The following is a 115,343-nucleotide window of genomic DNA, read 5'->3' on the forward strand; positions in this document are numbered from 1 at the left end:
CCACTGTGCAGCGACTCCTCCAGGAGATCCTGACCAGCGACATCTCGCTGGAGCTGACCCGATGACCGCGGGCACCGCGCCGCCGCAGCGGCCCGCACCCGACGCCCTCCGGCGGAAGCCCGCCACGGTCCGCCGGACCGTACCGAACCGATGAACAACGCCGCGGAGATCGACCGACTCAGAGGGGAAGGGCAGCGTCCCGGGCCGCGCACCGGGCCGGAACCGGCCGTTCCCACCGCAGGTCTCGCCGTCGACCCGCGCGCCCGGCTCTCCGTCCGACATACTCCGGATATCCGTGCGCTGTCGGTCTTCTCCGTACGGACCGGGCAGGGCAGGATGAGTGCCTGGCGGCCGTGGACGGGGTGGTTGCGGTTGCGGACGGTGCTCACGGGGACGGTGCCGCGGCGCGGCAGAAGCGACTGGGGATGGCAGTGACCGGCGGCAGCGACGACCACGACGGCACCGAGTTACCGCACGGCGGTCCGGCACCCCTCCCCTCGCCCGCCCCCACCCCGGCCCCCGTGTCCAACAGCATCCGTGACAGCACCATCCACGGCCCCGTCATCATGGCCGGCAGCATCGGCGATCTGCGGGTGACCGTCCAACAGGTCACCCCGGTCGCTCCGTCCCAACAGGTGGTGGGGCGGATCCCGTTGCTGGCGAGCGCGTTCCAGTCGCGGACCGCGACACGGGAGGCGATCGAGCGGGCCCGGCGCGGCAGCGAGACCGTGGTCCTGACCCAGCTGCTGTCCGGCGCGGGCGGGGTCGGCAAGAGCCAACTCGCGGCGTACTACGCGGGGCAGGCCGTCGCCGAGGGGATCGACGTCGTGGTGTGGGCCGACGCGGGGGACGCGTCGGCAGTCACCGGCGTCTACGCACGCGCCGCCGTCGCCGTCCGGGCGCCGGGCGTCGTCGGGGACGTCGCGAGCACCGAGCAGGACGCCGAGTGCTTCCTGAACTGGCTGGCGGGCACCGAGCGGAGCTGGCTGGTGGTGCTCGACAACGTCACCGACTTCGGCGCGGGCGGGCTGTGGCCGAGCGGGTCGCGCAACGGCAACGGGCGGGTGCTGGCCACCACGCGTCGCCGCGACGCCGCGGCCAGCGCGGCCGGCCGGACACTGGTGGATGTCGACCGCTACTCCGGGGAGGAGGCGGCCGCCTACCTGCGCGAGCGGCTGACCCAGGCCGGGCGGGCGCAGTTGCTGGACGACCGGGCCGACGAGCTGGCCGAAGCGCTGGGGCGCCTGCCGCTCGCCCTCGGCCACGCGGCGGCCCACATGATCAACACCGGCTGCACCACCGGCGCGTACCTCACCCTGCTCACCCGACGCAGCCACTCCCTCGACACCGTGCTGCCCGCCAGCGCCGACGCCGAGAACTACGGACGCCCCGTCACCGCCGCGCTGCTGCTCGCCCTGGACGCCGCGCAGCGCCAGGAACCGCGGGGGCTGGCCGTGCCCGCGATGCGGCTGGCCGCGGTCTTCGACCCGTCCGGGCACCCCCGCGAACTGTGGACCACCGAGGCCGTCACCCGGTACCTGACCAGGCACCGCACCATCCCGCCGGAGGCGGCGGAGCCGGGCCGGCGGCGGGCACGACGCCGGGGCAAGGCCGCCGGCGCACCGGTCAGCGCGGACGAGGCGCTGCGTGCCGTGGCCGTGTTGCACAACTACAACCTGCTCTCCGACCAGGGTCCGGCGGCCGGATCACGCGCCGTCGGCCTGCACGCCCTGACCGCCCGTGCCGCGTTGGACACCACCCCCGATCACGGCGTCCTGTACCGCGTGGCCGCCGCCGGGCTGGTGGAACTGTGGCCCGGGGAGGACCACACGGACCGCGAACTCGCCGCCGCCCTGCGGTCCAGCACCGACACGCTGGCGGAACTCGCCGGTGACGGCCTCTGGCGGCCGGACAGCCTCCCGGTGCTCTACCGGGCCGCCGAAAGCCTCTTCGACGCCGGCCTGTTCGGCGCCGCGGTCGCGCAGTGGGAGCGGATCGCCGCGAAGGCCCGGGACACCCGGGGCCATCGCCGCCTGGAGACCCGGATCGCCCAGGGCCAACTCGCCGTCTCCTGCCTGGCGGCGGGCCGCGCCGAGGACGCGATCGGCATCCTGGAGACGCTGCTGGGCAACCACCGCCGGTCCGCCTGGCGCCGCCATCCCGACCTGATCGCGGCCCGGGCGAACCTCGTCGACGCCTACCGCAGCGTCGGACGGACCGAAGAGGCCGTCCGGTGGGGCGAACAGGTCGTGGCCGCCAGCGAGCGTCTGCGCCGTCCGCGGGACCCGGAACTGCTCTCCCGGCGCAGCAGCCTGGCCGGCGCCTACTTCGAGTCCGGGCGCACCGGTGAAGCCATCGCCATGCTGGAGCAGATCCTGGTCGAGACCGAGCGGCTGCTCGGCCCCGACCATCCCGACACCCTCACCGCCCGGCACAACCTCGCCAGTTGCTACGGCCGGACCGGCCGCCGGGACGAGGCGATCAGGTTGGAGGAGCAGGTCGTCGCGGCGGCGCCGAGCCGGTTCGGCGCCGAGCATCCCCACCACCTCAGTGCCCGGAGCAGTCTCGGCGCCTCGTACACGAAGGCGGGCCGCACCGAGGACGCCATCGACGAACTGGAACGGGTCGTGGCCGACAGCGAGCGCGTCCTCGGAGCGGAGGACCAGCAGACCCTCACCGCGCGGGCCCACCTCGCCGAGGCCTACGCCCGAGCCGGCCGGACCGGTGCCGCCGTCACCCTGCTGGAGCAGGTGCTCGCCGTGGAGGAGCGCCTGCTCGGCCCCGACCACCGCACCACCCACACCACCCGGTCGAACCTCGCCGTGCACTACGCGAAGGCCGATCGGGTCGGCGATGCCGTCACCCTCCAACAGCGGGTCCTGGCCGACGGTGAGCGTCTGCTCGCCCCCGACGACCCGAACACCGGCGTCGCCCGCGGAAATCTGGTGTACCTGCTGTTGCGCCGGGGCCGGGAGCGACTCCCCGACGATCCGCAGGCGGCGCTGTGGGACACCGTCGCGGCGCTGGACGCCGCGGGCCCGCTGCTCGCCGCCGATCCGGGCGGGACCGGGTGGGTGCCGGAGTCGGCGTACCGACTGGCGGCGGACGCCTTCAACCACCGCCGACAGCCCGCGCTGGCCACCGAGTTCCGCCAGTGGGCCTGGAGGCGGCACGACCGGAGCCGGCATCCGGCAGCCGCCGCGTCCGACGCCGCGGTCCGGATCCGCCGCGCGCTGGCCCCCACCCACCCCGCCGCGCAACTGTCCGAGCTCCGGGGCTCGCACCACCAGGCCATGCGGGCGGCCGACCAGGGAAGCCGGGCGACGGCACTGGCGTGTGTGGTGGCTGCCGTTCGCGACCGCCCGTCCCTGGCAGACGCCTACCTGCCCTCGCTCGCCTGGACGCTGGACGCGCTCACCGCCCGGCCGCCGGACCCCGGAAGCCAGGCGGAGCTGCTGCCGGCCGTGGCCGAAGCCGTCGAGGCCACCGCCTCGCTGGACTCGATCCCCTCCGACGCGCACCTCTGCGACCTGGCGCTGAACCTCACCAGCCTCGCCCTCTGGCTGCACCTCCTCGACCGCACCGGCCAGGCCCGGTCCGCCGCCGAGGACGCCCACGACGCCGCCGACGCGCTGCCCGGGATCCCCGGACTCCGTGACCACACGTCTGCCGTCCTGAGCTGGATCCGCGCCGCCAACTAGCCATGTCCTGTACACCTGTTGGGGCCGCCCGGCGCAGAGACGTACGGGCCGTCGCCGTACCGGGCAGGGGTGTCGCACGGCCGGGTCGAGCACCGCCCGGCGGTCGTGGCCGACGGCTCCTAGGACCCTGTCCGCGGCAGCCGCGCGACGTCGGACAGCGGTCCGAGGTGGCCGAGCTTGTCGGGGTTGGACACGGAGTGGATCGCCCGGACCGCACCGTCGGCGATGTCGAGCTCGATCACGCCGGCCACGCGCCCTTCGGCGTCGCGCAGCACGGCGCCCGGCCGGCCGTTGACCAGGGCCGGCCGGAGGGAGACGCCGAGCGTCCGGACCCGGCGGAACCCGCCGACGAGCAGTTGGACGACGCGCCGCGGCTCGGTCAGCGACTTCCCGATCGCCCGCGCCTTGCCGCCGCCGTCACCGTGGAACACCACGTCGGGCGCGAGCATGCCGAGCAGCGCGTCCATGTCGCCGCCCGCGGCCGCGGCGAAGAACGTACGGGCCAGCTCCGCGCCCTCCGCCCGCCGTGCCGGGCGCGGCGCACTGTCGACCGCCTGCCCTCCGGTGCCGATGCGCTTCCTGGCGCGGGCGAAGATCTGCCGGCAGTTCGCCTCCGACTTGCCGGTGATCCGCGCCACGTCCGGGTATCCGTACTCGAAGACCTCGCGCAGCACGAACACCGCCCGTTCCACCGGGGAGAGGGCCTCCAGCAGTACGAGGAGCGCCATCGACAGCGAGTCGGTCAGCTCGGCGTGCTCGGCCGGTCCCGGCCTGTCGGCGGACACCACGACGGGCTCGGGCAGCCAGTCGCCCACGTAGGTCTCCCGCCGTACCCGTGCGGAACCCAGGTAGTTGATTCCCAGTCGCGTCACCGCCGTGGTCAGGTACGCCTTCATGTCGGCGATCGCGGTCCCCGCCTGGCGCGCCCGGGTCAGGCCGAGGAACGCGTCCTGCACGATGTCCTCGGCGTCGCCCACCGATCCGGTCATCCCGTAGGCGATGGAGAACAGCAGCGACCGGTATCCGGCCGCGCCCGTCCCACCTGCTGCTCCTGGCACGGAACCCTCCCACCGGCTCGCGTACGCGGCTTCCGGCCGAGCTCCGGCCCCGCCGGCCCGTTCGAAGATCCGCACGACGTCGAGCAGGGTATCCGAGGCGACCGGCCCGTGGTCCATGCCGGGCACGGCACGATTCCCTCCGCGGTTTCGAGCGGCGCGGGGCCTGGTCCACCTGCTCGATCTCCGCTCCGCCGTCAGCCGGAGGGACGGCCGGCGGCACCTCGTCCGGGAGACCCACGTCACATGCACTCCTGTCACAGCTCGCCCGGGTGCCCTGTCTTAGAGGGGCAACAGCCGACAACGACAAGGAGTTCACGATGGAAGCCCGGTTGAACGTCTTCACCAGCCCGGTCGCGGCGAAGTTCGGCAAGCACCTCGTCGCGGCGGACAGGGTCCTCGCGGACTCGACGCTGCCGGCCGCGACGCAGGAACTGGTGAAGCTCCGCGCCAGTCAGATCAACGGCTGCGGTTTCTGCGTCGACATGCACACCAAGGACGCCGCACACGCCGGGGAGACCGCGACGCGCCTCAGCCTGGTCGCCGCCTGGCGGGAGGCCACGGTCTTCACCGATGCCGAGCGCGCCGCCCTGGAGTTGGCGGAGCAGGGCACCCGTATCGCCGACGCGGCCGGTGGAGTCACGGACGAAGCCTGGGCGAACGCCGCCGAGCACTACGACGAGGAGCAGCTCGCGGCCCTGGTGTGCGTGATCGCCCTCATCAACGCCTTCAACCGCGGAAACGTCATGGTCCAGCAGCCCGCCGGCGGCTACCGGCCCGGCATGCACGGATAACCCGGACCTTCCGCTCCCTACGGCCATGGCCCCGTACAACCCCGCAAGGAGAAACCTCATGAACCTCGCTCTGTGGATCGTCACCGGACTGCTCGCCGTCGCCTACCTGCTCGGTGGCGGCGGCAAGGTGATCATGTCGAAGGAGAGGCTGGCCGCCGCCGGGGCCAGTGCGCGCTGGGTCGAGGACTTCAGTGCCGGCGGTGTGAAGGCCATCGGAGCCCTGGAGGTGCTGGCCGCGGTGGGGCTGGTCCTGCCCGCCGTGCTGCACATCGCGCCGGTGTTGGTGCCGCTGGCTGCCCTCGGCCTGGTGATGATCATGATTGGTGCGGCGGTCACCCGGATCCGGCGCCACGAGACCAAGCTCATGATGGTGGATCTGGTCTATGTCGTCCTCGCCGGTTTCGTGGCGTGGGGCCGCTTCGGACCCGAGCCCTTCCTCAACTGACCGCGACGGTGCTGCGCATGACGGCTCGTGAGGTGTACAACGGCGTTCAACAGCAGGCCCGCCGAGGGCGGTTCACCGCTCCCGGTGGGACGGGTGAGGGAGGATTGCGGTGACGGGATTGGCAACGGCGTTCACGAAACTGTTCGCCGTGGAGCATCCGATCGCCCTGGCCCCCATGGGCGGGTCGGCCGGAGGTGCCCTGACGGCGGCGGTCTCGCGCGGCGGCGGCCTCGGACTGCTGGGCAGTGGGAACGGCGACCCGGACTGGCTGGCCCGCGAACTGTCCGTCCTGGCCGCCGAGGACACCGGGAAACCGTGGGGCATCGGCTTTCAGGCATGGGCGATCGACGCCGGTGCGGTCGCGCGGGCACTGGAGCACAACCCGGCGGCGGTGATGTTGTCCTTCGGCGACCCCAGTCCGTTCGTGGAGCGCGTCCGCAGCGCGGGCACGACGCTGATCCTTCAGGTCACCGACCTGGAGGAGGCCCGGAGGGCGGTGGATCTGGGTGCCGACGTGATCGTGGCGCAGGGCACCGAAGGGGGCGGCCACGGGGCCCGGCAAGGCCGGTCCACACTGCCGTTCGTGCCCCTCGTGGTGGACCTGGCAGCGCCCGTTCCGGTGCTGGCGGCCGGCGGGATCGCCGACGGCCGCGGCGTGGCGGCCGCCCTGGCGCTGGGGGCCGCCGGAGCACTGCTCGGCACCCGCTTCCAAGCGACGACCGAGGCCCTGGTCGACCGGGCGACGGCCGAGGCGATCGTGGCGGGCCGCGGGGAGGACACCGAACGCAGCCGGGTGCTGGACATCGCCCGCGGCTCGCAGTGGCCGGCGAAGTACACCGCGCGGACCCTCGGCCACCCCTATCTCGATGCCTGGCGGGGCCGGGAGAACGCACTCGAAGCGGCCCCGCACACCGGGCAGGAGTACCAGGACGCCGTGGCGCGAGGCGAGATCCCCCCACTGCCGCAGTGGGCCAGCCAGGCCATCGATCTCATCAACGACCTGCCGTCCGCGGCCGATCTGGTCGGCACCCTGGCCGCCCAGGCAGCGGACGCACTGGCCCGCGCCGGCCGGCGCTGACCGTGCTCACGGGGAGGCGCCGCGCACGGCCGGACCGGACGCTCGGCGCGGGTCGCGGCGCAGGCGTCGACGGCTGACCGCCGCCGTCGGCCCGCAGCCCGTGCCGGCGCTCCGGCCGGGGCGCCGTCGGGGCATCCGCCGGACGGCGCTCAGTCGGCGCGGCCGGCCGCCGCCACCGTCACGCCCAGCCCGATCATCGCCAGACCACCCGCCCCGCCGACCATGGACAGCCGGCGGTCAGAGCGGGCGAACCAGGAACGGGCCGCCGCGGCACACAGGCCCCACACGGTGTCCGTGATCAGGCCGATGGCGACCGGGACCAAGCCCAACTCCGTCATCTGGAGGGGGACATGGCCGGCCGAGTGGTCCACGAACTGCGGGAGCACCGCCGCGAAGAAGACGAAGCCCTTCGGGTTGGTGACGCCCACGAGAACACCGTCCAGGACCGTGCGCAGATCGCTGCGACGCTCGCCCGGCGGTGCCGCCAGGTCCGCCGCGCGCATGCCCTTGCGGTGCCGGAACGCCTGCACGCCCAGGTGGACGAGATACGCCGCGCCCGCCAGCTTCACCCCCGTGAACACCGCCGCCGAGCTCTCGACCAGCGCGCCGAGGCCCCATGCCACGGCGAGCACCAGGAGGTAGGAGCCGACCAGGTTGCCGAGGACGGTCGCGAGCGCCGTGCGGCGGCCGTGCGCGAGGGCTCTGCCGATCACGAACAGCACGCTCGGCCCCGGAATCGCGATCACCAGTAGCGACATCGCCGCGAACGCCAGAATGTTCTCCGTGGACACCATGTGCCCGTCACCTCCTGGATAGCTGTCCAGCGGGCATCCAAGCAGACGGCAGGGCGTCCGCTCCAGGCCCGTCCCGCACCCGATTCCGCCGGACACCGGCAGGCAGTCGTACCTGGCGGCCGCGGACTCGACGCCCGGCGGATCGTCCCGGCACCGCAACCCGCAACCGACTGGACCGACAGGGTGGTGGACGCGCTGCCGGAAGCCGTGCGCCCCGGGAACGACTGGGGTGGCTGCTACCTTCGCGAACGGCCCGAAGGGATCCAGGGGACCGCAGTCGAGGCGGGACCTTGGTTGCGAGCGGAGGCAACGGTGACTGACCCGACGGAAGCTCCGGACACACTGGCAGGCACCCGGTTCAAGCGCCGGAGTTTCCTGGCGTCTGCCGCCCTGGCGGCCGCCGCACCGGCCGCGGTCGCCGGCGCCGCGCAGGCTGTCCAGCCGCCGACGGACGGACCTCCCCCCACCCCCGACCGCGGCTCCGTGAGACGCCTCCTCGCCGTGCCCGAAGACGGCCGCGGGGTGGACTGGATCCGCTCTGCCCTGCAAGTCGCCGTGCAACTGGAACTCGCCACCATCCCCGCGTACTTGTGCGGCTGGTGGTCCATCAAGGACCGCGGCAGCGACGCCGCCCGGCTGATCCGCCGCATCGTCGACGACGAGATGTACCACCTGGGCGTGGTCTCCAACCTGCTCGTCGCGGTGGGCGGGCGTCCGAGGATCAGGGACGCGGCACCCACCTACCCGGGCCCGCTCCCCGGCGGCGTGCGCGCCGGGGTGACCGTGTACCTGTCAGGGCTCACCAAGTCGGTCGTACACGACGTGATGATGGCGATCGAGGCCCCCGAGGTCCCACTCGCCCAGGGCTCGGACAACTCGCTGAGCATCGGCCACTTCTACAGCGATCTCCAGGAGGCGTTCCGGACCGCGAAGCCCGAACTGTCGACGCGGGAGCAACTGTCCAGGCACATCGGCACGGACGCACTGCGGCCGGTCGAGAACCTCGACGACGTCAACGAGGCCCTGGAGATCGTCAAGGAGCAGGGCGAGGGCACCACCAGCTCCCCCTCCGACACCTTCGAGGACGACCATCCGGCCCACTACTACGCGTTCGGGGAGATCTACCACGGACGACGGCTGCGCACGGAGGGCGGCAAATCGGAGTTCACCGGAGATCCCGTCCCCTTCCCGGACGTCTACCCCATGGGCCGGGTACCGGCTGGTGGTTGGCCCAACCCCCCGGAGGACGTTCGGCAGCTCCTGGACCGTTTCAACGCCAACTACCACGACGTGCTCACCTCCCTCGACCGGGCCTGGGACGGAGGCGGTGACAGCGCTCTGGGCGCGGCGGTCCACTCCATGCGCGGGATGGAGACTCCTGCCGTGGACCTGATGGAGATCGACAATCCCGCCGTCGGGGGCACCTACGGCCCCGAGTTCCGTCCGTTGCCCACCTGACGGGCATATCCGACCCGCCGGCCCGGCGCCGCTTCGCAGACACCGGCGGGCACCCGCAGGCACCCGCAGGCACCACCTGATGGTGGGACTTTCGCGCTCCCTTTCTGTGGACTTTCGCGCCCTCCTTCCATGGAGGTCTCGCAGGCGGCACGCGGCGGGTCGGCAGTGGGGCGGCTGTTGGTGACCTGCGGCCACAGTCGGTCGCGGTCGCCGTCGCTGCCGCTGCCGCCGCCACGGTCGCTGTCGCCGTCGCGGTTCGCCTCCCTCACACGCCGCCCGTCGCGCCGGTGAGCCTGCTCACACCGCACCCGGCGTCTACTACGCACGGCCGTAGACCGCATTTGCCGGTCGGCTGCCCGGAAAACGGCGCCGTTGCCGGGGCTCGCTACGGTCGTGGGCCGTACCACGGACCGTTGTGACCGGCTGGCGTACGCGCTAACAATGTGCGCTGTCGTGCAGTGCCGCCGGTGCCACACCCGGTGGTGCCCTCTCCGACGTGGGCATTCGGGCCGGATCCCGATCCGGCCCCGCCACGGCCTCGGCTGCATGACCCGAGCGCAAGGAAGAAGGTGCCCCATGCCAGCGTCGCCCTGCTCGCCCATCCTTCGGTCGGCGCCGCGTCGGCCGGAGCGGTCGGCCGGATGATGACCTTCCTCGACCACTTCGCCGGCGTCTTCACCCTGCTCTCGCTGACCGCCGTGGTGACGTGCGGGCTCGCCGCCACGGACCGGCTGGTGCTCACCCCCCGACTGCGGGTGGGCGTGCAGTCGGTGCACCGGGCGAGTGCCGTCGCGGCGCTCGGCTTCCTGGTCACCCACATCGCGGTCAAGGTCGCCGAGCGGCACGCCGCCCCGCAGACCGCGGTGGCCCCGTTCACCGGCGGCGCCGCCCTCGCGGTGAGCCTGGGCTCCATCGCCGCCGACCTGCTCGTCCTGATCGCGGCCACCGGTGTGCTCCGCGGTCGGTTCGCCGGCAGCCGGCGCCCCTGGCTGTGGCGGGTGCTGCACTCGACGGCGTACGCCTGCTGGCCGATCGCGCTGGCGCACGGGCTGGCGGCGGGGCGCACCGCACACCCGTGGGTGTTCTGGGGCTACGGGCTGTGCGCGGCCCTGGTGGCGCTCGCGCTGCTGGTCCGTGCTCTCTCCTCCGTGGGCCGCCACCGGACCCTGCGCCGGCGGCGGCGCGCCGCCAAGGCGTATCGGCCCGCTCCGGGCCGCCCGGCCGCGCTGGCCGCCCTGTCCGCGCGGTCCGCCCGGCCCGCCCGGCCCGCCACCCGCGCCCGTCCGACCGCCTGGGCCGCGGCACCGACGGCGGCTCCCCGGCCCGCGCAGAGTCCCGGCCCGATCAGGCAGCCCAAGCACGCCGCGGGGCCGGGGCCCCAGCCGTTCCGGCTCGCGCGACCGAGGAGCGGCGAGTGAAGGACGCCCCGCTGGAGCTGCCCGAGGCGCACTGGCTGGGTTCGGCCCGGCTGACCGCCGGTCTGGACCGCTACCAGCGCCTGGATCTCGCCGCGCACACCCGCGTCCACCCGCCGCTCCCCCGACCGGACCGGGACGCGCTGCTCGCCCTGGCCGCAGCCGTCGAGCTGCCCGGCCGCGGCGGCGCCGGTTTCCCGTTCGCCCGCAAGGCCCGGGCCACGCTTGCCACCGCGGAGCGCACCGGCGCGCCGCCCGTCATCGTCGTGAACGGCGCCGAGGGCGAACCGGCCAGCGCCAAGGACAAGATGCTGCTCGGCCGCGCGCCGCATCTGGTGCTGGACGGTGCCTGCCTGGCCGCGGCCGCGTTCGGCGCCGAGGAGATCGTGATCGGTGTCGTCGCGGGCAGCCCCGGCGAGATATCGGTCCCGGCCGCCCTCGCCGAGCGTGAACTTCCCTGCCCGGCCCGCACCGTGTGCCTGCCCGAACGCTTCGTCTCCGGCGAGTCCGGGGCTCTGATCCGTGGCGTCAACGGTCTGCCGGCGGTACCGGCGCCGCTGAAGGCCCGCGCGGCCGACGGCGGAACGGGCGGGGTGCGCCGCCGTCCGACGCTCCTCTCCAACGCCGAGACCTGGGCCCAACTCGCCATCGCGGCCCGGCTCGGACCCGACGCCTACGCCGCCGTCGGCACCGCCACCGAACCCGGCACGGTCCTGCTCACCGTCAACCGGCCCGGCGCCGGTCCGCTGGTGGTCGAGGTCCCGACCGGCACCCGGCTGGGCCCGGTACTGGACGCCTGCGGCCTGCAGCCGGGCGCGGGGGTGCTGGTGGGCGGCTACCACGGCGCCTGGCTGCACCCGTCGGGCGCCATCGACGCGCCGCTGTCCCGCGCCGGACTGGCCCACCTCGGCGGAACGCTCGGTGCGGGCGCGGTCGTCGCGCTCCCCCACGGCACCTGCCCGCTCGGCGAGACCGCCCGGGTCGCGGCCTGGCTGGCGGCCGAGTCCGCCGGCCAGTGCGGACCGTGCAAGCACGGCCTGCCCGACGCCGCCGAGGGCCTCGCCCTGCTGGCCGCCGGTGCTGCCGAGCCCACGGTGCTGGAGGACGCCCGGCGTGCCCTCGGCGCGGCCCAGGGCGGTGGCGCCTGCTCGCACCCGGACGGTACGGCCCGTTTCGTCCTCACCGCCCTCGACGTCTTCTCCGAGGACGTCGACGCGCACCTCGCCGGGCCCGGCTGCGGCCGTCCGGTGCACGGCGCGCTGCCCCTCCCGCGCGCCGAGGGGTCCCGGCTGGAGGTGGACTGGTCCCGCTGCACGGGCCACGGCCTGTGCGCCGTGCTGGCCCCCGACCTCATCCGCCTCGGCCCGCACGGGTACCCCACCTCCACCAGCCTCCCGGTCTCGCCCTGGCAGGAACACGGCGCCCGCCGCGCCGTCAACCAGTGCCCGGCCCTGGCGGTGCGTCTCCGGCACCACGGGTGAACCCTCCCGGCGGCCTTCGTCCGCCACCGGACCGGGAGACGACCGCCGTTGGGAGAACGTCGGTGGGCGCGGCCGCTTCTATGGTGGGCATCGCGAAGTCCACCGATCGGTCCGGAGGTGCCGTGCCCCCGCAGATGAAGTTGTGCGCGATAACACTCGACTGCTCTGATCCGCCGGCTCTGGCGGCGTTCTACCAGCAGGCCACCGGCCTCGAACCGCACCCGAAATCCGACGCGGACTTCGCCGGTCTCAACTCCTCGGACGGACTCTTCATCGGCTTCCAACGGGTCGACGGCTACCGCGCTCCCCGCTGGCCCGACCAGACGGTTCCCCAGCAGTCCCACCTCGACTTCGCGGTCGACGACCTGGACGAAGCCGAGGCGCGGCTGCTCGAACTGGGGGCGAGCAAGCCCGCTCACCAGCCGAACGAGGACCGGTGGCGGGTCCTCATCGATCCGGCCGGGCATCCTTTCTGCCTGGTCAGGGGCTGACCGGCGCTGACGTCGGCGCGTGTGCCGGTGAGCGCTGCTCGGCGGCGTCGACCGCGAACCGCGAACCGCGAACCGCGACAAATGTCATGCCGAGGCGCATGAGGCTTGGCCCTACCGGCAAGCCGGTCGCGCGACGAGTCTGGGACATGAGCACACCCCGGGACCTCGGACCTCAGGTCCCGGCCCCCAGACCTCAAAGCTGCTTGACTACCCCGATTCCAGGGAGAGTTGATGAGAGCGACATCGCGGCGCCCTGTTCCGCTCACGCTTGCCTCCGGCCTGGCGCTGGCCGCCTGCCTCACTTCACCAGTCGTTCCGGCGGTGGCCGCGGACGCACCGAAACGGCCGGTCGTGGCCACCTCGGCGGGTTTGGTACGCGGCGTCGACCACGGGACCTACCAGACGTTCGCCGGAATCCCGTATGCGGCGGCGCCAGTGGGCCCGTTGCGGTGGCGACTGCCCGGCCCGGCCCGGCCGTGGCCGGGCATACGGGACGCCAGTCAGCCCGGCAGCCCATGCCCGCAAACACCCAACAGCGAGGCACCCGGCGGCAGCACGAACGAGGACTGCCTGTACCTGAACGTCACCCGCCCCCGTACCGATCGGCACCAGCGGCTTCCGATCGTCGTCTGGCTGCACGGCGGCGGTCTCCTCACCGGCGCCGGCAGCAGCTACGACGCGCACCGGATGGCGGTGCGCGGGCACGTCGCCGTGGTGACGGTCAACTACCGGCTGGGGATCTTCGGCAACTTCGGCTACCCGGGCCTCGACGGCTCGGGCGACTTCGGACTGGCCGACCAACAGGCGGCGCTGCGCTGGGTGCAGCGCAACGCCGCCTCGTTCGGCGGCGACCCGCAGAACGTGACACTCGCCGGGGAGTCGTCCGGCGGGATGAGCACCTGCACCCAGCTGACGTCCCCGAGCGCGGCCGGACTGTTCGCCAAGGCCATCGTGCAAAGCGGCGCCTGCTCGATCGACTACGGCAAGAACGCCGTTGGCCGCGGTCTACTCCCCGTCCGCGTACGGCACACCGGCGCTGGCCTGGGCGGCGCTGAACACCGACCGGGTCTTCGCCTGCCCGACGCTCACCTCCGACCGGCAACTGGCCCGCCACACCGCCACCTACGCCTACGAGTTCGCCGACCGTCAGGCACCCGGCCTCGGCTACCCCCAGTCACCGCAACTCCCGTTGGGCGCCGCGCACGCCACCGACCTCCCCTACCTGTTCGACCTCGGCGGCCGGCCCGCCTCCTTCACCGCCGCGCAGAACAGGCTGGCCGCCCACATGATCGACTACTGGACGGCGTTCGCGCGCACCGGCGCACCGGACCACCGGAACCTGCCGCACTGGCCTCAGGTGCCCGCCCGTGCCACCACCCCCTACGTCCAGCGGCTCGACACCGGGCCCGGCGGAATCCACCGCGTGGACGCCGCCGCCGAACACCACTGCCGACTCTGGCCGCAGGGTTGAAGCCGAAGCCGTCCTGCGACGCACCGGGCGCGACAGGGCCCCTGAAGGAACGGGGCCTCGGTTGGCCGAGTTGGTGTTGTCCGAGCATGAGCGCGAGCACACCGGCGAGCAGGGCCGACTGCAACCGCACTACCCTGCGCTGCGCGGCGGCAGGCGCTCTGTGATCCGGTTGAACAAATCCGTCAGCGGCTCGCTGACTTCCCGACCGAACTCGGACAGTCCGTAGGTGACTTTGGGTGGCGTCGTCGGCTCGACCTCCCGCCAGACCAGGCCGTCCTGGACGAGCGCGCGCAGGGTCTGAGTGAGCATCTTCTCGCTGATGCCCCGGATGCTGTCGCGCAGCTCGTAGAACCGAAGGTCGTTGCTCCGCAAGGAGATCAGCACCCAGATGCCCCACCTGCTCGTCACGTGGTCGACCATGTCGCGCGCCGGGCAGTCGGTGTGAAACACGTCATACCGCTTGCCCGTCTCGGCCTGCGTCAGCTGCGCACCTTCCCTCATGTCCGGAGCTTACCTCTGGGTATGTTCTTACGAAAAGTAAGCCTGGCTCCTAGCGTCAATTTCCGCAGTGCACAACGAACCAGGAGCTGAACATGATCGTGGTGACCGGGGCTACCGGGAATGTGGGCCGACCTTTGACGCAGGCCCTGGCCGAAGCGGGCGAGCAGGTGACGGCGGTGTCGCGGCGCACGGTGGCGATGCCGGACGGCGTCCGACATGTGGCGGCCGACTTGGCCGAGCCGGCGGGTCTCACGCCCGCGTTGGACGGGGCGAAGGCGCTCTTCCTCCTGCTGTCCGGCGACCTGCACGCCCCCGAAGCCAGGCCGACCGACATCATCGACCTGGCCGCGGCCAGTGGGGTACGCCGGGTCGTCCTGCTGTCTTCGCAGGGCGTGGCGACCAGGCCGCTCGGCCCGTCGCGGGTTGCGATGCGGGCGGCGGAGGACGCGTTGCGGGAGTCCGGCCTGGACTGGGCCGTTCTGCGTCCGGGCGGTTTCGCCTCCAACGCCTTTGCCTGGGCGGAGTCCGTCCGCACGCAAGGGACGGTCGCAGCCCCCTTCGGTGATGTAGGGGTGCCGGTCATCGATCCGGCGGACATCGCCGAGGTCGCGGCGGCCTGCCTGCTGGACGACCGGCACACCGGCGGGGTGTACGAGCTGACCGGGCCGGAGGTGATCACGCCGCGTCAGCAGGCGGAGGCGATCGCGACCGCGCTCGGCTCGCCGGTGCGGTTCCACGAACTCACCCGCGAGGAGGCCAAGGCCACGATGACCCGGTTCGTGCCGGCGGAACTCGCCGACGACACCCTGGACATCATCTCCGCCCCGAACCCGGCCGAACTGCGGATCAGCCCGGACGTGGAACGAGTCCTCGGCCGCGCCCCGCACCCCTTCGACGACTGGGTCGCCCGCAACATCGCCGCATTCCGCTGAGACACCACTCAGTTGAAGCCCCCGGGCGCCTCGTGCGGCTGCTGCCGCGCGAGGCGCCCGCCGTCGACCACACCGAGGCCACTTCCCTTGCTGAGGCCGTAGAGCACGACCACCGTCCACCTGTCGGCGAACAGCTCGACCGCCAGACACGCCGGACGGTCGGCGAGAAAGGGAGCACCGGGACCAAATCCGCTCACGGCGCCAAAGGTACCTGCTGGTTCCTGACGGAAACCTAGCCTTGGTTCTCCCCCCTCCAAAGCCAGGAGAGTCATGCGAGTCATCACCCAGCAGACGCTCGGCGGTCCCGAGGTGCTCACCATCGTGGACGCGCCCGAGCCCCGACCCCTCCCGACCGAGGTTCTCGTCCGAGTCAAGGCGATCGGGTTGAACCCGCTGGAGGCGCGCCTGCGCGCCGGCGAGTTCCCGCTGATCGGCCGGCCGCCGTTCGTCCTCGGCTGGGACATCAGCGGCGTGGTCGAACAGGCGCCGCAGACGTGGCGGTTCAGGCCCGGCGACGAGGTGTTCGGGATGCCGCTGTTCCCGCGGGCGGCGAGCGCGTACGCCGAGGTCGTGTCGGCGCCGGCGTTGCACCTGGCACGCAAGCCGGCGTCGCTCTCGCACGTCGAGGCGTCGGCGCTGCCGGTCGTCGGGCTGACGGCGTGGCAGGGCCTCGTCGACCTGGGCGGCGTGAGGGAGGGCGATCGCGTCCTGGTCCACGGCGGTGGTGGCGGGGTCGGCCACATCGCGATCCAGATCGCGAAAGCGCTCGGCGCGCACGTGATCGCGACCGCCGGCGGGAACAAGCGGCAGTTCGTCGAGGGGTTCGGCGCCGACGAGGTGATCGACTACACGGCGGTCGACTTCACCGAGGCGGTCCGCGACATCGACGTCGTGCTCGACACGATCGGCGGCGAAATCGTCGAGCGGTCGCTCGAAGTGCTCCGCCCAGGTGGGCACTTGGTGACGGCGGTCGCCGAGGAGGATGCGGAGCTCGCCGCCAAGTACGAGGCCGCCGGTGTGCGCTTCAGCGGCATCGCGGTCGACCCGGATCCGGTCGCCCTGCGAGGTCTCGTCGAACTCGTCGAACAGGGCAGGCTCCGGGTCCACGTGCAGGAGACGTTCCCCTTCGAGCGCGTCGCCGACGCGCACCGGCTGCTCGACGCCGGTCACCTCCAGGGCAAACTCGTCCTCACCGTCTGATCCCGTCGTGGGACCTGGGGCCTCGTGTGAGCGAGGCCGCGCTGATGAACGGCTGGGAACCTCGCACCTGTGGCGACGCGGGAAGAGTTGGCCCTCTACTGGTGGGCTCTCGTATTCAACTGTCGCCAGTTCTCGGCATGGACCAGCCTGGCGGTGACCGACTGTGATCTACGATGCGGGCGCCTTCTGACCGTGGATGGCGTCACGTGTGGCGGCCAGTGCCTTCCTCTCCATGTGACGGACGTTCCGACAGGCGGCCGTTGGAGACGACCATGGCCGCGAGAGTCGGCCCTCTGATACGTTCCAGGACCAAGGGGCCGACATGGATGAGACTTCGAAAGCGCGTGACGAACTGGACCGGCTGGGCCGGTCCCTGCGCAAGCAACTGGTCACGCTGATAACCGATTTGACCATTCGTGTCCACCTCCGTCGACTGTCCCTCGACGAACCGAAGGTTGCCGACCGGCGCGAGCCGCTGCGCTACCACTATTCGACGGTGTACCAAGGCAATCGTCCGGCGACCACCACCGCTGCCGAGACGGCCTCCCGTGCGGCCTTCCTCCTCCGCGCGGCCGGTTGGGACGTCACGACGTCACAGGAGGATGACGACGGGATCCACTGGACAGTGCTCGTCGCTCACCGGGATGGCAACGGCATCCGCATCATGACGAGCGACGACACACCCGCCGTGGCGTTCCGCGCACAGACGCCGGCGCTGGCACTGTGCCCGCCGCAACCAGTCCAGCAGTCGGAGCCGGTGCGAACGCCGGAGACCATCACACCTGGTTACGTCCTCTGCTACGAGTGCGACGGCCTCGGTTGGTGTCCCGGATGCGGTGGCCGCGGGTGGGTGCTCGGCCAGCCCCACCGGAGGAGCCGATGCAGGGAATGCCGCACGACGAAGGTCTGCGCCATCTGCCGGGGTGAGGGTCAGTTGCACGCCTCCGGTTTGTCGGCGTACCAACTCGGCTACTACCCGGGACTGGACCGACACTGACTCAGAAGTCCTCCATCAGCCCGAAGGTGCGGTGTCCGTCCTCCCGTCATCCGGTCGAACTCCGTCAGGGATCCGAAGTCGGCCATGAGAGGGGTGAGCGCGGCCATGGCCGGGTACGTGGTGGCGTCGCACGCGGGCACGGCACCGGCCCCGTCGGGCCCGCCGCTGGTGCGCGCGAGCAGGTGTCCGTTGAGGAAGCTGAAGAGCACCATGGGCGCGTCCGCGACCGTCCGGTCGGGCAGGCCGGTCGGCCGCACGCATCGCGGTGACCAGTTGCTCCAGGGCGGAGGCGGCCACCGGCGAGGTCTGGGCGCGCGTCACCAGCAGCGACAGGCGCGACAAGGTCCGGCAGCTGCTCCTCGAAGGGGAAGTGGCCGCCGGCCAGGGCGTGCGCCTCCGCTCCCCCGATGGCGCAGCCCCGCCGGGCGGCGTCCGGGGTGGCACTGGCACCACCCCGAGTACGGAAACTGGCTTCATTGAACGCCGGGCCCGGGCGGCCGAGTATCGAGGAAACCGACATTCCTCAAGGGGGAACGCATGCCCGTACCCGGGAAATCCACGCGCTGGGCGGCCGTCGCCGCATCCGTACTCCTGGCGGCAACGGCCCTTCCGGTCGCGGGGGCGGACAGCGCCTCCGCGGTGGACGCCGCGCGACCGGGCGCCGTGCGCACGCCCGCGCGCTACCTGAACCAGCGTCTCGACTGGCAGCCCTGTGACTCCGGTGCGCTGGAGTGCGCGGCCATGGCCGTGCCGCGGGACTGGCACCGTCCGGACCAGGGCCCCAGCCTGACCGTGGAAGTCTCCCGGCACCGGGCGACCGATCCCGCCGGGCGGCGCGGAGTGCTGATGATGGCCGCCGGCGGCCCTGGGGCCTCCGGTCTCAAGCGGCCCGCGGGTCTGGCGTCCTACGCTCCCGGCCTCGCCGCCGCGTACGACATCGTCAGCTTCGACCAGCGCGGCGTCGGCAGCAGCACCAGGGTCACCTGCTCCGACCAGTCAGCGGTCGACGCCTCCTTCTCCGGCGACAAGCGCGACCGCTCCGCCGCCGCGATCCGGGAGACCTTCGCCCGGGCACGCGCCTTCGTCCGCGACTGCCAACGCCACTCCGGAGACCTGCTGCCCTACATCACCACCGAGCAGGCCGTCCACGACATGGACCTCTACCGCGTCCTCCTCGGGGCCGACACGATCTCCTACTACGGTCCGTCCTACGCCACCGTCCTCGGCGCCTCCTACGCGACCGAGTTCCCCCGCCGGGTGGCGCGGATGGTCCTCGACAGCAACGTCGACTTCACCGGTACCTGGCAGTCGTTCATGGAGGGCCAACCCCTCAGCTTCCAGCGCCGGTTCGAAGCGGACTTCCTCCCCTGGCTGGCGAAGAACGACGGCGTCTACCACCAGGGCCGCACGCCCGCGCAGGCCAAGGAGACCTTCGAGCGCCTGCGCGGCAGGCTGCACGATCACCCGTTGGTCCTCGACGGGACGACCCTCACCCCCGACCAGTTGGACACCGCCGCCAGCAACGCGATCTACCAGGCCGATCCGGGCTTCGAGCGGCTCGCCGGCGCCCTGACGGTCCTGGAACACCCCGATACCGCACCGCCCGCCGCCAAGCAGGCCCTCGCCCAGGCGATGGCGCACCCCGTCGACGCGGGTTTCGCGGCGGACTTCTTCTCCGTCGTCTGCAACGACACTCCCTGGAACCGCAGCGCCGGCTACTGGACCGCACAGAGCGCCCGCGCCACGCGCGACCACCCGCTGGTGGGCGCCCGCTCGCTGGCCTACTCCGCGGTCTGCGCCGCCTGGCCGCGCCCCACCGCACCGCGCATCCAGGTCACCGGGCGCGGCCTGCCCCCCGTCCTCATGCTGAACTCCACCCATGACCCGGCCACCTACTACGAGGGGGCGCTGCGCGACCACCGGGCCCTGCCCGGCTCGCGCCTGGTGACGGTCGTCGGCGGTGGCGACCACGGACAGTTCCAGAACCACAACGCATGCGTCGACAGCCTGGTCGAGGGCTATCTCGTCGACGGAACGATCCCGTCCGCCGACACCACCTGCGCCGCCGACCCGCTCCCGGTGCCGGTGCCGGTGCCGAGCGGAACCGGGGCGAGCCCGCGCTAGCTGGTCGCCCGGTGCGGGGCCACCCGTGCGCGCCTCAGGAGATCAGCTCGATGTCGTGGAGGCGCATGACGCCGAACCAGGCACTGGTCTCGGCCGCGGTACGGGGCCGGGTGGGCGCCGGCGCTTGCCGGGGGTCATGTCTTCACCAAGCTTCCGCCAAAACCGACCGACGGGATTGTTAGGTAAGCCTTGCCTGGCTTAGTGTCTGCGGTCGTCCCCGCCTCCTCCGACCGGAGCCCCCATGTCCAGCGCGCACATCGCCCTGCTCGGCGCCATCGCCGGTTTCACCATCTACCTGGGCCTGCCGATCGGCCGACTCCGCAAGCCGACGCCCCGCCTGAAGGGCGGGCTGAACGCCGTCGCCATCGGCATCCTGCTCTTCCTCGTATGGGACGTGCTGACCCATGCCTGGGAACCCATCGACGAGGGGCTGAGCAAGCACCACTGGGGGCCCGTCGCCACCGGCGGGCTCGTCCTGGCCGCCGGGCTGGGCATCGGACTGGTCGGGCTCGTCCACTACGACGCCTGGATCGCCCGTCGGCGCCAGGCAGCCGCCGACGCCCCGACCGCGGCCAACGCCGCCAACGGGCCGGCGCCCAAGATCCGGAGCCAGGCGAGCTCGCTGGCCCTGATGATCGCGACCGGCATCGGCCTGCACAACTTCGCCGAAGGACTGGCGATCGGCAACTCCGCCGCCCAGGGCGAACTCTCCCTCGCGGTACTGCTGATCATCGGCTTCGGACTGCACAACGCCACCGAAGGCTTCGGCATCGTCGCCCCGCTCGCCGCCGAGGGCGAGCGCCCGACCTGGACCACCCTGCTCTGGCTGGGCCTGATCGGCGGCGGCCCCACCTTCCTCGGCACCCTCGTCGGCCAGCACCTGGTCAACGACACCCTGTCCATCGCCTTCCTCGGCCTGGCCGCCGGCTCCATCCTCTACGTGGTCATCGAGCTGCTGGCCGTCGCCCGCAAGACCGGCCTCAAGACGCTCACCACCTGGGGCATCTTCGTCGGCCTCCTCCTCGGCTTCGCCACGGACGCCGTGGTCACGGCAGCCGGAGCCTGAACCCGCCGGGCGAAGAACTCCCCGGCGCCGGCCGCCCACCGGAACCACCACCACTCCACCGGCCCGACGGGTCCGGGCCGGAAGTGCCTGACGGCCGGGGCAGGATTTGCCTTCGAGTGGACTCCAACCACCACACTGCTCACGCTGAGATCCATGCGGTGGGCAGAGCGGACAGAAAGGCGTCAGCTGATGGAAACGACTGGTTGGGCGGGGCATCCTCTGCCGTACGACCTCTACCGTCAGGCGATCGAGCGGGAGACCTTGCGCTTCGCCGAGGCGGCCAAGGGCGCGGACCTCGCGACCGCGGTGCCCGCCTGCCCCGACTGGACACTGGCCGAGCTCACCCAGCATGTGGGAGCGCTGCAGCGCTGGTTCTGCACACTGCTGGCCCGGTTGGTGCAGGAGCCGCCACGCAGCCGCGACGTCGAGCTGGGCCTGCCGGAACGCCCGGAGGAGTACGCCGACTGGGTGGCCGCGGGCGTACCCGACGTGGCCGCCGTGCTGCGGGCCACGGATCCCCGAGCGCCGATGTGGGCCTGGGGCGCGGACCAGCACGCGCGGTTCTGGGCCCGTCGGATGCTGTGCGAGACGCTGGTGCACCGGGTGGACGCGGAACGTGCCGTCGGCCGGGAGTCGGCCGTCGATCCCGTGCTGGCGGCGGACGGGGTGGACGAATTCCTCGTCAACCTGCCCTACGCGGGCCTGTTCGCCCCGGCCGTGACGAAACTGCACGGCAACGGGGAGATCCTCGCCTTCCGCTGCGCGGACTCCACGGGCGGCACCGACGAGGAGTGGCGGGTGCGGCTCGAACCGGACGGCTTCCGCCTGCTGCCGCGGGCACGTACCGACGCCGCGCCGTCCGAGGCGACCGCGGCGGTACGCGGGCGGGCGGCGGACCTCCTGCTGCTGCTCTACGGACGGCGGTCGTACCAGGAGACGGCCTTCGACGTCTCGGGGCAGACCGCGGTGCTCGACCGCTGGTTCGCGCACACGGCCTTCTGAGGCGCGCTGGAGGCGCTCAGCGGCCGCCCGTGTTCGTGTAGAGCCGGGTTGCGTAGTACGGGTCGTCCGGCGAGGTGAGTGTTCCGCCCAGCTGCGACCACGTTGCGCGCCCGTCGAGGACGGGGAGCGTGGCCGACCCCACGAAGCACAGCACCGCGGTGCGCGGGAACCGGGCGAGGGATTCCTCGATGTTGTCGAGCACCGAGGCGGCGACGTCCGTGGAGAACGGCTCGTAGAAGTAGAAGAAGCCCGCGTCGCCCGGGATCTCGAACTCCCGGGCGTCCTGGCACCGGACATCGATGGCGGGACGGCCGGAGTCCTCCGGCAGGCGTGCGATGTTCGCCCTGGCCGTCTCACACAGAGCGCTGGAGAACTCCACGCCGACGACCCGCGTGAAGGGGAACTCGGCGGCGACGAGCAGCACCCGTCCCTTTCCTGATCCGAAGTCGACGAAGGAGACGTCGGCAAGGCGGAATGCAGCGTTCCCGCGACCGGCGGCGGAGATCGCCTGGCGAATCGTGCGGACCGGCGTCGGTGAATAGCGCGAGTTGTGCACGAGCGTGGCGTCGTCCGCCTCCCGGATCTCCCAGGGCTCCACCGGCCCGCTCGTCTCCACACCGAGCGCCGCGTCAAATCCCTCGACGTCGTCGATGAAGGCCAGAGTGGCGTCGAACCGCTCGGTAAATTCCAGGGAATCGAGGGCGTTTCGCCGGGCGTTGTTGGCTGCCATAAGACCTTTGCACGTCCCTCGTGGCCGGAAGGGGATCGGCCGTCCGGGGCGGATGCCGGAAACGGCTGGGCGCACGGCGGACGGGCGACCGGACGACGTGAGTCACGCATGTTCAACGCGTCCGTCGACAGGAGTCGATCACGCTGGCGAATGGCGCGTTCGTCACCTATGACGCGGATCACACCCGGCCGAAGCGCATGGACGCACGACGGATCGCGCCCTCCGGGCTTCGGCGCTCCCCCCTTCACGGGTGGTTCGCACGCGGTGCGGAAACTGCGCTGACCTGCGGTCAAACACCCTTGATCGGCGTCCATTTGGGCGGATCGCAGCAGCCTGACCAGCCGACAGGAATTTCCTTGACGCACTCCGGATCGGCTGCTTGGCTCAAGCCACGGGCCCAGACCAGAGCCTGGTTGATGGGCATTAACAGTGCACGGGGGTTTAGCGTTGATGACCGAACACGGTCCGCGCCGAAGGGGATGCACCCAATTCTGGGCGCGTGCGCATGATGCATCACAGCTGCCTTTTGCCGGCGCGCCGCATTCGTGAGCGCCGCGCCCGGCCGCCGCGCTGACCGGACCGCATGACCAGTCGGCTCCCTTCCGCCTGTTCTCTCCGGTGCGCCGCGCAGCGCACGGCCGCGTAATACGTTTCGAAACCGCCTGAGTCCGCCCGGCCCGCGCCGCGGCAGGACCTCTTGTCGCGGGCTTCGAAAAACCTCCAATTCCCTGTGGCTACGCATGGATCGCTGGCCACGGCCTTTACTCCTGTACGCGTCAGTTGCGCGCACCGGCTCCTTCTGGACGACTCCGCCGTACGAAATCCACAGTTCCTCAGTCATGCCCGATGAGGCAGGAAGAAGAAGGAATCAGATCGTGATCCCGTTGTCCTTCGCCCAGCGTCGACTGTGGTTTCTGCACAAGCTGGAAGGCCCGTCGGCCACGTACAACATGCCGCTGACGCTGCGGTTGAAGGGCGACGTCGACGCGGAGGCCCTGCGGACGGCGCTGCGCGATGTGATGGAACGTCATGAATCGTTGCGCACCGTGTTCCCCGACGTGGACGGTGATCCGCACCAACTGGTCCTGGGGGCAGCCGAGTTCACCCTCGACTGGGAGTCCCGGCAGGTCACCGAGGTCGAACTCGCCGACGCACTGCACGCGGCCGCACGCCACACCTTCGACCTCTCCACCGACGTTCCCCTCCGCGCCCAGCTGTACCGGGTCGGCTCCGACGAGTGCGTCCTCCTGCTGCTGATCCACCACATCGCGGGCGACGGCTGGTCGATGGGCCCCCTCGCCCGCGACGTGCTTGAGGCGTACACCGCCCGGGCTGCGCCTCGCCCTGGGCCCGGAGACGGACTTCGCGGCCGTCGTGGAGCAGACCTCACGGCGCGTGGCGGAGGCACTGGAGCACCAGCGCTACCCGCAGGAGCACCTGGTGCGCGAGGTCCACCGACTCCCCGACGGGCGACGGCAGTTCGGTCCCGATGTCAACATCATGTCCTTCAACTACCGCGCCGACTACGCGGGGCACCGCTCCGTCGTCCACAGCCTGAGCGCCGGCCCGGTCGAGGACCTGTCGATCAACGTGTACGACCGGATGTACGGCCAGGGACTGCAGATCTCCTTCTTCGGCAACGCCGAGCTGTACACGTATGAGCAACTCGCCGGGCATGTAAGCGACTTCACGTCCCTGCTCCGCACGCTGCCCGCCCTCCTGGACGGCGCCTCCTGACGCGTCAGGACACGGTCGGCAGGCCGGGCCCCGCGCACCGCACGTCCGTCGCCGGCACCGTTCCGTCGACGAGGTACGCCGCTGCGGCGCCGTCCACGCAGGCGTTGCCGCGGCTGGCGAACACGCCGTGGGAGTAGTCGCGGTCGAGCGTCACCAGGCGCGAGCCGGGCAGCAGCCGCCGCATCCGGTGCGCCCCCTCGATGGGGGTGACCGGGTCGTTCGCGGAGGCCACCAGCAGGACCGGCGGCGCGTCGGGGCTGCCGAGCGGGGTGCGGTGGGCGGGGCGGTGGTGCCAGTAGGCGCAGGTGGATGCCTCCATTCCGGTCAGGATCGGTTGGGGGTCGAGGCTCCGGGTGCGGCGGATGTCCGCGATGATCCGCCGGGGCGAAGATGCCGGAGCGTCGGCGCATTTGACGATGCGGTTGGCGGCTTCGTAGGTGCGTGAGTCCGGGTCGGCGAAGGCGCTCGCGGGGCGGAGCCCGTCGACGACGGCGTCCTCCAGGTAGCCGCGCAGACCGTCGGCGAGGCCCGTCCAGCGTTCCGTGCGGCCCAGCGCGCGGTACACGGCGCGGTCGAACTCCGCGGGTCCGAAGCCGTTCACCGGCCGGGCGGCGAGCCCCGCGCGGACGCGCAGGTAGGCTCCGCGGACCTGGTGCGCGGCGCCGCCCAGTCGGAAGCGGTCGTCGTGGTCGGCGGCCCAGGCGAGGAACCGGTCGCGTTGGCGCAGCAGCGCCCGGCTCTGGACGAGGTCGAAGTCGTACCAGTCCCAGGGCCCGACCACGCTGTCGAGCACCATGCGTCCGGTGCGCCGCGGGAAACGCGCCGCGTAGGCGGCACCGAGGTAGCTGCCGTAGGAGACACCGAGGAAGTGCGTCCTGGGTTCGCCGAGCGCGGCGCGTATCGCGTCCATGTCCCGCACGGTCTGTTCCGTGGAGAGGTGGGGCAGCACCGTTTTCGCACCCGTCGCGCAGTCGTCGGCCATACCGCGCAGTGAGGTCAGGTAGGCCCGTTCTGCGGCGGGGCCGACGGGTACGGGGTCCGGGCCCGGGGCGGCGAAGAGGCCCCCCATGGCGCCGCAGTCGACGGGTGCGCTCCGCCCGACGCCGCGCGGGTCGAAGCCGATGACGTCGTACGAACGCCGGACGCTCGCCGGGAGTTTGGCGCGCTTGGTGACCGCGTAGGGCAGTCCGGAGCCGCCCGGTCCGCCCGGGTTGACCAGCAGGGCGCCGCGCCGCTCGGCGGGGCCGCCCGAGGCGCGCACCCGGGAGACGGCCAGGTCGATCAGCGGCCCCTGGGGCCGGTCCCAGTCCAGCGGCACGGTCAGCCGGGCGCACTCCACGCGGTCCGGCGCCGGCGGAGCGGGGACGGAGGCGGGGCAGGCGCCGAAGCGGAGCGCGGCCGGAGCCGCGGCCCGGGCGGGAGCGGCGGGGAGTGCGGTGGCGGCGAGGGCCGTCAGCGCGCACAGCAGGGCCGTGCGGTGTGCGAAGGGGATCAAGGGAGTGCCTCCGGTGATGGGCAGCGGCTATATGACAATGAAAATGATTATCGATAACGTGTCCTCTCGGCAACGCCGACCGCCTCTCCCCAGGGGCGTCCTCGGGCTGCCCTGATATCTGCACGTCAGCCCGGGAAGGGGAGTTGTGGCTCATCTACTGGTGGTCGAGAGCTGGGTCGGATCGATGAGCAGGTTGCTGCCACGGGCCATTCGGGAGGGCGGGCACGAGTTCACCTTCCTCACCCGCGACCTGCACCACTACCTGCGCTCCGCCCCCGAGGGAACGGCGCACCCCCTCCTCGCCGCACGCCACGTGCTCACCGCGGACACCAACGACACCGCGGCCCTGCTGCCCCTTCTGGAACGGCTGCACCCGGTCCTGGGATTCGACGGCGTGGTCACGTCCTGCGACTACTACCTCCCCGCCGCGGCGCGGATCGCCGGACACCTGGGCCTGCCGGGCCCGCGCCCCGAGGCGGTCGAGAACGCCTGCCGCAAGGACGCCACCCGCCGCATCCTCGCCGACGCCGGACTGCCCGGACCGCGCTTCGCCGTCCACGAGGAGTGGGCCGACCTCGCGGGCGCCGCGCGGCGGATCGGCTATCCGCTGGTCGTCAAGCCGGTCGACCTGTGCGCGGGCATGTACGTACGCCGGGTGGACGACGAGACCCAACTCGCCGCAGCAGTAAGGGCATTGGCCGACTACCCGGTCAATGCGCGCGGGCAGCGGCGGACCCCCGTGGTCATGCTTGAGGAGATGTTGGACGGCCCCGAGGTGAGCGTCGAGACGGTCTCGCACGCCGGCACGGTCGAGGTGGTCGGCGTGACCGACAAGAGCGTCGGCGGGGCGCCCGCGTTCATCGAGACCGGGCACATGTTCCCCGCGGCGCTGACGGCCGCGGAGACCGAGGCCGCCGAGCAGACCGCACTGGCCGCACTCAAGGCGCTCGACCTGACCGACGGTGTCGTGGCGCACACCGAGATCAAACTGACCTCCGAGGGTCCCCGGGTCGTCGAGGTCAACCCGCGCCCGGCCGGAAACCGCATCACCGAACTCGTCCGCCACGTCACGGGCATCGACCTCGCCGCGGCCTTCGTGGACGTCGCCCTGGGCCGCGCCCCCGACCTCCGGCGCAGCGACACCGGGTTGCGCAGCGCCGCCATCGGCTTCCTCGTACCGCACACCGCGGGCACCCTCGCGTCCCTGGGAGACGGCCCGCCGCGGGACGCGCCGGACGTACTGGAGCTCCAACTCGCCGAGCCCGGAAAGCAGGTGAAGGCGGCGGGCAGCAACAACGAGTACCTCGGCCACATCATGGCGGGCGACCCGGCGGGCACCGGCGCCCGCGGCCGGGTCGAGGCCCTGCTCGCCGAAGTGCGGTCCGGACTGGTGATCCGATGACCTCCGCCCTCTCCACGGCCGTCCACCGGACGACCTACGACGCACTCATACGGCGCACCCTGGCCGGCGAGCTGGGACCGGATCCCGCCGGACAGCGGATCTCCGTGGCCTTCACCACCCGGCAGGCCGTACGGCACGACGGGCGCGGCACCGGGTACCGCAACGAGGTGCTCAGCCTGCGGCTCGGCGGGGCCGTCGGCTCGTGCGCGGTCGAGCCCGGCGCACTGTCCGACGACGCGGTCGAGGAGTGCGTGGGCGCCGATGTGGCGCGACTGCTGGGACATCCGCTGCTGCCGGTGCGGGTGGCGGCGCTCGACGCGTATCTGATGCACATCACCCCGCACACCCCGGAGCACGGGGCCCGGCCCGCGCCGCTGCCGGCCGGGACGTCGCTGGCGAAGTCCCGGGCGCGGGCGCGGGCCGTCGTCGAACTCCTCGACCTGCCGCCGGGGGCGACGGTGCTCGTGGTGGGTGTCGTCAACTCGCTGCTGGAAGAGCTGCGTTCGCGCGGCCTCGGTTACGTGCCGTGCGACCTCAAGGGCGGGACGACCGAGTGGGACGAGCCGGTCGTCACCGACGCGCTCGCCGCGGCCGGGCCGTGCGCGGCGCTGCTGGTGTCCGGGATGACGCTGGGCAACGGAACCTTCGAGCCGCTGCGGGAGCACGCGCTGCGGTACGGCAAGCAGCTGGTGATGTTCGCCCAGACCGGCAGCGCGGTCCTGCCGCGCTTCCTCGGTCACGGGGTGAGCGCGGTGTGCGCGGAGCCGTACCCCTTCTTCTGGCTGGACGGCGGCCCCGGCACCGTCCACCGCTACCACCACCGTCACCGCGCGGACCGTCCCGGAGGCTCCCAGTGACCGTGACCGACGTCGGGCCGGTCGTCGCCCGCCCGGAGCTGCTCACCCTGCTCGGCCGCACGCCGCTGGTGCGCATCACCACCGAGCTGGCGGGTCCGCACCCCGGTTTCTGGGCCAAGCTCGAAGGTCTCGGCGCGGGCGGTATGAAGGCGCGCGCCGCGGTGTCGATGCTGCTGGGTGCCCGCGCACGCGGTGAACTGCGTCCCGGCGCACCGGTGGTGGAGTCCACGTCGGGCACACTCGGCATCGGGCTCGCCTTCGCAGGACAGGCCCTCGGCCACCCCGTCGCACTGGTCGGCGACAGCGAACTGGAGCCTTCCGTACGGCAGTTGCTGCGCAGCCACGGGGTGCGTCTCGAACTGGTGGACCGGCCGGCCCCCGAAGGCGGCTGGCAGGCGGCCCGGCTGGCCCGGCTGCGCGAGCTGCTCGCGGTGCTGCCCGACGCCTACTGGCCCGACCAGTACAACAACCCCGACAACACCGCCGGTTACGCCTCGCTCGCCGCCGAACTCGCCGTGCAGCTGGACCATGTGGACGTCCTGGTGTGCAGCGTCGGCACCGGCGGGCACAGCGCCGGGATCATCGGCCCGCTGCGTCGGCACTGGCCCGCGCTGCGGCTGATCGGCGTCGACGCCACCGGGTCGACGATCTTCGGCCAGCCGGCCCGCCCGAGGCTGATGCGCGGCCTGGGCAGCAGCATCCACCCGCGCAACGTCGCCTACGACGCCTTCGACGAGGTCCACTGGGTCGGCCCGGCCGAGGCGGTGGACAGCTGCCGCCGCCTGGCCCGCGGCAGCTTCGTCAGCGGCGGCTGGAGCACGGGGGCGGTGGCGCGGGTCGCGGCCTGGGCCTCCCGTGTGCATCCCGGCGCGGTGGTCGCGACCGTCTTCCCCGACGGCCCGCACCGCTACCTCGGCACCGTCTACGACGACGGCTTCGCCGCCGCGCACGGCCTCGCCCCGTCCGCCGCGGCCGTCCGGCCCGTCGAGATCCCCCACCCCCGCGCGGCCGAGGCCACCGGCTGGGCGCGGTGCACGCGCGTCGCCGATCCGCTCCGGGCCACTCCCCCTTCGGAAAGGAACCCATGAAGGCCAGCCGGCGCACCGTACGCCTCGAACTCACCGAGCCGCTGCGCATCTCCCGCTCCACGATGTCCGCCCGGGAAGCCGTGTGGCTGACCGTCGAACACGACGGCCTGCACGGCCACGGCGAGGCCGTGACGAGCGTCTACCAGGGTCTCGGCACCGAGACGCTCCAAGGGCTCTTCGCCGCCGTCGGCACGGCCCTTCGCCGCTTCGCCGACCCCGAGAGTGCCCTGGAGGCCCTGCGGGCGGGCGAGTTGGCCGGCGCGGACACTCCCCCGGCCGTGATCGCCGCCGTGGACGCCGCGCTGCTCGACCTGGTCGGCAAGCGGGCGGCACGTCCCGTGCACCGGCTCCTCGGTGCGCGCGTCGCCCCGGTCGCCGCCACGGCCCGGACCCTCGGCATCATGTCGCCCCTACGCGCCGCCGCCGAGGCCCGGCGTCTGGCCGCCGACGGCTTCGAGGTGCTCAAGGTCAAGGCGGGCGCGCCCGATGCCGAGGACGACATGGAGCGCATCCGTGTCATCCGCGACGCGGCGCCCGGGGCACGGCTGCTGGTCGACCCGAACGGTGCCTGGAGCACGGCCCGGGCCACCGCCCTGCTGCCCCGCCTCGCCGACCTGGGCGTGGCGGCCGTGGAACAGCCCCTCGCTCCGGGCGACCCCGACGCCCTGGGCTCGCTCGCCGAGAAGTCGCCCCTGCCGATCATCGCCGACGAGGACGCCGTGGGTTTCGACGACGCCCGGCGGCTGGCCGGACGGGTCCACGGCATCAACGTCAAGCTCGCCAAGTGCGGCGGCGTGCACGCGGCGCTGCGCATCGCCGCACTGCTCGAAGGCAGCGGCACCGGGCTGATGCTCGGTTGCCTGACCGCCAGCAGCCTCGGACTCGCCCCCGCCGTGCACCTCGCCGACCGCGCCCGCTGGGTCGACCTCGACGGGCATCTGCTGCTCGCGCACGACCCGTGGACGGGGATCGGGGGCGAGGACGGCTTCGTACGCGCCGGTGCCCTGCCCGGACTCGGCGTGGAGCCGCGGGAGGTGGGCCGTGAAGACCTGGCATGAGATACGCCGCTTCCCGCTCGCGGTCCAGCTCCTGCTGGTCAACCAGCTCGGCGTCAACACCGGCTTCTACCTCCTCATCCCCTATCTCGCCACCCACCTCGGCGAGGACCTGGGCCTGTCGGCGGCCGCCGTCGGTGTCGTCCTCGGCGTGCGCAACCTCAGCCAGCAGGGCCTGTTCATCGTGGGCGGCTCCGCTTCCGACCGGCTCGGTGCGCGGGGCGTGATCATCGCCGGCTGTGCGCTGCGCACCGTCGGGTTCGCACTGTTCGCCCTCGGGGACAGCCTGCCCCTGCTGCTCGCCGCTTCCGTCCTCAGCGGCTTCGCCGGGGCGCTGTTCAACCCGGCCGTGCGCACCTACCTCGCCCAGGAGGCCGACGCGCGCAAGGCCGAGGCGTTCGCCCTGTTCAGCATGTTCGCCACGACGGGTGCGCTGATCGGCCCCCTGCTCGGCAGCGCGCTGCTGCTGGTGGACTTCCGTACCTCCGCCCTGACCGCGGCCGGGATCTTCGCGGTCCTCACGATCGCCCAGGCCCTGGTACTGCCCGCCCGCCAGGTCACGCCGAGCAAGGGCACCGTGTTCGCGGACTGGCGCGAAGTCCTGGGCAACCGTGCCTTCCTGGCCTTCGCGCTCGCCATGGTCGGCATGTTCACCCTGGAGAACCAGCTGTACCTGCTGCTGCCCGACGGGGCGCGGCGGGCCACCGGCTGGGACGGCGCGGCGGGCATCGTCTTCCTCGTCGGCACCGTGTCCAACCTCGCGCTCCAACTGCGCCTCACGCGGGCCCTGACGTCCCGTGGCAGCCGGGCGCGTTGGATCGCGGTCGGACTCGCCGTGATGGGGGTGGCGTTCCTGCCGCCGGCGCTGGCGGCGGACGCCGCCGGATGGCTCGGCGCCGTGCCCGTCCTCCTCGGCGCCCTTCTGCTCTACCTCGGCGTGATGGTGGCCCAGCCCTTCGTGATGGAGCTCGTCCCCGACTTCGGCCGCCCCGAGCTGACCGGCACGTACTTCGGGATCTTCTACGTCGTGTCGGGCATCGCCGCCGCCGTCGGCAACACGGTCGTCGGCTGGGCCATGGACACCGGCGCGCGGGACGACGCGGGCTGGCTGCCCTGGGCGTGCTGCGCCCTGTTCGGCCTCGCCTCCGCGGCGGGCGTGGCCTGGCTGCGGCGGCTCGGCTCGCTGCCGACTCCCCAGCAGTCCGCCGTACCGGCGACGGTTTGAGGAAGGAGCCGACATGACCTCCACGACGGGCACCACCGCCCGCAACCTCCTCACCGACAACCCGGAGCTGTACGAGGCCCGCTTCCCCGACCCCGACCGGCGTGCCGGACGCTGGGCGGAGGACTGCCTGCGGCGGCACGGCGCCGGTCCGCGCGTACTGGACGCCGGCTGCGGCACCGGCCGCGACGCCGCCCATCTGCACGGCGCCGGCCGCCGGGTGACCGGGACCGACCTGTCGGAGGAGATGCTCGGGTACGCCCGTACGCACCACCCCGGGCCGGTGTACGTCCGCGCCGACCTGCGCCGGTTCGAGCTCGGCCGGGACGCGTTCGACGCCGTGGTGTGCCTGGACAGCGCCCTGCTGTACTGCCACACCAACGACCAGCTGGTGGGCTTCCTGTCCTCCTGCCGCCGCGCGCTGGTCCCGGGCGGTCTGCTGGTCGCGGAGATGCGCAACGGCGCGTACTTCCTGGGCCGCACCGGCCTGCTCGATGCGCCCACCGTCGACCGTTTCACCTGGCAGGGCACTGCGTACCGGTCGACGACCAGGCTCACCGTGGACCGTACGGCCCAGCTCCTGCGCCGGACCCGCATCTGGTCCGCCGACGACGGATCGGACGCCGTCGAGCAGCGGTCCGCCTGGCGGCTGCTGTTCCCGCAGGAACTGCGGTACGTGCTCGCCGCGCACGGCTTCGAAGTGCTCGAACTGCACGACGGGCCCGGTCCGCGCACCGAACCCGCCTGGCACGAGGGCCGGCTGCCCGGCGCGGCGACCGACGCCGACCGCCTGCACCTCGTAGCCCGCCGCGCCACCCGCCGCTGACCGCTCCTCCCCACCACACCTCAAGGACACCCTCATGCCCGACGAACGCTTCCCCGGCCTGCGCCGCCGCGGTTTCCTCGCCGCCACCGGCGCCGCGACCCTGGGCACCCTGGCCCTGACCGGCTGCGGCGGTGCCGAGCACGCCGACCGGGAGGAGAACGGCCCGCCCCGGCGCGGGGGACGGCTGCGCGCCGCCTTCGCGGGCGGTGGCGCGAGCGAGACCCTCGATCCGCACCTTTCCAACCTGTTCGTCGACGTCGCCCGCGCCAAGGCGCTCTTCGACAAGCTCGCCGACTACGGCGCCGACCTGTCCGCCCGCCCCCGCCTCGCCGAGAAGTGGGAACCGAACGGGACCCTGGACCGCTGGCGGGTCACCCTGCGCGAGGCGACCTTCCACGACGGCAGGCCGGTGACCGCCCGGGACGTCCTGCACAGCTACCGGCGCATCGCCGACCCGAAGAAGGCGTTCCGCGCCAAGGCGTCCCTGGAACCGATCGACCTCGACGCCAGCCGTGCCACCGGCCGGCGGACCGTCGAGTTCGTGCTCCGCCGGCCGACCGCCGAATTCCCCAACGTCCTGGCCGCGTTCGGGGCGTACATCGTGCCCGAGCACGCCACCGACTTCGACCGCGCGCCGATCGGGTCCGGCCCCTTCCGGTTCGTGTCCTTCGCACCGGGCCGCTCCGCCGTCTTCCGCCGCTCCGACGACTACTGGGACGGCGCCCCCCACCTCGACGAACTCGAATTCGTCGTCGCCAACGAGGAGTCCACCCGCGTCAACGCGCTGCTCGGCGGCCAGGTCGAGTACGCGCACGAGCTGAACCCCACCACGGCCCGCGCCCACGAGGGCGGCGGGCGGATCCAGATCGTCCGGCTCCGCAACAGCGCCATGCAGGCGTTCTGCATGAAGACCGATCGGCCGCCCTTCGACGACAAGCGGGTGCGCCAGGCGTTCTTCCTCATCGCCGACCGCAGGGAACTCGTCGAGGGCGCCCTGTCCGGCGCCGGGACGATCGGCAACGACCTGTTCGGCAAGGGCTACGAGTACTACGCCGACGGCCTCCCGCAACGCTCCCAGGACCTCGACCAAGCCCGCCACCTGCTCAAACAGGCCGGCGCCGAAGGACTGAAGGTCACCCTGGACACCTCGGCCGTCGCCGCCGGCTTCACCGAGGCCGCCGGCATCTTCCGCGACCAGGCAGCGAAGGCGGGCGTCACCGTGGACGTGCGGACGGGCAGCAAGGACTCGTACTGGAGCGACACCCTCGACAACGGCACCCTGTGCTGCTACCGCTCCGGCGCCCTGCCCATCGACGCGCACATCTCCCAGCGCCTCCTGTCCGACTCCCCCACCAACGCCACCAAGTGGAAGCACAAGGACTTCGACGCGCTCTACCAACAGGCGCAGTCCACCCGCGACACGACCCGACGGGCCGCCGTGTACGCGCGGATGCAGCGCCGTCTGCACGCCGAAGGCGGTTTCCTAGTCTGGGCGTTCGCGGACTGGATCCTCGGAACTTCGCCCAAGTTGAGGGGAGTTGAGGACAAGGCACCCGCCAACACCCTGGACTGGGCCCGCTTCGACAAGGTGTGGCTCGGGTGAGCGGCCTGCGCTCCTTCATCGTCCGGCGACTGCTCCTCGGCGTCGCGCAGACCGTGGCGGTGGTACTGCTCGTCTTCGCGCTCACCGAGGCCCTGCCGGGCGACGCCGCCGTCGCCTTCGCCGCGGACCAGCCGGATCCCGCGCGGCTCGCGGCCCTGCGCGAGGCGATGCACCTGGACCGGCCCCTCGCCGAGCGGCTGGTGGACTGGGCGACCGGGCTGCTCCACGGGGACCTCGGCACGTCGCTCATCTCCGGACGCCCGGTGAGCACGTACCTGGCCGACGGCTTCGGCCCCACCCTGCTGCTGGCCGCGGTCACCGTGGCGCTGCTGGTACCGCTCGGTTTCGGCCTCGGCATGCTGGCCGCCCGGCACGCCGGAGGGCCGATCGACCGGCTGGTCAGCTCCGGCACGCTCGCCGTGTACGCGGTACCGGAGTTCGCCCTCGGCGTGCTGCTGGTGACGGTCCTGGCGCTCCGGCTGGACTGGCTGCCGCCGACCGCCCTCGGCTACGGCACGGATCTGCTCGCCCACCCCGCCGCCCTGGTCCTGCCCGTCCTGGTCCTGCTCTCCCGCCCCGTCTGCTCACTGGCCCGCCTGGTGCGCGCCGGCATGATCGACGCACTCGCCTCCCCGTACGTGGCACAGGCCCGGCGCTACGGCGTCTCCGGGGCCCGCATCCACTTCGCCCACGCCCTGCCCGGCGCCCTCCCCGCTGCCGCGCAACACCTGGCGCGCACCGTCGACTGGCTGCTCTGCGGCGTCATCGTCGTCGAGGCGCTCTACGCGGTCCCGGGGCTCGGCACCGTCCTGCTCAACGCCGTCGCCGAGCGCGATGTGCCCGTGGTGCAGGGCCTCGCCGTGCTGTTCGGCGTCCTGACCGTCGTCCTGAACCTCGGCGCCGACCTGGTCGCCCATCGGCTCGCGCCCCGGGCGGGGGTGGCCGCGTGAACTCCTCGCGCACCGGCCGCTTCGCCCTCGCGGCGGGCATCATCGCCGTACCCCTCGCGCTCGCCCTCCTGGGCCCGCTGGTCGCGGGCGACCCGGGCCCACGGACGACGTCGTTCACCTCCGGCCACGCGCACTGGCTGGGCACCGACTTCGTGGGCCGGGACGTGTGGCAGCAGGTGCTGCACGGGGGCCGTCCGGTCGTGGTGACCGCGCTCGCCGCCACCGCCCTCTCCTACCTGGTCGCCCTCCCCGCCGGCCTGGCCGCTGCCCTCACCCACCGCCGCTGGCTGGAGGAACTGCTGATGCGGCCGCTGGACGTGCTGCTCGCCGTGCCGTCGCTCCTGCTGATCCTGCTGGTGGCATCGGTGTTCACACCCGGCCCGGTCGGCCTCGCCCTGCTGGTCGCGCTGGTCAACGTGCCCGATGCGGCCCGTATCGTGCGCGCGGCCGCGGCGGAGGCCGCGGCCCGGCCCGCGGTGGAAGCGCTGCGCATGCAGGGCGAGACGTGGTGGCGCACGGCCGTCGGCCACGTCGGCCGCTGCACGCTGCGCACACTCGCCGCCGACCTCGGAACCCGGCTGACCGGTGTGCTGTACCTGGTCGCCACGGCGGCGTTCCTCGGCGTCGGTGTCGCGCCGGACGCCGCCGACTGGGCGGTCATGGTCGACCGCAACCGCATCGGCCTGTTCGTCCAGCCGTGGGCCGCCGTCGTACCGGCCCTGCTGATCGTGGCCCTGACGACGGGCACCAACCTGCTCTTCGACGCCGCGTTGGACAGCGGCCACCGGCCCGCCCGGGTGCGGGCCACACGCCGGAACGCCATGACGAGAACCCTCCGGAACCGGCCAGGGAGTGCGGTACGCCCATGAACCACAAGACCGGCACGACGCACGGGACCGGCACACCGGCCGGGTCCCCCCATCCCGCCGCTCCGCCGGCCGAGCTCCGCGATCTGCGCGTCGTGGTCGGCGGCCGGCCGATCGTCGACGGCGTGCGCCTGCGGGCCCCGGCCGGCCAGGTCACCGCCCTGGTGGGCGCCTCCGGCAGCGGCAAGACCACCACCGGTCTCGCGCTGCTCGGCGAGTACCCGCCCGGCGCCCAAGTGACCGGCGACGTACGCCTGGCCGCCGACGGCCCGATCGGCTACATCCCCCAGCACCCGGCTGCCGTCCTCAACCCCGCCCGCCGCCTCGCCGCCCTCCTGACCGACATCGCCCGCACGCAGGTACGCCACCTCCCCCGCGGCGAACGCCGAGCGGCGGCCCGCGAACGCGTCCTGCGCGCCCTGGCCGACGCCCAACTCCCGGGCGGCGAGAGCATGTTGCGGCGCCATCCGCACCAGCTCTCCGGTGGACAGCAGCAACGCGTCGTGCTCGCCCAGGCACTCCTGCTCGGCGCCCGCGTCATCGTCGCCGACGAGCCCACCACCGGCCAGGACGCCCTGACCAAGAGCCGCGTCGCCGATCAGCTGGCCGCCGTCGCGGCACGCGGTATCGCCGTCGTCCTGCTCAGCCACGACCTGGACATCGTGCGTGCGCTCGCCGACGAGGTGCTCGTCATGCGGGCGGGCCGGGTCGTGGAGTCCGGTCCGGCAGAGCGCCTCTGGCGCGCGCCCCGGCACGAGTGGACCCGCCAACTGCTCGCCGGTGAGCCCCCGTTCACCGGCTCCCTCCCCGCCGTGAAGTCCGCGACCGGGGAGGCCGCACTGCGCGTGAGCGGCCTCACCGCGCGCCATCGCGACGGGGGACGCGGCGCGGCCGCGGCGCTCCGGGCCCTGGAGCTGGACCTCCGCCCGGGCGAATGCCTGGCCGTCGTCGGCCGCTCCGGCAGCGGCAAGACCACCCTTGCCCGGTGCCTGGCCGGACTGCACCGCGAGTACGACGGCCGGATCCTGCTGGACGGCAGCCCGTTGCCGCGCAGTCTGCGCCACCGCAGCCGGGCGCAGTTGGCGGCCGTGCAGTACGTCTTCCAGGACGTCCGCGCCGCCTTCGACGCCCGCCACCGGGTCCTCGACCAGGTCGCCCGCACCGCCGTCCGCCTGCGGGCCACCGACCCCCGCGCCGCCGAGGCCGAAGCCCTGACCACTCTGACCGCCCTCGGCCTCCCCGAGCAACTCGCCCGCCGACGTCCCGACCAGCTGTCCGGCGGCGAACTCCAGCGCGCCGCCCTCGCCCGCGCCCTGCTCGCCCGCCCCCGCGTCCTCATCTGCGACGAGATCACCTCCGGCCTGGACGCGGTCGCCCGCCGCGGCATCCTCGACGTCCTCACCACATTGCTCCACGACCGCGAGGACCTGTCCCTGATCCTGATCACCCACGACCTGGACACCGCGGCCCTGGCCCACCGCATCGCCGTCCTCGACGCCGGAGAGGTCGTCGAACAGGGCCCGGCCCGACAGATTCACACCGACCCGCGGCATCCCTCCACCGTCGCGCTCATGGCGGCAACGGCCCGTCCGGGGGCAGGGACGGGGTCCTGACCGGACGCGTTCCGCTCGTGGTCCGGCAGCCGTAGAAGGAAGTTGGAAGGAGGTTCGCGGGGAAGCCGGCCGGTCGGGCCGCACGGCATCACCAGGCGTCTCCCCACTGCCTGGACGGGCGTCGGGCGCCCTCGCCGTCAGGGCGCGGGCTCGTCGTGAAGGCGGCGGAACGCCGCGGGGGTCGCCCAGCCGCGCAGCGCGGCCTGGATCGTCGACCGGAACGCGGCCTCCGCCGTGGGGGCGTCGAGGGCCCCGGCGAGTTCGAGCGTCACCAGCCCGTGCAGGGTCACCCAGAGCGAGACGGCGATCGACGTCGTCTCGCCGTCGAGGGCGGAGTCCGCCACTGCGCGATCGATCGCCGCGACCAGCGGCCGCACGGGGTCGCCGGTACCGACCGCCCCGGTCGGCTCGAAGGACTGCACTCCGCCGAACAACACCGTGTACAGGTGGCGGTGTTCGCGCCCCCAACGCCGGTACGCGGCGGCCAGCGCCTGGAGGTCGACGAGGGCGTCCTCGGAGGCCGGCACCGCCGACAGGGCCTGGAACAGGCCGGCGACGGCCCTGTCGCGTACCGCTGCGATCAGCCCGTCCTTGCCGCCGAACAGGGAGTACACCGCCGTCGTCGACGCACCGGCGGCCGTCGCCACGGCGCGCACCGCGACCGACTCCCGCGGACGGGTGGCGAGCAACTCGGTGGCGCACTCGACGAGTCGCTCTTTGACGGTTTCGTCGTTCGTCCTCGGCCTACCCATGACGAGAAGCCTACCCGCTCTGATAACGTCGTTTTGAAACAGCGTTCTGAAACCTCGGAGACCCGTCATGCCCACGTCCGCCGTGCCCAGGTCCGCCCTCCGCCTTGCCCGTTTCACCCGGCGCTTACTGCCGGCCCTGGCCGCCGTCGCGACCCTGGTCGTCGTCTTCCTCGCCCTGATCGTCCTCACCGACGGGGCAGGCTCGGGGTTCGCCGCATGGTGGGCGGCCCTCGGATTCGGAACTGCCGCCGCACTGTGGCGGGGGCGCCGTCGCACCCGGGCGGCGCGGCTCCGGCCGTTCCTGCCGGTGGTTGCCGCGGCAGCGCTGACGGCGTCGGTCTGCGTCCCGACCGAACCGACGGCCCCGCGGCACCTGCCCGCCCTGCCGTTCGTGGCCACCCAGCACTGGAGCCTGGCCACCGGCAGCCGGGTCGCGGTGTACCACTACCCGCCCGCGAAACCCGGCACCCGGCGCGCCACCCCGCTCGTGTACCTCAACGGCGGGCCGGTCCGCGGCATCTCGCTGATCGACCACCGGTTCCTGCAACTCCTGGCACGCCGGGGCTACGACGTCTACACCTACGAGCAGGCAGGCGGCGGACGAAGCGACCTGCTCCCCATGGCCCAGTACACGATCTCCAGGTCGGTCCGTGACCTCGCCGCCTTCGTCGACCGCCTGGACAAGGGCAGGGTCGACGTCCTCGGCTTCTCCTCGGGCGGGGTCGTGCTCACCCGGGCCCTGGCCGATCCGCACGTCGCCGCACGCCTGCACCGGGCGATCATCGCCGAACCCGGCCCGATGGACGGCCCCACCACGCGCATCGCCGGACACCAGGGCCGACCCTCCGCGAAGGGACTCGCGCCGGCCGTGACCGGACCGCGCTCGACACACCTCCCCCGCTACGCCACCGCGTTCGGCCTCATGAGGCTCGGACTGCTCACCCCCGACACCGGGCTGATCGGACAGGCCGAGGGCGACAACGCGTTCACCTCCGCCGACCTCGGCAGCGACACCGCATCCGCCTACTGTGCGCGCGACGCGCACCGCATCCCGACCGAGGACACCGCGCGGAACTTCTCCTTCAGCCCCGCCGCCAGCCTCCACATCCAGCAGACGGTGCAGGACTCACCCGCCATCGCCCCGCAGCTGAGGCACTCCCGAACCCCCGCGATGCTGATGATCGCCGAGTGCTCCTCCCAGGTCCGCCAATGGGAGACCGCCGTTCTCGCCGCTGACCCCGCCATCCAGCGCACGCAGTACATGCCCGGAGTCGGACACCACATGTGGAACGGCCTCGACGACAACAACGACCGAGCCGCCGCCGTCATCACCGCGTTCCTCCAAGGCGCGGCGGCCCCCATACCGAACTACCCGACCCGCGACGGCATCCCCGCCTTCCTGCACGACCACAAGTGACGACCCGCCGGCCCGCCACCCCGCCACCGTCGCCCTCCGCTTCGGCACCTCCACGGAACGGACACGGCGACGAGGCTCAGTGCGTTCCGACGTCGTACGTGGTGCCCTCGGCGACGGCCTGGAGCTTGTCCGGGTTGGCCACGTTGTGGAGGGTGACGATGCGGCCGTCGGCGTCGAAGTCGAAGGTCACGGTGGCGATCACCCGGCCCGGTGCGCTGAACACCAGGCCGGGACCGCCGTTGATCTCGACGAGCTCGGCCTTCATGTCGGCGGGATCGACGCCCTGGTAGGTAACGGTGCCGATGGCCGCGAACCAGCCGGCCACCGTGGCCGCGCCCACGACCGGCCGCAGGGCCTGGCGGACCTTGCCGCCGCCGTCGGTCCACAGCGTGACGTCCGGGGAGAGCAGTTCCATCAGGGCGTTGACATCACCACCGGTCGCGGCGGCGAAGAACCGCTCGGTGGCCTCGCGCTGACGCGACCGGTCCGCGGCGAAGCGCGGCCGCCGGGCCCGCACGTGCGCGCGAGCACGGTGCGCGGCCTGCCGCACCGCGGCCTCGGAACGCTCCACCGCCTCCCCGATCTCGGCGTGGCTGAAGTCGAAGACCTCCTTCAGCACGAACACCGCGCGCTCCAGCGGGCTGAGCGTCTCCAGCACCACCAGCATCGCCATCGACACCGACTCGGCGTCCGTGACGGCCTCGGAGGCGTCCCCGCCGGTGAGGATGGGCTCCGGAAGCCACGGCCCCACATAGGTCTCCCGCTTGTGCCGGTTGGAACGCAGCCGTTCCAGCGCCAGATTCGAGACGATGCGCGTCAGGTACGCCTTGGGGTCGGCCACCTGGGAGCGGTCCGCGGCGGACCATTTGATCCAGGCGTCCTGGACCGCGTCCTCGGCGTCGGCGGCGCTGCCGAGGAGGCGGTAGGCGACGGAGAACAGCAACCGCCGGTGCTCGTGGAAGACCTGCTGGCCGGGGTGGGCGGACGGGGTGGTCACCGGGCCTCCTGGTTGCGGGTGAAGCGGCCGCCGCGCGGCCAGATCGCGCCCGAGGCGGGCATCTTCTTCATACGGCCGTAGGTCGGCCAGGGCGAGGCGGTCACCGTCTCCTTGTACCGGACGGCCGTGCGGCCGGTCAGGCAGATCCGGCGCGGGCTGTCGTCGGGCCGGGTGAACTGCACCACGGCGTCACGGCGTCCCAGGCTCACCGGCGTGTGGTAGTAGCCGAAGCGGAACGGCTTGGGCTGCTTGCCCCTGAGCGCCCGGTCGATCGACAGCGCGGCGTGCACCCCGGTCGGCATGCCGCCCTGGCAGGTGCCGTGCATGACTCCGTAGCCCTGGCGGATCGCGGCCGCGTCGCCGATCGCGTACACCTCTGGGTGGGACACCGAGCGCAGCGCGGCGTCGGTGCGGACCCGCCCGTGTTCGTCGACGGCCAGGCCGGCGGCGGCCGCCAGCGGCGACACCCGGGTGCCGCTCGTCCACAGGACCGCGTCGGCGGCGACGCTCTCCCCGCCCGCCAACTCCACCGCGTCGGGCAGGACCTTCACCACCTCGACGCCGGCGCGCACCCGGACGCCCAGCCGGTCGAGCGCGGCGCGCAGATACGCCCTCGCCCGCGGGTTCATGGCCGCGCCGGGCTCCTGCCGGCCCAGCAGCACCACGTTCGACCGCGGGTACCGTTCGGCGATCTCCGCGGCCGACTCGATGCCGGTCAGGCCGCTGCCCGCGACCACCACCGTGCCGCCGCCGAGCCGTGCCAGCCGGTCGGCCAGCAACTCGGCGTCCTGGGCGCCGTTCAGGGTGTACGCGTGGTCCTCGACCCCCGGGACCGCCGAGGTGTCGGCGGCCCCGCCCAGCCCGTACACCAGCGTGTCGTAGGCCAGCACCCGGTCGTCGTCGATCCGCACGGTGCGGGCGTCGGCGTCCACCGCCGTGACCCAGCCGCGCACGAACCGCACGCCCGTGCCGTCCAGCAGCTCCGGGATGCTGAACTCGGCGAGCCCCTGCCCGGTCGCCGTCATGTGCAGCCGCATGCGCTCGGTGAACCGCTCCTGCGCGTTCACCACGGTCACCCGCACCCCGTCGCGCCCCTTCAGCCGGGCCGCGAGTTGGACGGCCGCGCCCATGCCCGCGTATCCCGCTCCCAGGATCACCACGCGGTGCGCGGTCGCCGTGCCGGTCCCCTGCTGTGCGTCCATCGTTCTGTCTCCTCGGCTCGTTTGCGGACGCCCACCAGATGGGAGCAGGGGGCCCGGACGTGACACGGGTGGGATGTGACGCGCGACACAGTCGGCTTGGGGGCGCCGGAAGGCGGTCGAAGGGGTCGGCGTAGCCGTCACGACCAGGCTCTGTCCCTGGTCGGGTTGCACCTACTGCTGGTCTTCGGGCCTACGCCCGCCGCACCTCGGCGCCACCCGGTTCGGAAGGTGACGCGGACAGCGCCACGCGGCGCAGCCGCGCCGGATCGGTCCGGGTCAGGGCCGCCGGCCCGTCCAACTGCCAGCCGGTCTCATACGCCTCGGCGAAGCACTGGTCGCCGAGCGCGACCCGGCTGCGGCCGGTCAGCCGGCGGACCTGCGGATCGGTGCGGTCGTGGGCGCCCCGCAGACGGGCCGCCGCGCCCAGCAGGACGGCCACGTCCCGATGCCGCCCGTACAGCGCGGCGAGGCCGGCCACGGTCACCACCACCGTCGCGGCGAACGGCATGTCCCTGCTGTCGACCGCCGCCGCGTACGCCCGGCCCAACGCCTCCTCGGCGCCCGGCCCGTCGCCGAGCTCGACACAGAGCACGCCCCGCACCATGGCGACCAGCGCCTGCCCGTGGGCGCCGGCGGGCGGGAACTGCTCGGACAGCCCGGTCTCGGCCGACTCGACCAGCTCGCGCGCCCGTTCCGGCTCACCGATCCGCGCCCGCAGAGCCGCCTCCCGCGCGTCGAGCAGAATCGCCAGCTCGGGTGAGGCCGAGCGCAGCGCGCGCTCCCGGGCCACCGCGATGATCTTCTTCGCTCGCACGGTCTCGTCGCGCCGCTCGTGCACATCGATCCGGCGCAGATCGATGAAGATCTCGTCGCTGAGGCCGAGCGACCCGAACTCGCGGGCCAGCCGTTTGGCCTCGTCGAGGTCGGCGAGCGCACCGTCGAGGTCGCCGTCGTACTGCCGCAGCAGCGCGCGCAGCGGCAGCGCCCTGGTCAGGGCCCAGCGGTCGCCTGCCCGGTCGAAGCAGTCCAGCGCGGCGAGCAGGTCACTCCGGACCTGATCGAGGTGGCCCTCGTTCTCGGCGAAGTGGGCCCGGAACATGCGGGCCAGCCCGGCCAGCCACACGTCCGGCCCGTCGACCAGCCGCCGGATGACCGTCGACGACGCGCCGTCCTGCTCCAGGGCGACCAGCCTGATCGCGATCAGCGCACCGCCGAAGCCCGGCAACTCCGGGTGGCTCCGCAGCCGTTCGGTGAGCAACCGCAGTTCCTCCTGCCGCTCCTCGGCCGCGTCGTTGACCAGCGCACTCGGCTTGGCGATGAAGTTGAGCAGCAGCAGCCCCTCGGCGATGTCGCGCTCCGCACTCGGCCGCTCGGCCGGCAACGCGACCGCCGCACCGAGCCAGTAGGCCGCGTCGACGTGCCGGCCGAGCATGTGCCAGCACCAGATCAGATTCACCGCGAGCCCGATCGCGCGGTCGGCGTCGCCGGTGTCGTGGAGGTGGCGCAGCGCGGCGAGCACGTTGTCGTACTCGGCGCGGAACACCTGCAGTGCGTCGAGCTGTTCGGGGCCGCGCAGCCGCGGGTCGTGGCGGGCGACCAGCTCGGCGAAGTAACGGGCGGCCAGGTCCCGCACGGCGGTCCGGGCGCCCTGCTCGGCCAGGCGCTGCAGGCCGTACTCGCGGATCGTCTCCAGCATCCGGTAGCGGCCGGTGTCCGGCGCGAGCTGCAGCAACGACCGGTCGACCAGGCCCGCGAGCAGCTCCCGGACCTCACCGGCCGGTACCGCGGTGCCGGCGCAGACCGCGGTGGCCGAGGCCGGCGTGACGTCCCCGGGCAGCACCGCGATCCGCTCCGCGACCGTACGCGCGTCCGCGCCGAGCAGGTCCCAGCTCCACGCGATGACCGCGCGCAGCGTGCGGTGCCGGGGGAAGGCGTTCCGACTGCCGGTGGTCAGCAGGCGGAACCGGTCGGACAGCCCGGCGGCCAGGTCGGGCAGCGAGAAGGTGCGCAGGCGGGCCGCGGCCAGCTCAAGGGCGAGCGGCAGGCCGTCCAGGCTGCGCACGATGCGCAGCACGTCGCCGAGGTTGCGCTCGTCGACGTCGAACCCGGGCCGCACGGCCGCCGCCCGCTCGACGAACAGCAGCACCGACGCCGTCCGGCGGGCCTCTTCGAGGTCCGCGTGCGGTTCGGGAAGAGTGAGCGGGCCGAGCGGGACGAGCGTCTCGCCGTCGATCGCCAGCGGCTCCCGGCTGGTGGCCAGTACCCGCAGCCCGGCGCAGCGGGCCAGCAGCTCCGAGAGCAGATGCGCCACGGCGTCGACGAGGTGCTCGCAGTTGTCCACCACGAGCAGGCTCTCCCGGCCGCCCAACTCGTCGGCCAGTACGTCCAGTTCGCCCACCGGGTCGCCGCGCAGCTTGGCCGACGCCTCGAACAGCACTGCGCCGCGCAGCCCGATAGCGGCCAGCAGCGCCGCGCCGACCTCGACAGGCTCGGTGACCGAGGCGAGGTCGATCATCCAGACGCCGTCGCGGTACCCGGACCGGTGGCGGCGGGCGGCCTCGACGGCGAGGCGCGTCTTCCCGGCACCGCCGGGACCGACCACGGTGACCAGGCGCCCGGCAGCGAGCAGCGTGCCGATCCGGGCGAGGTCCCGTTCGCGGCCGACGAAGCTGGTCAACGGCGCGGGCAGGTTGCTCTGCCTGGCCGGCGCGGCGTCGGGGGCGGGCCGGTCGGCTCGCAGCAGGCGCAGGTGGCGCTCGCGCAGGGCGGCGCCCGGGTCGGTGCCGAGGACGTCGGCCAGGGTTTCGCGCACCTGCTCGTACCGGGCGAGGGCCTCGGCCTGGCGCCCCTGGGCGGTGAGGGCGTCCATGAGCAGCGCGGCGGCGCGCTCGTGGACGGGGTGCTCGGCGAGCAGGGCGGTCAGGCGCACGGCGGCCGTGTCCGCGTGCCCCCGCGCCAGTTCGGCGTCGGCGAGGTCGGTGACGGCCTCGACCGAGGCGTGGGCCAGCCGGGCCGCGACGGCGGGCGCCACCCCGGCGACGACCGCGGGCTCGGCGCCGGGACGGTCGCCCCACAGCGCGACGGCCTCCCCGAGCACGGCCGCCGCCGCATGCGGGTCGCCGGCACGCAGGCGGTCCCGGCCCTCCGCGGCGAGCCGCTCGAACCGCAGCGCGTCCACGTCGGCCGCGTCCACGGCCAGTCGGTAACCGCCCGCGAGCCGCGCGACGTCGCCGGCCGGGCCGAGGGTGCGGCGCAGCCGTGAGACGAGGGCCTGCAGGGCGTGCGCGGGGCCGGTCGGCGGGTCCTCGGCCCAGATCGCGTCGACCAGGACGCCCGGCTCGACCGCCCGCCCGCCGGCGAGCGCAAGCCGCGCGACGAGAGCCTGCAGACGGGCACCCGGAACGGGCAGGGCGACGTCACCGCGCGACGCCTGAAAGGCGCCGAGCAGCGTGACCCGAAGCCGCGCACCCCCGTCCATCTCCCCATCTTCGCGCACCCACCGCCGGGTCCTCACCTCAGGGCAGCGCCGGTGCGCCCCCGTGTCAGCGCCGTGTGCGCCCGGTGTGAGCGGCCGCCGGCAGCCTTGGCGGGTCGCAGAGTTGCCGCTGTACGTAAGGGGATTTCTCATGCATGACGTAGTGATCGTGGGCGCCGGCCCGGTCGGTCTGTTCCTCGCCTGCGAGCTGGGGCTCGCGGGCTGCTCTGTCGTGGTGCTGGAGCGGGAGCCGGAGCCGGGATCCCCGTGGCGGGCGGAACCGCTCGGCATGCGGGGCTTGTTCGCCACCTCCCTCCAGGCGTTCCACCGCCGCGGCATGCTGCACCCGCTCAAGACCGCGTCCGGAGTCCAGGACGAACCCGGTGTGGATCTCGACGCGGACGGGCCGCCGCCCATCCGCGGCGGCGTGGGTCACTTCGCCGGAATGGTGCTCGACCCGGCCGACGTCGATCTCGCCGCACTGCCGTACCGACTGCCCAGCCCGGCACCGGACTTCATGGCGTCCAACCTTGCGGCGATCGAATCGGTGCTGTCCGAGCGGGCGGCCAAGCTCGGCGTGGAGATCAGGCGCGGCGTCACCGTCTCCGGCATCACACAGGACGACGAGGGCGTGCTCGTGCGGGCGGGCGAGGACGAGTACGCGGCGCGCTGGGGCGTCGGCTGCGACGGCGGACGCAGCGTGGTGCGTCGGCTGGCGGGCTTCGAATTCGCCGGCACCGAGCCGCGGTTCACCGGCTACACCATGCTCGTCACCCTCGCCGAAGCCGAGCGGCTGCGCCCGGGGATCAACCTGACCCCGACCGGCATGTACATCCGGATGCCCACCGAAGGGCACGTCGGCGTGCTGGACTTCGACGGCGGCGCGTTCGACCGCTCGCGGCAACCGACCCGCGACCATCTCCAGACGGTGCTGCGCCGCGTGTCCGGCACCGACGTGACGTTGAGCGAAGTCCACCTCGCCTCCAGCTTCACCGACCGGGCGATGCAGGCCACGACCTACCGGCAGGGCCGCGTACTGCTCGCGGGCGACGCGGCGCACGTCCACTCCCCCCTCGGCGGACAGGGACTCAACACCGGACTCGGCGACGCCCTGAACCTGGGGTGGAAGCTCGCGGCGACCGTGCACGGGCACGGGCCGAACGGGCTGCTCGACACCTACACCCGCGAACGCCACCCGGTCGGCGCGCAGGTGCTCGACTGGACCCGCGCCCAGGCGATGGCCATGCTGCCGGATCCGCACGGCCAGGCACTCCAGGGGGTGATCCGCGACCTGCTCGGGACCCGGGACGGCACGACCTATGTGTTCGGCAGGCTCTCGGGATCGTCGATCCGCCACGACCTCGGCGACGAACAGCCGCTGGTCGGACACAACGCCCCGGACTTCCGCCTCACGGACGGCACTTGCGTCGGCGACCTGATGCAGGACGGACGGGGCGTCGTGCTCGATTTCAGTACCGACCACCGCCTGCGGGAGGCGGCGACGGGCCGGCAGAGCCGGCTGCGTTACGCGGCCGGGGCGGCGAAGAACGACCTCGGACTGGGTGCCGTACTCGTCCGGCCGGACGGCATCGTCGCCTGGGCCGCCGATCGCGACTTCGGCGCGGAGGAGTTCGAGCGGGCCGCCGACCGGTGGTTCGGCCCTGCCGGAACCTGAGCCGCCGCCCCGTTCCCCGACGCCCCCTCCCCTCCCCCACCCACCTTCCAACCTTCCGACATTCCAAGGACCACAGATGACGATCACCCTTCGCCCGGGAACCACCGTGATGTTCACCGGAGATTCGATCACCGACAGCCAGCGGCTGGAGAGCGAGGACGGCCTCGGGTTCGGCTACCCGCTGCGCATCGCGGGCGAGTGGGGCTTCCGGCACCCGGACCGGCCCGTGACCTGGCTGAACACCGGGATCGGGGGCCACAAGACGATGGATCTGGAAGTCCGCTGGCAGACCGACGTGCTCGACGCGCGCCCCGACGTGGTGTCGATCCTCGTCGGCGTCAACGACATGGGCTGGCACACGATCGACCCGGACGGCCACGTCATCCCCGCGGAGGACTTCGCGGCAGCTTACGACCGCCTGCTCGCGCCGCTGGCCGCGGCGGGCACGGAGCTGATTCTCATCGAGCCGTTCCTCCTGCCGATCAGCGGCAGCGTCCAGGCCGGTGACACGCACGTCGACGAGGAGATACGGAAGGAATGGCGGGCCGACCTGGACCCGAAGATCCAGGTCGTGCGCGACCTCGCCCGAACATACGGCGCGCACCTGCTCGCCGCGGACGGCATGTTCGCCGAACTCTCCGCGGCGACCGGGCCGGAGTACTGGGCCGCGGACGGCGTACACCCGACGCCGGCCGGTCACGCGGCGCTCGCGGCGGCCTGGCTGCGCCTGGTCGAGTAACCCGCGGGCCGGGTCGGCGACGCCGTCGGCGGCCTGGTCGACGACGTTCTCCGGGGCGCCGCCTGGCCGGGCCAGGACGGTCTCCACGGGGCGTTCGTCAGGACGGCCCGCCCCGACGGGGGCGGGCCAGGGCCCGGTGGCTCACCGCGCCTCGGTCCTACTTCTCGGCCGTGCCGGGTTTCCGGCTGATGGACTCCTGATAGATGTCCGCGTAGGTGCGCGAGTCCTTGACCAGGTCGTCACAGAAGGCGGCGACGTCGTTGCCGATGAGTTGCAGGACCCCCTTGCCGGCCGCGACGCCCTCCTCGAAGAAATCGACGATCCCTGAGAGCAGGTTCCCGTCGAGCAGGTCGACCGGCCCGACCTTGAAGAAGTACTTCTGGATCTCCCTGTAGACGATCCGGTAGTCCGGCGGGAGCGCCTTGACCCGGGCCATGTGCGCCCGCCACTGCTTCTTGCCCTCGACGATGTCTTGGATGCCCACGTCAGCCTCCCAGCCGGCCCAGTTTCCTTGCGACGTTACGGTTCAACTGCTCGCGCCACCGGTCGCGATAGCCCCGCGCCCCTTCTCCGCCGGCCAGCGCCGCGCAGAAGCCCTCGATGTCGTCGCCCAGCACCTCTTGAACGGTCTGCCCATCCGCCGCCGTTTCTTCGAGCAGCCCCAGGGCACCGTCGAGGATCGGCATCAGGTTGCGACCCGTGAAGTCCGAGTAGGGGGTGAGGTGAACCTTGATCTGTTCCCACGCCGCCCGGTAGTCGGCCGGCAATGCCTCGGCCCGGGTCTCGAACGCCTTCCATTCCCTGGTGAGGTCGCTGCCGGTGATGGTCTGCCAGAAATTCATCGCCCGCCCTCCTTGAGCTTGTCGATTCGCGATGAGAGGTACTCCCATTTCGCCCAGAACCTCGCGAGTTCTTTGCGCCCCGCATCGTTGAGTGCATAGAACTTGCGCGGCGGGCCCACCCCGGACGGTCGTTTCGTCACCTGAACGAGCCCGTTCTTCTCCAGTCGCAGCAAGATGGTGTAGACCGTGCCCTCGACGACGTCGGCGAAGCCGAGTTCATTCAGCCGACGCGTGATGGCGTACCCGTAGGTCTCCTCGCTGTCGAGGATTTCCAGCACACAGCCCTCAAGCGTGCCCTTCAGCATCTCCGTCAGGTCGTCCATTGCGGACCTCCTCTTCGATCCCCCCAGTACTACGTAGTGCCGAGTACCACTACACGGTATCACCGAGTAGTTCGCCGGGGCAGCACTTGTACGAGGGGCGCGCCGGGCCCAACGGCCGCCCGATGCCGCTCGGTTGACTCCCCACTCCGGACCCGCCCAGCGGAATCAACACCCCGGCGATAAAAATCGACACTGTGTAGACTTTTCGGTGTGGGAGCGCTTCAGCTCTTCGCGAGACCTTCCTGGAGGAGCAATGGACAAGCGGAACTGGCTCATCACCGGCGTCAGCACGGGCCTCGGACGCGCCTTGGCCCAAGCCGCCCTGGCCGCCGGGCACACCGTCGTCGGCACCGTCCGCTCGGAGCAGGATCTGCAAGCCTTCGAAGAACTCGAACCCGGGCACGCTCACGGCCGCATCCTGGACGTGACCGACGACGGCGCCGTCTCCGGCGTGGTCGCCGAAGTGGAGCAGAGCGTCGGCCCCTTGGACGTCGTCGTCGCCAACGCCGGCTACGGCCTGGAGGGCACCTTCGAGGAGACCCCGCTGGCCGAGGTGCGGCGACAGTTCGACGTCAACGTCTTCGGGGCGGTGGCCACCCTGCAGGCGGCGCTGCCCCACATGCGCCGGCGCCGCCGCGGACACCTGATGGCCGTCACCTCCATGGGCGGGCTCATGGCCGTGCCCGGCATGTCGGCCTACTGCGGCAGCAAGTTCGCCCTGGAAGGCATCCTGGAGGCGCTGGGCAAGGAGGTCGCACAGTTCGGGATCCACGTGACGGCGATCGAGCCCGGCTCCTTCCGCACCGACTGGGCTGGACGGTCCATGACACGCGCCGCGCGGACCATCGACGACTACGACGAGCTGTTCACCCCCATCCGCGAAGCGCGGCAGAAGGCCAGCGGGAATCAGCTGGGCAATCCGGCCAAGGCCGGGGAGGCAGTCGTGCACATCACCACGGTCGAGCGGCCGCCGGCCCACCTCGTCCTCGGCTCGGACGCGCTGCGGCTGGTCCACGCCGCGCGCACGGCCGTGGACGAGGAGATCCGCGCATGGGAGACGCTCTCCCGTACGACCGACTTCGCCGAGGGCGCTCAGCTCTGATGCCCGGCGACCACCCCGTGCGGAGCCGTCGCTCCGCCGAACGCAAGGGCGATGTCCGGGAGCGGGCCATCCTCGACACCTGCGAAGTCCTGCTGGCACAGAAGGGCTACGACGCGATGACCGTCGGCGACGTCGCCCAGGGCGCCGGCATCACCCGCGGTGCCCTGTACTTCTACTTCGGCTCCAAGCAGGAAGTGGTCACGGCGCTCGTGGCCCGGACCGTCGAGCATCTGTGGGAGCGGTCGCGGGCCACTGCGCGGGCCGACGAGCCGCGCCAGGCCATCGCGGCAGCCATGCAGCGCACGGTCGACCTGTGGAACGAACACGGTCTGGTCATGCGCACGGCGATCGACCTGTCGTTGACCGTGCCCGAGATCGGCAAGCTGTGGAGCCATACCGCCGACCTGTTCATCGCGGCCATCACCGCCGTACTGGAACGCGCCGGCATCCAGGCCGGCGCCGCACCGGAACAAGCCTCGGCGATGGCACGCGCCCTGTGCTGGATGATCGAGCGGACCTTCTACCACGCCTCGCAGGAGTCCCGCGAGAAACTACAGGAGGCCTCCGCGACCTGCGAACACATCTGGCTGACCAGTGCCGGTCTGACCAGCTGAGGCGTTCTCCGCGCCGCCCTCCAGTACTCGACGATCCGGTCGCTCACTCGAAGCTCACCCCGGCAGCCTTCGATTCGAAGTCGGCGGCGTGCGACGCCACCGTCCGCGCATGGCCGCGCAGCAGCTCGGCGCGTTTGTGCATCTCCTCCGGGTGGATGGAGAAGCTCTCCCCCGCGCCTCCTCCGGGGAATTCACGGACCTTGTCCTCGTTGACGCTCGGCCAGTTCACCCCGATGAACTGAAGGAACGACACCACCTCGTCCGGCAGCTCGATCGCCGTAGCGCCCCCTTGGTCGCACCCGCCGCAGCCCATCAGAGCGTATTCAAGGGAGGGCAACGGGAGCGCACATGCGAGCTCTATGGATCGTCATCAATGCTTCCGGACAGGCGACTTGGGGCCATCGAGCGCTTCGGCGTTCACGCGGTCCGGGTGACGGGGACGGCTCCGTGGCCGGAGGAGGCAGGAGCGGGTGCGCGGCTGGAGGAGGCAGGAGCGGGCGCCCTTCGGAGGGGCGGCGCATTGTAACCGGTCAAATGTGATCAACGGTCGTCATATTTCTAGCAATTTCCGTAGTCTTTCGTGATCAGGATGGGCGCGCGCGGCGGCTCGGGCTGATGGACGGCCCGCGATTCCCACCGGGGACGGCCCCCGCGGACCAGCCCTGCGGGGAAAAGTCCTGTCGGCGAAGGCCAGGTACTCATCAACGTGTTCGAGAATCAGCAGAACCAGCATCTGTCACGGCGTCGTCTGCTCGGACTGGCGGCCCTCAGCGGCGCCGCCGTCGCCGGGATGACCACGATTTCCGCCGCGCCGCGCGCCACGGCCGCCGAGCGGCAGAGCCCGCGGGCGACCAACGGCTCGTTCGTACCGGCCGTGGTCATCGGCACGGGGTACGGCGCCGCGGTATCCGCGCTGCGGCTCGGCGAGGCCGGTGTTCCGACGCTCATGCTCGAAATGGGCCAGCTGTGGAACCAGCCCGCGGACGACGGCAACATCTTCTGCGGAATGCTCAAGCCCGACCGCCGCTCCAGCTGGTTCAAGTCACGCACCGAGGCGCCGCTGGGCTCGTTCCTGTGGCTGGACGTGATCAACCGCGACATCACCCCGTACGCGGGCGTGCTCGACAAGGTGCACTTCGACCAGATGTCGGTGTACGTGGGTCGGGGTGTCGGCGGCGGCTCGCTGGTCAACGGCGGCATGGCCGTGGTCCCGAAGCGCACGTACTTCGAGGAGGTGCTGCCCCAGGTGGACGCCGCCAAGATGTACGAGCAGTACTTCCCGCGCGCCAACTCCATGCTCAAGGTGAACCACATCGACAAGAGCTGGTTCGAGGAGACGGAGTGGTACCAGTTCGCGCGGGTCTCGCGCGAGCAGGCGAGCAAGGCGGGCCTGAGCACCACCTTCGTCCCCAACGTCTACGACTTCGACCACATGCGGCGCGAGGCGGCCGGCGAGGTCCCCAAGTCCGCGCTGGCGGGCGAGGTCATCTACGGCAACAACGGCGGCAAGCAGAGCCTGGACAAGACGTACCTGGCCGCCGCGCTGGGCACCGGCAAGGTCACCATCGAGACCCTGCACCGGGTCAAGGCGATCCGTCAGCAGGCGGACGGCAACTACGTGCTGTCCGTGGAGCAGATCGACGCCGACGGCAAGGTCCTCGCCCAGAAGGAGATCTCCTGCGGCCACCTGTTCCTCGGTGCCGGCAGCCTCGGCTCCACCGAGCTGCTGGTGCGGGCCCGGGACACCGGCGCGCTGCCCCGCCTCAACTCCGAGGTCGGCGCGGGCTGGGGCCCCAACGGCAACATCATGACCGGCCGGGCCAACCACGTCTGGAACCCCACCGGCTCCCACCAGTCGTCGATCCCCTCCCTGGGCATCGACGACTGGGACAACCCGGCCGCCCCGGTCTTCGCGGAGATCGCGCCGATGCCGGCCGGCCTGGAGACCTGGGTCAGCCTCTACCTGGCGATCACGAAGAACCCCGAGCGCGGCACCTTTGTCTACGACAAGGCCACCGACCGGGCCGTACTGCGCTGGACCCGGGAGCAGAACGCGCCCGCGGTCGCGGCCGCGAAGTCGCTCTTCGACCGGATCAACAAGGCCAACACGACGATGTACCGCTACGACCTGTTCGGGCCGGAGCTGAAGAACTTCGCCGACGACTTCTGCTACCACCCGCTCGGCGGCTGCGTCCTGGGCAAGGCCACCGACGAGTACGGGCGGGTCGCGGGCTACCGCAACCTCTACGTCACCGACGGCGCGCTCATTCCGGGCTCCATCGGAGTCAACCCCTTCGTGACCATCACGGCGCTGGCCGAGCGCAACGTCGAGCGGATCATCGCGGAGGACGTGCGCACCGCTGCCTAGGTGTTCTGACCGCTGACCCATCGGGCGCGCCCCAGGGCGCGCCCGACGACGCCCCTGTCGACCAGGGGCGTCGTGGCGTCCGGGCCTGCGCCGAGGCCCAAACCCGGGTCTACGGATTTTCCGGTGGCCGGCGTGAGATCAAAGAGAGGTGCGGCCAGTCGATCCGCGCAGGGGCGGTGCTCGCCGAACCCCGTCCGTCCTCGCTGAAAGGGAATCCATGGACTCCGCCCGACGGCCGATCCTTTTCGTCAGTCTTCCGGAAAGTGGGCTGGCCAACCCGCTGCTCGTCCTCGCCGAGGAACTCTCCCGGCGGAACGTGCCGGACCTCTGGTTCGCCACCGATGAGCCGCGGCGTGCGGACGTGAAGCGGATTTCGGTGGGCTCCCCGGTGGAATTCGGCTCGCTGGGGGAGGTCGTCAGCGAGCTGTCCGCGGTGACGTGGAGCGACGAGATCTACCGGGAGATCACCCAGTCGTCGCGGTTCAAGGCGCATCGCGCGGTCATCAGGCACTCGTTCGTGCCGGCGGCGCAGGATGCGAAGTTCCGGAAACTGGCGGCCATCGTCGACGAGGTCCAGCCGGCTTTGATGGTCATCGACTGCATCAGCGGGTTCGGCATCGAGCTGGCCATCTCGCGGGGAATTCCCTTCGTGTTGAGCGTGCCGTTCGCACCGAGCAACGTGCTGACGGCTTTCACGCCGTTCGGGAAGGGGTACACGCCGTGGGGCTTTCCCGTCCCGCACACCGGACTGCCGTATCGCATGACGTTGGCGCAGCAGATCAGCAACCAGTTGTTCAAGTGGCGGACGCTGGCACTGTTCCTGGCGCCGCGGATGAGCAAGGTGGTGGCGCAGGACACCCGGCGGCGGAAGGAACACGGGCTGTCGTCGATGAGCCCGATGGAGCGGATCGAAAGCGCCGAGCTGGTGCTGTGCAATTCGATTGCCGAGCTGGATTATCCGGTGCGCATTCCGTCGCAGATGCGGTTGGTCGGGACGATGGTGCCGCCCCTGCCGGAGGCTCCGGACGACGAGGAGCTGTCGACCTGGTTGGACGCGCAGACCTCGGTGGTCTACGCGGGGTTCGGGACGATCACCCGGCTGACCCGGGATCAGGTGAGTTCCATGGTGGAGGTGGCCCGGCGCCTCGAAGGACGGCATCAGGTGCTGTGGAAGCTGCCGTCGGAGCAGCAGCACCTGTTGCCGCCGAAGGAGACGCTGCCGGGCAACCTGCGCATCGAGAGTTGGGTGCCCTCCCAACTGGACGTGCTGGCGCATCCGAACGTGAAGGTGTTCTTCACGCACGCCGGCGGCAATGGTTACAACGAGGGCATGTATTTCGGAAAGCCCCTGGTGGTCCGGCCGTTGTGGGTGGACTGCTACGACCAGGCGGTGCGGGGCCGGGACTTCGGCATCAGCCTGACCCTCGACCAGCCTCGGGACATGGACGTCAATGACGTGGTCGACAAGTTGACCCGCGTGCTGGAAACCCCCTCCTTCCGCAGGAATGCGGAGCGACTCGGTGCTTTGCAGCGGGCGGCGGGCGGTCGGGCGGCAGCCGCCGACCTGATCCTCGGGCTGCCGGTTCTCGCCGGGGCCCACCAGTGAAGAAGCCCGTGCGCGCGCGTCGGGCGTGTGGAAATACGAAGAGGATGAGGTAGCGGATGTCGTTCACATATCCCGTTTCCCGGCCCGCTTTGAACGGACGCGAGCTGGAGTACCTGACCGCGACGGTCGAGGACGGGTGGATATCGTCGCAGGGGCCGATGGTCCGGCGTTTCGAGCAGGCCTTCGCCGACTACAACGGGACCGCGCACGGCGTGGCCTGTTCGTCCGGCACGACCGCACTGACCTTGGCGCTCCGCGCCCTGGGAGTCGGTCCCGGCGACGAGGTGATCGTCCCCGAGTTCACGATGGTGGCCTCCGCGTGGGCGGTGACGTACACGGGTGCCACTCCAGTGTTCGTCGACTGCGGAGACGACCTCAACATCGACGTCTCGCGCATCGAAGAGAAGATCACGTCGCGGACGAAGGTCCTCATGCCGGTCCACGTCTACGGGCGGCGCTGCGACATGGACGCGATCATGGACATCGCGTTCCAGTACAACCTGAAGGTCGTGGAGGACAGCGCCGAGGCGCACGGCGTCCGGCCGACCGGGGACATCGCCTGTTACTCGCTGTTCGCCAACAAGATCATCACGGCCGGCGAGGGCGGCATCTGCCTCACCGACGACCCCAAGCTCGCGGACCAGATCGCGCACCTGCGGGCGATGGCCTTCACCAAGGACCACAGCTTCCTGCACAAGAAGTTGGCGTACAACTACCGCATCACGGCCATGCAGGCCGCCGTGGCCCTGGCGCAGACCGAACGCCTCGACGAGATCCTCGAAGTGCGCCGCAGGATCGAGAAGCACTACGACGAGGGGCTGGCCGACGTCCCCGGCATCACGCTGATGCCCCCGCGGGACGTGCTGTGGATGTACGACCTCCGGGCGGAACGCCGGGCGGAGCTCCAGGCGTTCCTGGCCGACCACTCCATCGAGACCCGGCTCTTCTTCAAGCCGATGAGCCGGCAGCCCATGTACTTCGACCCCGACTGGCCGTCGCTCAAGGCCAGCGAGTTCGCCGAGGACGGGCTCTACCTGCCCACGCACACCGACCTGTCCCCCGCCGACCAGGACTTCATCGTCAGCAAGATCCGGGCCTTCTACGGCGTCCGTTGATCGACCCCGTCGGAGAGAGGAAATTCCGTTCATGACGCACTCGGACCCGGTGGTGGTGGACTTCCCCACCCGCAAACCCGGCGTGCCCTTCCCGCCGCCCGACTACGACGGGTACCGCGACCACGAGGGGCTGGTCCTCTCGCGCCTGCCCAACGGCGCCCGGGCGTGGCTGGTCACCCGGCACGAGGACGTGCGCACCGTGCTGACCGACTCAAGGATCAGCTCCAACCCCTCGCACAAGGGCTTCCCCAACGTCGGGACGGTGGGCGTGCCCACGCAGGAGCAGATCCCCGGCTGGTTCGTGGGGTTGGACTCCCCCGAACACGACCGGTTCCGCAAGGCCCTCATCCCCGAATTCACCGTGCGGCGCATCCGGGGGTTGCGCCCGGCGATCGAGCGCACGGTGGAGGAGCGCCTCGACGCGATGCTGGCCGCGGGCAACTCCGCCGACCTCGTCGCGGACTACGCACTGCCCGTGCCGTCCCTGGTGATCTCGACACTGCTCGGCGTGCCGCCCTCCGACCGCGACTTCTTCGAGTCCCGGACCCGCACCCTGGTCTCGCTCCGCGCCTCGACCGACGCGCAGCGCGAGACCGCCGTCAAGGAGCTGCTGCGCTACATCAAGCGGCTGGTGGGCATCAAGGCGAAGTGGCCCGGCGACGACCTCATCAGCCGGCTGCTGGCAGCCGGTTCGATCGCACCGCACGAGCTGTCGGGCGTGCTGATGCTGCTGCTCATCGCCGGCCACGAGACCACTGCCAACAACATCGCGCTGGGCGTCGTCACACTGCTGCGGAACCCCCAGTGGATCGGTGACGACCGGGCGGTGGAGGAGACCCTGCGCTTCCACTCGGTCGCCGACATCGTGTCCCTGCGGGTGGCCGTCGAGGACGTCGAGATCGGCGGGCAGCTCATCAAGGCGGGCGACGGCATCGTGCCGTTGATCGCCGCGGCCAACCACGACACGAGCGCCTTCGAGTGCCCGCACATGTTCGACCCCTCCCGGAGCGCCCGTCATCACGTGGCGTTCGGCTACGGGATCCACCAGTGCCTGGGCCAGAACCTGGTGCGGGTCGAGATGGAGATCGCCTACCGCAAGCTCTTCGAGCGCATTCCCGACATCCAACTCGCCGTTCCCGATGAGGGTTTGAGCATCAAGTACGACGGCGTGCTCTACGGCCTGGAGCAGCTTCCCGTCCGCTGGTAGGCACCGTCCCGCCAACGGAAGGCCAGTCCCGTCCGCGCGGTGCGCCAGTGGCCGCCGGTGGACCCCAATCCCCTTGCAGGAGAGACATCGGCATGCGTATCACCATCGATTCGGAGCGCTGCGTGGGCGCGGGCCAGTGCGTGCTGTCCGCGCCACAGGTCTTCGACCAGGACGAGGACGGGATCGTCACCCTGCTCGCCGCGCCCGGCCCCGACGAGGCGGCCAAGGTCCGCATCGCGACGGCGCTGTGCCCCTCCGGGGCGATCACCGCACACGAGGGCTGACGCCCGCACCGGGCGATCCACCTGCCGGATCCCCCAACCGACGCAAGCGCTCGACATCCGGGAGTGATGGTGCCCGTCCACACCGATGACTATGTGATCGACCCGCCGTCCGACGGCACTGGCACGCCGGGGGGCCGCACGCTCCCCGAGGTGTTCGCGTCCGCCGTGGCGTCCGCGCCCGATGCGGTGGCCCTCGTCGACGGGGACCGCTCGTGGACGTGGGCCGAGTGGCGGGCGGACGTCGACGCGCTGGCCCGCGGCCTCCAGGAGTCGCACGTCGCGCCCGGCGACGTGGTGGCGGTGCGGCTGCCGAACAGCTGGGAGTTGCAGACCCTGCACCTGGCGGTCGCGGCCGTCGGGGCGGTGCTGCTGCCCCTGCACCAGGGCACCGCGGTGGGTGAGGTCCGCGCGCTGCTGGACCGCGCGGAGCCCGTCCTCCTCGTCCTGTCGGGCGCCGAGGGCGAGGGTCCGGCGACGGCCCGTGCGCTGTTGGACGGCGTGCCGTCGCTGCGCGGGGTGTTGCTGGCCGGCGGGCCGGCGACCGGCCGTGCGGAGCCGGGGGTCGGTTCGTTGGACGGGCTGCTGGCGGCCTGGGCGGGCAGCGGGCCCCGGCCGGTGGAGGTCACCCCCGACCTTCCGTTCGTCCTGGTCCCGTCGTCCGGGACGGCCTCGTCGCGACCCAAGCTGTGTCTGCACAGCCACGACGGCCTGCTGTCGAACACCGCGGCCGTGACCGCCGAGGCCGCCGACGCCTTCGCAGGCACGGTCCTCGCGGCCTGCCCGATGACCCATCTGTTCGGCCTCCAGGCCGTGCACGCGGCGCTGTCCACCGCCTGCCGCCAGGTCGTGCTCACCGACTGGGACGCGGACCGTTTCCTGGCCCTGGCCCGGGAGCACGACCCGCGCGTCGTCTTCGCCGTCCCCACGCAACTGTGGGACGTCGTCGGCCGGTTGGAGTCGTCGGAGGGGCCGGCGGGGTTCGCCCCCCACCAGGTGCGGACGGCGGGCGCCGCGGTCGCGCCCGCGCTCGCCGTGCGGGTGCGGGCGGCGCTCGCCTGCGAACTGGTCGTGGTGTGGGGGATGTCCGAGATCGGCACCGGCACCCGCACCCGGGCGCAGGACCCCGACGGCAGTGTCGGCGGCCCGGTCGACGGCGTGGAACTGCGGAGCGTCGACGCGGACGGCGCGGTGTGCGCGGCGGGCGCGACCGGTGAACTCCAGTACCGGGGGCCCGGGCTGTTCCGCGGCTACTTCCGCGATCCGGAGCTGACGCGTGCGGCCCTCACCGACGACGGGTGGCTGCGGACCGGCGACCTCGCTGCCGTCGACGCGGACGGGGTGGTGGTGCTGCACGGCCGGACCGCCGAGTTGATCAATACGGCGGGCCGGAAGTTCGCCGCCCCGGAGGTCGAGGGGCTGCTCGCGGGCCTCGCCGGCCTGGGGCCGGCGGCCGTGGTCGCAGCGCCGGACGACCGGCTGGGGCAGTATCCCTGCCTGGTCGTGACCGAGGAGGCGGACCCCGCCCTCGGGCTGGGCGAGGTGACGGCGTTCCTGCGGGGGTTGGGGGTGGCCGAGCACAAGATCCCCGTCGAACTGGTCGCGGTGCGCACGCTCCCCCGCTCCTCCGCCGGCAAGCTCGACCGGCGGCGGCTCACGGAGCTGCTCGCCGGTGGTGCGGCGCCAGCGGTGTCGGCCCGGCCCGGCGCCGTCCCCCCGGCCACCGTCGAGGAGGCGCTGGACCTCGTGCGGGACTGCGTCGGCCGGGTGCTCGGGGAGGGGGGCGCCGCGGTTCCGTTCGCCCCCGACGCGGACTTCCGTCGGCTCGGCCTCGACTCGCTCCGCTCGGTACGGCTGCGGAGCCTGCTGTGCGAGGAGACCGGGTTGCCGTTGCCGGCCACGCTGGCCTTCGACCGTCCCGATCCGCTCTCCGTCGCCCGCGCACTGGTCCAGCAGGAAGACCCGCCCCGCGCAGCCGCGTGGGGCGTGCCGGCCGACGGTGCCGACCCGGTGGCGATCGTCGGCATGGCCTGTCGGCTGCCCGGCCGGGCGGACTCCCCCGAGGCGCTGTGGGACCTGTTGGCCGGCGGTACCGATGCGATGTCCCCGTTCCCGGACGACCGGGGCTGGGACCTGCAGCGGCTGTTCGACGAGGACCCGGACCGCCCCGGGACCTCGTACGCCCGCGAAGGCGGGTTCCTGCACGACGCGGGCGACTTCGACGCGGGCTTCTTCGGTCTGTCCGACCAGGAGGCGACGGCGACCGACCCGCAGCAGCGGCTGCTGCTGGAGGCGGCCTGGGAGACGTTCGAGCGGGCCGGCATCGAACCGGGGTCCCTGAAGGGCAGCCGCACCGGTGTGTTCACCGGCGCGATGGACCGCGGCTACGGCGCGCAGGCGTCCGCCGTGCCCCGCGCGTGGGAGAGCATGCTGATCACCGGCGCTTCCGCCAGTGCGATCTCGGGGCGCATCGCCTACACCTACGGGCTCGAAGGCCCCGCGCTGACGGTCGACACCGCCTCCTCGTCGTCCCTCGTCGCCCTGCACCTGGCCTGCCGGTCCCTTCGGTCGGGCGAGAGCGACCTGGCGCTGGCCGGCGGCGTCACCGTCATGGCGACCCCGACGCCCTTCGCGCACTTCTCGCGGCTGCGGGCGCTGTCCCCCGACTCCCGCGCCAAGGCGTACGCGGACGCCGCGAACGGTTCCGCGTGGTCGGAGGGCGCGGGGCTGCTCCTGCTGGAGCGGCTGAGCGACGCCCGGCGCAACGGCCACCGGGTCCTGGCCCTGGTGCGGGGATCCGCCGTGAACCAGGACGGTGCCTCCAACGGGCTGACCGCGCCGAGCGGCCCCGCGCAACAGCGCGTCATCCGCGAGGCGCTGGCCGACGCCGGACTGCTGCCGCAGGACGTGGACGCCGTGGAGGGGCACGGCACCGGCACACCGCTGGGCGACCCCATCGAGGCCCAGGCCCTGCTCGCCACCTACGGCCGGGAGCGGCCGGCGGAGCGGCCGCTGTGGCTGGGGTCGGTGAAGTCGAACGTCGGTCACACGCAGGCCGCCGCCGGCATCGTCGGCGTCATCAAGACCGTGCTCGCGCTGCAACACGGCGTGCTGCCCAGGACCCTGCACGTGGACGTGCCCTCGACCAAGGTCGACTGGTCCGCCGGTGCGGTACGGCTGCTGACGGAGGCCCGGCCCTGGCTGCGCGAGGACGGAACGACGCGGCGGGCGGGCGTGTCCTCGTTCGGGCTCACCGGCACCAACGCGCATGTGATCGTCGAGGAACCGCCGGCCGCCGCGGCGCAGGAGCCGACCGGTGAGGTGCCGGCGGGCGCGCCGGCCGGGGCCCCGGAGCCGACCGGTGAGCCGGCCGTGCCGTGGGTGGTGTCCGCCCGCAGTCCGGCGGCGCTGCGCGCGCAGGCACGGCGGCTGGCCGAACACGTGGCCGCCGACCCGGCGCTGCGCGCCCAGGACGTCGCCCACGCCCTGGCCACCACCCGTGCCGTGCACCGGCACCGGGCCGTCGTCAGCGGCGCCGACCGAGACCAACTGCTCGCCGCGGCACTCCGGTTCGGGCGGGGCGAGGGCTCCTCCGGAGTCACTCCGCACGACGCCGCGCCGGGCGACCTGGCCTTCGTGTTCTCCGGGCAGGGCAGCCAGCGCAACGGCATGGGGCGCGCGGCCGCCGAGGCGTTCCCCGTCTTCGGGCGGGCCCTGCGCGAGGTCTGTGCCGCGCTGGACCCGCTGCTGGAACGGCCGCTGACATCGGTGATGTGGGCGGCCCCCGACTCCGATGAGGCGGCCCTCCTCGACGACACGACCTACACCCAGCCGGCGCTGTTCGCCGTCCAGGTCGCCCTGTACCGGCTGTTCGAGTCGTGGGGCGTGGCCCCCGACCACCTGGTGGGGCACTCGGTCGGCGAGATCTCCGCCGCGCACGTGGCGGGCGTGCTCGGACTGCGGGACGCGTGCACCCTGGTGGCGGCCCGGAGTCGGCTGATGGGCGCCCTGCCGCCCGGGGGTGCGATGGTGGCGGTGCGCATCACGGAGGACGAGGTGCTGCCGTGGCTCGCGGAGGTGGCGGACTCGGTGGCGGTCGCGGCCGTCAACGGGCCGCACTCCCTCGTGCTTTCGGGCGCCGAGGAACCGCTCGTCGCCCTCACCGACCGGCTGGCGGCCGCCGGCCACAAGACCCGTCGGCTCACGGTGAGCACCGCGCCCCACTCGCCACTGATGGAACCCATGCTGGCCGCGTTCCGCGAGGTCGTCGGGGCGCTGTCGTTCTCCGCGCCCGCCGTTCCGCTCGTCTCCACCGTCACCGGCCGGCCGTTGACCGAGGCGGAGGCGCGGGATCCGGAGCACTGGGTGCGGCACGTGCGGCGGTCCGTGCGGTTCCGGGACGCGATCGACCGCCTCCGGGAGGCGCGCGTCACCGGGTTCCTGGAGTTGGGCGCCGAGCCGGCGCTCACACCGATGATCGACGAGTGCCTGGAGTCGGATGCCGCGCAGCCGGGGGCGGCCGTGCTGCCGAGCCTGCGCGGCGGGGCGTCGGAGCGGCAGGCCCTGCTCACCGCGGTCGCCCGGCTACACCTCCACGGCGTGCCGGTCGACTGGGACGCGGTGCTGCCCGGAGTGCGGGGTGTGCCGCTGCCCACGTACGCGTTCCAGCGGCGGCGGTTCTGGCTGGCGCCGGTGCCCGTGGGCCCGGCGGACCGCGTTGCCGAGGGGGCGGGCGCCGGGTCGGCCGGCGACGCGGCGGCGGCCGACCCGGAGCCGTCGGGCCTGGCGTCCCGCCTGTCCGGTCTCGACGACGCCGAGCAGGACGCACTCGTGCTGGCCTTGGTCCTCGCCGAGACCTCGGCCGTGCTCGGCGGCCAGGAGCTGTCCGCCGACGACGGCCACCGCACGTTCAAGGAGTTGGGCGTCAACTCGGTGAACGCCGTCGAACTGCGCAACCGCCTGATCGCGGCCGCGGAACTGCGCCTGCCCGCCACGCTCGTCTACGACTACCCCAAGCCGAACGCCGTGGTCCGCCTCGTGCGCGACCGGCTCGCGCCGGAGGTCGCTCCCGGTCGCGATGTGGCCTCGCTCGTCGCCGAGTTGGACGCCCTGCTCGCCGCCGGCGCGGAGGTGCCGGCGGAGGCGATGGCGCGGCTGAAGGCGGTGACGGCCGGGGCGCGGGGGGCGGACGGTGGTGCCGACCCCGGCTCCGGTGCGGCGCTGGACCTGGCGTCGGCCAGTGACGAGGACCTGTTCCGTCTGATGGACGCGGAGAGCTGACGGGCAGGTGGGGCAGGCGCCTTCCGGGGCGCCCACCACCGTCGACCAAGGCCGGGGTTCCGGCGCGGGGTCCGGTCGTCCTTAGGTCGACCGGGCCCCGCACGGCCCGTTGCCCATGGGGAGCGCCGGCAGCGCCTGCGCGTCGGCCCGCCGGACGCGGTGCCCCGGAGTGGCCCGACCGCTGCACAAAACTAGCTAATTCCTGTCTATTTCGGACCGTATGGTCTCGTCATGAATTCTCCTTCCACAGCGGCGGTGTTGTCCGCCCGCCGCATCGCCATCTCGTTCGTGGCCGCCGTATCGGCGGTGGGGGGCGCCACGCCGCTCGCCGCAGCCGACCCCCTCGGGCCACCCCCCGAAACCAGCCAGCACGCCCCGCGGACGCCGCTCACCGCACACGGAATACCGTTCGCCGACGCCACGGTGACCCAGCAAGAGGACGGCTCGTTCCTCGTGGCCTGGAGGGCGCCTGGCGTCGCCTCGGTGACCGTGTACGCCGACGGCCGGGCCGTGGCGCGCGGCGGTTCCGAGGCCCGCGTCACCGTGCGCGGGCTGCCCGCCGTCGACCGCCAGTGGTTCCGCCTGGTCCCCGACCAGGGTGACCCGCTCACCCTCGCCGACCGCTCGCTGCACCTGCCGAGCGCGCCCAACTTCCGCGACGTGGGCGGCTACCGCACCACCGACGGCCGGTGGGTCAAGATGGGCGTGCTGTACCGCACCAATGGCCTGCACGGGCTCTCCAACGCCGACCTGGCCGTGCTCCAGCGACTGGGCATCCGTACGGATCTGGACCTGCGCATGCCCGCCGAGCGCGCCGAGGCCCCGGACCGGGTGCCGGCGGGCGCGCGCTACGTCACCGCCGACGTCATGGGCGGGGACGTCGATCCTGTACTGCCCGCCACGGCCGCGGCGTCCGCGCGGATGATGGCCGGCACCTACCGGACGTACGTCTCCAAGGGCTCCGCGCTCGACGCCTACCGCACGCTGTTCCGGCTCGCCGACACCCCCGAGGCCGTCCCGATGGCCTTTCACTGCACGGGCGGCAAGGACCGCACCGGCTGGGGCAGCGCCGCCCTCCTCACGGCCCTGGGGGTGGACCGCGACACGGTCATGCGGGACTACCTGGCCACCAACGACTACATGGCGGCGCACAACGCCGAGTCCCTCGCCAAGGAGACGCCTGCCACGGCCGCCCGTCTCAAGCCGATCCTGGACGCCAGGATCCGGTACCTCAACACGGCCTTCGACGAGGTCAAGGCGGAGTTCGGCACCTTCGACACCTATCTTCGGCAGGGGCTGGGCCTGAGCCAGCAGGACGTGGAGCGGCTGCGCGAGACGCTGCTCGTCGCCTGACCGGCCGCCCGGCCCGCGGACGGGCCGCAGACAGACTGCTGAGGGACGGCAGTGGGAACGTACGGAGAAACGGCCCTTCCGGCGCGCTGCCGGAAGGGCCGTCGTCGTTGACCGTGACGTGCCGGCACCGTGGTTCCCGCGGTTCCCGTGGTTCCCGGCCGGCATCCGCGGGGTTTCCCCTGGCGGATGCGACCCGGCAAGTCGGGCCCCTCGGTGCGTTTTCTCCGCTCGCGGGCGTTGGAAGGAGATCACGCCCCGCTTCGACCGCTGAGCACGGTGCGCCCTGCGGGGTTCCCTCGCCCTGAGCGCGCGGAAAGTCCGTTGCTCCGGTGCGTCGCACCGGAGCAACGGACTTTCCGCCTGCGCGTTTCCGCTTCCCGCTTCGCTCCTTCCGGCTTCGCCCGTCCCCGAGGGAACGTGGTGACGCGGGGCCCAGGTCCGCCCGCGGACCTGGATGCCGGGGCGGCGGGCGGTGGTCCCGCCACCGCCCGCCGCCCCGACGATTTCTAGGACAGGCCGATCTCGTTGTCGAGGAGGTCGAAGACCTCTTCGTCGGAGGCGGATTCGAAGTCGAAGTCCGCATCGGATCGGGGGGCCTGCTGCCCGGTTGCCGTGGAGGCGTCCCGCAGGGCGTCCCACTTCGCCCGGAGGACCTCCAGGCGACCGGCCACCTGCTCGTGGACCTCCTCCGTGACGGCGAGCCCGCCGAAGGCCCTCTCCAGCCGTTCGAGCTCGCCCAGGAGTGCCTCCGGGCCGGAGGCCGCCTCGGGGGCGATCCGGGCGTGGAGGTGGTCGACCAGCTCCGCCGGCGTCGGGTAGTCGAAGAGCAGGGTCGCCGGCAGGCGGATCCCGGTGAGGGCACCCAGCCGGTTGCGGAGTTCGACCGCGGTGAGGGAGTCGAAGCCGAGGTCCAGGAAGGCACGGTCCTCGTCGATCTCCGCGGCTCCGGTGTGTCCGAGGACCACCGCCACCTGGCCGCGCACGGCGTCCAGGACGACCTCGCGGCCCTCCGCCGTCGACCGGCCGGTCAGGCGCCGGGCGAAGGCCGCCGCCGCGTCACCGTCCGCGGTGGCCGCCGCCCGGCGCCCCGGGACCCGGATCAACCCGCGGAGCAGGGACGGAACCTCGCCCTGCCGACGCAGTGCCGCCAGGTCCAGACGGACCGGAAGCGCGGCGGGCCGGTCGGCGGCCAGCGCGGCGTCGAAGAGGGCCAGGCCCTCCTCGACGGACAGCGGCGGCATGCCCGAACGGGCCATGCGCTGCACGTCGGCCTCGGACAGCGTGCCCGTCATGCCGCTGTCCTGCGACCACGGGCCCCACCCGAGCGAGGTGGCCGGCAGCCCTCGTTCCCTGCGGTGCTGTGCCAGGGCGTCCAAGAAGGCGTTGCCCGCCGCGTAGTTCGCCTGACCCGCACTGCCGAACGTGCCGGCGACCGACGAGAAGACGACGAACGCGTCCAGTGCCAGGTCCTTGGTGGCCTCGTGCAGATGCCAGGCGGCATCCACCTTGGGCCGCAGGACCGCCGCCAACCGCTCGGCCGTCAACGACCCCACCACACCGTCGTCGAGAACACCCGCCGTGTGCACCACCGCACCGATCCGATGCCCGGAAACCAACTCCCCGACAGCACCCCGATCCGTCACATCACACGCCACGACCGAAACCTCGGCACCACACCGACCCAGCTCCGCCACCAACTCCTCAACACCCTCGGCATCCGGACCCCGCCGACTCACCAACAACAGACTCCGCACACCATGCTCAGCAACCAAGTGCCGCGCCACCACACGCCCCAGACCACCGGTACCACCAGTGATCAACACCGTGCCGGAGTTCCAGGCGGTGGCGGGTTCCGGAGCGTCCGGGCGTTCGGTCCGGGCCACCCGCGGGGCGAGGACCTGGTCGGCGCGCACCAGCAACTGCGGTTCGTCCGAGGCCAACGCCCGCGGCAGGAACGCCACTTCGGCCTCCTCCGCCACGTCCACCAGGCCGAAGCGGCCCGGGTTCTCCGCCTGCGCCGAGCGCACCAGGCCCCACACCGCCGCACCCGCGAGGTCCGCTCCGGACACCGCGCCACGGGTGACGAACACCAGCCGTGCGTCGGCGAACCGCTCGTCGGCCAACCACGACTGCACCCTCGCCAGAGCCCAGGCGGCCGCGGCGTGGACGGACTCCACCATCCCGGCGGGCGCGACCGCCGACGGGGCGAACACGATGTCGGGGACACCGGCCTCCGCCAGGTCGTCGAGGTCCGCATGGGGCTGGAGCGCCAGTTCGTCGAGGATGCCGTGGGCGTCCTTGCCGAGCACGGCCAGCGAGTCGGCCGGCTCGTCCGCGAGGTGGATGCCGGTCCAGTCGACCTGGAAGAGCGCGTCACGGTCGCCGGTCTGCAACTGCCCGGTGCTGATCGGGCGCGCGATCAGGGACCGGACCGAGGCCACCGGCGCGCCGGTCGGGTCGGCGAGGGCGATCTGCGTGCCGTCGCCGGTGGAGCGGAGCCGGACCCGCACCCGGGAGGCGCCGGACGCGTGCAGGGAGACACCGCTCCAGGAGAAGGGGACACCGGCCTCGGCCGCTCCCCCGCCGCCCAGGAGCCCCGCGTGCAGGGCGGCGTCGAAGAGCGCGGGGTGCAGCGCGTAGGCGGCGCCGTCGGTCCCTTCGGGGAGCTGGACCTCGGCGTAGACGTCCGCGTCGAGCTTCCAGGCCGCCCGCAGGCCCCGGAACACCGGGCCGTACGCGAACCCGGCGTCCGCGAAGTCCTCGTAGCAGTCCGCCACGTCGAGCGGCTCGGCGCCCTGCGGGGGCCAGGCCGCCGCCTCGAACGCCACCACCGCATCGGTGGCCGGGGCCACCGCACCGCTGGCGTGCAGCGTCCAGGGGCCCTCGCCCTCGCGGGCGTGGACGGACACCGGTCGGCGTCCCTCGTCCTCGGGCTCGCCCATCCACACCTGCACCTGCACCGCGGACCCCGACGCGGGCAGCACCAGCGGCGCGGCCAGCGTCAGTTCCTCCAGCGCAGCGCAGCCGACCTCGTCGGCCGCCCGCAGCACCAGCTCCACCAGCGCCGTTCCCGGCACCAGTACCGATCCCAGCACCACGTGGTCGGCCAGCCACGGTTGCGCGGACGTCGACAGTCGTCCGGTGAACAACCGGCCGCCGGAGTTGGCGAGTTCGACCGCGGCACCCAGGAGCGGATGCCCGGTCGAGCCCAGTCCCGCGGACCGCACGTCACCCGCCCGAGCCGCCCCTCCCGCCGGCCAGAACCGCTCGTGCTGGAACGCGTACGTCGGCAGGTCCACCCACCGCGCACCCGAACCGGCGAGGACGGCGGACCAGTCGACCGGCACGCCGTGGGCGTGCAGCCGCGCAACCGCCGTGAGCGGTGCCGTCGCCTCGAGCCGGTCCTTGCGCAGCGCGGGAACGAGAGCCGATCCGTCCGCGGCGGACTCCGCTGCGAGCGCGGAGAGGGCACCGTCGGGGCCCAGCTCCAGGAAGCGCGTCACGCCCTGGGCCGCCAGCGCGGCGACCCCGTCGGCGAACCGTACGGCCGCGCGGACGTGGTTGACCCAGTACTCCGCGGAGCACAGCTCTTCCGCGGTGGCGGGCTCGCCGGTCACGTTGGAGATGACGGGCAGGCGCGGCGCGTCGTACGTCATGCCGCCGGCGACGGTGCGGAACTCGTCGAGCATCGGTTCCATCAGCGGCGAGTGGAAGGCGTGCGAGACCCGCAGCCTGCTGGTCTTGCGGCCCTTCCCCTCGAAGTGCGCGGACACGGCCAGCACCTCGTCCTCCGCACCGGAGACCACGACCGACGACGGACCGTTGACCGCCGCGATCGACACCGTCTCCGACACGTGCGACAGCGCCTCTTCCTCCGTCGCCTGGATCGCCACCATGGCTCCGCCGGACGGCAGTTGCTGCATGAGCCGACCGCGGGCCGCCACCAGCGCGCAGGCGTCGGAGAGGGAGAAGACGCCGGCGACGTGCGCGGCGGCGATCTCCCCGACGGAGTGCCCCAGGAGGTGGTCCGGGCGGACGCCCCACGACTCCACCAGCCGGTACAGCGCCACCTCGATCGCGAACAGTGCCGCCTGGGCGTACCCCGTCTGGTTCAGCAGCTCCGCGTCCTCGCCCCAGACGACCTCGCGCAGCGGGCGGTCCAGGTGCGCGTCCAGGGCGGTGCACACCGCGTCGAACGCCGCCGCGAACACCGGCTGGGTGCGGTGCAACTCCCGTCCCATGCCGAGGCGTTGCGAGCCCTGGCCGGAGAAGAGGAAGGCGAGCCTGCCCGACCGGGCGCGGTCGTGCGCCACGACGGCCGGCTCCGTGCGGCCGTCGGCCAGGGCCGACAGCGAGCGCAGCAGGTCCTCCCGGTCCGCGGCCAGGATCACCGCACGGTGGGAGAACGCCGCACGGCCGGTCGCCAGCGCGTGGGCGACGTCGGTGACCCGGGTCCTGGGGTCGGCGTCGGCCAGACGGGCCAGCAGTCGGGCCGCCTGGGCCCGCAGCGCCGGCTCGCTCCGGCCCGACAGCAGCACCGGCACCGACGCGGCGGCATCGGCCGCCCCGTCCTCGGTGCCGTCCGGTGCGGCCTCGTCCGTGACCGGCTCGGGCTGCTCCAGGATGACGTGCGCGTTCGTGCCGCTGATCCCGAAGGACGAGACGCCGACGCGGCGCGGGCCGTCGCCCTGCGGCCACTCGGTCGCGGCGGTCAGCAGGGCCACAGCACCGGAGTCCCAGTCCACGTGGGACGACGGGGCATCGGCGTGCAGCGTCCGCGGCAGTACGCCGTGCCGCATCGCCTGCACCATCTTGATGACGCCCGCGACGCCGGCCGCGGCCTGGGCGTGACCGATGTTCGACTTGATCGAACCCAACCACAACGGCCGGTCCACCGACCTGTCCTGCCCATAGGTGGCCAACAGCGCCTGCGCCTCGATCGGGTCACCCAACGTCGTGCCCGTACCATGCGCCTCCACCGCATCCACGTCCGCGGCCGACAACCCCGCACTGGCCAACGCCTGCCGGATCACCCGCTGCTGCGACGGACCGTTCGGCGCCGTCAGACCATTCGACGCACCGTCCTGGTTCACCGCGGAACCCCGCACGGTCGCCAGGATGCGGTGTCCGTTGCGGCGCGCGTCGGACAGGCGCTCCAGCACCAGGATGCCGACGCCCTCGCCCCAACCGACGCCGTCCGCGCCGTCGGAGAACGCCTTGCAGCGCCCGTCCTCGGCGAGACCGCCCTGGCGGGAGAACTCCACGAACGTCGACGGCGTCGACATCACCGTCACGCCGCCCGCGAGCGCCAGCGAGCATTCGCCCTGCCGCAGCGACTGGGCCGCCAGGTGCAGCGCCACCAGCGACGACGAGCACGCCGTGTCCACCGTGATGGCGGGGCCCTCGAAACCGAAGGTGTAGGACACTCGGCCCGAGGCGACACTGCCCGCGCTGCCGCTGCCCTGGTAGCCCTCGAACTCGCGCCCGGACAGCAGCGTGGAGTAGTCGTGGTACATCACGCCGGCGAAGACACCGGTCCGGCTGCCCCGCAGGGTCGCCGGGTCCATGCCGGCCCGCTCCAGCGCCTCCCAGGTCGTCTCCAGCAGCAGCCGCTGCTGGGCGTCGGTGGTCAGGGCCTCGCGGGGGCTCATCCCGAAGAACTCCGGGTCGAACTGCGCCGCGTCCTTGAGGAACCCACCGGAGCGGGTGTCGATGGCGCCCTCGGCGTCGGGGTCGTGGGTGTCCTCGATCTCCCAGCCGCGGTCGGTGGGGAAGTCGGACACCGCGTCCACGCCCTCGGACACCAGGCACCACAGGTCCTCCGGCGAGGTGACGCCGCCCGGGAACCGGCAGCTCATGCCGACGATCACCACGGGGTCGTCCGTCAGGGACGGGAGGGCGGACACCGCGAGCGGCGCCGCGGTGTCCGCGCCGAACAGCTCGCCCAGGAGGTGGTCCGCCAGGGCGTCGGCCGTCGGGTAGTCGAACACGGCTGTCGCCGGGAGCCGCAGACCGGTGGCCCTGGCCAGTACGTTGCGCAGTTCGATGGCGGTCAGCGAGTCGAAACCGAGGTCCTGGAAGGCCCGGTCCGGGGCGACCGTCTCCGGGCCCGCGTGCCCCAGGACCGCCGCGATCTGGGCTCGTACGACGTCGAGCAGCGCCGCGCGCCGCTCCGCCGTGGACAGCCCGGTCAGCCGCGGTGCGAGGCCGGCTGCCGCGACGGCGCCGGACCGGCGGGTCCGCGTGCGGATCAGGCCGCGCAGCAACGGCAGCGGCTCACCCTGTGCGCGGAGCGCCGCGAGGTCCAGGCGGACGGGCAGTGGCGCCGGCTCACCGGTGCCGAGCGCGGCGTCGAAGAGGGCCAGGCCCTCCTCGGTCGACAGCGGCGGCATGCCCTGACGGGCCAGGCGCCGGAGGTCGACGTCGGTGAGGGCGCCGGTCATCCCGCTGTCCTGGGTCCACGCCCCCCACGCCAGCGACGCGGCGGGCAGTCCCTGTGCGCGACGGTGGCGCGCCAACGCGTCCAAGAAGGCGTTCGCCGCCGCGTAGTTGCCCTGGCCGGGGCTGCCGACCGTGCCGGCCACGGACGAGAACACCACGAAGGCGTGCAGGTCGCGGTCCTTGGTCGCCTCGTGCAGGTGCCAGGCCGCATCGACCTTCGGCCGCAACACCCCCGCCAGGCGCTCCGGAGTCAACGACTCCACCACGCCGTCGTCGAGGACGCCGGCCGTGTGCACCACGGCCGTCGGCTCATGCCGGCTGATCAGGTCGGCCACCGCCGCCGCGTCCGAGACGTCGCACGCCTCGACCACCGCCTCCGCGCCGGCCCGCGCCAGTTCGGCTACGAGCTCGGGTGCGCCCTCGGCAGTCTGGCCGCGCCGGCTGACCAGCAGCAGGCTCCGCACTCCGTGGGCGGCCACCAGATGCCGCGCCACAGCACTGCCCAGGCCCCCGGTACCGCCGGTGACGAGGATCGTTCCGTCGGTGTCCCAGCGCTCCGCGTGCTCCGAGTGGGCACGGGCCAGCCGCGGTGCCAGCACCTCGGTGCCGCGCACCAGCAGTTCCCCTTCGTCGGTCGCGAGGGCCTGCGCCAGCACGCTCCGGTCGGCGTCGTCGTCGAGGTCCACCAGGCCGAAGCGCTGCGGGTTCTCCGACTGCGCCGAGCGGACCAGGCCGTGCACGGCGGCGGCCGCGAGGTCCGCGCCGGACACCGCGCCCCGGGTCACGAACACCAGGCGCGAGGACGCGAACCGCTCCTCCGCCAACCACGCCTGCACGGTTTCCAGCGCCCAGGCGGCGGTGCGGTGCACGGACTCCACCACGCCCGCGGCGTCGGCGGGGGGTGCGACGAGGACCGTCGCCGGCACGGTCGGGCCGGTCAGGTCCGCGAGGGTCCGCAACGGCTCGCCCTGCGGTCCGGTGCCCGGTTCGATGCGTTCACCCGTGAGCGGGACGGGGACCCAGTCGACCGTGAAGAGGCTGTCCCGGTCGGCGGCCTGTACCTGCGCGGCCGAGAGCGGACGCGCCACCAGGGAGTCCACGGAGGCGACCGGGGCACCGGAGGTGTCCGCGAGCACCACGGACATGCCGTTCGCGGTGGTGCGGATCCGGACGCGGAGGTGGGAGGCCCCGGAAGCGTGCAGGGCGACTCCGCTCCACGAGAACGGGACGCCGGTCACCTCCCCGTCGCCGGCTGCCGCCGCGTGCAGGGCGGCGTCGAAGAGCGCGGGGTGCAGGCCGTAGGTGCCGCCGTCCGTACCCTCCGGGAGGCTCACCTCGGCGTAGACGTCCGCACCGAGCTTCCAGGCGGCCCGCAGGCCCCGGAACACCGGGCCGTACGTGAGCCCCGCGTCGGCGAGCGCGTCGTAGCAGTCCGCCGCGTCCACCGGCTGGGCGCCCGGCGGGGGCCAGGCCGCGACGTCGAAGGCGACTGCTCGGGCCCCCGAGGTCACGGCACCGCTGGCGTGCAGGGTCCAGGGACCCTCGGTCTCCCGGGCGTGCACCGACGCCGAGCGGCGGCCCGACTCATCCGGTTCGCCCAGCCACACCTGCACCTGCACTCCGCCGCCCGAGGCGGGCAGCACCAGCGGGGCGGCCAGCGTCAGCTCCTCCAGCAGGTCGCAGCCGACCTCGTCGGCCGCCCGGAGCACCAGCTCCACCAGCGCCGTTCCGGGCACCACGACCGAGCCGAGGACCACGTGGTCCGCCAGCCACGGATGGGCGGACGACGAGAGCCGTCCGGTGAACAACAGTCCCCCGGAACCGGCCAGTTCGACCGCGGCGCCGAGCAGCGGGTGCGCCGGGGAGTCCAGGCCCGCGAACCGCACGTCGCCGGAGCGCGCCACCCGACCCGACGGCCAGAACCGCTCGTGCTGGAACGCATACGTCGGCAGGTCCACCCACCGCGCACCCGTACCGGCGTACAGCGCCGCCCAGTCGACGCCGGCGCCGTGGACGTGCAGGTGCGCCAGGGCACCGAGCAGCGCCGTCTCCTCGGGCCGGTCCTTGCGCAGGACGGGAGCGAGCACCACGTCGTCCGTCAGTGACTCCTCGGCCAACGCCGACAGCACACCGTCCGGACCGAGTTCGAGAAAGCGCGTCACGCCTTCCTGGTGCAGCGCCGCCACCCCGTCCGCGAAACGCACCGCCTCGCGCACGTGCCGGACCCAGTAGTCGGCCTGGCGGAGCTGTTCGGGCTCGGCCGGGCGACCGGTCAGGTTCGAGACGATGGGGAGCGTCGGCGCGCCGAAGGACAGCCGCGCCACCACGGCGCGGAACTCGTCGAGCATCGGTTCCATGAGCGGCGAGTGGAAGGCGTGCGAGACCCGCAGCCGGGTCGTCTTGCGGCCCTCCCCCTCGAAGTGCGCGGCCACGGCGAGGACGTCGTCCTCCGCGCCGGAGACCACGACCGACGACGGACCGTTGACCGCCGCGATCGAGACGTCCTGGGTCAGGTGCGGAAGGACCTCCTCTTCCGTCGCCCTGATCGCCACCATCGCCCCGCCCGTGGGCAGTTGCTGCATCAGCCGACCCCGGGCCGCCACCAGCGCGCACGCGTCCGGAAGGGAGAAGACCCCCGCCACGTGCGCCGCGGCGACCTCGCCGATCGAATGGCCGGCCACGAAGTCGGCGCGCACGCCCCACGCCTCCGTCAACCGGTACAGCGCCACCTCCAGTGCGAACAACCCGGCCTGGGCGTAGGCGGTCTGGTTCAGCAGGTCCGCGTCCTCGCCCCACACGACGTCCCGCAGGGGACGGTCCAGGTGCTCGTCCAAGGCGGCGCACACCGCGTCGAACGCCGCCGCGAAGACCGGCTGACTGTCGTACAACTCCCGTCCCATGCCGAGGCGTTGGGACCCCTGGCCGGAGAACAGGAAGGCCGTCCTGCCCGCGCCGGAGGTGCCCTCCACCAGGCCGGCGTCGGCCTCGCCGACCGCGAGGGCGGACAGGGCGAGCACCAGCGCCTCGCGGTCCTGGCCCCACACCACCGCGCGGTGGGGGAAGCTCGCCCGTGCGGTCACCAGGGAGTGGCCGGTGTCCCGCGCGGAGCGCGCGTCGCGGCCGGCGACGTGGGACAGCAGACGGGCCGCCTGGCCGCGCAGTGCGGCCTCGCTCCTGCCGGAGAGCACCCACGCCAGCGCGCCGGGCTCCTCCTCGGCGACGTCCGGAGCGGCGTCGTCCGCGATCGGCTCGGGCTGCTCCAGGATGACGTGCGCGTTCGTGCCGCTGACACCGAAGGAGGAGACGCCCGCGCGACGCGGGCCCTCGCCCTGCGGCCACTCGACCGCGGAGGCCAGCAGTTCCACCGCACCGGCGCTCCAGTCCACGTGGGACGACGGGGCATCGACGTGCAGCGTCCTCGGCAGCACACCGTGCCGCATCGCCAGCACCATCTTGATGACGCCCGCCACGCCCGCCGCGGCCTGGGCGTGACCGATGTTCGACTTGATCGAACCCAACCACAACGGCCGGTCCACCGACCTGTCCTGCCCGTAAGTCGCCAACAGCGCCTGCGCCTCGATCGGGTCACCCAACGTCGTGCCCGTACCGTGCGCCTCCACCGCATCCACATCCGCGGCCGACAACCCCGCACTGGCCAACGCCTGCCGGATCACCCGCTGCTGCGACGGACCGTTCGGCGCCGTCAGACCATTCGACGCACCGTCCTGGTTCACCGCGGAACCCCGCAGCACGGCCAGCACCCGGTGCCCGTTGCGGCGCGCGTCCGACAGGCGCTCCAGCACGAGCATGCCCACGCCCTCGCCCCAACCGACGCCGTCCGCGCCGTCGCCGAACGACTTGCACCGTCCGTCCGCCGCCAGGCCGCGCTGCCGCGAGAACTCCACGAACATCGTCGGGGTGGAGAGCACCGTCACGCCGCCGGCCAGGGCCAGCGAGCACTCGCCCGAACGCAGCGCCTGCGCCGCGAGGTGCATCGCCACCAGCGACGACGAGCACGCCGTGTCGACCGTCACCGCCGGACCCTCGAAACCGAAGGTGTAGGACACCCGGCCCGAAGCGACGCTGGCCGCGCTGCCGTTGCTGCGGTAGCCCTCGAACTGGTCGGCGACCAGGAGCTGTTCGTAGTCGCCGTACATCACGCCGGCGAAGACGCCGGTCCGGCTGCCGCGCAGCGACGTCGGGTCGATGCCCGCCCGCTCGATGGCCTCCCAGGTGGTCTCCAGCAGCAACCGCTGCTGCGAGTCCGTCGCCAGCGCTTCCCTGGGGCTCATCCCGAAGAACCCGGGGTCGAACTCCGGTGCCTCGTGGAGGAAGCCGCCGGAGTGGCTGTACGAGGTGCCGATGGCCTCGGGGTCGGGGTTGTAGAGGGACTCCACGTCCCAGCCGCGGTCCGTCGGGAAGTCGGACACCGCGTCCGTGCCCTCGGACACCAGGCGCCACAGGTCCTCCGGGGAGGCGACGCCGCCCGGGTAGCGGCAGCTCATGCCGACGATCACGACCGGGTCGTCGGCCGCTGCCAGCGGGTTCGGACCCACGAGCACCGGCGCGTCCTGGTCGTGGGCGCCGAACAGCTCGTCCAGGAGGAAGTCGACGAGCACGCCCGCCGAGGGGTAGTCGAACACAGCGGTGGACGAAAGGCGCATGCCGGTGGCCGCGTTGAGCCGGTTGCGCAGCTCGACGGCGGTCAGCGAGTCGAAGCCGAGGTCCTGGAAGGCACGGTCCGGGTCGACCGTCTCCGGGCCCGCGTGGCCCAGGACGACCGCGACCTGGGCGCGCACGAGGTCCAGCAGGGCCTCGCGCCGTTCCACCGTGCCCAGCGCGGACAGGCGCTCCACGAGGCCGGCGACCGCGGCGGAGCCGGCCACCGTCGAGCGGCGGACCCGGGTCCTGACCAGGCCGCGCAGCACCGCCGGTACGTCGTCCTGCTTCCGCAGTGCGGCCAGGTCGAGGCGGACGGTCAGGACGAGCGCGTCGTCGGCGGCCAGCGCGGCGTCGAAGAGCGCGGCGCCCTCCGCGGGGCTGAGTGCGGGCATGCCCGCACGGGCGATCCGCTGGAGGTCGGCGTCCGTCAGCGTGCCGGTCATGCCGCCGTCCTGCGACCACGGGCCCCACGCCAGGGACGTGGCGGGCAGTCCGGCCGCGCGGCGGTGGTGCGCCAGGGCGTCCAAGAAGGTGTTGCCCGCCGCGTAGTTGGCCTGTCCGGCGCCGCCCCAGAGGCCGGAGACGGACGAGAAGAGGACGAACGCGGCGAGGTCCAAGTCCTTGGTGGCCTCGTGCAGATGCCAGGCGGCATCCACCTTGGGCCGCAGGACCGCCGCCAACCGCTCGGCCGTCAACGACCCCACCACACCGTCGTCGAGAACACCCGCCGTGTGCACCACCGCACCGATCCGATGCCCGGAAACCAACTCCCCGACAGCACCCCGATCCGTCACATCACACGCCACGACCGAAACCTCGGCACCACACCGACCCAGCTCCGCCACCAACTCCTCAACACCCTCGGCATCCGGACCCCGCCGACTCACCAACAACAGACTCCGCACACCATGCTCAGCAACCAAGTGCCGCGCCACCACACGCCCCAGACCACCGGTACCACCAGTGATCAACACCGTGCCGGCGGCGTCCCAGGGGGCGCCGACCCGGGCCCGCGTCACCGGCGCCCGTTCCAGCCGCGCCGCCAGCACCGCGCCGTCGCGCAGCAGGAGCTGCGGCTCGTCCGCGGCCAGGGCCCGCGGCAGCACCGCGGGGTCCGCGTCGGGACCGAGGTCCACCAGGCCGAACCGGCCCGGGTGCTCCGACTGCGCCGACCGCACCAGGCCCCACACGGTGGCCCCGGTGAGGTCCGTGCCGTCCACCGCGCCGCGCGTGGCGAACACCAGCCGCGAAGTGGCGAACCGCTCGTCCGCCAGCCAGGACTGGACCAGCGCCAGCGTGTGGGTGGCGGTGGCGTGCGCCGCCTCCACCACGTCGTCGGGGGCGGCCGTCACCGGCACCACCACCGCGCCCGGCACCTGACCGGCCTCGGCCAGCGCCGCCAGGTCCGGGTAGCTGTCGAACGGTGCGCCGGGCAGGGAGCCGAGCAGGGCCACGGACTCCGCGGCCCCGGCCGGGGGAAGCCGGACCGGGTTCCACTGGAGGCGGAACAGCGCGTCACGCCCGATCCGGTCCGCGGCGCCCGCCAACTGCTCGGTTGCGGGCGCCCGCAGGTCGAGGGTGCCGATGGAGGCGACCGGCTCGCCGGAGGTGTCGGCGACCTCGACGGACAGCGTGTCGCCGCCATGCTGGACGATCCGGGCGCGCACGGCCGCGGCGCCGGAGGCGTGGAGCGAGACGCCCTCCCACGAGAAGGGCAGCACGCCCCGGTCCAGGCCGTCGAGGGCCCAGGCGTGCAGGGTCGCGTCCAGGAGCGCCGGGTGCAGACCGTACGCGGACGCGTCGCCCTCGGCGACGTCGGGCAGGGCGACGTCGGCGAACACCTCGTCGCCGCGGCGCCATGCGGCGCGCAGGCCCTGGAAGTGCGGTCCGTAGTCGTATCCGCTGGCGGCCAGTTGCGGGTAGAGGCCGGTCAGGTCGACGGGTTCGGCGCCGGCCGGCGGCCAGGACTCGGCCTGGAAGTCGTAGCCGGCGTGGGCCGCCCGCTCGCCGGGCGTCAGCACGCCGCTCGCGTGCTGGGTCCACGGCCGGTCGCCGTCGCCTTCCGGACGGGAACGGATGGTGACCGGCCGGCCGCCGGCCTCGTCGGCGGGGCCGACGTGCAGTTGCAGCTGCACGCCGCCGTGCTCGGGCAGCACCAGCGGGGCGGCCAGGGTGAGTTCCTCGATCCGGTCGCAGCCCGCCTCGTCGGCGGCCCGGACGGCGAGTTCGACGAAGGCCGTTCCCGGCAGCAGCACCGAGCCGTTCACCGCGTGGTCGGCCAGCCATGGGTGCGACTGGAGCGACAGGCGTGAGGTGAACAGCAGGCCGGCGCCGTCGGACAGTTCCACGGCGGCGCTCAGCAGCGGGTGCCCGGCCGCGTCGAGGCCGGCCGCGCCGAGGTCGCCGGTGGCGGTGCGGTCGGGGACGGGCCAGTAGCGCCGGTGCTGGAAGGCGTACGTCGGCAGGTCGACGGCGTGCGCGTCGGTGCCGGCGAAGAGCGCGGCCCAGTCGACCGCGGTGCCCTGCGCGTGGAGCTGGGACAGGGCCGCGAGCAGCGTCGGCTCCTCGGGGCGGTCCTTGCGCAGCGCGGGGACGACCGTGGTCTCGTCCGGCAGCGACTCGCGGGCCATGGCCGCGAGGGTGCCGTCGGGGCCCAGCTCCAAGAAGCGCGTCACGCCCGCCTCGTGGAGGGCGCGGATGCCGTCCGCGAACCGTACGGCCTCGCGGACGTGGGTGACCCAGTAGTCGGGGGTGCGCAGGTCGTCCGGGGTGGCCGGGGCGCCGGTCACGTTGGAGACGACGGTCAGGTGCGGCTCGTCGTACGTCAGGTTCTCCGCAACGGCGCGGAAGTCGGCGAGCATCGGGTCCATCAGCGGCGAGTGGAACGCGTGCGAGACCCGCAGCAGGCTGGTCTTGCGGCCCTCGCCGGCGAAGTGCGCGCGGACCGCCTCGACGGCGTCCTCGGCCCCGGAGACGACCACGGACGACGGGCCGTTGACGGCCGCGATCGCGACGTCGTCGGTGAGCCGCGGGCGGACCTCGTCCTCGGTGGCCCGGATCGCCGCCATGGTGCCGCCGGCCGGCAGCGCCTGCATCAGCCGTCCGCGGGCCGCCACCAGGGCGCAGGCGTCGGCCAGTGAGAACACGCCGGCCACGTGGGCCGCGGCGATCTCCCCGACCGAGTGTCCGGCGACGTACTCCGGCCGCACTCCCCAGGACTCCACCAGGCGGAACAGCGCGACCTCGACGGCGAACAGTGCGGCCTGGGCGTGGCCGGTCTGGTTCAGCGGTTCCGGGTCCTCGCCCCACACCACGTCGCGCAGCGGGCGGTCCAGGTGCGCGTCGAGGCCGGCGCACACCGCGTCGAACGCCTCCGCGAACACCGGGTGGGTGTCGTACAACTCCCTTCCCATGCCGAGGCGTTGCGCTCCCTGGCCGGAGAAGAGGACGGCGTCCTTGCCGTCGTGCGCGGTGCCCGTGGTCAGTGCGCCGTCGGCGTCGCCCTCGGCGAGGGCGGCCAGGGCGCGCACCGCGGTCTCGTGGCTGTCGGCCGCGACGGCGGCGCGGTGGCCGAAGGCCGTCCGGCCGGCCAGCGTGAACGCGAGGTCCGCGAGCCGCGCTTCGGGCGCGCGGTCGAGGTGGGCCAGCAACCGGGCCGCCTGGTCCCGTACCGCACGGTCGGACTTGCCGGACAGCAGCAGGGGGACCGGCGTCGCGGGGGCGACCGACGGCGCCTCGTCCTCGGTCGGTTCGGCCTGCTCCAGGATCACGTGCGCGTTGGTGCCGCTGACGCCGAACGCGGAGACGCCGGCGCGCCACGGGCGGTCCGTCTCGGGCCACGGCAGCGGCTCGGTGAGCAGCTCGACGGCGCCCGCGGTCCAATCGACGTGCGGGGTGGGCGCGTCGACGTTCAGGGTGCGGGGCAGCACGCCGTGGCGCAGGGCCAGGACCATCTTCATGACGCCGGCCACGCCCGCGGCGGCCTGGGTGTGTCCGATGTTGGACTTCAGGGTCCCCAGCAGCAGCGGACGGTCCTGCGGCCGGTCCTGCCCGTACGTGGCGAGCAGTGCCTGGGCCTCGATGGGGTCGCCGAGCCGCGTGCCCGTGCCGTGCGCCTCGACGGCGTCGACGTCCGACGCTGTCACGCCCGCGTTGGCGAGTGCCTGGCGGATGACGCGCTGCTGGGACGGGCCGTTGGGCGCGCTCAGTCCGTTGGACGCGCCGTCCTGGTTGACCGCCGAGCCGCGGACGACGGCGAGCACCTGGTGCCCGTTGCGCCGGGCGTCCGAGAGCCGCTCCACGAGCAGCAGTCCGACGCCCTCGGCCCATCCGGTGCCGTCGGCCGCCGCCGCGAACGGCTTGCAGCGGCCGTCCTCGGACAGGCCGCGCTGCCGTGAGAACTCCACGAACGTCTCCGGCGTCGCCATGACCGTCACGCCGCCGGCGAGCGCCAGCGAGCACTCGCCCGACCGCAGCGACTGCACCGCCATGTGCAGGGCCACCAGCGACGACGAGCACGCCGTGTCGACGGTGACCGCCGGGCCTTCGAATCCGTAGGTGTACGACACCCGGCCGGAGACCACGCTCATCGAGTTGCCGGTGAGCGAGTGGCCGGTGACGTCCTCCCGGCCGGAGTTCAGCACCGAGCGGTAGTCCTGGGTGTTGGTGCCCACGAAGACGCCGGTGCTGCTGCCCCGCAGGGTCTCCGGGTCGAGGCCGGCCCGTTCGAGGACCTCCCAGGACGCCTCCAGCAGCAGCCGCTGCTGCGGGTCCATGGCGAGGGCCTCGCGCGGCGAGATGCCGAAGAACTCGGCGTCGAAGTCGGCCGCCTCGTAGAGGAAGCCGCCCCCGCGGGCGTAGCTCGTACCGGGGTGCTCGGGGTCGGGGTGGTAGAGCCGGTCGAGGTTCCAGCCCCGGTTGTCGGGGAGGACGGAGATGGCGTCCCGGCCCTCGGCCAGCAGCTCCCAGAGGTCTTCGGGCGACTTCACGCCGCCGGGGAACCGGCCGGCCATGCTGACGATCGCCACCGGCTCGTCGAGGGCGGCGACGGTCCGTTCCACGACGGCCGTGGTCTGTTCCGTGCCCAGGATCTCGGCGAGCAGGTACGCGGTGACCGCGCTGGGCGTGGGGTGGTCGAACAGCAAGGTGGTGGGCAGGGCGAGGCCGGTCACCGTGGCCAGGCGGTTGCGCAGTTCGACCGACATCAGCGAGTCGAAGCCCACGTCGCGGAAGGCCCGCCGCGCCTCGATGCCGTCCGCCGAGTCCAGTCCGAGGGTCTTCGCGGCCTCCTCCTGGACCGTCTGCAACACCACCCGTTCCCGCTCGTCGGCGGAGAGCGCGCCGAGCCGGCCGCCGAGCGCGGAGGAGTCCGCGCGCGCGGACTCGGGCGCGGCGGCCAGGACGCGGCGCGCCTCGGGCAGGTCGGCGAGGAGCGGACTGGGGCGGACCGCGGTCAGGGCGGGGGCGTACGCCGTCCAGTCCACGTCGGCCACGGTCACGTTCGTCAGCCCCTGGGCCAGTGCCTGGCGGAGGGCGGCGAGCGCGGAGGCCGGGGCCATGGGGATCAGTCCGTCGCGGCTCACCCGGTCGGCGACGTTGCTCTGCGTCGCCATGCCGCGGTCCGCCCAGGCGCCCCAGGCCGTCGCGGTGGCCGGCAGTCCCTGTGCGCGCCGGTGCTCGGCGAGCGCGTCGAGGAAGGTGTTGGCGGCACTGTAGTTGGCCTGCCCGGCGTTGCCCAGCGATCCGGCGATCGAGGAGAACAGCACGAACAGTTCCAGGTCGAGGTCCCGGGTGAGTTCGTGGAGGTTCAGGGCGGCGGTGGCCTTGGGGCGCAGCACGGCCTCGAAGCGTTCGAGGGTCAGCGCGTCCAGCATGCCGGCGTCCATGACGCCGGCGGCGTGCACGACGCCGGTGAGGGGCGTCTCGGCGGGGATGTCCGCGAGGACGGCGGCCAGGGCGTCGCGGTCGGCGGCGTCGCAGGCGACGATGGTGACCGGGGTTCCCCGGTCGGTGAGTTCGGCCGCGAGTTCCGGTGCGCCGGGAGCCTCCAGGCCGCGCCGGCTGGTGAGCACCAGGTGCTCCGCCCCGGCGTCGGCGAACCAGCGCGCCAGTTCGGCGCCGAGCGCACCGGTGCCACCGGTGATCAGCACCGTGCCGTGAGCGGTCCACCCGGCGCCGGTGTCGCCGCCGGGGGCGATCCGGGCCAGGCGGCGGGCGAAGGTCCCGGCGGCGCGGATCGCGACCTGGTCCTCCGCCCCGGCGAGCACGTCGAGGAGGCCGGAGACGGCCCGGGCGTCCGGGGTTTCGGGGAGGTCGACGAGTCCGCCCCAGATCCGCGGGTACTCCAGCGCGGCCACCCGGCCGAAGCCCCAGTGCTGCGCCTGGAGCGGGTTGGTGAGCGCGTCCCGGTCGTCGACGGCGACGGCGCCGCGGGTCGCGCACCACAGCGGGACCGGCTTGCCGGAGCCCTCCACGGCGCGCAGCAGGGCGGTGGTGGCGGCCAGGCCGCGCGGTACGGAGGTCAGGTCGGGGTGCGGGCGCTCGTCCAGGGCCAGCAGCGACAGCACGCCGTCGATCGGGCCGTCGGGCCAGGCGAGGGGCTCGGACGGGTCCTCGGTGCCGGAGAGCACCAGCACCTCGGTGTGCAGGCCCTGAGCGCGCAGCGCGTCGAGGAGCCGGGCGGTCCACGGGTCGTCGGTGACGCTGTCGGGCAGCGCGACGAGCCAGTTCCCGGTGGCGGTGAAGCCGGTGCGGGCGGTGACCGGGGTCCAGCCCGCCCGGTAGCTCCAGCCGTCCGCCACCGCTTGGGTCCTGCGCTGCCTGCGCCATGCCGAGAGCGTGGGCAGGAGGCTGCCGAGCGAGTCGACCGTGCTGCCGTCGATGGCCAGGACGGCCGAGAGTCCTTCCAGGTCCTCGCGTTCGACGGCTTCCCAGAATCCGGCCTCGCCGGCCTCGGTGGCGTCGGCGGCGGCATCGGGGCCGCCGGTGGCCTCGTCGGCGGCGTCCAGCCAGAACCAGCGGCGCTGGAAGGCGTAGGTCGGCAGCTCGACGCGGTGGGCGTCGAGCGGGCCGAGCAGGGCGGTCCAGTCGACGGGGACGCCGTGCGCGGACAGGGCGGCGACGCCCTCGGAGAGGGACTGGGCCTCGGGGTGGCCGCTGCGCAGGAGGGACAGCAGGAGCGGCCGTTCGAGGGTGGTCAGGGAGTCCTGGACCATCGTGGTGAGCACGCTGGTGGGGGCGAGTTCGACGAACGAGGTGACGCCCTCGGCCTCCAGGGTGCGCACGGTGTTGCAGAAGCGGACGCCCTCCCTGATCTCCCGGACCCAGTAGTCGGGGGTGCGCAGGTCGTCGTCGACGGCGAGCTCCCCGGTGACCGTGGAGACGACGGGGATGCGCGGGGCGTGGTACTCCAGGGTCGCGGCGACGCTCCGGAAGTCCTCCAGGATGCTGTCCATGCGCGGGCAGTGGCCGGCGACGCTCACCTTGATCCGCTTGACCCGGCGCCCCTGGCCCTCCCAGTGGGCGGCGACGTCGGCGACGACGTCCTCGTCGCCGGCGATGACCTGGGCCTGCGGTCCGTTGACCGCGGCGATGGTGGCGCGGTCCTCCTTGCCGGCGAGGGAGGCCCAGATCTCCTCCTCGGTCGCCTGCACGGCCACCATGGCGCCGCCCGGGGGCAGCGTCGCCATGAGGGCGCCACGGGCCGCGACGAGCTTCGCGGCGTCCTGGAGGGAGAGGATGCCGGAGACGTGGGCGGCGGTGAGCTCGCCGACGGAGTGGCCGGCGACGAACTGCGGGGTGACGCCCCAGGATTCGACGAGCCGGAACAGCGCGGTGGCGAAGGCGAAGAGCGCGGGCTGGGTGTAGTCGGTGCGGTCGAGCAGGGCGGCCTCCTCCGTGCCCTTCTCGGCGAAGACGATGTCGCGCAGCGGCCGTTCGAGGTACGGGTCGCACGCGGCGCAGACCGCGTCGAAGGCCGCGGCGAACACCGGGTATGCGGCGTGCAGTTCGCGTCCCATGCCCGCCCGCTGGGGGCCCTGGCCGGTGAACAGGAACGCGGCCGGCGCCTGGGCCGCGACACCGGTCACCAGCCCCGCCGCGGTGCGGCCCTCGGCGAGGGCGTCCAGGCCGCGGAGGAAGGCGTCCCGGTCGCCCGCGACGACGGCGGCGCGGTGCTCCATGAGGGACCGGGTGGTGACCAGGGAGTGGGCGACGTCGGCCGGTTCCAGGGCGGCACGGGCGCGGACGTGGCGGCCGAGTTGCGCCGCCTGGGCCCGCAGGGCCTCGCCGGTCCGCGCGGACAGGATCCAGGGCAGCACGCCAGGCCGGGCGGCCGGCGCGGGAGCCGGCTCGGAAGCGGCCTCGGGCTCGGGCTCGGGCGCCTGTTCCAGCACGACGTGGGCGTTGGTGCCGCTGATGCCGAAGGAGGAGACGGCGGCGCGACGCGGGCGGTCCAGCGTCGGCCAGGGCTCGGGCTCGGCGAGGAGCTTGGCGTTGCCCTCGCTCCAGTCCGCGTGCGGGGTGGGCGCGTCCATGTGCAGGGTCTGCGGCAGCACGCCGTGCTGCATCGCCAGGACCATCTTGATGACGCCGGCGATGCCCGCGGCCGACTGGGTGTGCCCGATGTTGGACTTCATGGAGCCGATCAACACGGGCCGGTCCGCCGGGCGTTGCTGTCCGTAGGTGGCGAGCAGGGCCTGCGCCTCGATGGGGTCGCCGAGCCGGGTGCCGGTCCCGTGGGCCTCCACGGCGTCGACGTCGGCGGAGCCGAGCCCGGAGTCGGCCAGTGCCTGGCGGATGACGCGCTGCTGGGACGGGCCGTTGGGGGCGGTGAGTCCGTTGGAGGCACCGTCCTGGTTGACGGCCGAGCCCCTCAGCACCGCGAGCACGGGGTGGCCGTTGCGCACCGCGTCGGAGAGCCGCTCGGCGACCAGCAGGCCGACGCCCTCGCCCCAGGCCGTGCCGTCGGCGGCCGCGGCGAACGGCTTGCAGCGGCTGTTGGCGGCCAGGCCGCGCTGACGGGCCAGGTCCACGAACATCTGCGGGGTCGACATGATCGTCGCGCCGCCGACCAGGGCCAGGTTGCACTCGTCCCGCCGCAGCGACTGCGCCGCCAGGTGCAGCGCCACCAGCGACGAGGAGCACGCGGTGTCCACGGTCAGGGCGGGGCCTTCGAGACCGAGGACGTAGGAGATCCGGCCGGAGGCGACGCTGATGAGGTTGCCGGTCAGCAGATGCCCGCCAGTCTCCTCCGTCCGCTGGCTGCTGTCCGCGTCGTAGCCGGCGTGGTTGGTGCCGACGAACACGCCGGTGTGGCTGCCCGCGAGGGACTGCGGGGCGATGCCGGCGCTCTCCACGGCCTCCCACGCGGTCTCCAGCAGCAGCCGCTGCTGCGGGTCCATGGCGAGCGCCTCGCGCGGCGAGATCCCGAAGAATCCGGGGTCGAACTCGCCCGCGTCGTAGAGGAATCCACCCTCGTGGGCGTACGTGGTGTCCTGGCGCTCCGGATCGGGGTCGTGGAGCCCGTCGAGGTCCCAGCCGCGGTTCCCGGGGAAGGCGCCCATCGCGTCGACTCCGCCGTGGAGCAGTTCCCACAGCTCCTGCGGCGACCGCACGCCGCCGGGGAAGCGGCAGGCCATCGACACGATCGCGATGGGTTCGCGCTGCTTCTGCTCCGTCTCGTCCAATTGCTGGCGAGTCTCTTGGAGGTCCGCGATCGCGCGCTTGAGGTACTCGCGAAGCTTCGCCTCGTTCGACATCAGAATGCCAACCCCTCATGGAATGCCGGTTCTGGGGCACAGAGCGACGACACTCACGTCTGACCCACTGTTCCCGGTCATCCTCAACCGAGGCGTACTGCGGGTTTCCGTAGTCTCGCCGGCACGACGGCAGATCCACGCCACGGCGGCCAAATAGCGCTAAGAGATTCCGGGTTGCCTGGCCACTAGCGTCGCGCTTTCGCGCGTACACGCACCGTGCGCGGAGCTCCACCGCACTTGTGAAAGGGATCCTTCATGACCTCCCCCCACCGTGATCTGCCGTCCCTCGACCTCGAAACGCCCGCCCTACTGCGCGTCAGCCCGCTCCTGCGGGACCTCCAGGAACGGGGGCCGGTCTGCCTGGTGCGCACCCCCGCCGGGGACGAGGGCTGGCTGGTGACCCGCCACTCCATGCTCAAGCAGCTGCTGAACGACGAACGCATCGGCCATTCGCATCCGGACCCGGCGAACGCGGCACAGTACGTGCGCAACCCGTTCCTGGACCTGATGATCGCCGACACCGACGCCGAGACCGCCCGTCGCACGCACACCGAGTCCCGCCGGCTCCTGGCCCCGATGTTCTCCGCCCGGCGGGTGCGCGAGATGGAGCCGCGGGTAGCGGCGGTCGTGGACGCCGTGCTGGACGACTTCACCGCCCAGGAGCCGCCCGGCGACCTGCACGGCGGCGTCTCCGTGCCGGTGGCGAGGACGGTGCTCTGCGACATCATCGGCGTGCCGCCGCAGAACCGCGAACACCTCACGGCGCTGCTGTCCCAGACGGCCGTGCTCGGGGACCGCGAGGGGGTGCAGCGCACGCAGCGCGACCTGTACGCCTTCGTCGGGGGGTTGGTCGAGCACAAGCGGGCCGAACCGGGCCAGGACATCATCACCCGCCTGGCCGAGGGCGGACTGTCCGACGAGCGCGTGACGCACCTGTCCGTGGGCCTGCTGTTCGCCGGGCTGGACAGCGTCGTGACCATCATGGACCACGGCGTGGTGCTGCTGGCGACCCACCCCGAGCAGCGGGCGGCGGCGCTGGCAGACCCGGACGTGATGACGCACGCCGTCGAGGAAGTGCTGCGGGCCGCGAAGGCCGGCGGGTCGATCCTGCCGCGCTACGCCACGGAGGACCTGACGGTCGGCGGAGAGACGATCCGGGCCGGGGACCTGGTCCTGTTCGACTTCAGCCTCCCCAACTTCGACGAGCGGGCCTTCGACGAGCCGGAGCGGTTCGACGTCACCCGGAGTCCCAACCAGCATCTGACCTTCGCGCACGGGATGTGGCACTGCATCGGCGCGCCCCTGGCGCGGATCGAGCTGAACACGGTCTTCACCCAGTTGTTCACGCGCCTGCCCGACCTGCGACTGGCGCTGCCGGCAGGCGAACTGGCGGAGAACGAAGGCCGGTTGTCCGGCGGGCTCAGTGAGCTGCCGGTGACCTGGTAGTCGGCGCGACGCAACGGCGGGCGGCCCGGTGGGCCGCCCGCCGTTGCCGTGTCACGGCGCCGCCGTCACTCGCCGAAGGTCGCCGCGAGCCAGTCGTCCGCGATCTGGGAGGCCGCGGAGGCGTCGGACCGGACGATGGACAGGTGGTCCGCGTCGAGCTTGACGATCTCGGCCGACGGGATCATCTCGCTCAGCCCTTCGCCGCCGGCCGCGATGCCCGGGTACAGCCGGGTCGCCTGGATGCTGAGCACGGGGGTGTTCATCTGGGGCACGTCGATGCTGTTCAGCAGGTGCATCCACCGCCCCATCGCGGACAGGTTGGCGTTCAGGATCCGGACCTGGGTCGCCTCCGATGCCAGGAAGTTCGCCTTCAGCAGGCCGCCGTAGTCGATGTCCTCGTTCTCCTCGTGCCGGATGCTGAGGGTGTCCAGCAGCACCAGTCCCGCGGGCTTGATGCCCCAGGTGCTCTCCAGCACGCCCGCGGCCGCGTAGGAGAACGCGCCGGCGGAGGAGTGTCCGACCAGGATGAAGGGTTCGCCGTCGCTGGCGCGCAGCGCGCTCTCCGCGATCGTCCGGGCGGCGCACTCGGCCGTGGCCGGCTGCGGGTCCCCCGGGGCGAAGCCGACCAGCGGCAGGGCACAGACGTTCCGTCGGCCGCGGAAGCGGGCGGCGAACCTGGCGTACTCGTGGACGCCGCCGTTGGCGGTGGGCGTGCTGATGCAGATCAGCCGCGGTGACGCCGGGCCCTCGGCGAGCGTGGTCGGCAGCGGCAGGTCCTCCAGCTCGGCGGTGTTCTCGTAGGACGGGCCGACGCCGCCCATCGCCGACACCAGGCGCCGCGCCTCGCTGATCCGGTCCTCCCTGATGGAGGTGAGGAAGTGCTGCACCAGCCAGTCGTCCTGGTCGGCGCTGCCCGAGCGGGCTCCCCCGGCACTGGCGGACGCGGCGACCCCGCCCGGCCGCGCGACGAGTTCGCCGTCCAGCCAGGTGGCGAGCTTCTCGGTGGTCCTGTTCTCGAAGACCACGGTCGCGGGCAGTTGCAGACCGGTGGCCGCGGCAAGCCGGTTGCGCAGTTCGACGGAGGTCAGCGAGTCGAAGCCCAGCTCCAGGAACTCCCGCTGGGTCTCGATGCCCTGCGGCGAGGCGTGCCCGAGCACGGCGGCCGCCTCGGTCCGCACCAGGTCGACCAGGACGTCCATCCGCTCGTCCTCGGCCAGGTCCGCGAGCTGCGCGGCGAGGTCGCCCGCCGAGTCGGCGGCGGGCTTGCCGGCGGCGCGCCGGCGGGTGGCGACCAGTCCGCGCAGTACGGGCGGCACTGGGCCGTCGATGCGCAGCGGGCCGGCGGTCCGGCCCAGTGCGACGAGGTGGGCCGCGTCGCACACCCCGGCCGCGTCGAACAGCGCCATGCCCTGCTCGACGGTGAGCGGCTTGGCTCCGTACGCGGCGATCCGCTGGAGGTCGGCGTCGGTCAGGTCGGCGGTCATGCCGCTGCCCTGGGCCCAGGCACCCCAGGCGAGGGACTGCGCGGGCAGTCCGTTGGCCGTGCGGAGCCGGGCGAGCGCGTCGAGGAAGACGTTGCCCGCGGCGTAGTTGCCCTGGCCGGGGGCGCCGGTCACGCCCGCGATCGAGGAGTAGAGCACGAACGCGGCCAGGTCGAGGTCCTTGGTGACCTCGTGCAGGTGCCAGGCGGCGTCCACCTTCGGGCGCAGCACGGCCGCCAACCGCTGGGGCGTCAGCGAGGTCACCACGCCGTCGTCGAGGACACCGGCGGTGTGGATCACGGCGGTCAGCGGGTGTGCGGCGGGCACCGCCGCCACGGCGGCGGCGAGCTGCTCGCGGTCGGCCACGTCGCAAGCGCGGACGTCGATCTCGGCGCCGTGGGCGACCAGTTCGTCGCGCAGGGCGTCCGCGCCGGGGGCGTCGGGGCCGCTGCGGCTGAGCAGCAGCAGGTGGCGCACGCCCCGCTCGGTCACCAGGTGGCGGGCCAGCTCGCGGCCCAGGCCGCCGGTGCCGCCGGTGATCAGGACGGTGCCTTCCGGGTCCCAGGCGCGCGGCATGGTCAGCACGGCCTTGCCGGGGTGCTCGCCGCGGTGCACCGCGTCGAACGCCGTGGCGCTCCGTCGGACGTCCCGGACGGTGACGGGCAGCGGGTGCAGCACGCCCCGGTCGAACAGCGCCAGCAGTTCCTCGAACGTCTCCTGGAGGCGCTCCGGGCCCGCCGCGGCGAGGTCGACGGTGCGGTGGCGCTCGGCGGCGTCCGGGCCGGGCTCGGGGGCGTCGCCGCCGAGGTGCAGGAAGTGGCCGTCGGGCGCGGTCAACCGCAGGGCGGCGGCCGCGGGTTCGCCCGTCTGGGCGGTCAGCACCACGTCCACCCCGCGGTCTGCGGTGGCCGCCCGGAAGCGCTGCTCGACGTCGGTGGTCAGGGCGGGGGCGATGCGGTCGGGCGCCACGCCCAGCTCCCGCAGGGACGCGCCCTGGCCCTCGTCGGCGGTGGCGAACACCTCGGCGCCAAGGTGCCGGGCCAGTTGGACCGCCGCCAGGCCGATGCCGTCGGCGTCCACGTGCACGAGGACCGACTGGCCCGGCCGCAGCCCGGCGAGGTCCTTCAGCGCGTGGTGGGCGGTCAGGAAGGCCAGCGGTACGGAAGCGGCCTGCTCGGGTGTCCAGCCGTCGGGAATGCGGGTCAGCAGCCGCCCGTCGGCGACGGCCACCGGCCCGAAGCCGCCGGGCACCAGGCCCATCACGCGGTCACCGGGGCGCAGCCGGTCCGCTCCGGGTCCGGTCTCGGTCACCACGCCGGCGGCCTCGACGCCCAGCGGGGCGGTCGCGTCCCGGTGCGCGCCCAGGGCGTTGTCCACGTCCCGGACGTTCACACCGGCGGCCTGGACCTGGATGCGGAGCTGTCCGTCGGTGAGCGGTTCCAGGGCCTGCGGGCACGGCGCGAGCACCAGGTTGGCGAGGCTGCCGCGGGCCGCGCTGTCCAGCCGCCACGGCCCGGCGGGCGGCAGCAGTCCCGCGTCGCTGCCCAGGAGCGCCAGCCGTCCCACCTTGATGACTCCGTCGCGGAGCACGAACTGGGCGTCCTCGGTGGCCAGCAGGCCCGGGAGTTCCGCGAGCAGCGTGGCGAGGTCCCCGTCGGTGTCGTCGAGGTCCAGCAGCGCGATGCGCCCCGGGTTCTCGGTCTGTGCCGAGCGGACCAGGCCCCACACCGCGGCCGCGGCCACGTCCCGCACGGGCTCGCCCTCGGCGGTGGAGACGGCACCCTGCGTGAGGAACACCAGGCGTGCGGAGCCGGACGCCCGCTCCTCCCACTCGTGGAGCAGACCCAGCACCTTGGCGGTCAGCGCGTGCGCGGCGGCGGGCACGTCCTCGCCCGCCCCGGACACGGGGACGATCACGAGGTCCTCGTTGCCGGTCAGTTCCGCCAGGGAGGCGACGGAGGCACCCACGCCGATGTCGTCGGCGCCCAGGGCCACGCTGCGGACGGCGGCGGGCTGCACCTCGGGGGCGGCCACCCAGTCCAACGACAGCAGCGCGTCGTGCTCCGGGCTGCGCCGGGTGGCCACCGGGGCCGCCGCGCCGGCCAGTTGACCGCGCAGTACCAGTGCCTCGGCGGACAGGACGGGGGCGCCCTCGACGTCGACGGCCGCGATGGACACCGCGTCGTCAGCGGTCTTCACCACGTGGGCGCGCAGCACGGAGGCGCCGCCGGCGTGCAGCGAGACGCCCTGCCAGACGAACGGCAGGAGCTGGTCGTCGTCGGCGCCGACACCGGCCATCCGGTGGGTCTGCAACACCGCGTCCAGCAGGGCCGGGTGGAGGCCGTAGGACGCGGCGTCGTCCGCGACCTGGGACGGCAGTGCGACCTCGACGAACGCCTCGTCGGCACGGCGCCACACCGCGCGCAGGCCCTGGAAGGCCGGGCCGTACCCGGTGCCGTCGTAGAAGCCTTCCAGGTCGACGGCGACCGCGTCGCGGGGCGGCCAGACCGGGGCACCGAAGTCGGCGATGCGCTCGGTGGTGGTCAGCGTGCCGTTGGCGTGCTGGATCCACGGCTGGTCGGGCGCGTCGGCGGAGCGCGAGTGGACGGAGATCGTCCGGGTGCCCCGCTCGTCGGGGGCGCCGATCAGCACCTGGACCTGGGCGGCGCTCTCCTCCGTCAGCACCAACGGGGCGAGCAGGACGAACTCCTCGACCCGGCCGCAGCCGACCTGGTCTCCGGCGCGCAGGGCCAGCTCCAGGAATCCGGCACCCGGGAAGAGGACGTGTTCGCCGATGGCGTGGTCGGTCAGCCACGGGTGGGTCCCAAGCGAGAACCGGCCGGTGAACACGGCCTCGTCGGAGTCCGCGAGGGTGAGTGTCGCGCCCAGCAGGGGGTGGTGCGCCGGGAGCAGCCCGACGCCGGTCACGTCCCCGGCCGAGACGGCGGGCCGGGGCCAGTACCGCTCGTGCTGGAAGGGGTAGGTGGGCAGGTCCACGCGGCGGGCGCCGGTCCCGGCGAACCACTCGGCCCAGTCCACCGGCACGCCCGTGACATGCAGCCGGGCCAGGGCGGTGAGCAGGGCGGTCTCCTCGGGACGGTCCTTGCGCAGCGCCGGGACGACGGCCGCCTCCCCGTCCAGGGTGTGCTGGGCCATCGCCGACAGCACACCGTCCGGGCCCAACTCCAGGAACACCGAGGCGCCTTCGGATTCCAACGCCCGCACGCCGTCGGCGAATCGCACCGTCTCCCGCACGTGCCGCACCCAGTAGTCCGGCGAGCACAACAATTCCGCGGCGGCGACCTCACCCGTCACGTTCGACACGACGGGGATCCGCGGAGCCTCGTACGACAGCCCCTGCACCACCCGCCGGAACTCCTCCAACATCGGCTCCATCAGGGGCGAGTGGAAGGCGTGGCTGACCTGTAGCCGCTGCGTCTTGCGGCCTTCGTCCTTCAACTCCGCTGATATGCGGAGCACTTCGGCTTCGTCACCGGCGAGGACGACCGCTTCGGGGCCGTTGACCGCCGCGATCGACACCCCGTCCACCAGCCGCGGCCGCACCACCTCCTCGGACGCCTGGACGGCCACCATCGCACCGCCGCTCGGCAACGCCTGCATCAACCGCGCCCGCGCCGCCACCAACGCACAGGCATCCTCCAACGACAGCACCCCGGCCACGTGCGCCGCGGCAACCTCACCGATCGAATGCCCGGCGACGAAGTCCGGCCGCACGCCGAGCGACTCCGCCAACCGGAACAGCGCCACCTCGACGGCGAACAACGCCGGCTGGGTGAACCCCGTCTCGTCCAGGCCGTCGGCCTCGCCGAACATCACCTCCCGCAGCCCCTGGTCGAAGTGTGCCAACACCTCGTCCAAGGCCGCCGCGAACACCGGGAACCTGGCGGCCAACTCCTTCCCCATGCCGGCGCGTTGCGCGCCCTGCCCGGAGAACAGCACCGCCACCTTGCCGTCGACGTCCTGGGCGAGGCCGCGCGCGACCTCGACGGTCCCGTCGTCCCCGGCCAGCAGCACCGCGCGACGCTCCAGGTGGGCGCGGGAGGTGGCCAGCGAGTAGCCCAGGTCGACGGGGGCGGGGTCGGTCAGCGCGGTGATCTGCTCCAGCTGTGCGGCCAGTGCCTCCTCGGTGCGTGCGGAGACCGGCCACGGCACGGTCGACGGCGCAACGGCCGGCGCCGCGGGCACCGCCTCGCCGTCCTCCTCGTCGCCCTCCCCGGCGACCGGCGCCTGCTCGATGATGACGTGGGCGTTGGTGCCGCTGATCCCGAACGACGACACGCCCGCCCGCCACGGCCGGCCAGCCTTGGGCCATTCCTGAGACTCCGTCAGCAGTCGTACCGCGCCGGAGGACCAGTCGACGTGCGACGACGGTGCGTCCACGTGCAGGGTCGGCGGCAGCACCCCGTGCCGCATCGCCAGGACCACCTTCAGGATGCCCGCCACGCCCGCGGCCGCCTGCGTGTGGCCGAGGTTGGACTTCACCGAGCCCAGCAGCAACGGGCGTTCGGGGTCACGGCCCTGGCCGTAGGTCGCCAGCAGTGCCTGGGCCTCGATCGGATCGCCGAGGGTGGTGCCGGTGCCGTGTGCCTCGACGGCGTCCACGTCATCCGTCGACAGTCCGGCGTTGGCCAGTGCCTGCTGGATCACCCGCTGTTGGGAGGGGCCGTTGGGCGCCGTCAGACCGTTGGAGGCGCCGTCCTGGTTCACGGCCGAGCTGCGCACGACGGCGAGGACCTCGTGCCCGTGCCGGCGGGCGTCGGACAGGCGCTCCAGCACCAGCAGGCCCACGCCTTCGGACCAGCCGGTCCCGTCGGCCGCCTCGGCGAACGCCTTGCACCTGCCGTCCGCGGCCAGTCCGCCCTGCCGGCTGAATCCGGCGAAGCTCATCGGCGAGGACAGCACCGTCACACCGCCGACGAGGGCGAGCCCGCACTCGCCGGAGCGCAGTGCGTGGGCCGCCAGGTGCAGGGAGACGAGCGAGGAGGAGCAGGCCGTGTCGACGGTGACGGCCGGGCCCTCCAGGCCGAAGGTGTAGGACAGCCGCCCGGACAGGACGCTGCCTGCCAGGCCGGTGCTGGCGTGTCCTTCGACGTCCTCGCGGGAGTTCAGCACGACGTTGGTGTAGTCGACGCCGTTCGTGCCGACGAAGACACCGGTGTCGGTGCCGCGCAGCGAAACCGGGTCGATGCCGGCGCGCTCCAGGGCTTCCCAGGAGGTCTCCAACAGGATGCGCTGCTGGGGGTCCATGGCCATGGCCTCGCGGGGCGAGATGCCGAAGAAGCCGGCGTCGAACGCGGCGGCGTCCACGAAGCCGCCCTCGGCCGTTGTGCTGCTGCCGCTGCCCCCGCCGGTGAGCGAGCTCAGGTCCCAGCCGCGGTCGGCGGGGAACTCCGCGATGCCGTCGCGTCCCTCGCTGAGCAACTGCCAGAGGTCTTCCGGCGAGCGCACTCCGCCCGGCAGGCGGCAGGACATCCCGACGATGGCGAGGGGCTCCTGTTGGGCGGACTCGGCCTCCCGGAGCCGTTCGCGGGTCTGGTGCAGGTCGTTGGTGACCCACTTCAGGTAATCAACGAGCTCGTGGTCGTTCGGCATGACGAGGAACCTTCCGTGTGAATGGGGGCCGGGTTCAGCGGTCGCTGTGACGCCCGAGTTCGTTGTCGATGAAGGCGAGGATTTCCACCGCGCTGGCGGATTCGAGACGTTCGGCGACCCCGGAGCCGTTCTCCTGCGCCGCGGTCCCCCGCCAGGTGTCCAGGAGTTGCGACAGGCGGTTGGCGACGGCGGTCCGCGTGCGGGAGTCGGGCGCGCCGGCCGCGAGTGCGGCGTCGAGCCGATCGAGTTCCGCGAGCAGGGCCGGGCCCGCCGCGGTCCGGGCTTCGTCCACGAGCTGCGGGACGAGGTGTGCGGAGAGGGCGAGGGGGGTGGGGTAGTCGAAGACGAGGGTGGCGGTCAGCCGCAGTCCGGTCGCGGTGGCCAGACGGTTGCGGAGCTCGACGGCGGTCAGCGAGTCGAAGCCCAGGTCGTGGAACTCCCGCCGGGCGTCCACCGCCTTGGCCGAGGGGTGTCCGAGCACGGCGGCGGCCTCGGTCCGTACGAGGTCGGTCAGCAGCCGGACCCGGTCCTCCGGCCGTGCCTGCGCCAGGTTCCGGGCGAGCTCGGCGGGGGCGTCGGCGCCGGGGGCGGAGCTCGCGGCGGTCCGCCGGGCGCCCTTGATCAGGCCCCGGAGCACCGGCGGAACCGCGCCGCGGACCCGGGTTCCGGCGGCGACCGGACCGATCGGGACGAGGTGGGGTGCGTCCGTCGCGGTGGCGGCGTCGAACAGCGCCAGGCCCTGTTCCGCGGTGAGCGGCGGCACGCCGGTCGCCGCGATCCGCTGCATGTCCGCGTCGGACAGTGCCCCCGTCATGCCACTCGCCTGTGCCCACGCGCCCCAGGCGAGGGACTGGGCGGGCAGGCCCCGGGCCGCGCGGTGCCTGGCCAGGGCGTCGAGGAAGACGTTGCCCGCGGCGTAGTTGGCCTGGCCGGCGCCGCCCATGACGCCGGAGATCGAGGAGAAGACGACGAACGCGCCGAGGTCCGTCTCCCGGGTGAGCTCGTGCAGGTGCCAGGCGGCGTCCACCTTCGGGCGCAGCACGCCCGACAGTCGCTCCGGCGTCAGCGCGGTGACCACGCCGTCGTCCAGTACACCGGCCGTGTGGATCACCGCGGCCAGCGGATGGGCGAGGGAGTCGAGCACCCGGCCGAGCGCGGCCCGGTCGGTGGTGTCACAGGCCGCGATCGTCACGTCGGCGCCGAGGGCCGTCAGTTCGGCGCGCAGCGCGGCGGCACCCGGTGCGCTCTCACCACTGCGGCTCACCAGGACGAGGTGCTTGGTCCCGTGCTCGGCCACCAGGTGCCGGGCGAGGAGACCGCCCAGGCCGCCCGTACCGCCGGTGATCAGCGTCGTGCCGTCCGGGTCCCAGGCGGGGGGGCGGGGGGTGGCGTCGTCGGGTGCGGGCAGCCGGGCGAGCCGGGCGAGGTGCACCGTGTCGTCGCGCACGAGGAACTGGGCGTCGCCGGCGGCCAGCAGGCCCGGCAGCGCGGCCGGGAGGTCCGCTTCCGGCGTGTCCACCAGGGCGAAGCGGTCCGGGTGCTCCGACTGCGCCGAGGCCACCAGGCCCCACACCGCCGCGGCGGCCAGGTCGTCGCCGGACACCGCGCCGTCGGTCATGAACACCAGCCGGGCGGCGTCGAACCGCTCGTCCGCCAGCCATGCCTGGATCAGTCCCAGCGCCCACGCGGTCCGTTCGTGGACGGTGCCCGGGACGTCGTCGCCGGTGCCCGGCACCGTGGCGACGACGAGTTCGGGCACGTCCTCCAGCGACGCCAGTCCGCCGGTGCCCAGCGTCACGCTGCGCACGTCGTCGGTGGCCGGTGTCGGGGCGGCCGGCACCCAGTCCAGTCGCAGCAGGGTGCCTTCTTCGGCGCCGCTGCCGGCCGCGCGCGGGAGCGGTTTCCTGGCTTCCAGGACCAGGGAGTCCACCGACAGGACGGGGGCCCCCGCGGCGTCGGCGACGGCGACGGCGTACGTGCCCGGGCCGGTCTTCGCCAGGCGTATGCGGACCTCCGACGCCCCGCTGGCGTGCAGTTCGACGCCGTGCCAGGCAGAGGGGGCGAGGTCGCCGTCGGGTGCGGCCGCCTGCGTCACGGCTTCCAGCAGCGCCGGGTGCAGGCCGAAGTCCGCCGCGTCGGCGACCTCGTCGGGCAGCACGGCCTCGACGAAGGTCTCGTCGCCGTGGCTCCACAGGGCGCGGACGGTCCGGAACACCGGGCCGTGCTCGACGCCCTCGTCGTGGTCCGCGGGGTGCGTCGCCTCGGCTCCGGCCGGCGGCCAGGCGGAGGCGTCGAACGCCGCGGTGCCGTGCGCCGTCCCCCCGGCCGACGGTGCGGGCGTCAGCGTGCCGTGGGCGTGGTCCGTCCACGGCCGGTCGGGGGCGCCCGCGGGCTGCGAGGACACCCGGACCTCGCGCTCGCCGTTCACGTCGGGTGCGCCGAGCAACACTTGGAGCAGCACGGCGTCGTCGCCGGCCAGTACGAGCGGCTCGGTGAGGGTGAGCGTGTGCACGCGGTCGCAGCCGACCTGGTCGCCCGCGCGGACGGCGAGTTCGAGGAAGCCGGCGGCGGGCAGGACGCACGCGCCGTCCACCACGTGGTCCAGCAGCCAGGGGTGGGTGCGGGTGGACAGCCGGCCGGTGAGCAGCAGCCCGCCCGAGGCCCCCAGGGGCACCGCCGCGCCCAGCAGGGGGTGGTCGGCGGGGAGCAGGCCGGCGCCGGTCACGTCCCCGGTCGACGCGGTCGGCGCGGGCCAGTAGCGCGCGCGTTGGAAGGGGTAGGTGGGCAGGTCCACGCGGCGCGCGCCGGTGCCGGCGAACCACGCCGCCCAGTCCACCGCCACGCCCGCGACGTGCAGCCGGGCCAGCGCGGTCAGCAGGGCCCGTTCCTCGGGACGGTCCGCGCGCAGGGCGCTGACGCACAGCGCGGCCTCGTCCAGAGTGTGCTGCGCCATCGCCGTCAGCACGCCGTCCGGCCCCAACTCCAGGAACGCCGAGGCGCCTTCGTCCGCGAGGGTCCGCAGGCCGTCCGCGAAGCGGACCGTCTCCCGCACGTGCCGCACCCAGTAGTCGGGCGAGCACACCGATTCCCCGGTGACCAGGCGTCCGGTCACGTTGGACACGAGGGGGAGCCGCGGCGGCGAGAACGACAGTCCCTCGGCCACCCGCCGGAAGTCCGCCAGCATCGGCTCCATCAACGCCGAGTGGAAGGCGTGGCTGACCGCGAGGCGTTGCGTCTTGCGGCCTTCGTCCTTCAACTCCGCCGATATGCGGAGCACTTCGGCTTCGTCACCGGCGAGGACGACCGCCTCGGGGCCGTTGACCGCCGCGATCGACACCCCGTCCACCAGCCGCGGCCGCACCACCTCCTCGGACGCCTGGACGGCCACCATCGCACCGCCCCTCGGCAACGCCTGCATCAATCGCGCCCGCGCCGCCACCAGCGCACAGGCATCCTCCAACGACAGCACCCCGGCCACGTGCGCCGCCGTGATCTCGCCGATCGAGTGCCCGGCGACGAAGTCGGGTCGGATCCCCCAGGACTCCACCAGCCGGAACAGCGCCACCTCGACGGCGAACAACGCGGGCTGGGTGAACCCGGTCCCGTCCAGGCCGTCGGCGTCCCCGAACATCACCGGCCGCAGTTCCGGCAGTGCGCCTTCGAACTGCGCCAGCACCGCGTCCAGGGCCGTCGCGAACGTCGGGTGCCGGTCGTACAACTCCCGGCCCATCCCTGCGCGTTGCGCGCCCTGCCCCGAGAAGAGCACGGCGAGCGGGCGGTCCGTCTCCGCCCGGCCCCGCGCCGCCTCGGTCAACGCGCCGTCGGGGCACGGCGCGAGCAGCACCGCGCGGTGCGCAAACGTCGAACGCCCCGAGGCGAGCGAGAAGCCCACGTCCAGCGGTGTCGCCGTGCCGCGGTCGGACCCGATCCGCTCGATCTGTGCCGCCAGTGCCTGCTCGGACTTGGCCGACACCAGCCATGGCACCTCGGCGGGCGCCCCGCCCGGTTCCGTGCGGGGCGCGTCGTCGGGGTCGGCCCGTTCGATGATGACGTGGGCGTTGGTGCCGCTGATCCCGAACGACGACACCCCGGCCCGCCACGGCCGGTCGACCCCGGGCCATCCCTGGGCCTCCGTCAGCAGCTCCACCGCACCGGCCGACCAGTCCACGTGCGACGACGGCTCGTCGACGTGCAGGGTCGGGGGCAGCACGCCGTGCTGCATCGCCAGGACCACCTTCATGACCCCGGCCACGCCCGCGGCCGCCTGCGTGTGGCCGAGGTTGGACTTCACCGAGCCCAGCAGCAGCGGACGTTCGGGGTCACGGCCCTGCCCGTACGTGGCCAGCAGCGCCTGGGCCTCGATCGGATCGCCCAGCGCGGTGCCGGTACCGTGCGCCTCGACCACGTCCACGTCGCCGGTCGACAGTCCGGCGCTGGCCAGGGCCTGCCGGATCACCCGCTGTTGGGCCGGGCCGCTGGGGGCGGTGAAGCCGTTGGAGGCTCCGTCCTGGTTGACGGCCGAGCCGCGCACGACGGCGAGGACGGGGTGCCCGTTGCGGCGGGCGTCGCTCAGGCGCTCCACGAGGAGCACCCCGGCGCCCTCCGACCAGCCGGTGCCGTCGGCGGCGTCGGCGAACGCCTTGCAGCGGCCGTCCGCCGCGAGGCCGCCCTGCCGGCTGAACTCCATCAGGGAGCCGGGGGACGCCATCACGTTGACGCCGCCGACCAGGGCCAGCGTGCACTCGCCGGCCCGCAGGGCGTGGGCCGCCGAGTGCAGGGCCACCAGGGACGAGGAGCAGGCCGTGTCGACGGTCACCGCGGGGCCTTCCAGGCCCAGCGTGTAGGACAGCCGGCCGGACGTGGCACTGGCGGCGATGCCGGTGCCGATGTCCCCGGTGGCGTCGGTCAGGGAACGGATGAGCAGGTGGGCGTAGTCCTGGCCGTTGGTGCCAATGAACACCCCGGTGCGGCTGCCGCGCAGGGCGGTGGGGGCGATACCGGCGCGCTCGATGGCCTCCCACGAGGTTTCCAGCAGCAGCCGCTGTTGCGGGTCCATGGTGACGGCTTCGCGCGGGGAGATGCCGAAGAAATCGGCGTCGAAGTCCCCCACGCCGTCGAGGAATCCTCCTTCCTGGCTGACGGCGTTGCCGCGTTCGTCGACGCCGGCGTCCCGCAGGGCGCCCAGGTCCCAGCCGCGGTCTGTGGGGAAGGCGCCGATCGCGTCCTTGCCCGCGGCCAGCAGCTCCCAGAGGTCGTCGGGCGAGTGCGCGCCACCGGGGTACCGGCAGGCCATCGCCACGATCGCGATCGGTTCGGTGGCCGCGGCGGCGAGCTTGTGGTTCTGCCGGCGCAGGTGCTCGGCCTCCTTCAACGAGGCGCGGAGGGCTGCGACGACGGTTTCACTGGATGTGGTCATGGTCCGCTCTTTCAGCTCTGTCCACGCTCGTGGGAGGAGTTGCCGTCGAACGCCGCCTGCACCAGGTCGGCGACGTCCATGGCGTCGATCGATGCGTCGTAGGCGTCGTCCGCCGTCGTGGCGGCCGCGTCGTCGGAGGCCGCGGCCTGTTCGGCGGCGAGCTTCAGCAGGGGGTCGAGCACGCCGATCTCGCGCAGTCGCTTCATGGGGACGGAGGTGAGGAGGGCCCGGATGCCCGCGGCGTCCGCCTCGTCGTCGCCGGCCGCATCCTGCCCCGGCCCCTCGTCGGGGACGAGCCGGGCCAGGACGTGGTCCGCCAGCTCGCTGGGGTTGGGGTGGTCGAAGACGAGCGTGGCGGCCAGGGTCAGTCCGGTCGCGGCGCCGAGTTGGTTGCGCAGTTCGACGGCGCTGAGGGAGTCGAAGCCGAGGTCGCGGAAGGCCCGGTCGGCCCCCACGGCGTCGGCCGTGGGGTGTCCCAGTACCGCCGCGGCGCGGCTGCGGACCAGGTCCAGTACGGTCCGGGCGCGCTGCGCCGGTGTCTGGCCCGTCAACTGCTCGCGCAGGGCGTCAGCGGTGGCGCCGGCGCCACTGTCCTGCGCCGCCTGGTCCTCGGTGCCGGCCGGCACGCCGAGCAGCGGGCTGGGCCGTACGGCGGTGAAGGAACGGACGAACCGGTCGCGGTCGAGGTCGGCGACGATCTCGGTGGGCCGTCCGTCCATGACGGCCCGGCGCAGCGCCACGACGGCGAGGTCCGGGTCCAGCGCACGGATTCCGGTGCGCTGGGCCAGGTCGGCCGCCCGCTGGTCGGCTGCCATGCCCTCGCCGCCCCACACGCCCCAGGCGACCGAGGTCGCGGCCAGGCCCCGGGCCCGGCGGTGTTCGGCCAGGGCGTCCAGGTAGGCGTTGGCGGCGGCGTAGTTGGCCTGGCCGAGGTTGCCGACCGCTCCGGAGGACGAGGAGAACAGGGCGAAGACCGCCAGGTCCCGGTCCCGGGTGAGGTCGTGCAGGGCCAGGGCCGAGGCGGCCTTGGCGCGGAAGACGGCCTCGTAGCGGTCCGGGGTGAGGCTGTCGAGGACACCGTCGTCCAGGACGCCCGCGGTGTGGATCACCCCGGTCAGCGGCGCGTCGTCGGGGACCGCGGCGAGGACCGCGGCGAGCGCGTCGCGGTCGGCGGCGTCGCAGGCGGCGAGGGTGACCTCGGCGCCCAGTGCGGTCAGTTCGGCCCGCAGGCCGTCCGCGCCGGGGGCGTCGGCGCCCCGGCGGCTGAGCAGCAGCAGGTGCCGGGCGCCCGCCGCGGCGAGCCGGCGGGCGACCTGGGCGCCCAGGGCTCCGGTGCCGCCGGTGATCAGGACGGTGCCGGTGGGCTCCCACTCCGCCGCGCCCTGCCCGGCCGGTACGGGCACCAGTCGGCGGCCGAGGGCGGCGGAGGGCCGGATCGCGATCTGGTCCTCTCCCCCGGGGGCCGTGAGGGTTTCCGCGAAGCGGGCCGCGGTCCGCTCGTCGAGGGTGTCGGGCAGGTCGATCAGTCCGCCCCAGCGCTGCGGGTACTCCAGGGCGGCGACCCGCCCCAGGCCCCACACGGCGGCCTGGGCGAGCCCGGGCACCGGTTCGGCGGGGGCGGCCGCTACCGCGCCGCGGGTGACGCACCACAGGGGTGCGGCGATCTCCGCGTCGCCGAGCGCCTGGAGCAGGGCGGTGGTCAGGGCCAGTCCCGCGGGGGCCGTCGCCGTGTCGGGGCCGGACCCCTCGGCGAGGGCGAGCAGGGAGACCACTCCGGTGAACTCGCCTCCTTCGTCGACCAGTTGGTGCAGTCGCGCGGCCAGCGCCACGCGGTCCGGGCCGGGCACTTCCAGGCGCACGGTGTTCGGGCCCAGGGCGGCGACGGCGTCGGCGGCCCAGGCGTCGTCGGACGAGCCGGCGGGGAGCACGGCGAGCCAGGTGCCGGCCGGGGCGGGGGCGGGCTGTGCGGTGAGCGGCTGCCAGCCGATCTGCTGCCGCCACCCGTCGACGGTGTGCTCCTCGTCCCGCCGGCGGCGCCAGTCCGCGAGCGCGGGCAGCACCTTGGCCAGGGCGTCACCGTCGACGTTGAGGGTCGTCTCCAGCGCGGCGAAGTCGGCCTCGCGCACCGCCGACCAGAAGCCGTCGTCCCCCTCGGCCGGGGCCCCGGGGTCGGCGGCGGACTCGGTGGCCGGCCAGTACCGCTGGTGCTGGAAGGGGTAGGTGGGCAGGTCGGTGCGGCGGGGCGCGGTCGCGGCGGTGCCGAACAGTGCGTCCCAGTCGGGGGCGACTCCCCCGACGTACAGCCGGGTCAGGGCGCTGAGCACGGACTCCTGTTCACCGCGGTCCCGGCGCAGCGCCGGTACGGTGACCGGCTGCGTGGGCAGGGCGTCCAGGGTGTCCTGGGCCATGGCGCAGAGCGTGCCGTCGGGGCCGAGTTCCAGGAAGGCGGTCACGCCGCGTTCGGCCAGGGTCTGCACCCCGTCGGCGAAGCGGACCGCCTCGCGGACGTGCCTGACCCAGTAGTCCGGGTCGCACACCTGCTGGTCGGTGGCGGCCCGGCCGGTCACGTTGGACACGAGCGGGATCGCCGGGGCGTGGTAGGTGAGGGTCGCGGCGACCCGTCGGAAGTCCTGGAGCATGGCATCCATGTGCACGGAGTGAAACGCATGGCTGACCCGCAAACGCGTAGTCTTCCGGCCGTCCGCGGTGAACTTCTCCGCCACCTCCGACACGGCGTCCTCGTCGCCGGAGAGCACCACCGACCGCGGCCCGTTGACCGCGGCGAGGCACACGTCGTCGGCCAGGTGCGACCGGGCCTCCTCCTCGGACGCCTGGACGGCGATCATGGCGCCGCCCGTGGGCAGGGCGTTCATCAGCCGCGCTCGGGCGGCCACCAGCCGGCACGCGTCGTCCAGGGAGAGGACCCCGGCCACGTGCGCCGCCGTGATCTCGCCGATCGAGTGCCCGGCCACGAAGTCCGGGCGGATGCCCCACGACTCGACCAGCCGGAACAGCGCCACCTCGACCGCGAACAGTGCCGGCTGGGTGAAGCCCGTCGCGTTCAGGCCCTCCTCGTCACCGAACATGACGTCCCGCAGGGGGAGGTCCAGTTCCGTGTCCAGGTGTGCCGTCACCGCGTCGAGGGCCTCGGCGAACACCGGGTAGCGGGCGTGGAGTTCACGTCCCATGCCCACCCGCTGCGAGCCCTGGCCGGAGAACAGCACCGCGAGCTTGCCCCGGCGCTCCGCCGCCCGGCCGTGCAGGACCTGGGGGGTGTCGAGGCCGTCGGCGAGCGCGGCCAGACCGGCGAGGAGCTCCTCGCGGTCTTCGGCGAGGACAGCGGCCCGGTGGGCGAAGGCCGACCGGGTGGTGGCCGCGGACAGTGCCACCTCGGCGACGGTGAGGTCCGGACGGGCGGCCACGTGGGCGTGCAGCCGTCGGGCCTGGGCCCGCAGCGCCTCCGGCACGGTGCCCGTCACCGGGACCGGCAGCAGGCCGGCCGGCTCGGGGCGGGCGGGTTCGTCCGCCGTGACCGGTGCGGGCTGCTCGATGATCACGTGGGAGTTGGTGCCGCTGGCACCGAAGGCCGAGATGCCGGCCCGGCGCGGTCGTCCGGTCTGCGGCCACGCGACCGCTCCGGTCAGCAGTTCGACGCCGCCGGCGGTCCAGTCGACGTGCGCCGAGGGCTCGTCGATGTGCAGGGACCTGGGCAGTACGCCGTGCTGCATCGCCAACACCATCTTGATCACGCCGGCGACGCCGGCGGCGGCCTGGGTGTGGCCGATGTTGGACTTCAACGAGCCCAGCAGGAGGGGCAGTTCGGGTGCCCGGCCCTGTCCGTAGGTGGCCAGCAGTGCCTGCGCTTCGATGGGGTCGCCCAGGGTGGTTCCGGTGCCGTGGGCCTCCACCGCGTCCACGTCGGCCGGTGCGAGTGCCGCGGCGGCCAGCGCCCGCTGGATGACCCGGCGCTGCGAGGGCCCGTTGGGCGCGGTGATGCCGTTGCTGGCACCGTCCTGGTTGACGGCGGAGCCGCGCAGCACCGCGAGCACCTGGTGCCCGTTGCGGCGGGCGTCGGACAGCCGTTCCAGGACGAGGACGCCGACGCCCTCGGACCAGCCGGTGCCGCCCGCGGCGGACGCGAAGGGCCGGCAGCGGCCGTCCGCGGCGAGCGCCCCCATCTCGCCGAACTCGACGAAGTTCACCGGGCTGGACATCACCGTCACGCCGCCGGTGACGGCGAGGGCGCACTCCCCCGCCCGCAGTGCCTGGGCGGCCAGGTGGAGCGCCACCAGGGACGACGAGCAGGCCGTGTCGACGCTGACGGAGGGGCCTTCCAGACCGAAGGTGTAGGACACCCGGCCGGAGAGCAGGCTCGCCGACTGGGCGGTCTGCGCGTGGCCGAGCTGGCCGGCCTCGGGCCGGTAGTCGCCCGATCCGCCGCCGACGAACACCCCGGTGTCGCCGCCGCGCAGCCCGACGGGGTCGATGCCGGCGCGCTCCAGCGCCTCCCAGGTCGCTTCCAGCAGGATGCGCTGCTGCGGGTCCATCACCATCGCCTCGCGCGGCGAGATCCCGAAGAACCCGGGGTCGAAGTCGGCGACGTCGTAGAGGAAACCGCCTTCGCGGGTGACGGTCCGGCCGCGGCCGTTCCGGTCGCCGCGCAGCAGTCGGTCCAGGTCCCAGCCGCGGTCCGTGGGGAAGCCCCCGATGGCGTCGACTTCGTCCGTGACCAGCTGCCACAGGTCCTCGGGCGAGCTGACCCCGCCCGGGTAGCGGCAGCTCATGCCGACGATGACGACCGGGTCGTCGGTCGTGGCGGCGGACCCCACCCGCAGGGCCGCGCCGTGCTCCGCCGTTTCCTCGCCGAGGAGTTCGGCCCGCAGGTGGTCGGCGAGCGCCTCGGCCGTGGGGTAGTCGAAGACGAGGGTCGCGGGCAGTGCGAGACCGGTGGCGGTGGCCAGTTGGTTGCGCAGGTCCACTCCGGTCAGCGAGTCGAAGCCGAGGTCCCGGAACGGCTGGCCGGACGGTACGGCGTCGGCGTCCGCGAACCCGAGCACCGCGGCGACCCGGGTGCGGACGAGGGCCAGCAGGACCTCGGTCCGTTCCGCGGCCGGGCGGGCGGCGAGTTCGGCGCGCAGGCCGGTCGCGGTGCCTGCCGGGCCCGCCTCGGCGGCGTCCGGCTGCGCGAGCGCTGCCCGGGCCTCGGGCAGTTCCGCGAAGAGGGCACTGCTCCGGTTGCGGGTGAAGGCGGGCGCGAACCGGTCCCAGCGGACGTCGGCGATCGTCACCGCGTCGGTGTCGGTGTCGAGCGAGTGGGCGAGGGCGGTCAGGGCCTGCGCGGAGTCCATCGGCGGCAGGCCGTTGACCCTCAGGTGGGCCGCCAGGCCGTCGGACGCGAGGCCGGCCCAGCCGCCCCAGGCGACCGTCACGGCCGGCAGCCCGCGCTGACGCAACACCCTTGTCGCGCAGGCGAGTTGGGCGCCCGCCGCGGCCTCGATGACGCGGCCACCGGCGCCCCACGTCGCGGCGATCGTGGAGAAGAGGACGAACGCGTCCAGGGGACGGTCGCCGGCCGCCGCCTCGGCGATCTCCGCGAGCTGCGCCACGTTGGCGCGCAGTGCGGCCAGGGCGGCATGCGGCTGTGCCGCGTCGGACGGCTCGTCGGTGTGCACGACGGCGGTCAACGGTGCCTCGGCCGGCAGCGCGGCGAGCGCGGTCAGCAGTGCCTCCCCGTCGGAGGGGCCGCAGTCGAGGACCGTCACCGGCACGCCCAGATCGTCGAATGCCGGCCGCGCCGGCGCCCCGTCCGGGGCGGTGGGGTCGGCCAGCACCAGGTGCTGGGCGCCCTGCCCGGCGAGCCAGCGGACGCACTGGCCGCCGGTGCCGGCGGCCGGGCCGACGATCAGGACCGTGCCGGTCGGCTGCCACGGTGTCGCGGGGCCGTCGTGCGCGGCGCGCACCAACCGTCGCCCGTAGAGGCCGGAGGCCCGCAGCGCGACCTGGTCCTCGGCGCCGATGCCCGCGAGGACGGTGCGGAACCGTTCGGCCGCGCGCCGGTCGAGCACCGGCGGCACGTCCACCAGACCGCCCCAGCGGTCCGGGTGGTCCACGGCGGCGACCCGGCCGATTCCCCACACCATCGCCTGGGCGGGGCTGACCTCGGTCTCCGTGCGGCCCACCGACACCGCGTCGCGGGTGACGCACCACAGGGGGGCGTCGATCCCGGCGTCCGCCAGGGCCGCCACGGCCTCGGTCGGCCAGGCCGGTCCGGCGGGGAGCGCGTCGGCGTACGGGGCGGCGAGCAGTGAGACCGCTCCCGTGAACCCGTCCTCCTGCGCCGCGAGTTCGGTCAGCCGGCCGGTGAGCGCGGCGCGGTCGGTCGGGTCGGCCTCGACGAGGACGGCCGTCTCGCCGAGGGCGGCGAGGACGGCGGCGGTCCACACGTCGTCGGTGCCGCCCGTCGGGACGAGCGCCAGCCACCGTCCGGTGAGGGTGCCGGGCGCGGTGCCGGCCAGCGGGGTGAAGGTCACCCGGTAGCGCCAACCGTCGACGGTGGAGCGTTCGACGCGCTTGCGGCGCCAGGCGGACAGGGCGGGGACGAGGGTCGCCAGTGCGGCGTCGTCGAGTTCCAGGTCGTCGGCGAGCGCCGGGACGTCCGCGCGCTCCACCGCGTCCCAGAAGTCGGCGTCCGCGGAGTCCTGCGGGCCGTCGTGGTGGGGCTCGGCGGCCGCGACCTCGGGCCAGAACCACTCCTGCTGGAAGGGGTAGGTGGGCAGGTCCACGCGGCGGGCGCCGGTACCGGCGAAGACGCCCGACCAGTCCACCGCGACGCCCACCACGTACAGCTGGGCGAGCGCGGTGAGCAGCGCGGTCTCCTCCGGCCGGTCCTTGCGCAGCGCCGGAACGACGGTCGCGGTCCCGTCCAGGGTGTGCTGGGCCATCGCGGTCAGCACGCCGTCCGGGCCCAACTCCAGGAAGACCGAGGCGCCTTCGGCCTCAAGCGTGCGCACGCCGTCGGCGAAGCGCACCGTCTCCCGCACGTGCCGCACCCAGTAGTCGGGCGAGCACAGCGACTCCGCGGCGGCGACCTGACCCGTCACGTTGGACACGACGGGAATCTGCGGGGCCTCGTACGACAGCTCCTCGGCCACCCGGCGGAAGTCCGCCAACATCGGCTCCATCAACGCCGAGTGGAAGGCGTGGCTCACCGCCAGGCGTTGCGTCTTGCGCCCCTCGCCTGCCAGCTCTGCCGCCAGGGCGAGCACGTCGGCCTCCCGGCCGGCGAGGACGAGCGCCTCGGGGCCGTTGACCGCCGCGATCGACACGCCCTCGACCAACCGCGGACCGACCTCGTCCTCGGACGCCTGGACGGCCACCATCGCGCCGCCCGCGGGCAGCGCCTGCATCAACCGCGCCCGGGCCGCCACCAACGCGCACGCGTCCGCGAGCGAGAACACCCCGGCGACGTGCGCCGCCGCGATCTCACCGATCGAATGCCCGGCGACGAAGTCCGGTCGTACTCCGAGGGACTCCGCCAGCCGGAACAGCGCCACCTCGACGGCGAACAACGCCGGCTGGGTGAAGCCCGTCTCGTCCAGGCCGTCCGCAGCGCCGAACAGCACCTCCCGCAGCTCGTCGTCGAAGTGCGCCAGCACCTCGTCCAACGCCGCCGCGAACACCGGGAACCTGTCGTACAACTCCCGGCCCATGCCGACCCGTTGCGCACCCTGACCGGAGAACAGCACCGCCAGCTTCCCGTCGCTCCCGCGGGAGACGCCGCGGGCGAGTTCCCGCACCGCCGTCCCGTCGGTGGCGAGCACCGCGCGGTGGGCGAAGGCCGAACGGCCGGTGGCCAGGGAGTGGCCGACGTCGAGCGGTGACGCCCCGGTCAGTGCCGAGACCCGCTCGATCTGGGCCGCCAGCGCGGCCGCGGACTTGCCCGACACCGGCCACGGCACCAGGCCCGGCACGGTCACGGGCTCCGGCGCCACCGGCTCCTCGGTGTCCGGTGCCTGTTCGAGGATGACGTGGGCGTTGGTGCCGCTGACACCGAAGGCCGAGACACCGGCCCGCCGGACCTGCCCGGTCGCGGGCCAGTCCTGCTGCTCGGTGACGAGCGCGACCGAACCGTCGGTCCAGTCGACGTGCGAGGACGGGGCGTCGATGTGCAGGGTCTTGGGCAGGACGCCGTGGCGCATCGCCAGGAGCAGCTTGAGGGTGCCGGCGACGCCGGCGGCCGCCTGGGTGTGGCCCAGGTTGGACTTGACGGCTCCGACCAGCAGCGGCCGCGGCCGGTCCGGCCCGTAGGCGGCGATCAGGGCGCCCGCTTCGATGGGGTCGCCGAGGGTGGTGCCGGTGCCGTGCGCCTCGACGACGTCGATGTCGGCGGGGGCGAGGCGGGCGTCGGCGAGGGCCTGGCGGATGGCGCGCTGCTGGGCCCGCCCGTTGGGCGCGGTCAGCCCGTTGGAGGCACCGTCCTGGTTGACGGCGGTGCCGCGCACGATGCCCCACACCTCGTGGCCGTTGCGGCGGGCTTCGGAGAGGCGTTCCAGGACGAGCACGCCCACGCCCTCGGACCAACTCGTGCCGTCGGCCGCTTCGGCGAAGGGCTTGCACCGCCCGTCGGGGGCCAGACCGCCCTGGATCGTGAACTCGGTGAAGGCACCGGGACTGGACATCACCGAGACGCCACCGGCCAGGGCGAGGGTGCACTCGCCGTTGCGCAGCGCGTTGGCGGCCATGTGCAGGGCGACCAGCGCGGAGGAGCAGGCGGTGTCGACGGTGACGGCCGGGCCCTCCAGCCCGAAGGTGTAGGACAGCCGCCCGGACAGGACGCTGGCGGTGTTGCCGGTCGCGACGTGGCCGCGGAGGTCGGCGGTGCCGGTGCCCTGACGCAGCAGCTCGGTGTAGTCCTGGCCGTTGGTGCCCACGAACACGCCGGTGCGGCTGCCACGCAGGGTGGTGGCGTCGATGCCGGCGCGCTCGAACGCCTCCCACGAGGTCTCCAGCAGCAGCCGCTGCTGCGGGTCCATGGCCAGTGCCTCGCGCGGCGAGATCCCGAAGAAGGCCGCGTCGAAGAGGCCCACGCCGTCCAGGAACCCGCCTTCGAGGGTGGCGGAGGCACCGTGGGCGAGCGCGTCGAGGTCCCAGCCGCGGTCCGCGGGGAAGCCGCCGATGGCGTCCTCGCCGCGGCTCAGCAGCTGCCAGAGGTCCTCGGGCGACCGGATGCCGCCGGGGAAGCGGCAGTTCATGCCGACGACGGCGATGGGGTCGTCGTCGGCCGCGCGGCCGGCGGGGGCCGGGCCGGCCACGTCCACCGCGGGGAGGGTGCCGAGGAGTTCGCCGAGCAGGAAGTCGGCGAGTGCGGTCGGGGTCGGGTAGTCGTAGACGAGGGTCGCGGGCAGTTTCAGGCCGGTGGTGGCCGTGAGGGTGTTGCGCAGTTCGACGGTGGTCAGCGAGTCGAAGCCCAGGTCGCTGAAGGCGCGGTCGGCGCCGATGTCCGAGGTGCCGGCGTGTCCGAGGACCGCGGCCACCCGGGTGCGCACCAGGTCCAGGACGAAGCCGGGGCGCGCGGTCGGCGAGAGTCCGGCGAGCCGCTGGCGCAGGGCCGGCTCCGGCAGGGCGGCGTGCTCGGTCCCGGTGGGCGTGGTGGCCCGGCGCAGTGCGGGCAGGTCGCCGACGAGGGGACTGGGGCGCAGGGCGGTGAACACCTCCGCGTAGCGCGGCCAGTCGATGTCCGCGAGGGTCAGCGTCGGGGCGCCGTGCTCGATCGCCCGCCGCAGGGCGGTGAGGGCGAGCCGGGGCGGCAGGGGGTTGTAGCCGCCGCGGCGGATGCGTTCCTGGACGCTGGTGCCGTCGGCCGCCATCCCGGTCTCCGCCCAGGGGCCCCAGGCCAGCGAGGTCGCGGGCAGGCCGTGGGCGCGGCGCCGTTCGGCGAAGGCGTCGAGGAAGGCGTTGGCCGCCGCGTAGTTGCCCTGGCCGGGTGCGCCGAGGGTGCCGGCCACGGAGGAGAAGAGCACGAACGCGCTCAACTCCTTCTCGCGGGTGGCCTCGTGGAGGTTGACCGTGGCGGTGACCTTGGCGCGCAGGACGGCGCTGAACTGCTCGGGGGTGAGGGTGTCCAGGGTGCCGTCGTCGACGGTGCCCGCGGTGTGGAACACCGCGGTGAGCGGCTGTTCGTCGGGGACGGTGGCCAGGAGCGCGGTGAGCGCGTCGCGGTCTGCGGTGTCGCACGCCGCGAGGGTGACCCGGGCGCCCGACTCCTCGATCTCCGCGGCCAGGTCGGCGGCGCCGGGCGCGTCGGCGCCGCGACGGCTGACGAGCAGCAGGTGCGGGGCGCCCGCCGCGGCCAGCCACCGGGCGACGTGTCCGCCGAGGGCGCCGGTGCCACCGGTGACCAGCACGGTGCCGGTGGGGCGGAAGGTGCCGGTCTCGGGGGCCGGTTCGGCGCGGTGGTGGGACAGGCGGCGGGCGAAGGCCGCGGTGGCGCGCAGGGCGAGTTGGTCCTCGCCGCCGCTGTCGGTGAGGACGGCGGTCAGGCGACCGAGGGTGGTGCCGTCGAGCGCGTCGGGCAGGTCGACGAGACCGCCCCAGCGCTGCGGCTGCTCCAGTGCGGCCACGCGGCCCAGGCCCCAGACGGCGGCCTGTGCCGGCCGGGCCGGGTGCTCGGCCCGGTCCACGGCGACGGCGGTGCGGGTCACGCACCACAGGGGCGCCTCGATGCCCGCGTCGCCGAGGGACTGGACGGCGGTCGCCGTCAGCAGCAGGCCGGTGGTCGTGGTGTCGGCGGGGTCCTCGGCGCCGTCGCCGGCCGTGGCCAGCAGGGACAGGACACCGTCGAACGTGCCGTGTTCCGCGACGAGTTCGGTCAGCAGCCCGGTCAGCTCGCGGCGGTCCGGGGCGGTGACGGTGAGGCGTACCGCGGCGGCGCCCAGGGCACCGGCGACCGCCTCGCACCACGCCGGATCGCCGTCGGCCGGTACGAGCACCAGCCAGGTCCCGGCGGGGCGGGCGGTGACCGTCGGGGCGGTCAGGCGCTTCCAGGTGGTGCGGTAGCGCCAGCCGTCGATGGTGGAGCGCTCCCGGCTGCGCCGCCGCCAGGCGGAGAGGGCGGGCACGACGGTCGTGAGGGTGTCGTCGTCCAGGTCCAGTGCGGATCCCAGGGACGCGAGGTCCGCGCGCTCCACCGCCGACCAGAAGTCCGCGTCCGCGGCGTCGGCGGGGTGGGCCGGTGCGGCGGCTTCGGCGCTCGGCTCGGGCCAGAAGCGCTGGCGCTGGAACGGGTAGGTCGGCAGGTCGATGCGGCGGGCCGCCCGGCCCGCGAACACCGCGTCCCAGTCGACCCGGACCCCGTGGAGGTGCAGTTGGGCCAGTGCCGTGGTCAGGGCCGGGGCCTCGGGCCGGTCCCGGCGCAGGGCCGGGACGGCGGTGGCGCGGGTCTCCTCGTCGGTGCCCTCGCGGACCGCGCCGCTGAGCACCGCGTCCGGGCCGAGCTCGAAGAAGGTCGTCACGCCGTGCTCGGTGAGCTGCCGCACGGCGTCGGCGAAGCGGACGGTGCCGCGGACCTGCCCGGTCCAGTACTCCGGTGCGGCGAGTTCGTCGTGGGTGAGCAGGGTGCCGGTGACGGTGGACACCAGCGGCACGGTGGGTGCCTGGCAGGTGACGTCGCGGACGACGCGGGCGAAGTCCGCCAGCATCGGGTCCATGTGCGGCGAGTGGAAGGCGTGGCTGACGCGCAGTCGCTTGGTGCGGCGGCCGCGCTCCTCGAAGTGCGCCGCGACGGCGTGCACCGCGTCCTCGTCGCCCGAGACGACCAGGGAGGTCGGGGTGTTGACGGCGGCGATCGCGGCCCGGCCCTCGTACGGGGCGAGCGCGGCGGTCACCTCGTCCTCGGTGGCTTCGACGGAGGTCATGGCGCCGCCGGCGGGCAGTGCGGCCATCAGCCGGCCGCGGGCCGCCACCAGGGTGCAGGCGTCCTCCAGGGAGAGGACTCCCGCGGCGTGCGCGGCGGCGAACTCGCCGATGGAGTGGCCCGCGACGTAGTCGGGGCGCAGGCCCCAGGACTCGGCGAGGCGGAACAGGGCCACTTCGAGGGCGAAGAGGGCGGGCTGGGTGTAGTGGGTCTCGTCCAGCAGCGCGGCCTCGGGGGTGTGCGGGGCGGCGAAGAGGATCTCCCGCAGCGGACGGTCGAGTTCCAGGTCGAAGCGGGCCAGTACGGCGTCCAGTGCCTCGGCGTAGACCGGGTGCCGGTCGTAGAGCTCGCGGCCCATTCCGGGGCGCTGGCTGCCCTGGCCGGTGAAGAGGAAGGCCAATCGGCCGTGGTCCGGGCGGCCGGTGAGCAGCCCGGCGTCGGCGGTCGCGTCGCGCAGTGCGGTCAGGGCCCGGGTGAGGGCGTCGTGGTCGTCGATGACGACGGCCGCACGGTGCTCCAGGGCGGACCGGGAGGTGGCGAGGGAGTGTGCGAGGTCGGTCAGCGGCAGGTCGGGGTGGTCGGCGAGGTGGGACAGCAGCCGGCCTGCCTGGGCGCGCAGTGCCGCTTCGGTGTGCCCGGACAGCAGCACCGGCACGGGGGCGGCATCGACCGCGCCGGTGGGCGGGGTGGCGGTGGTGTCCTCGGACGGGTCCTCGGGGGCCTGTTCGAGGATGGTGTGGACGTTGGTGCCGCTGAGGCCGAAGGAGGAGACGCCCGCGCGGCGCGGGTGTCCGGTGCTCGGCCAGGGCAGCGGCTCGGTGAGCAGTCGGAGGGCGCCGGAGCTCCAGTCGACGTGCGAGGAGGGCCGGTCGACGTGCAGGGTGCGCGGCACGGTGCCGTGGCGCAGGGCCATCACCATCTTGATGACGCTGGCGACGCCGGACGCCATCTGGGTGTGGCCGATGTTGGACTTCACCGAGCCCAGCAGCAGCGGGTGTTCGGGGTCGCGGCCCTGGCCGTAGGTGGCGAGCAGGGCCTGCGCCTCGATGGGGTCGCCGAGGGCGGTGCCGGTGCCGTGTCCGTCGATGACGTCGATGCCGCCGGCGTCCACCTTGGCGTTGGCCAGTGCCTGCCCGATGACGCGCTGCTGGGACGGGCCGTTGGGCGCGGTCAGGCCGTTGGAGGCGCCGTCCTGGTTGACGGCGGAGCCGCGGACGACGGCGAGGACCCGGTGCCCGTTGCGGCGGGCGTCGGAGAGGCGTTCGACGAGGACCAGGCCGACGCCCTCGGCCAGGCTCATGCCGTCGGCCTGGTCGGAGTAGGCCTTGCAGCGGCCGTCGGCGGCCATCGCGCGCTGGCGGCTGAAGCCGACGAACGCGGCGGGCGTGGACATGATGCTGACGCCGCCCGCGAGGGCCAGGGAGCTCTCGCCGTTGCGCAGGGACTGGCAGGCCAGGTGCAGCGCGACCAGGGAGGAGGAGCAGGCGGTGTCGAGGGAGACGGCCGGGCCCTCGAAGCCGTAGGTGTAGGAGAGCCGGCCGGACAGGACGCTGGAGATGGTGCCGGTGATCAGGTGGCCCTCGGCGCTCTCCGGGCTCGCGCCGGAGGCTCCGTAGTCCTGGTAGCTGGCGCCGATGAAGGTGCCGGTGCTGCTGCCGCGCAGGGTGGCGGGGTCGAGACCGGCGTGCTCCATCGCCTCCCAGGACGTCTCCAGCAGCAGGCGCTGCTGGGGGTCCATGGCGAGGGCCTCACGGGGCGAGATGCCGAAGAAGGAGGCGTCGAACTCGGTGGCGTCGTGCAGGAAGCCGCCGCGGGTCGAGTAGGTGTGGCCGGCCCGGTCGGGGTCGGGGTCGTAGAGGCCCTCGGCGTCCCAACCGCGGTCGGTGGGGAACTCGCCGGTGGCGTCGCCACCCTCGACGACCAGGCGCCACAGGTCCTCCGGCGAGCCGACGCCGCCGGGGTAGCGGCAGCTCATGCCGATGATGGCGATGGGCTCGTCGTCGGCGGCCGCGGTGTACGTGGTGGGGGCGCCGGAGTCGGCCGCGGCCCCGGTGAGGGAGTCGCGCAGGAAGGTGACGAGGGCGCGCGGGTTGGGGTGGTCGAAGACCATGGTGCTGGGCAGCGCGAGCCCGGTGACGGTGGCGATCCGGTTGCGCAGGTCGACGGCGGTCAGCGAGTCGAACCCGACGTCGCGGAAGGCGCGTTGTTCGGAGAGCACGTCGGGCGAGGCGTGGCCCAGTGCGGTGGCGGCCTCGCCGCGGACCAGGTCCAGCAGGAGCCGTTCCTGCTCGACGGGGGCCAGCCCGCGCAGCCGGTCGGCGAACTCGCTGCCGGATTCCGCGGGCCCGCCGGTCTGTTCGGCGAGCCGCTGGATCTCGGGCAGGTCGTCGAAGAGCCGGGTGGGACGCGCGGAGGTGAAGACGGGGTAGTAGCGCTCCCAGTCCACGTCGGCGACGGCCAGGTGCGTCTCGTCGCCGTCGAGGGCCTGGCGCAGGCCGGTGAGGGCCAGTTCTGGGTCCATGAAGACCAGTCCGCTGCGGCGGATCTGACCGGGGTCGACCCGGCCGAGCTTGAGGTCGTCGGACCAGATGCCCCAGGAGACGGCGGTGGCCCGGGCGCCGCGGGCGCGGCGGTGCTCGGCCAGGGCGTTGAGGTGGGCGTTGCCGGCCACGTAGGCGGCGTGGGCGCCGCTGCCCCACATGCCGGCGGTGGACGAGTACAGGACGAAGGCGTCCAGGTCGTCGCCGACCAGCTCGTCCAGGTGTCGGGCGCCGTTGACCTTGGCGTCCATGACCTTCGCGAAGTCGTCGAGGGTCGTCTCCTCCAGCGTCGCCAGTTCGATGGTGACGGCGGTGTGCACGACGGTGCGCACGGTGCGGCCGTCGGCGACGAGCGCGTGAAGCATCCCGGCGACCGCGTCGCGGTCGGTCAGGTCGCAGGCGACGACGCTGGCCTCGCAGCCCAACTCGGCCAGCTCCCGGACGATGTCGTCGGAGCCGGGGGCCGCCGGGCCGCGGCGGCTGGTGAGCACGACGTGCTCGGCGCCCTGCCGGGCGAGCCAGCGGGCCAGGTGCGGGGCGAGGGTGCCGGTGCCGCCGGTGACCAGGGTGGTGCCCCGCGGCGTCCAGGGCCGGTCCGGCGCCGGGTCGGCGGGGGTGGCGCGCACGACGCGGCGGGCCAGGACGCCCGAGGCGCGGACGGCGAGTTGGTCCTCGCCCGTGCGACCGGAGAGGACGGCGGCCAGGCGCTCGGCGGCCCGCCGGTCCAGTGCGTCGGGCAGGTCGACCAGACCGCCCCAGCGCTGCGGGTGTTCCAGGGCGGCGGTCCAGCCGAGGCCGTGGATCTGGGCCTGGTCGGGCCGGGTGAGCCGATCCGCGCGGCCGGTGGAGACCGCGCCCCGGGTCAGGCACCACAGCGGTGCGTCGAGGCCGGCGTCGCCGAGCGCCTGGACGAGCGTGACGGACAGGGCCGTCGCGCGGCTGAGCGCCGGGTGCTGCGGGCTCGGGCCCTCGGCGGCGGCCAGCAGGGACACCACGCCCGTGAGGTCCGCGGCGCCGTCGAGGTCGGCCAGGCGCGTGGTCAGCGTCGCGCGGTCCAGGCAGACGTCGTCCAGGACGAGGGTGCGGGCCTCGGCGCCGTGCGCGGTGAGGACGGCGGTGACGTCGTCGCCGTCGGTGTCGTCGGTGGTGACGACGAGCCAGGTGCCGGTCAGGGCCGCCGTGGGGAGGGCGGTCAGCGGCTGCCACGTGGCGCGGTAGCGCCAGGAGTCGACGGCCGCCAGGTCACGCCGGCGCCGGCGCCAGTCGGACAGGGCCGGCAGGACGGGTTCCAGGGCGGCGCGGTCCAGATGCAGGCGGGAGGCGAGGGAGTCGACGTCCGCCTCCTCCACCGCGGTCCAGAACTCCGCGTCGGCGGGGTCCGCTTCGGCCTGGTTCTGGGTCCGGTCGGGGATGGCCCACATCTGCTCGCGCTGGAAGGCGTAGGTGGGCAGCGGTACCCGGCGGGCGCCGGTGTCGGCGAAGACCGCGGACCAGTCGGCGTCCGCGCCCCGGACGAAGGCTTCGGCCAGGGACGTCAGGAAGCGGTCGGTGCCGCCGGTGTCGCGCCGCAGGGTGCCGAGGACCGCGGTCGTGCCGCCGGTCTCCTCGGCGATCGCCTGGACGCCCATGACGAGCACGGGGTGCGAGCTGACCTCGATGAAGAAGCCGTGGCCCTGGCCGAGGAGTTCGCGGACGGCGGACTGGAAGCGGACGGTCTGGCGCAGGTTGGTGTACCAGTAGTCGGCGTCCATGGTGGTGGTGTCCAGCCAGTCACCGGTGACGGTGGAGAAGAACGGCACCTCGGCCGGGCGCGGGCGGACCGGCGCCAGGACGCTGTGCAGTTCCTCCCGCACCCGCTCGACCTGCGCGGAGTGCGAGGCGTAGTCCACGGCGATGCGCTTGGCGCGGACGTCCTCGGCGACCAGTGCGGCCTGGAGGGCGTCCAGCGGCGCGGTGGCCCCCGAGACGACGGTGGAGCGGGGGCCGTTGACCGCGGCGATCGACAGGTCCTCGTAGGCGGCCAGGCGCGCTTCGACGTCGGTGGCGGGCAGCGGGACGGACAGCATGCCGCCGGTGCCGGCCAGTCCGCGGGCGATGGCCTGGCTGCGCAGGGCGACGACGCGGGCCGCGTCCTCCAGGGAGAGCGCCCCGGCGACGGCCGCCGCGGCGATCTCGCCCTGCGAGTGGCCGACCACGGCGTCCGGCTCGATGCCGTAGGAGCGCCACAGTGCGGCCAGCGACACCATCACGGCGAAGGAGGCCGGCTGGACGACGTCGA

General features: G+C 73.4%; 56 protein-coding genes and 4 pseudogenes (2 of these 60 running past the window's edge). 42 read left to right on the top strand and 18 right to left on the bottom strand.

Annotated elements, in window-relative coordinates; genetic code table 11:
* On the top strand, positions 1-65 hold the 3' portion of the coding sequence (locus CG747_RS16850; protein WP_100602549.1) for an AfsR/SARP family transcriptional regulator. It extends 718 nt beyond the left edge of the window; only the last 65 of its 783 coding nucleotides appear in the window; its start codon lies off the left edge, out of view; the stop codon is at positions 63-65.
* A gap of 360 nt (positions 66-425) precedes the next feature.
* Positions 426-3,701, top strand: a complete 3,276-nt coding sequence (locus tag CG747_RS16855; RefSeq protein WP_146022095.1) for a tetratricopeptide repeat protein — start codon at positions 426-428, stop codon at positions 3,699-3,701.
* Positions 3,702-3,820: 119 nt separating this feature from the next.
* On the opposite strand, the gene sigJ is transcribed toward CG747_RS16855, so the two are convergent.
* Entirely contained in the window at positions 3,821-4,885 is a 1,065-nt protein-coding gene (gene sigJ / locus CG747_RS16860; RefSeq protein ID WP_257980470.1) for an RNA polymerase sigma factor SigJ, read from the bottom strand.
* A 191-nt stretch (positions 4,886-5,076) separates the two neighbouring features.
* Between sigJ and CG747_RS16865 the strand changes: the two genes are divergently transcribed.
* From CG747_RS16865 to CG747_RS16875, 3 genes are all read left to right on the top strand, one after another.
* A complete protein-coding gene (locus CG747_RS16865; RefSeq protein WP_100602551.1) occupies positions 5,077-5,550 on the top strand; it encodes a carboxymuconolactone decarboxylase family protein in 474 nt (157 codons plus the stop codon).
* A gap of 58 nt (positions 5,551-5,608) precedes the next feature.
* Positions 5,609-5,995, top strand: coding sequence for a DoxX family protein (locus CG747_RS16870; RefSeq protein WP_100602552.1), 387 nt, complete (start codon positions 5,609-5,611; stop codon positions 5,993-5,995).
* Positions 5,996-6,104: 109 nt separating this feature from the next.
* Positions 6,105-7,073 carry a nitronate monooxygenase gene (locus CG747_RS16875; RefSeq protein WP_257980471.1) on the top strand — a complete coding sequence of 323 codons (969 nt, stop codon included), beginning with the start codon at positions 6,105-6,107 and terminating at the stop codon, positions 7,071-7,073.
* 149 nt (positions 7,074-7,222) lie between these two features.
* On the opposite strand, the gene CG747_RS16880 is transcribed toward CG747_RS16875, so the two are convergent.
* Positions 7,223-7,867: a LysE family translocator gene (locus CG747_RS16880; protein ID WP_100602553.1), complete on the bottom strand. Its 645-nt coding sequence runs from the start codon at positions 7,865-7,867 to the stop codon at positions 7,223-7,225.
* A 312-nt stretch (positions 7,868-8,179) separates the two neighbouring features.
* Here CG747_RS16880 and CG747_RS16885 point away from each other — a divergent pair, with 312 nt between their 5' ends.
* The 6 genes and pseudogenes from CG747_RS16885 to CG747_RS49505 all read left to right on the top strand — a co-directional run bounded on the left by CG747_RS16885 (position 8,180) and on the right by CG747_RS49505 (position 14,183).
* Positions 8,180-9,325, top strand: coding sequence for a ferritin-like protein (locus CG747_RS16885; RefSeq protein WP_100602554.1), 1,146 nt, complete (start codon positions 8,180-8,182; stop codon positions 9,323-9,325).
* 569 nt (positions 9,326-9,894) lie between these two features.
* Positions 9,895-10,743 (top strand): hypothetical protein, encoded by an 849-nt coding sequence (locus tag CG747_RS16890; RefSeq protein WP_100602555.1) that lies wholly within the window; start codon positions 9,895-9,897, stop codon positions 10,741-10,743.
* Positions 10,740-12,221 (top strand): NADH-quinone oxidoreductase subunit NuoF family protein, encoded by a 1,482-nt coding sequence (locus tag CG747_RS16895; protein ID WP_219621468.1) that lies wholly within the window; start codon positions 10,740-10,742, stop codon positions 12,219-12,221. Before CG747_RS16890 ends, CG747_RS16895 begins: the two co-directional genes overlap by 4 nt.
* A gap of 122 nt (positions 12,222-12,343) precedes the next feature.
* A complete protein-coding gene (locus CG747_RS16900) occupies positions 12,344-12,712 on the top strand; it encodes a VOC family protein (RefSeq protein ID WP_100602709.1) in 369 nt (122 codons plus the stop codon).
* A 231-nt stretch (positions 12,713-12,943) separates the two neighbouring features.
* Positions 12,944-13,624: pseudogene (locus CG747_RS49500) on the top strand (carboxylesterase family protein); the annotation flags it as partial.
* 82 nt (positions 13,625-13,706) lie between these two features.
* A complete protein-coding gene (locus CG747_RS49505) occupies positions 13,707-14,183 on the top strand; it encodes a carboxylesterase family protein (protein ID WP_257980472.1) in 477 nt (158 codons plus the stop codon).
* A 129-nt stretch (positions 14,184-14,312) separates the two neighbouring features.
* On the opposite strand, the gene CG747_RS16910 is transcribed toward CG747_RS49505, so the two are convergent.
* Positions 14,313-14,684: a helix-turn-helix domain-containing protein gene (locus CG747_RS16910; protein ID WP_100602556.1), complete on the bottom strand. Its 372-nt coding sequence runs from the start codon at positions 14,682-14,684 to the stop codon at positions 14,313-14,315.
* A gap of 92 nt (positions 14,685-14,776) precedes the next feature.
* Here CG747_RS16910 and CG747_RS16915 point away from each other — a divergent pair, with 92 nt between their 5' ends.
* The gene (locus CG747_RS16915; protein WP_100602557.1) at positions 14,777-15,616 is read left to right on the top strand and encodes an SDR family oxidoreductase; all 840 of its coding nucleotides are present in this window, start codon (positions 14,777-14,779) and stop codon (positions 15,614-15,616) included.
* Positions 15,617-15,699: 83 nt separating this feature from the next.
* Here the strand turns inward: CG747_RS16915 and CG747_RS16920 are convergent.
* Positions 15,700-15,813: pseudogene (locus tag CG747_RS16920) on the bottom strand (transcriptional regulator); the annotation flags it as partial.
* Between the two features lie 73 nt (positions 15,814-15,886).
* Here CG747_RS16920 and CG747_RS16925 point away from each other — a divergent pair.
* From CG747_RS16925 to CG747_RS16950, 5 genes are all read left to right on the top strand, one after another.
* Positions 15,887-16,816, top strand: coding sequence for an NADP-dependent oxidoreductase (locus tag CG747_RS16925; RefSeq protein ID WP_100602558.1), 930 nt, complete (start codon positions 15,887-15,889; stop codon positions 16,814-16,816).
* 322 nt (positions 16,817-17,138) lie between these two features.
* Positions 17,139-17,813, top strand: a complete 675-nt coding sequence (locus CG747_RS16930; RefSeq protein WP_100602559.1) for a hypothetical protein — start codon at positions 17,139-17,141, stop codon at positions 17,811-17,813.
* A gap of 537 nt (positions 17,814-18,350) precedes the next feature.
* Positions 18,351-19,937 carry an alpha/beta hydrolase gene (locus CG747_RS16940; RefSeq protein WP_180985574.1) on the top strand — a complete coding sequence of 529 codons (1,587 nt, stop codon included), beginning with the start codon at positions 18,351-18,353 and terminating at the stop codon, positions 19,935-19,937.
* A 241-nt stretch (positions 19,938-20,178) separates the two neighbouring features.
* Positions 20,179-21,003: a ZIP family metal transporter gene (locus CG747_RS16945; RefSeq protein WP_100602560.1), complete on the top strand. Its 825-nt coding sequence runs from the start codon at positions 20,179-20,181 to the stop codon at positions 21,001-21,003.
* Between the two features lie 189 nt (positions 21,004-21,192).
* Entirely contained in the window at positions 21,193-22,005 is an 813-nt protein-coding gene (locus tag CG747_RS16950; protein WP_257980473.1) for a maleylpyruvate isomerase family mycothiol-dependent enzyme, read from the top strand.
* 16 nt (positions 22,006-22,021) lie between these two features.
* Here the strand turns inward: CG747_RS16950 and CG747_RS16955 are convergent, their stop codons facing one another.
* Positions 22,022-22,735: a class I SAM-dependent methyltransferase gene (locus tag CG747_RS16955; protein ID WP_100602562.1), complete on the bottom strand. Its 714-nt coding sequence runs from the start codon at positions 22,733-22,735 to the stop codon at positions 22,022-22,024.
* Positions 22,736-23,574: 839 nt separating this feature from the next.
* On the opposite strand from CG747_RS16955, the pseudogene CG747_RS50980 reads away from it, so the two are divergent.
* Positions 23,575-24,003, top strand: a pseudogene (locus tag CG747_RS50980) (condensation domain-containing protein); the annotation flags it as partial.
* A gap of 43 nt (positions 24,004-24,046) precedes the next feature.
* Positions 24,047-24,472: a hypothetical protein gene (locus CG747_RS48810; RefSeq protein WP_107490312.1), complete on the top strand. Its 426-nt coding sequence runs from the start codon at positions 24,047-24,049 to the stop codon at positions 24,470-24,472.
* A gap of 4 nt (positions 24,473-24,476) precedes the next feature.
* Here CG747_RS48810 and CG747_RS16965 read toward each other — a convergent pair whose 3' ends face one another.
* Complete coding sequence (locus tag CG747_RS16965; protein WP_257980474.1) at positions 24,477-25,967, bottom strand: alpha/beta hydrolase; 1,491 nt, start codon at positions 25,965-25,967, stop codon at positions 24,477-24,479.
* A gap of 145 nt (positions 25,968-26,112) precedes the next feature.
* Between CG747_RS16965 and CG747_RS16970 the strand changes: the two genes are divergently transcribed.
* From CG747_RS16970 to CG747_RS17015, 10 genes are read left to right on the top strand one after another with little or no spacing between them, the layout of a single operon-like run.
* Positions 26,113-27,369 (top strand): ATP-grasp domain-containing protein, encoded by a 1,257-nt coding sequence (locus CG747_RS16970; protein WP_180985575.1) that lies wholly within the window; start codon positions 26,113-26,115, stop codon positions 27,367-27,369.
* Positions 27,366-28,226, top strand: a complete 861-nt coding sequence (locus CG747_RS16975) for a hypothetical protein (RefSeq protein WP_100602565.1) — start codon at positions 27,366-27,368, stop codon at positions 28,224-28,226. Before CG747_RS16970 ends, CG747_RS16975 begins: the two co-directional genes overlap by 4 nt.
* Positions 28,223-29,314 (top strand): PLP-dependent cysteine synthase family protein, encoded by a 1,092-nt coding sequence (locus CG747_RS16980; RefSeq protein WP_100602566.1) that lies wholly within the window; start codon positions 28,223-28,225, stop codon positions 29,312-29,314. Before CG747_RS16975 ends, CG747_RS16980 begins: the two co-directional genes overlap by 4 nt.
* On the top strand, positions 29,311-30,372 hold the full coding sequence (locus CG747_RS16985) for a dipeptide epimerase (RefSeq protein WP_100602567.1): 1,062 nt from the start codon (positions 29,311-29,313) through the stop codon (positions 30,370-30,372). The genes CG747_RS16980 and CG747_RS16985 overlap by 4 nt, the downstream gene beginning before the upstream one ends.
* A complete protein-coding gene (locus CG747_RS16990) occupies positions 30,356-31,594 on the top strand; it encodes an MFS transporter (RefSeq protein ID WP_100602568.1) in 1,239 nt (412 codons plus the stop codon). The genes CG747_RS16985 and CG747_RS16990 overlap by 17 nt, the downstream gene beginning before the upstream one ends.
* Positions 31,595-31,607: 13 nt before the next feature.
* Entirely contained in the window at positions 31,608-32,417 is an 810-nt protein-coding gene (locus CG747_RS16995; RefSeq protein WP_100602569.1) for a bifunctional 2-polyprenyl-6-hydroxyphenol methylase/3-demethylubiquinol 3-O-methyltransferase UbiG, read from the top strand.
* Positions 32,418-32,451: 34 nt separating this feature from the next.
* On the top strand, positions 32,452-34,020 hold the full coding sequence (locus CG747_RS17000; protein ID WP_100602570.1) for an ABC transporter substrate-binding protein: 1,569 nt from the start codon (positions 32,452-32,454) through the stop codon (positions 34,018-34,020).
* On the top strand, positions 34,017-34,970 hold the full coding sequence (locus tag CG747_RS17005) for an ABC transporter permease (RefSeq protein WP_100602571.1): 954 nt from the start codon (positions 34,017-34,019) through the stop codon (positions 34,968-34,970). Before CG747_RS17000 ends, CG747_RS17005 begins: the two co-directional genes overlap by 4 nt.
* Positions 34,967-35,839, top strand: coding sequence for an ABC transporter permease (locus tag CG747_RS17010; RefSeq protein WP_100602572.1), 873 nt, complete (start codon positions 34,967-34,969; stop codon positions 35,837-35,839). Before CG747_RS17005 ends, CG747_RS17010 begins: the two co-directional genes overlap by 4 nt.
* The gene (locus CG747_RS17015; protein WP_100602573.1) at positions 35,836-37,449 is read left to right on the top strand and encodes an ABC transporter ATP-binding protein; all 1,614 of its coding nucleotides are present in this window, start codon (positions 35,836-35,838) and stop codon (positions 37,447-37,449) included. Before CG747_RS17010 ends, CG747_RS17015 begins: the two co-directional genes overlap by 4 nt.
* Before the next feature lie 137 nt (positions 37,450-37,586).
* Here CG747_RS17015 and CG747_RS17020 read toward each other — a convergent pair whose 3' ends face one another.
* Entirely contained in the window at positions 37,587-38,201 is a 615-nt protein-coding gene (locus tag CG747_RS17020; protein ID WP_100602574.1) for a TetR/AcrR family transcriptional regulator, read from the bottom strand.
* 67 nt (positions 38,202-38,268) lie between these two features.
* On the opposite strand from CG747_RS17020, the gene CG747_RS17025 reads away from it, so the two are divergent.
* The gene (locus CG747_RS17025; protein WP_100602575.1) at positions 38,269-39,618 is read left to right on the top strand and encodes an alpha/beta fold hydrolase; all 1,350 of its coding nucleotides are present in this window, start codon (positions 38,269-38,271) and stop codon (positions 39,616-39,618) included.
* A gap of 76 nt (positions 39,619-39,694) precedes the next feature.
* Here CG747_RS17025 and CG747_RS17030 read toward each other — a convergent pair whose 3' ends face one another.
* From CG747_RS17030 to CG747_RS17040, 3 genes are all read right to left on the bottom strand, one after another.
* Positions 39,695-40,615, bottom strand: a complete 921-nt coding sequence (locus tag CG747_RS17030; protein ID WP_100602576.1) for an RNA polymerase sigma-70 factor — start codon at positions 40,613-40,615, stop codon at positions 39,695-39,697.
* The gene (locus CG747_RS17035) at positions 40,612-41,817 is read right to left on the bottom strand and encodes an NAD(P)/FAD-dependent oxidoreductase (protein ID WP_100602577.1); all 1,206 of its coding nucleotides are present in this window, start codon (positions 41,815-41,817) and stop codon (positions 40,612-40,614) included. Before CG747_RS17035 ends, CG747_RS17030 begins: the two co-directional genes overlap by 4 nt.
* A 190-nt stretch (positions 41,818-42,007) precedes the next feature.
* Positions 42,008-45,313, bottom strand: a complete 3,306-nt coding sequence (locus tag CG747_RS17040) for a BTAD domain-containing putative transcriptional regulator (RefSeq protein ID WP_257980475.1) — start codon at positions 45,311-45,313, stop codon at positions 42,008-42,010.
* A 130-nt stretch (positions 45,314-45,443) separates the two neighbouring features.
* Between CG747_RS17040 and CG747_RS17045 the strand changes: the two genes are divergently transcribed.
* Together CG747_RS17045 and CG747_RS17050 are read left to right on the top strand one after the other, a co-directional pair.
* Positions 45,444-46,967, top strand: a complete 1,524-nt coding sequence (locus CG747_RS17045; protein WP_100602579.1) for an FAD-dependent oxidoreductase — start codon at positions 45,444-45,446, stop codon at positions 46,965-46,967.
* 76 nt (positions 46,968-47,043) lie between these two features.
* The gene (locus CG747_RS17050) at positions 47,044-47,706 is read left to right on the top strand and encodes a GDSL-type esterase/lipase family protein (RefSeq protein WP_100602580.1); all 663 of its coding nucleotides are present in this window, start codon (positions 47,044-47,046) and stop codon (positions 47,704-47,706) included.
* A gap of 157 nt (positions 47,707-47,863) precedes the next feature.
* Here the strand turns inward: CG747_RS17050 and CG747_RS17055 are convergent, their stop codons facing one another.
* Genes CG747_RS17055 through CG747_RS17065 form a run of 3 tightly spaced genes read right to left on the bottom strand, consistent with a single transcriptional unit; the run spans position 47,864 to position 48,871 of the window.
* Positions 47,864-48,190, bottom strand: a complete 327-nt coding sequence (locus tag CG747_RS17055; RefSeq protein WP_100602581.1) for a DUF1048 domain-containing protein — start codon at positions 48,188-48,190, stop codon at positions 47,864-47,866.
* A 1-nt stretch (position 48,191) separates the two neighbouring features.
* Positions 48,192-48,548: a DUF1048 domain-containing protein gene (locus CG747_RS17060; protein WP_100602582.1), complete on the bottom strand. Its 357-nt coding sequence runs from the start codon at positions 48,546-48,548 to the stop codon at positions 48,192-48,194.
* Complete coding sequence (locus CG747_RS17065; protein ID WP_100602583.1) at positions 48,545-48,871, bottom strand: PadR family transcriptional regulator; 327 nt, start codon at positions 48,869-48,871, stop codon at positions 48,545-48,547. Before CG747_RS17065 ends, CG747_RS17060 begins: the two co-directional genes overlap by 4 nt.
* Positions 48,872-49,124: 253 nt before the next feature.
* Between CG747_RS17065 and CG747_RS17070 the strand changes: the two genes are divergently transcribed.
* Positions 49,125-49,973, top strand: a complete 849-nt coding sequence (locus tag CG747_RS17070; RefSeq protein WP_100602584.1) for an oxidoreductase — start codon at positions 49,125-49,127, stop codon at positions 49,971-49,973.
* Positions 49,973-50,587 carry a TetR/AcrR family transcriptional regulator gene (locus tag CG747_RS17075; RefSeq protein WP_100602585.1) on the top strand — a complete coding sequence of 205 codons (615 nt, stop codon included), beginning with the start codon at positions 49,973-49,975 and terminating at the stop codon, positions 50,585-50,587. The genes CG747_RS17070 and CG747_RS17075 overlap by 1 nt, the downstream gene beginning before the upstream one ends.
* 43 nt (positions 50,588-50,630) lie before the next feature.
* Here CG747_RS17075 and CG747_RS17080 read toward each other — a convergent pair whose 3' ends face one another.
* Positions 50,631-50,924, bottom strand: a complete 294-nt coding sequence (locus CG747_RS17080; protein ID WP_257980476.1) for a hypothetical protein — start codon at positions 50,922-50,924, stop codon at positions 50,631-50,633.
* Between the two features lie 369 nt (positions 50,925-51,293).
* Between CG747_RS17080 and CG747_RS17085 the strand changes: the two genes are divergently transcribed.
* The 7 genes from CG747_RS17085 (at position 51,294) to CG747_RS17115 (ending at position 63,797) form a co-directional block, all read left to right on the top strand.
* On the top strand, positions 51,294-52,955 hold the full coding sequence (locus CG747_RS17085; protein ID WP_100602587.1) for a GMC oxidoreductase: 1,662 nt from the start codon (positions 51,294-51,296) through the stop codon (positions 52,953-52,955).
* Positions 52,956-53,172: 217 nt separating this feature from the next.
* Positions 53,173-54,561, top strand: coding sequence for a glycosyltransferase (locus CG747_RS17090; RefSeq protein WP_100602588.1), 1,389 nt, complete (start codon positions 53,173-53,175; stop codon positions 54,559-54,561).
* 56 nt (positions 54,562-54,617) lie between these two features.
* Positions 54,618-55,676 carry a DegT/DnrJ/EryC1/StrS aminotransferase family protein gene (locus tag CG747_RS17095; RefSeq protein ID WP_016574084.1) on the top strand — a complete coding sequence of 353 codons (1,059 nt, stop codon included), beginning with the start codon at positions 54,618-54,620 and terminating at the stop codon, positions 55,674-55,676.
* Positions 55,677-55,707: 31 nt separating this feature from the next.
* Positions 55,708-56,883 (top strand): cytochrome P450, encoded by a 1,176-nt coding sequence (locus CG747_RS17100; protein WP_100602589.1) that lies wholly within the window; start codon positions 55,708-55,710, stop codon positions 56,881-56,883.
* 92 nt (positions 56,884-56,975) lie between these two features.
* The gene (locus tag CG747_RS17105) at positions 56,976-57,167 is read left to right on the top strand and encodes a ferredoxin (protein ID WP_016574086.1); all 192 of its coding nucleotides are present in this window, start codon (positions 56,976-56,978) and stop codon (positions 57,165-57,167) included.
* A 66-nt stretch (positions 57,168-57,233) separates the two neighbouring features.
* Entirely contained in the window at positions 57,234-62,444 is a 5,211-nt protein-coding gene (locus CG747_RS17110; protein ID WP_100602590.1) for a type I polyketide synthase, read from the top strand.
* A 231-nt stretch (positions 62,445-62,675) separates the two neighbouring features.
* Positions 62,676-63,797, top strand: coding sequence for a tyrosine-protein phosphatase (locus tag CG747_RS17115; protein ID WP_100602591.1), 1,122 nt, complete (start codon positions 62,676-62,678; stop codon positions 63,795-63,797).
* A gap of 506 nt (positions 63,798-64,303) precedes the next feature.
* Here the strand turns inward: CG747_RS17115 and CG747_RS17120 are convergent.
* Positions 64,304-84,658: a type I polyketide synthase gene (locus CG747_RS17120; RefSeq protein ID WP_257980477.1), complete on the bottom strand. Its 20,355-nt coding sequence runs from the start codon at positions 84,656-84,658 to the stop codon at positions 64,304-64,306.
* A 255-nt stretch (positions 84,659-84,913) separates the two neighbouring features.
* Here CG747_RS17120 and CG747_RS17130 point away from each other — a divergent pair, with 255 nt between their 5' ends.
* Positions 84,914-86,104: a cytochrome P450 gene (locus CG747_RS17130; RefSeq protein WP_100602592.1), complete on the top strand. Its 1,191-nt coding sequence runs from the start codon at positions 84,914-84,916 to the stop codon at positions 86,102-86,104.
* A gap of 65 nt (positions 86,105-86,169) precedes the next feature.
* On the opposite strand, the pseudogene CG747_RS17135 reads toward CG747_RS17130, so the two are convergent.
* From CG747_RS17135 to CG747_RS17145, 3 genes and pseudogenes are all read right to left on the bottom strand, one after another.
* Positions 86,170-93,156, bottom strand: a pseudogene (locus CG747_RS17135) (SDR family NAD(P)-dependent oxidoreductase); the annotation flags it as partial.
* Positions 93,157-93,232: 76 nt separating this feature from the next.
* Positions 93,233-98,614 (bottom strand): type I polyketide synthase, encoded by a 5,382-nt coding sequence (locus CG747_RS17140; RefSeq protein WP_100602594.1) that lies wholly within the window; start codon positions 98,612-98,614, stop codon positions 93,233-93,235.
* 11 nt (positions 98,615-98,625) lie between these two features.
* Positions 98,626-115,343: the 3' portion of a type I polyketide synthase gene (locus CG747_RS17145; RefSeq protein WP_100602595.1), read on the bottom strand. It continues 11,797 nt past the right edge of the window; the window shows 16,718 of its 28,515 coding nt (coding positions 11,798-28,515); the start codon falls outside the window, past its right edge; its stop codon occupies positions 98,626-98,628.

Origin of the sequence: Streptomyces sp. CB02959, assembly GCF_002803155.1 — a bacterium.
Lineage (GTDB): Bacteria > Actinomycetota > Actinomycetes > Streptomycetales > Streptomycetaceae > Streptomyces.

What these genes read in the sequence shown, in the direction of transcription:
- CG747_RS17115 (WP_100602591.1), top strand. Translation starts at nt 62,676, where the DNA reads ATGAATTCTCCTTCCACAGCGGCGGTGTTGTCCGCCCGCCGCATCGCC.
- CG747_RS16880 (WP_100602553.1), bottom strand. Translation starts at nt 7,867, where the DNA reads ATGGTGTCCACGGAGAACATTCTGGCGTTCGCGGCGATGTCGCTACTG.
- CG747_RS16930 (WP_100602559.1), top strand. Translation starts at nt 17,139, where the DNA reads ATGGATGAGACTTCGAAAGCGCGTGACGAACTGGACCGGCTGGGCCGG.
- CG747_RS17000 (WP_100602570.1), top strand. Translation starts at nt 32,452, where the DNA reads ATGCCCGACGAACGCTTCCCCGGCCTGCGCCGCCGCGGTTTCCTCGCC.
- CG747_RS16955 (WP_100602562.1), bottom strand. Translation starts at nt 22,735, where the DNA reads ATGGCAGCCAACAACGCCCGGCGAAACGCCCTCGATTCCCTGGAATTT.
- CG747_RS17095 (WP_016574084.1), top strand. Translation starts at nt 54,618, where the DNA reads ATGTCGTTCACATATCCCGTTTCCCGGCCCGCTTTGAACGGACGCGAG.
- CG747_RS17110 (WP_100602590.1), top strand. Translation starts at nt 57,234, where the DNA reads ATGGTGCCCGTCCACACCGATGACTATGTGATCGACCCGCCGTCCGAC.
- CG747_RS16945 (WP_100602560.1), top strand. Translation starts at nt 20,179, where the DNA reads ATGTCCAGCGCGCACATCGCCCTGCTCGGCGCCATCGCCGGTTTCACC.
- CG747_RS17130 (WP_100602592.1), top strand. Translation starts at nt 84,914, where the DNA reads ATGACCTCCCCCCACCGTGATCTGCCGTCCCTCGACCTCGAAACGCCC.
- CG747_RS16995 (WP_100602569.1), top strand. Translation starts at nt 31,608, where the DNA reads ATGACCTCCACGACGGGCACCACCGCCCGCAACCTCCTCACCGACAAC.
- CG747_RS16925 (WP_100602558.1), top strand. Translation starts at nt 15,887, where the DNA reads ATGCGAGTCATCACCCAGCAGACGCTCGGCGGTCCCGAGGTGCTCACC.
- CG747_RS16950 (WP_257980473.1), top strand. Translation starts at nt 21,193, where the DNA reads ATGGAAACGACTGGTTGGGCGGGGCATCCTCTGCCGTACGACCTCTAC.
- CG747_RS17065 (WP_100602583.1), bottom strand. Translation starts at nt 48,871, where the DNA reads ATGGACGACCTGACGGAGATGCTGAAGGGCACGCTTGAGGGCTGTGTG.
- CG747_RS17140 (WP_100602594.1), bottom strand. Translation starts at nt 98,614, where the DNA reads ATGACCACATCCAGTGAAACCGTCGTCGCAGCCCTCCGCGCCTCGTTG.
- CG747_RS17120 (WP_257980477.1), bottom strand. Translation starts at nt 84,658, where the DNA reads ATGTCGAACGAGGCGAAGCTTCGCGAGTACCTCAAGCGCGCGATCGCG.
- CG747_RS16985 (WP_100602567.1), top strand. Translation starts at nt 29,311, where the DNA reads ATGAAGGCCAGCCGGCGCACCGTACGCCTCGAACTCACCGAGCCGCTG.
- CG747_RS17070 (WP_100602584.1), top strand. Translation starts at nt 49,125, where the DNA reads ATGGACAAGCGGAACTGGCTCATCACCGGCGTCAGCACGGGCCTCGGA.
- CG747_RS17035 (WP_100602577.1), bottom strand. Translation starts at nt 41,817, where the DNA reads ATGGACGCACAGCAGGGGACCGGCACGGCGACCGCGCACCGCGTGGTG.
- CG747_RS16870 (WP_100602552.1), top strand. Translation starts at nt 5,609, where the DNA reads ATGAACCTCGCTCTGTGGATCGTCACCGGACTGCTCGCCGTCGCCTAC.
- CG747_RS16855 (WP_146022095.1), top strand. Translation starts at nt 426, where the DNA reads ATGGCAGTGACCGGCGGCAGCGACGACCACGACGGCACCGAGTTACCG.
- CG747_RS17020 (WP_100602574.1), bottom strand. Translation starts at nt 38,201, where the DNA reads ATGGGTAGGCCGAGGACGAACGACGAAACCGTCAAAGAGCGACTCGTC.
- CG747_RS17045 (WP_100602579.1), top strand. Translation starts at nt 45,444, where the DNA reads ATGCATGACGTAGTGATCGTGGGCGCCGGCCCGGTCGGTCTGTTCCTC.
- CG747_RS17090 (WP_100602588.1), top strand. Translation starts at nt 53,173, where the DNA reads ATGGACTCCGCCCGACGGCCGATCCTTTTCGTCAGTCTTCCGGAAAGT.
- CG747_RS17075 (WP_100602585.1), top strand. Translation starts at nt 49,973, where the DNA reads ATGCCCGGCGACCACCCCGTGCGGAGCCGTCGCTCCGCCGAACGCAAG.
- CG747_RS17050 (WP_100602580.1), top strand. Translation starts at nt 47,044, where the DNA reads ATGACGATCACCCTTCGCCCGGGAACCACCGTGATGTTCACCGGAGAT.
- CG747_RS16865 (WP_100602551.1), top strand. Translation starts at nt 5,077, where the DNA reads ATGGAAGCCCGGTTGAACGTCTTCACCAGCCCGGTCGCGGCGAAGTTC.
- CG747_RS16940 (WP_180985574.1), top strand. Translation starts at nt 18,351, where the DNA reads ATGCCCGTACCCGGGAAATCCACGCGCTGGGCGGCCGTCGCCGCATCC.
- CG747_RS17015 (WP_100602573.1), top strand. Translation starts at nt 35,836, where the DNA reads ATGAACCACAAGACCGGCACGACGCACGGGACCGGCACACCGGCCGGG.
- CG747_RS17105 (WP_016574086.1), top strand. Translation starts at nt 56,976, where the DNA reads ATGCGTATCACCATCGATTCGGAGCGCTGCGTGGGCGCGGGCCAGTGC.
- CG747_RS17025 (WP_100602575.1), top strand. Translation starts at nt 38,269, where the DNA reads ATGCCCACGTCCGCCGTGCCCAGGTCCGCCCTCCGCCTTGCCCGTTTC.
- CG747_RS16915 (WP_100602557.1), top strand. Translation starts at nt 14,777, where the DNA reads ATGATCGTGGTGACCGGGGCTACCGGGAATGTGGGCCGACCTTTGACG.
- CG747_RS16910 (WP_100602556.1), bottom strand. Translation starts at nt 14,684, where the DNA reads ATGAGGGAAGGTGCGCAGCTGACGCAGGCCGAGACGGGCAAGCGGTAT.
- CG747_RS17100 (WP_100602589.1), top strand. Translation starts at nt 55,708, where the DNA reads ATGACGCACTCGGACCCGGTGGTGGTGGACTTCCCCACCCGCAAACCC.
- CG747_RS17060 (WP_100602582.1), bottom strand. Translation starts at nt 48,548, where the DNA reads ATGAATTTCTGGCAGACCATCACCGGCAGCGACCTCACCAGGGAATGG.
- CG747_RS16975 (WP_100602565.1), top strand. Translation starts at nt 27,366, where the DNA reads ATGACCTCCGCCCTCTCCACGGCCGTCCACCGGACGACCTACGACGCA.